We start from the raw sequence: 109,101 nt of genomic DNA on the forward strand, positions 1-109,101 counted from the left end.
CCGGAAGTTTGTTTTACATGATAAAGCCCTTCCTTCATGTCAATATCCAATCGTTGGAGTGCCTGACTCATAATAGTCATGTCTTTTTCCGACATTTTGGACAACTCAAAAGTTCCCAAATCAAGGTATTCGGAATAATCTTTCCCAAATAATTCCCCTTTTTCACATCCCCAAAACCCAATCAGGCTGAAGAAAAACAACATAATAAGGGATGTTGTAAATAAGTTCGATTTTCTAACTGATTTCATTTTTTTTTATATTTTTATTGATTGATAATTTCCTGAACATTTATTCGTGCTTAAAACGTTCGTCATACCAGATATGTTTGCCCATCAACCGGATATACTCGTCTTGCTTCTTCTTTCCTTCTTCCGTAAAGAAAAACTTGACATCCATCGTTGCACGATCCCTTTTATAAGTAAACATACCCGAACAATACGGATATTTTCCCTTCCGCATCTTTTCCAGTGATTCGTCAAAGAAATAAACGGAATCGGCGTGAGGTAAATCATAGAGATAAACGGAATCGGCATTAAACATATCGCGTGCGTGCTTACCCGCTATAATCGTCACGTAGTCATCGAAATTAATCCGGGTCGTGTCATCATTAAACGGATAAAAAAATCCGAGATATAATCCCAAAGCCCCTCGTAATTCTCCTGTGATCTGACTGCGAGGAAATGTGCTGTTATTTCCTATCTTAGGTTCGGAAGTAGTCGTATCTCTGTTCCCTGCCCGCTCCATCAAAACACATATTTTAGTTCTTTCGATATCCTCCTTAGAGGAATACATCGGACGTGCTGAATACATTATTATACAGTCTTCCTCCGGAGACATAAACATCGGGCCATAAATATTACCAGCAGCACAATATTTCTTAATTTTTTTCGCTGTCCACATCACATAATACTGATTAAGATCAGTAAAACCATCCGGAGCTTTGACCTCAATACCGAACCTTGTCTTCAAAAATTCGGTATAAGCTGAGATATCTCTCTCATACCAATCGTTCTCTTGGGCAGAGAGGTTTATGGAGAGACAAAAAAGTGCAAAAAATATCATCTTCATGTAATTATTCATGGCTTTACATAATTTATTATGGGTAATATATTGAAGATATACTATCGGCTTTAATAGGGTATATATAGTCTCCATTTTGAGAATCTTTATACAATATGTAACCACTGTTTGAATCATAATGCCATCCGTTGACCGCATGTCCGGTACTGTCGGATGTATGAAACCATATCAATGTATTATTCACAGGTCTTCCCGGTATCGGAGAATCATATCGCCTTGCATTCGGATAAAAATGCGATATTACGGAATCCATCGCATACGCCGGCACTCCATTTGCTCCGTAAATACTGTCTATATATGCTCTTGCTCTCCCAAAAGAGACTCCACCCATTCCGGCAAGCGCATACGCCACACAGTAGGTGGAATCCTGTGGTTCCCCATCTCCTTCCATAAAACCGTATTTTAATCTCACGATAGAAGTATCTACAGATTTGGGCTTGAGGATTGTATTCGTATGCTCAAAACCTGCCACCAAATAATTAAACAATTCTTCCGAAATGTTGACTTCTGCTCCGGAAGTTTGTTTTACATGATAAAGCCCTTCCTTCATGTCAATATCCAATCGTTGGAGTGCCTGACTCATAATAGTCATGTCTTTTTCCGACATTTTGGACAACTCAAAAGTTCCCAAATCAAGGTGTTCGGAATAATCTTTCCCAAACAATTCTCCTTTTTCACATCCCCAAAACCCAATCAGGCTGAAGAAAAACAACATAATAAGGGATGTTGTAAATAAGTTCGATTTTCTAACTGATTTCATTTGTTTTTATATTTTTATTGATTGATAATTTCCTGAACATTTATTTGTGCTTAAAACGTTCGTCATACCAGATATGTTTGCTCATCAACCGGATATACTCGTCTTGCTTCTTCTTTCCTTCTTCCGTATAAAAAAACTTGACATTCATCGTTGCCCGATTTCTCTTATAGATAAACATGCCTGAACAATACGGATATTTTCCCTTCCGCATCTTTTCCAGTGATTCGTCAAAGAAATAAACGGAATCGGCGTGAGGTAGATCATAGAGATAAACGGAATCGGCATTAAACATATCGCGCGCGTGCTTACCCGCTATAATCGTCACGTAGTCATCGAAATTAATTCTGACTGCATCCTTATTTAACAGATTAAAAGGACTATTAAATAAGCCAAGCGAAGTTCTAATTTCATTTAAAATCTGACTACGAGGATAAAAAGGAAGTTTCATTCGTTTTATATTATCCTTGGATTCTACTGAAAAATATGATAATAGAGCAGGATATGCTATTATACATTCTTTACCCGTTGAAAGAAAAATAGGGCCATACATGCTTCCGGTATGTTTTGACGGCTCATTTCGGACTTTCCACATTACATAATATTGGTTCAAATCTTCAAATGCTTTAGGAATCGTACAGATTATTCCAAATTTTTCCGTAAAATAACCTTGATAGGCAGAAAAGTTCTTTTCATATACAAGGTTTTCCTGAGAGAACAGATTTGAAGAAACAACAATGATTAATATAAAAACATACAGCCTCATACAATATATAACTAAAATTAAGGGTAATATGATTTTATCAAACTATCACGATGGATTACTCCATCATTTCCTGTCTGATTATCCTTATAATATATATATCCAGTATTATTATCATGCCAATATCCATTAACTGCATGACCTGTACTATCCGAGGTTTGAAAATAAATAAAAGCATTATTCATGTATCCACCATTAAGAGTGTTTTTCGCATTCGGATAAAAATGGCGAACAACGGAATCAATCGCATACGCCGGCACTCCGTTCGATCCGTAAAGACTGTCTATATATGCTCTTGCTCTCCCAAAAGAGACTCCACCCATTCCGGCAAGCGCATACGCCACACAATAGGTGGAATCCTGTGGTTCCCCATCTCCTTCCATAAAACCGTATTTTAATCTCACGATAGAAGTATCTACAGATTTGGGCTTGAAGATTGTATTCGTATGCTCAAAACTTGCCACCAAATAATTAAACAATTCTTCCGAAATGTTGACTTCTGCTCCGGAAATTTGTTTTACATGATAAAGCCCTTCCTTCATGTCAATATCCAATCGTTGGAGTGCCTGACTCATAATATTCATGTCTTTTTCCGACATTTTGGACAACTCAAAAGTCCCCAAATCAAGGTATTCGGAATAATCTTTCCCAAACAATTCTCCTTTTTCACATCCTCAAAACCCAATCAGGCCGAAGAAAAACAACATAATAAGGGATGTTGTAAATAAGTTCGATTTTCTAACGGATTTCATTTGTTCTTATATTTTTATGGATTGGTAATTTCCACAAAGTTATATGATTTTTTATAATCCAAATGCACTTCCTCTTTTTTTGAGAATATTCGATTGTTTTGGATGCTTTGGGGCGAAGATTGGTAAAATGAATTATTGAACATTTATTCTTGCTTAAAACGTTCGTCATACCAGATATGTTTGCCCATCAACCGGATATACTCGTTTTGCTTCTTCTTTCCTTCTTCCGTAAAGAAAAACTTGACATCCATCGTTGCACGATCCCTTTTATAAATAAACATACCCGAACAATACGGATATTTTCCCTTCCGCATCTTTTCCAATGACTCATCAAAGAAATAAACGGAATCGGCGTGAGGTAGATCATAGAGATAAACGGAATCGGCATTAAACATATCGCGTGCACGCTTGCCCGAAATGATCGTCACGTAGTCATCGAAATTAATCCGGGTCGTGTCATCATTCCGACTGACAGGACTTATAAACAATCCCAAGGCATTTCGCAGTTCTGCCGTAATTTGAGCACGAGGATACATGCTGTTATTATCTTCGAACTTAGGCTCGGAAGTAGTCGTATCTCTGTTCCCTACCCGCTCCATCAAAAAACATATTTTAGCTCTTTCGATATCTTCTTTAGTGAAATACATTGGGTGTGCCGAATACGTTATTATACAGTCTTCCTCAGGAGACATAAACATCGGACCATAGATACTGCCGGTTCCTCCTGAACGATGAAAACGAGCCGCCCATAAAACATAATACTGATTAAGATCCGTAAAACCATCCGGAGCTTTGACCTCGATACCGAACCCTGTCTTCAAAAATTCGGTATAAGCCGAGAGATTTCTCTCATACCAATCGTTCTCTTGGGCAGAGAGGTTTATGGAGAGACAAAAAAGTGCAAAAAATATCATCTTCATGTAATTATTCATGGCTTTATATATATTATGGGTAATATATTGAAGATACTCTCTTTACCTCAATAAAATTTATATCATTATTATTCTGCTTATCTATTCTATATAAAAGAGATAATTACCACTTGGGTCGAAACGCCATCCATTAACCGCATGTCCGGTACTGTCGGAGGTATGGAACCATATCAATGTATTATTCACAGGTCTTCCCGGTATAGGAGAGTCATATCGCCTTGCGTTCGGATAAAAATGCGATATTACGGAATCCATCGCATACGCCGGCACTCCGTTCGATCCATAAAGGCTGTCTATATATGCTCTTGCTCTCCCAAAAGAGACTCCACCCATTCCGGCCAATGCATGAGCCACACAATAGGTGGAATCCTGTGGTTCCCCATCTCCTTCCATAAAACCGTATTTTAATCTCACGATAGAAGTATCTACAGATTTGGGCTTGAAGATTGTATTCGTATGCTCAAAACCTGCCACCAAATAATTAAACAATTCTTCCGAAATATTAACTTCTGCTCCGGAAGTTTGTTTTACATGATAAAGCCCTTCCTTCATGTCAATATCCAATCGTTGGAGTGCCTGACTCATAATATTCATGTCTTTTTCCGACATTTTGGACAACTCAAAAGTTCCCAAATCAAGGTGTTCGGAATAATCTTTCCCAAACAATTCTCCTTTTTCACATCCCCAAAACCCAATCAGGCCGAAGAAAAACAACATAATAAGGGATGTTGTAAATAAGTTCGATTTTCTAACGGATTTCATTTGTTCTTATATTTTTATGGATTGGTAATTTCCACAAAGTTATATGATTTTTTATAATCCAAATGCACTTCCTCTTTTTTTGAGAATATTCGATTGTTTTGGATGCTTTGGCAAAGATTGCTAAAAACGGGTTACTTATTTCCGGTCTTTCGCGACGAAAGAGGTATACAGTTGAATCAGCGCGGCAATCAAAAGGCAAGGCACCCACTCCATACGCTGTTTGAACATAAACACCGACGCGACGATCATCGCGATTCCGGCAAACATATTCAGCCGGTGCAACCGTCGCAGGCGAAAATCCGTTTCGTTCCGTGGCGCGGTCAGGTAACTGACCGTTACGCCGGCCGCTCCCACCGCGAAGAGCCAGGGGGCATACTTCCATTGGGTGATATACAGCAACGCCCCGACGAGCACGAGCGCCCCCGAAAGCATATAAATCCATGTGCGTATGCGTAATTCCATCAGTCCCGGATAATAAAAATATCTTCGTTTTTCCGTTTCATGTAAAACTCTTCGCGGGCATATTGTTCCAATCTCTCCTTGCTCGTATGAAGATCTTCGAGCTTCCGGCGATTCGTCTCGATTTCTTTCCGGTAATGCTTAATCTCACGTTCAAGGCTGCGGATTTTATCGTCATACGTATAGCGTACGTAAAGGTTGCTGTCGCCCACCACAAACGTAATGATCATGAATACGGCGATCACGACCACGTAGAGATTCAACTTGGAGAGATATTTCGTATAGAAATTTTCTTTTTCGGACATATCTGTTGAGAAGTTTGTGCAAAAGTATGAAAAATATTCCATACCTTTGCAAGAAAACAAACCGGATTTCACGGCAGATACAAAACACCGTCCGGGGGTGTGCATACATACTCGCCCCATCGCTGTCCGGCAACACAAGAAAATGGAAAATTATATCGTTTCAGCCAGAAAATACCGTCCGTCGACGTTCAACAGCGTGGTCGGGCAAAAATCTCTGACCACTACGCTGCGGAACGCTATCCTGAGCAATAAGTTGGCACATGCTTACCTGTTCTGCGGCCCTCGCGGGGTGGGAAAGACATCGTGCGCGCGTATCTTTGCCAAGACAATCAACTGCATGAATCTGACGTCCGCGGGCGAGGCATGCAATGCGTGCGAGTCGTGCCGGTCGTTTAACGAGCAACGGTCGTTGAATATCCATGAGCTGGACGCGGCATCGAACAATTCAGTCGATGACATTCGCTCGCTGATCGAGCAGGTACGTATCCCGCCGCAAGTGGGGAAATACAAGGTCTATATCATCGACGAAGTACACATGCTCAGTCAGGCCGCTTTCAACGCTTTTCTCAAAACACTCGAAGAGCCGCCTCATTATGCGATCTTTATTCTGGCTACGACGGAGAAGCATAAAATTCTGCCGACCATTCTGTCACGCTGTCAGGTATACGATTTCTCACGCATCTCGGTCGTCGACGCCGTAGAACATCTGCAATATGTAGCCGGCGAGGAAGGGGTGAAGGCCGAACCCGAAGCGCTGAACGTCATCGCACAAAAAGCCGACGGGGGGATGCGCGACGCTTTGTCTATCTTCGATCAGGTAGTCAGCTACACGGGCGGAAACGTTACCTACAAGGCCGTGATCGAAAACCTCAATGTGCTGGACTACGAATATTATTTCCGCATTACGGACACTGTTCTGGAAGGAGACATACGGACAAGCCTGCTCATCCTGAACGAGATTATAGAGAAAGGGTTCGACGGACAGCATATCATCACGGGGCTGGCCTCGCACTTCCGCGATCTGTTGGTCTGCAAAGATGAAAGCACGATCGTGCTTTTTGAAATCGGCGCATCGATCCGCGACCGATACCGCGAAACAGCCCGGCAGTGTCCCGACTGGCTGCTGTATCAGGCTATTGAGTTGGCCAATGAATGCGATCTGCATTATCGCGAGAGCCGGAACAAGCGACTCTTGCTCGAGCTGACGTTCGTTCAGCTGTGTCAACTCCAGGAAGCCGGCCCTGCTACGATCGCCGAGGCTAAAAAAAAAAGCGACTGAGGCTGCGACTGCTTCGGGCGGTTGAAGGTTTGCCCGCATCCGATACGCATCGTAGCGCAAGCCCCTCCATACCGCCTGCCACACAGACGCCGACGCTCGCCGCAACGAGTACGCCAAGCGCAACCCAAACGCCGCGGAAACCGATTAACCGACGTCCCACGAACACGTCTCTGACCGGTCTTTTGGAAACCGCCCAAAAAACACAGGTTACGTATCATACCGAAGAGGCTTTGCAAGAAACGAATCCGTTCACCGAAGAGGAGCTGATTGGCTGCTGGAATGCGTTTGCCGCAACGATAGAGAAGAAAGTACATCTGAAAAATACGATGATCAACTGTCAGCCCGTACTGAAAGAGGAGTTTCTGTTCGAGGTCGTCGTACACAACCCCGGACAGCAGGAAGAGCTGCTCAATCATAATGCCTCTATCCTGCAAGCACTCCGCACGCAGTTGAAGAACGGAAAGATTCAATTAAAGATACGCATCGACGAAGCGAACGAAAAGAGGCTGGCCTATACGTCGGCAGAAAAGTTCGAGCTGCTGAACGAAATCAATCCGCTGCTGTCGAAGTTAAAAGACGAATTTAATTTGATGTTTGACTGACGGCGTTCCACTCTCTTCCGTTTCCGGAACGCTTGCCTGTTTCGGAAACACGCTTACCCGAAGAGCGGATGTTTCACTTTCTCGCACAACAAAGCGAGGTCGAGCACCTGCGTGATGTCGTCGACATAATGAAAGGTCAGCCCCTCCAAATACATCGCATTGATTTCTTCCACATCTTTCCGGTTCTCGGCACAAAGGATGATCTCCTTGATGCCGGCACGCTTGGCCGCGAGGATTTTCTCCTTGATGCCGCCCACGGGAAGCACCTTGCCACGCAGCGTGATCTCGCCCGTCATGGCCAGATTACGTTTCACCTTTCGTTGCGTAAAGATGGAGACAAGCGATGTCACCATCGTAATGCCGGCGCTCGGGCCGTCTTTAGGGATGGCTCCTTCAGGCACATGGATATGCACATTCCAGTTTTCAAACAGCTCTTCGTCAATGCCAAACTGTCCGGCATGCGAATGCGCATATTCGAGCGCAAGCATGGCAGACTCCTTCATCACATCGCCCAGATTGCCCGTGATGGTCAGCTTCGACCCTTTGCCGCGACTCAGGCTCGACTCTACAAAAAGAATCTCTCCGCCCACAGCCGTCCACGCCAGCCCCGTCACCACACCGGCGTACTCGTTGCCCTGATACTTGTCGCGCGTATATTCCACGGCGCCGAGATATTCTTTGAGGTCTTCCGCCTTGATCATCGGACGTACTTCTTCGTCCGAAGCGATTTTGCGTGCGATGCGTCGCATGATCTTGGCGATTTTCTTCTCCAGCTCACGCACGCCGCTCTCGCGCGTGTACGACTCGATCACCGCCCGCACGGCATGACGGTGAAATTTGACGGTATGCTTAGGAATCCCGTGCAGCTCCATCTGTTTCGGAATCAGATGACGCACGGCAATCTCGATCTTTTCTTCCAGAATATATCCGCTCACCTCGATCAGTTCCATCCGGTCGAGCAGCGGCTGTGAAATCGTATTCAGATTATTGGCCGTTGCAACGAACAGAACCTTACTCAGGTCGTAATCGATATCGAGATAATTGTCGTGGAACGTCGTGTTCTGCTCCGGGTCTAACACTTCGAGCAGCGCCGAAGCAGGATCGCCTTTGAAGTCGTTACCGACCTTATCGATCTCGTCGAGCACAAACACCGGATTCGATGTCCCTGCCTTTTGCAGATTCTGAATGATCCGCCCCACCATCGCGCCGATATAGGTACGGCGATGTCCGCGAATTTCGGCTTCATCGTGCAGGCCGCCTAACGAAATGCGGACATATTTCCGCCCCAGCGCTTCGGCCACCGATTTACCGAGCGACGTTTTACCGACTCCCGGAGGCCCGTAGAGACACAGAATGGGCGAACGCAAATCTTTCTTAAGCTTCAGCACGGCCAGATGCTCGATAATACGCTCCTTGACTTTCTCCATGCCGTAATGGTCTCGGTCTAAGACCCGCTGTGCATGCGACAGGTTGAAATTATCCTTGCTGTATTCCCCCCACGGCAGACTGATGATGGTCTGCACATATTGCGACTGTATCGAATAATCGGGCGATTGCGGATGAACACGTTCGAGCTTGGCGACTTCTTTCTCGAAGATCTCGCCGACTTCCTTCGGCCATTTTTTGCTCTTCGCCTTCTCGCGCAGCTCCTTGATCTCGATGTCGTTCATATTTCCACCCAACTCTTCCTGAATGGCTTTGATCTGCTGTTGAAGGAAATATTCTTTTTGCTGTTTGTTGATGTCTTCGTGAGTCTTCATCTGAATCGATGCTTTCAGTTCGATCAATTGATACTCACGGTTGAGAATAAACAGCAGTCGATATGCACGGTCTTTCAGGTCGTTGATGGCCAAAAGTTCCTGTTTTTCGGGCGAATGCGAAAGGATATTGCAGCATGCAAAACTGATCAGATACATTGCATTCTGATTGTTGCGGATGGAGTAGATCAGGTCGCGGGGAGGCTCACCGGATGCTGTCAGCATCTTTACCGTAAGGTCCTTGATGGTTGAGATAAGCGCCTCAAACTCGCGATCGCTCTTTTTCGGATGTGTATCTTCCAACAGAGAGATGCGCCCGGTCAGATAAGGCTCCGTTTCCGTCAGTTCATGCAACTGAAAACGTTTGCGGCCTTGCAGAATAGCCGTTGTCGAACCGTCCGGCATTTCCAGTACCCGCAGTATTTCAGCCACGACACCGATCGTATACAAGTCATCGAACCCCGGATCTTCGACCTCCGTCTCCTTTTGACACAGCACCCCGATCATCATCTTTTTATGCGAGGCTTCCCGAATCAGGCGCATGGACTTGGCCCGCCCGACGATGACAGGCATGGCCACGCCCGGAAACAGCACCATGTTCCGCAACGAGAGAATCGGCAAACTTTCACCGACTTTATCGATCCCTTCGGAAAAATCTTCATCCTTATCGCATTCCATCAGGATGGGCATCACGATTCCCACCGAATCGTCTATCTCGCTGAAAGCTTCCCGCAAATACAATGTCTCTTTATTCTTCTTATTCATTCCGGCTGCAATTAAATCGTGCAAAGGTACGATATTTATGGAAAATACGGAAAACCCCGAGCGGACACATTGAATAACTTCCTTAAAGACATAAGATATATTGCTCGCTCAATGTGTACGTGTCCGGACACAAAAAAAGGGGATGCCACTGAAAGACATCCCCCCTTTTCTCATCTTCGATTGATTACCGATCCGGCTTTATTTGCTGATTCCTACCCTGTTCAGGATAAAGGCAAATTCGAAAGCCGTATCTTTGATGCCGTCGTAACGACCGGTGGCGCCTCCATGTCCCGAATCCATGTTCATGTGCAAAATCAGGATGTTATCGTCCGTCTTCATCGAACGAAGTTTAGCTACATACTTCGCCGGCTCGTGGAACAGCACCTGTGAGTCGTTGATTCCTCCCGTCACAAGCATATTGGGATAATTCTGCGCCTTGATATTGTCGTAAGGCGAATAAGAAAGCATATACCGGTAATACTCTTCCTCGTTCGGATTCCCCCACTCTTCGTACTCGCCCGTAGTGAGCGGCAACGATTCGTCGAGCATCGTATTGATCACATCGACGAACGGTACTTGCGCCACAACCGTCCGATACAAGTCGGGACGCATATTCGCAACGGCTCCCATCAGCAGTCCTCCGGCACTTCCGCCCATAATCGCCAACTTATCGGGTGAAGTATACTTTTCGTTAATCAGCATTTCGCTGCACGCAATGAAATCGGTAAACGTATTTTTCTTTTTCAGCAGCTTGCCGTCTTCGTACCACTGTTCGCCCAGATCGCTTCCGCCACGTATCTGCGCGATACCGAACACAAAGCCCCGGTCGATCAGACTGTAATAGCTTGTACTGAAATACACGTCGGAACTGCTCCCATAACTGCCATACGAATAAAGCAAAGCGGGATTCGATCCGTCTTTCTTCAATCCTTTCTTATAAACGATGGCCATCGGCACTTTTACGCCGTCGGGCGCCGTAGCCCAGAGACGCTCTACCGTATAATCGTCGGGGTTGAAGCCGGAAGGGATCTCCTGCTCTTTGAGTTTAGCCGTCTCGCCGTTTGTAATCGTATATTCATATAATGTAGTCGGACGGTTGAGCGAAGTGTACGTATAACGAATCGTCGTGGCATCGTATTCGGGATTTCCGCCCAGCCATGCCGAATAGACCGGTTCGGGGAAAGCGATCGTTTTCGTTTCGCCGCCGTCGATCGGCTTGATATGAATTTCAGCCAATCCGTTCTTGCGCAACTCCAGCGCCACGTAGTCTTTCAGAATATCAATGTCTTCAATACGCACATCCTTATCGTGCGGTACGAACACCTTCCACTTCGTACGGTCTTCGTAGCCCGTGAGCGGCACTTCGTAAATCATACCGTTCAGATTTTCTTTATCCTTGTAACGTACAAAGAACTTGTCTTTGTGCGGATACACACTGTATTCCACATCCTGCACCCGAGGCATGAATATTTTAAACGCATCGGTCGGATGATCGGCCGAGACATAGCGCGTTTCGGAGGTCGTCGAACTTCCGGACAAAATAAAAATCTGCTCTCTCGTCTTACTACCCGAAACGTATGTTCTGAAACGTGCGTCCGTTTCTTCATAAATCAACTCGCCTTCGGAAGCGTCGAGCATCCGACGATAGATTTTCGACGAGCGTAATGTTTTATCAATCAAACTGTAGAATAACGTTTTATTATCGTTTGCCCACGCCATCGAAGCTGCTCCGGTGACTTCGAAACCGACCGTCTCGCCCGAAGCGAGGTCTTTGATCTTCATGGTAAATTCGGCATACGAACCGGTTTCGTTATAGAGATACGCGGCCTTGCTGTTATCCGGGCTGACGGAGTAACCGCTGAAGATAAAAGCCGGTTTGCCTTCCGCCATCTTGTTGATGTCGAAGATAATTTCTTCCGGTGCATCCATGGAGCCTTTCCGCCGACAATGCGTACGGTATTGCTTGCCTTTTTCGGTACGACTGTAGTAGTAATAACCGTTTTTGAATGACGGGTAACTCTCGTCGTCTTCCTTCATCCTGCCGAGAATCTCGTCGTAAATGGTCTGCTGGAGGCCTTTCGTCGATGCCATCACCGTATCGGTGTACGCATTTTCGGCGTTCAGATAGTCTATCACCTTAGGATTATTTTTGTCTTTCAACCAAAAATAATCGTCAATACGCTGTTGCCCGAAATTCGTAAACGTATCAGGCATCACTTCCGCAACAGGAGGTGCGGGAAAATCAGATTGTTTCAAAATCTCAACTCCTTCTTTTTTCACATGGTTACACGATGTAATAACTAATAACAAGGTTACGGCAAGCAACCATTGATAATTCCATTTTCTTTTCATATATATCGCAGAATTTGAATAATTCATGAGCCCAAACACTTTTCCCGGACCACACGAAGGTTATACATTGTTCTTGGGGGTTCTTTTCCGCCACTTTCTGAGTTTTACGACAAGCACCCATATAACGATGATGAACAAGAGTATCGCCCAAAGATTCACCACGACGAGAATGAGCCGCGACAAGTAATTCCATCCGTTTCGGAAAGCCTCTTTCAATTCATACCCGAATCCGGTAGCTATAACGGATGACATCTCATAAAACTCGACAGTAAGGGTACTGAACGTCACCTCATTGGTCAAATAACGTAAACGTCCTTCGGCCGATTCGATGTCGGCTCTTAAAACACCGATCTGTTCTTCGATCTTCAAAATTTCGTCGATCGTATGGGCGCGCTTGAGCAGCTCCTGATAACGGTTTTCGAGTTCTTTCTTGGTCTTGATACGAGTATCCAGATCGATATATTCCTGCGTGACATCGAGCACTTCGATATGTTTGTCTTCGATCTTGTCCGTATTCAACGAAATCCGGTCAAGCAACGCATCAAATTGGCTTGCAGGAACACGAATCGTAACGGTATGGATGATCCGATTGCCGTATTGATTCAGATTATCGCTCGATATGTATCCTTTCGTTTCAACCACCGCCTGCTGAATCGCTGCGTGAGTTTTCTTCGCATCCGATGTTTCGAAACGAATGGCTCCCCTTTTCGTCAGCTTCCTTTCGTACGAAGCAGAAGCTGTAAGGTCTGTCGTCTCATCCGCGGTAGACGTGGAGACACTTTTAGCCGTCACCTCTTCGGAAACAACGTCTCTCCCGTACGCTTCCGCATCTCCTCGCGACTGACCGCAAGCAGACCAGAGGACTCCTCCCAACAGCGCAAAAAATATATAGATATTGGTTCTCATATTTCTTCGTTATGGAATGATTTTTCTTTTTCTTCACTCGATCTATTTTGCCTTCAAATGCTTATCGAACCATTGGAAGAATTCACGCTGCCAGACGATTCCGTTCTGCGGACTGAGCACCCAGTGATTTTCGGTCGGGAAGATAAGCAAACGGCTCTCGATCCCAAGCATCTGGGCGGTATTGAACGCCGCCATTCCTTGCGAATAAGGCACGCGAAAGTCACGTTCGCCGTGAACTACCATGATCGGAGTGTCCCAATTCTTCACAAGGAGATGAGGCGAATGAGCGAATGAGTTCTGTGCCACTTTATTTTCCTTATCCCAAGGTGCACCTCCCTGCTCCCATTCTTCAAAAAACATCTCTTCTGTCGTCGAATACATAAACTCCATGTTAAAGATTCCGCAATGTGCCAAAAACGCTTTGAAGCGTCCTTTATGCGTTCCGGCCAGATGGAAGACGGAATACCCTCCGTAGCTTGCTCCCATCGCACCGATATGTTCGGCATCGGCCCACGGCTCTTTGCCGATTGCATCGATGGCAGTAAGCAAATCCCGCTCGTCCTGCTGACCGTGATTCTTTGAAATGGCATCGCACCATTCCTGTCCCGAACCGGATGTTCCACGCCGTGCGGGCACGACTACAACGTAGCCCTGCGACGCCATAAGCATATAATTCCAGCGATAACTGAACGACGGACCGAGTACGCCCTGAGGCCCTCCCGTGCACATGAGCAGCAACGGGTATTTCTTCGACGCATCGAACTTGGGAGGATAGACCACCCATGTGACCATTTCCTTATTGTCGGTCGTGGTGATAAAACGTTTCTCGAATGTCGGGAGGTTCAGCTTATCCATCAGCTCCTTGTTCACGAACGATATTTCTTCGGCCTTGCCATCGACAGGATCGACGCGGAATATTTCAGCCGGATTGACATGCGTCGTACGTGTTACGATCAATTTGTCGCCGGCAAGCTGTACATGCTGATAGTCTTGATCGCCCTCGGTAAGCTGCCTGAACGTTCCGCTTGCGACGTCAAATGCGAACAACTGATGAGCCTCTTTGATAGGAGCTGTCAGATAAATCGTTTTACCGTCGGCCGTCCATTGCAGTGACGAAGGGCTTGCATCGAGCGCTTCGGAAACATCTCTCATCTCACCCGTCGGCCAGTCCATCAGCATCATACGCTCCTTATCGGCCTCGAAGACTCCGCGACGCATGCTCGACCAGAGTAATTGCTTGCCGTCGGGCGAGAATTGCGGATTCTTGTCGTAGCCCGGCATGTCGGGAGTAAGAAGTCGCGTCTTTTTATCGGCCAACGTGTACGCATACAGATTGGAATTTGTCTGGAAAGCGTATTCTTTGCCGGTCAGTTTTTTGCAGGTATAAACAATAGTCGTTCCATCAGGGCTCCATGCGATCTCTTCCGTACCTCCGAAAGGCCGGGTCGGAGCATGATACGGCTCGCCGGGCATAATATCTTCCACCGCTTTCACTTTGCCGCTCACAAGGTCTCCCACGTAGATATGATTGTAATTGCCGTCTTTCCAGCTGTCCCAGTGACGATACATCAGATCGTCGTAGACGTAGGCATTGGCTTTGTCGAGATCGCCGTAAAGTTCGGCACCCGTACATTTTTCGATCTTGGTAGAAATAACAAACAGCACCTTATCTTCGGCCGGAGCATAGAGAAACCCGTCGATCGACTGCTCGATATCGGATACTTGTGTCTCGGCTCCATTCTCGGGATCGATGTTCCAGAGTTTACCATCGCGCAAGAAAGCGATCGCTTTGCCCGAAGGAAGCCATGCCAGCGCACCTTCGCGAGCGGCTGTCCGTGTAAGCTGTTTCTTGTTTGCTCCGTCGGCATCCATCACATACACCTCCGAATTGCTTTTGTTCTCGGGGATACTGTAATACGTAACGGTATAAGCCACACGTTTGCCGTCGGGCGAAACGCACATGTTTCCTACCCGTCCGAATGCCCACAATACTTCGGGAGACATTTGTCCGTTCTCAATCTTCACATCAGGCTGTCCGATAACCGATGTACCGGAAGCCTGTTCCTGCTTCTGTTCTACGCTGCTGCATGCCATCATTGCTGCCATGGTGCACACTGTTGCTATTTTTTTCATTGGTATAACGTTTATTTACGACCGTAAAAGTACGAAAGGATTTGGGAAAAACAAAACGAGTCTTTACTTTTGCTTTTCGTAACACGAAGATATCAATAAGATAATGTATATAAAAACAAGATTTTTCTCTTTACATGCGCTCTTCGCAGTCATGACACGCAGGCAACCGTCTGCCCAATAACGATACGAGATGGCTGATAATTATCTGGAAAAACAGTTCGCCGCATACGAGGCGCGGAAAGCCGCCCTGAAAAAAGGGCATAAACGTACGGGGACTGCCGCGAAGCCGGCAACGAATACCCTGCCGACTCGACATAAAATTATTCTGGCATCGGCTTCACCGCGACGACGGGAGCTGCTGAAAGGACTGAACCTCAATTTTGAGGTGCGCCTGATACCCGATATCAACGAGTCTCATCCCGCCGGTCTCGCGCCGGAAGAAATCCCCTGCTTCATCGCTCGCGAGAAAGCGAAAGCCTACCTCCCGGACATGAAACCCGATGAGTTGATCATTACCGCCGATACCATCGTCATCCTCGACGGAGATATCCTTGAAAAGCCGAAAGACCGGGATGATGCGATACGGATGCTGCACCGGCTGTCGGGGCGGAAGCACAAGGTCGTGACGGCTGTCGTGCTGACTTCGCGCGAGAGACAAAACGAGTTCTCCGTGACATCGGTCGTCGATTTCGCCGAGTTGTCCGATCAGGAAATTACGTTTTATGTCGATACGTACAAACCTTTCGATAAGGCCGGCGCGTACGGTATTCAGGAATGGATCGGCTACATCGGTGTGCGCGGCATCGAAGGATCGTTCTACAACGTGATGGGCCTGCCGGTACAACGGCTCTATCAGGAGCTCGGAACGATGGGAGAGCTACTGTAAGTACCACCGATACATCCGTTCCACGCCTTCGTCTATCTCGACCCGATGATGCCACCCAAGAGCGTGCAGCTTCGAGACATCGGTCAGTTTACGCATCGTTCCGTCAGGCTTTGAAGGGTCGAAGGCAAGTGTTCCGTGATAACCGGCGGTACGGGCTACGAGTTGTGCCAATTCGCGGATGGCAATCTCCTTTCCCGTGCCGATGTTGATATGACAGTTTCGGACTTCGTTCGCCTCATCCCTCAGATCATCGAAGTCGACATGCTCCATGATATAGACGCAGGCATCGGCCATCTCCTCGCTCCAAAGGAATTCGCGCAAAGGACGTCCCGTCCCCCAGAGCGTTACCCCCGACGGAGTGATACCGTATCTCGCCAGCAGGTCGAGGATGTCCTTGTCGCTTCCCGTGCCGTCTTCTCCTTCGACGGGACGCTTGGCCAGATCGGCACGCACCGCATCCATACTTCTCTCCTCCAAACATTTTGCAAGATGGATTTTGCGCACCATCGCCGGTAGTACATGACTGCGTTCGAGATCGAAGTTATCGTTAGGGCCGTACAGGTTCGTCGGCATCACGGCTATATAGTTCGTGCCATATTGCAGATTGAAACTCTCGCACATCTTCAGACCGGCTATTTTGGCTATCGCATACGGTTCGTTCGTGTATTCGAGCGGGGCGGTCAGAAGCGCCTGCTCTTTCATGGGTTGCGATACGTCACGCGGATAGATACATGTACTTCCGAGAAACAGCAATTTCTCCACGCCGTGCCGATAACTCTCACCGATGACATGCTGCTGAATGCCCAAATTACGGTAAATAAAGTCGGCACGGTACCGGTTATTTGCCACAATCCCGCCGACATAAGCGGCTGCGAGAAAAACATATTCGGGACGTTCGTCGTCGAAAAAACGACGCACGGCGGTGCTATCAAGCAGATCGAGTTCATCGTGCGTACGTCCGATCAAGTGGGTATACCCCTTCTGTTGCAGGTTGCTCCAAATGGCCGACCCCACCAGTCCACGATGCCCTGCTACGTATATTTTGGATGATTGGTTCATGAGTAGCGTTCAGTTTTCAGTATTGCTGACGGCTGATGGCTGACTACTGACCACTAATTGCTTCCCCACAACCCTCAGATCATGTTCCACCATAATTTTCACTAAACGCTCGAACGATGTTTTGTTCGGGTTCCAGCCCAGCAACGTTTTTGCTTTCGTCGGATCGCCGAGCAACTGCTCCACTTCGGCCGGACGAAAGTACTTCGGGTCGACTTCGACGAGTACACGTCCCGTCTTCCCGTCGATTCCTTTTTCTCCTATGCCCTCGCCTTCCCAGCGCAATCCGATCCCGGCTTCTTTAAAAGCCAGCGTACAGAACTCCCGCACGGTATGCATTTGCCCGGTAGCAATCACAAAATCTTCGGGCTGATCATGTTGAAGCATCATCCACATACACTCCACATAATCCTTGGCATATCCCCAATCGCGACGCGCATCGAGATTTCCCATATAAAGCTTATCCTGAAGTCCGTGTACGATACGTGCCGCTGCGAGGGTGATCTTGCGCGTGACAAACGTCTCTCCACGCCGTTCACTCTCATGGTTAAACAAAATACCGTTTACGGCAAACATACCATAGCTTTCGCGGTAATTCTTCGTAATCCAGAAGCCGTACTGCTTGGCCACCCCGTAAGGTGAACGCGGATAGAAAGGAGTTGTCTCCTTCTGTGGTACTTCCTGCACGAGTCCGAACAATTCGGACGTCGAAGCCTGATAGATGCGTGTCTTTTGCTCCATCCCGAGGATACGCACGGCTTCCAGCAGGCGAAGTGTTCCGAGAGCATCCGCTTCGGCCGTATATTCCGGCACATCGAAGCTCACTTTCACGTGGCTTTGTGCCGCAAGATTATATATTTCGTCCGGCTGTGTCTGCTGGATGATCCGCACGAGCGAACTGCTGTCGGTCATATCGCCGTAATGCAGGTTTATCAGACGCTGCTGCTTCATGTCACGTACCCATTCATCGAGGTACAAATGCTCGATCCGTCCCGTATTGAAAGATGAGGAACGGCGAAGAATGCCATGTACTTCGTAGTCTTTTTCGACTAGAAATTCCGCCAGGAACGAACCGTCCTGCCCCGTGATACCTGTAATCAATGCTGTCTTTTTCATCGAACCGAATTAAATGATTATGAAAACAAAAGTACTCAAAATATTTCGTCTTCCAAGCAGACAGCGGAAAATCACAGGAGAAGCCCGTCTTTTCTTACAGCATGTATCTTTGCAACAGTGCAAATAAAGAGCATTCGTCGAGTTTCAAAAAACAGTTTCCGATACGGTTCATATTCTTTCCGTTATCCTCCGAATGATTTTCCGGTATTTTTTCTTATCTTTGCGGCGCTTTTTTAAAGGCCTGTCGTCGTGTGATGGGAAATTAGGAAGCAGAAACTAATTTTGAGTAACACAATTTTTAGAAAAATGAAAACATTTGAATTGAAAGGAACGCCGCGGGAGAACCTCGGCAAGAAAATGTCGAAAAACCTGCGCAAACAAGGCATGATCCCGGCCGTTTTATATGGTCAGGAACCTGTTACATTGCCCTATACGGGAAAAATGAATGCAGGAGAGAAGCTGGTAGAAATCGGAGACGGTAAAGGAATCATTGTCACGGATTTTTCCGTATCGTTCGATGGAGTGCGCAAACTGATCTATACACCGGAAATCCATCTGGTTTCGATCGAGATGGGAGACGGAAGAAAAGTGAATGCTATTTTGAAAGAGATTCAATTTCATGCCGTTTCGGATGCGATATTGCATTTGGATTTTCAGGAAGTATTTGCCGACAAACCGATCGAGATGCACGTTCCGGTAGAATTGATCGGTCACGCTGTCGGTGTGAAGGCCGGTGGTAAGTTGACGCAGGCCATGCGTAAGCTGAAAGTGAAAGGGCTGGCAGAACAGATCCCGGAGAAGTTGACGGTCAATGTCGATCATCTGGAGCTGGGCAAAACCATCAAGGTCGGCGAATTGCAGTTTGATCATGTGGAATTGATCAGTCCGAAGAATGCAGTCGTATGCGCGGTGAAGATGACACGTGCCGCACAGAGCGCTGCCGGAGCGGCAGCCGCTGCAGCCGAAAAATAAGGAAAGTTGTTGCTTTTATAAACAAAGAGGGAGGAGATGTTTTTCGAGAGAGACATACTCCTCTTTTTTAATGATTCTTTTTCGAGTGATGAAACATTTGATTGTCGGATTAGGAAATATAGGCGAAGAATATTGGGGTACGCGCCATAATATCGGTTTCCGTGTAGTTAACGCATTGACCGAAGCGGCCGGCGCGCACTTCACGGAAGAGCGTTACGGAGCCGTGGCGCGTTTTCGTGTGAAAAATGCCGAGCTGGTAGTCTTGAAGCCGAATACATTTATGAATCTGAGCGGCCATGCCGTGCGTTACTGGCTGCAAAAAGAATCCGTGCCCATCTCGCAACTGCTTGTGGTGGTAGACGATCTGTCGCTTCCGTTCGGCACTTTGCGACTGAAACCGAAAGGAAGTGATGCCGGACACAACGGATTGCGGAATATCAAGGAATTGCTCGGCACGGAAGCGTATGCCCGCCTGCGTTTCGGGATCGGGAACGATTTTCCGCGCGGACGACAGGTCGATTACGTCCTGAGCCCGTTCACCGACGAAGAACTTGACAAAATGCCGGACTGCGTAAAACTGGCTGCCGAGATGATACGCAGCTTCTGCCTTGCCGGAGCAGATATAACCATGAATCAGTTCAATCGCCGATGAATATGGATGAAGTCAGAATCGATAAGTGGATGTGGGCTACACGTATTTTCAAAACACGCACCATCGCGGCCGACGCCTGCAAAAAGAATCGCATCGCCATGGGAGGAGTGAACGTGAAGCCGTCGCGAATGATCAAGGTCGGCGATATCATCGAAGTGCGTAAGCCTCCGGTCACGTTCTCGTTCAAGGTACTTCGTCTGGCAGAAAGCCGCATGGGTGCCAAATTAGTCCCTGAACATCTCGAAAATATCACCCCTCCCGAAGAGTACGAGAAACTCGAACTAAACCGGATATCCGGCTTTGTAGACAGGGCCAAAGGATTGGGACGCCCCACAAAAAAAGAACGCCGCGAGCTGGAACAATTTACCAGCCTCGATATAACCGACGGCTTCTTCCGGAACGACGAGGAGCTATAAACCACATCCCCTCCCCCATGCTAAAGTAGTCGTTAAACAGTTAGGGTCGTTAATGATCCCGTATCTTCGTGCTTTTTTAGCGCAAGATACACGCAAATATTACCGCAAGACACAATATATCAGAACGAGAAGCGCATGGCGATGCGAATCCCGTGCTTCTGAATATCGGGATGGTCAAGGTAGCTCAGTCGACGGTAGTAATTGATTTGCAGGACGCGCAGAATATTTTCTACTCCGACGCTGAACTCCAGATACGGCTTGTTGCCGAACGCCTGCGAGCCTTCGGGGAAGACGAACAGCCCGTATCGTTTGTCCGGATTATTTCTATCGCTCAGGCTGCCCCAGACACCGCTGATGGAAGCCACCTCGCGCAGTTGCAAGAGGTTGATAAGCGGGATGCGGTTCAGAATCCATCCTTTCAGATGATAAGAAGCCTCGAACGAGACGTACTGATCGGCCAGAAACTCCATGGGATTCATCAGATGAAAAGCTTCGGGCTGAATGGTGATGGCCTGGTTCGTATTCGGCATGATAAGCAGTGGGAACGGTACTTCGTCCCATACTTTTCCGCCTTTCAGGTTGGCATCGATATGTCCGAACGATGACAGCCAGATGCGTTTGCTCACGCTTGCCTCCGTCCGATTATAGCGGTATTCTCCTCCGAGCAAGCCATTGAACCCGATTTGGTGCGAGAGCTTGAAGACCGGGGCGTCTTTCGAGAGATTTAATGCCGAGCTTTTTCCTAAACGACTGTTGTATGCCCGCTCGCCCGGAGCGAAGCGCAACTGAGCGCCCCATTCTACGGTGGTGATGTCTTTCAGACGAAGGTAGATATCGTCATCTTTATGAAGAATATACCGCAGCGATCCTGTCGCTTCGTTATTCTGGTGCTGCATCCATGTTCTGATGCTCAATCCGTTGAGCCATTCTTTTTCGTATTGCAGACGCGTTTTGCGCAGGTAGTTCATGTGATGGTTCGATTTACCAACCTTCCATGCTACGAAGACATTATCCTTACTCGTGAAGAGAAAATCCTGCCCCGGTGTGTACAAATCGTATTCGTGCAGGAAGGACAAGTTGTTGATGGGCGATTCTTTCTCGTGATATTCTTTTTCGTTGAAGCTGTACGTCACTTGTCCGCTGTATTTCCATTTGCGGTCGTTCATACCATAGGCCGCGTATCCTCCGAAGAAGAGATGCGGATGAAGGTTAGCTGTCGTCATCGCTCCGGCACGAATGCGGAAGCCCTCAACCACGTTCGAGCTGAACGTCGTATTCATCGGGCCGAAATCGAGCTTATTCTTCGTATGTTCGTTGTTGATCGGGATATATCCTGAGATCAGAATTTCGACCGTTTTAAGAAAAACGTTGAATACGGGCACTGCTCTTAATTGATCGAGCAGATGCTCGATGGCGTTCTCTTTCTCTTTCAGCGGGACGTGCCGGTTATTCACCCAGAACGAGTCGGGGCGTGCCAGATGTCTGGCTAACGGTGTATGTACTTTTCCCAGCAGGCCGAAGATCGAATCTCCGTTCAAAACGGGCGAATGGTAATCGGAATAGCTGCGAAGCTGATGCGCGTAAATCTGTTGTCCGCCATCGATAAAATAGAAAACCACATACGTATTATCTTTATCCAGCTCCCACAGCCCGTCTTCGCGCCGCTTAAATTCCTGATCGATACGCAAGTCTTTCACATAATTCAAGTTGATATGACGAGGCACGTTCAAACGTACTTTCTTGACGGCATATGTACCGTCGAGCGTAATGTAAAGCCGTCCCGTAAACCCGTAGCTCTGCGGATTAACCGGTACAAAAGCCAGATCGACGCAAGGTTCGCCCCTCACATCGACCGTGTCCATGATGTAGTATTGGTAGTAGGCATTGGCCAGCACAGATGAGAGCGGACTGACAAAGCGGTTGAGGAGGAACGGAATATTGTTGTCGAAGACATCGATGCCTTTGAGGATTTCTTCAAGATTGGCCGAAATCGTACCGTATTCGTCAAGCGTCTGGTCTACGCCTTGCTGGCGTTGCGCCTTGACGATGATTTTTTCCGTCTTCGGATTTTTCCGGTAATACATGTCGGATATCTTTTCGCGCAGTGAGAGCGTCAGAATGGGTTTGCCGTCAATCTCGGACGAGTCGAGGTAGTTTTTGAGGAACTTAAACTTCTTCATCAGTTTGTTCTTCTCGAAATCCGCATCGAACTTGTCTAACGACAAGGTCATCTTCTCATAACATTCCGTCTGATATTCGTCCAATTGCGTAATGCGATTACTGTCTTTACGCGCAACCACCTTTTTCATCAACTCGACGGCGGGGTTATTCTTCCGGCTGTATTTCTCGCGCTTAGGCTTGACGACGATTTCGGAAATCTGAATCGTCGAGGGGGCGAGCAGCACTTCGACTCCCTCGTTTTTCTGTCCGGCTTTCAGTCGAAGGACTTTCGTCGTGTAGCCGACGTATGAGATGGTCAGGGTGGTCAGTCCCTGATTATTTTGCAGGTTAAAGTTTCCGTCGAGATCGCTGATGCCTCCGATCGAAGAGCCTTCGAAAAGCATCGAGACGTAAGGCAATGTTTCACCCGTAATCGAGTCGCGTACAACCCCTGATACAGAGGTGATCTGCTGGGCTTTCATCCCATTAATCCCAACTCCTGAGAAGGTGAATACAAGGAAAAATATGTATCGTATCGTTTTCTTTATCATTATTATCTATAATCCGTTTATTTGTTGGATTTTGAGGCACAAAGGTAGATAATTTTCCCGGATATTGTTTTTTTTATGTGTAAAATTTGCATGATTATACCTTAATTATATTTACTTTCGCATATGGTTCAAACGGAAATAAAGCATTACTGGACATTGTTCAGTTCGTTTTTTAAGATCGGGACGTTCACGATTGGCGGAGGGTATGTGATGATTCCACTGATTGAAAAAGAGGTGGTCGAGCGCCGTCGGTGGATCGGGCGGGAGGAGTTCACCGAGATGCTGACCTTAGCGCAGTCATCGCCCGGACCTGTTTCCATCAACGCAGCTGTTTTTGTGGGGTACAAGACGAAAGGCTACGGCGGACTGATTGCGACGGTTTTGGGAACGGCTATCCCTTCGTTCATTGCGATCTTACTGATCGCTTTCTTTTTTGCCGACATCCGTACCCATCCCGTTGTTGAACGTATCTTCTGCGGAATCCGTCCGGCAGTCGTCGCTTTGATTGTTGTTCCGGTGGTGAATATGCTTAAGAAAAGCGGATTCAAGTGGGGGATTGTCATGCTGGCGCTACTCTCGGCCGTTGCCGTCTGGGGATTCTCCGTTTCACCCGTATGGATCATGGCTGTTTCGGGAATCATTGGGGTGGTTTATCATACATTCATCGCTCAATCATGATTGATCTTTATTGGGAATTATTTTTCACGTTTTTTAAAATCGGGCTGTTCGGCTTCGGTGGAGGGTATGCGATGTTGTCCATGGTACAATATGAAGTGGTGGAGGCACACGGATGGCTCACGATGGGTGAATTTACCGATATCGTTGCCATCTCGCAAATGACGCCCGGCCCGATTATCGTCAACAGCGCCACATACATCGGCTATACGGCGACGGGAGGCAGTATTGTCGGCTCACTGACCGCTACGTGTGCCGTATGTTTGCCGGCTATTTTGATCATGGTGCTTATCTGCCGCTTCTTTATGATGTTCAAAAACAATCCCTATGTAAACAGAGCATTGCTGTGGATGAAACCGGCAGCCATCGGGCTGATTGCCGCAGCGGCACTGATGATGATGAACGAACATAACTTCGTAGACTATCGCAGTGTGCTGATTGCACTTGGCGCATTTGTACTTGCCTATTTCTTCAAAATAGGCATCATCCGGCTGATTATAATAGCGGGACTGACAGGTTATCTTGTGTTTTAACAAATTTATCGTATCTTTGACGCTCTAAAAAAAGAATATACGATGCTTACGAAAATGCTGGATGAAGCTCAAGTACAGCGCTTCCAAAATTATATTGACAGAGCGGAACGGTTTGTGTTGATGGCTCATGTTTCGCCCGACGGCGATGCCATCGGTGCGTCGCTGGGGATGTACCATTTCCTGACGGAGATCGGGAAAGAGCAAGTCGACGTGATTGTACCGAACGAATTTCCCGCCTTTCTCAAGTGGATGCCGGGCACGAAAGATATTCTTGTCTACGAACGTTATCCGGAGTATGCCCAACAATTGATCAGCGAGGCGGACGTCTTGTTCAATATGGATTACAACGAGCCGAAACGCGCCGGCAAGCTGGCGCCTTTCATCGAAGCGGCCGAAGGGCGTAAAGTAATGATCGACCATCATCCGAATCCGGGCGATTTTTGCCGTCTGGTGATTTCGTATCCGATCATGTCATCGACAAGCGAGCTTGTGTTTCGTCTGCTCTGCGCCATCAAGTCGTACGACGACATCAATAAGGAAGCAGCCGAATGCCTTTACACGGGCATGATGACCGATACGGGAGCTTTTACGTACAATTCGAATCGGGCAGATATCTATACGGTGGTCGGCGAACTGATCAAAAAGGGGATTGACAAGGACAAAATCTACCGCAAGGTGTATCAGGTCTATTCCGAATCGCGTATGCGTCTGATGGGGTATACGATGAACGAGAAGATGAAAGTCTATCCGGAGTTGAGAACAGCGCTGATTACTTTGTCGTTGGAAGAATTGAACCGCTACTCGTACGTCACGGGTGATACGGAAGGCTTCGTGAATATGCCGTTGAGTATCGACGGAATCGATTTCTCGGTGTTTATCCGCGAAAGCAGTGACCAGATCAAAATCTCATTACGTTCCGTCGGAGAGTTTCCGTGTAATCATTTTGCCGCAAACTATTTCGGTGGCGGCGGTCATAAAAACGCTTCGGGGGGCGAATATTACGGCACGCTCGAAGAGGCTGTCCGGACGTTCGAACGCGGATTGGCGGAGTTGAATCCGACGGTCTTTGCCAAGAGCCCCCGATGACGGATCAATAAAAACGGAACGTCACTTTGTCGTAATAAAGCGGATTGCCTCTGTTCAACTGATCCTCGCTTCCCACATCGAACGGTACGATCATTCTCACGGTCGAACGATCGCCGACATATTTCAACGCCGTTTCGAGGCCTGTACTAAAAAAGTAATAGTAGGCATCTCTTGCTTTGCTGTGTTGATGCTGAACCATGTCGGCCCGTCCGTACGTAAACTCGAACGGTTCCCATCTGTTGGCAAAAAATTCGAAACGTGTCGTGTCCTGTTTGAAGAAATTCCGTCCGCTGAATCGCATGAGTACTTCAGTTTTCCGAAATTGCGCGCGATGGCCGTTGCCCGAATCGACAACGTGGATATATACGCCTTCGTCAGTGAGATAAAACTGTTTCTCGCCAAATACACCGTTGGCAGGGTATTTGTGCAGCACTTCAATCCCTTGACTGCTGATAAACTGATCGATTGCCTTTTTCTGTTCTTTCTTCATCTTCGGATATGAGATTCTGTCTTTGTCGCACGACGAAAGACAAATCGACATCCCAAGAAGCATTGCTATAAAAATCTTCGTTTTCATCTTTTTTTTCTGAATCGGACGCAAATGTAGGGAATATCCTGTAGTTTTCGTTTGAATATTCATATTTTAACGTGTATCTTACCGAAGAAGAGGAGAGGGCATGTCATTGTTTGTTTACCCATTCGTATACGGGGTCTATTTCTCTTTTCAAGCTTGTTCAGGTAGTCGGCCAGTATTTCGATGTAGGAGGTGCCTTGTTGCGAGTCTCCGCCACCGTTCATTCTCAGGTCGAAGATGAGTTTGCAAACCGGGTTCTCGGCTAAGGTACGGAGCGTTTTCGTTTCGAATGCTTTGAACGACGGCATGGCTTCAGCCTTCTGTTGATTACCGCGCTCGGCTTCGAGTTCCTTGCTCCAGCATCTGTTGTATAAAATGTGATAAATACCGGCGTCAAAGATTTGTTGTGGTTCCCAACTTTTTTATACAATTGCCGTAAAATTCGGGAATTTTATGTAAGTTTGTCACATTATGGAATTAACAATTGGGATAATTAATAATGATAGAGCTATGAAAAATGACATTCACATTGGAGATCAAATAAGAAAGAAAATTTCCGAACAGGGCCTCACCATTACGGAATTTGCCAAACGCATAAACCGTTCACGAGAAGCAGTTCGTGGAATTCTTCAAAAAAAAAGCATTAATACTGAATTGCTAAGCACGATTTCAGTAGCGTCTGCCCTTTTTGCCTTGATCGCAGCCTGCACAAACGCTCCCGAAAGATCGCGATACAGTGAAGAGCAAATCAATTCATTGGCTCTTGATAGTACCATTGTACTAACCCCCGACAATCGATCCGTAGAAATTGTAGATGCAAATTCGTTCCTGAAACCGCAGGAATTCAACCTGGAAGAATTGATCAAAGAGATCAAGGTGGTTCCCTTGGAAACGACCGATGAAAGTCTGTTGGATGCCATATATAAAATCATCGTTACCGACTCCAATATCTACATTCACGACAGACTTAAAGGGGGAGGAGTCGCCATTTTTGATCAGAATGGTAGGTTTATAAAAAGATTGAGCCACGGACAAGGGCCCGGAGAGATTTATCGATTGTATGATGTGTCCTACGATTCCGAAAAAAGAGAGCTGGTGCTATATCAGCATCCATTTCTACTTTTTTATACCTCGAATGGTAAGTTCATCGAACAGAAAAGACTGCCTTTCGGATTCTATAATTTTCATGTTATCCCCGACGGGTACATTTTTAAAACGCTTGATAAACAAGGAAATGGGCATTTAGGAAAATTTAAAGACCATACATTATTTGTAACGGACAAGAACTTTAAACTAAAGTCAGTAGCATTACCTTTTTACTTTAACAATATTAACTACGGAGGATATAACTATTTATATCATAACTATACCTTTAACATAACACAAAGATTTGTAGATACGATCTATCAATATACAAGTACGACCAATCAACTTGACTCAAAATTTGTTTTGGATTTTGAAAAGAAAAGACTTCCTGACAAGTTCTTAGAAGGTTCCATGCCGGAATTTCGCGATGCAATTAAAAACAACAACTATTACTATTTTTTAGGAGAGTATTTGGAAACGGAACACCAAGATGCTTTTTTCTTAATGAATGATTACATTGGATTTAACACGATAATATACAGGGATAAAAAATCGAAACGGCTGATAGGGGGCACTCATGCCATTTATGACAGTCAGAAACAGATACCCTCTATAGGATTTCCTATTTCATCCTTTAGAAATTATTTTATTTCTCTTCATTACCCTTCATCTTCAGATTCTTTGTTATTTAACAGCATGTTTCTATCCGAAAAGGATAAAAAAATTATAGCGAACATGAAAGAAGATGACAACCCTCTGTTGATCTTTTTTGAGTTAAAGGATTTTTAATAAGCTTTACTATGACCAAACGACTGCTTTTTTTGTCCTTCCTGTTGTTATTGACGAGTGTTTTTGTTTATATGCATTTATCTCAAAAAAAAGCAACAAACTCTCACAACACTTTTTCCGATTCAGAAAAAGAGGAGGCGGATTTTTATCGAACGAATTACTATGTAAATTTAAATAATAACGGAATGGAATTGAACGATATTATGCTTAAAGATTCTTTAGGCATAATATCCCCCCTCAAAAACCTATTGGAGAAAGAAAAAAAACAGATTTTAGTTTGCAGGTTTTCCCAATTTCATTGCGAGAGTTGTGTGAATTTTTCAATACAAATGCTTCTCCATTCATCTTTTATAGAAAAAGAGAACTTGCTATTTTTAGGCTCTTACGAGAATAATCGAATATTTAATCGAGAAAAAAATTATACGGCATAGATACGTTTAAAACTTATAATGCCCTAAGTTTAAATATCCCATTGGAAGAATTGGGATTTCCATATTTCTTTGTATTAAATGAAAATCTGACCATATCCCATATTGTCATTCCGGATAAAAACACCCCCGCATTGACACAAAAATATCTTGAAATCATCAATGAACGTTACTTTGAAAAGGCAACAAATAAGTAAACAGATATTCACCCTTAGCTTTTTTACAAAAAACTCAAAGACCATTCTTTTTTCTTTGATTAGTGTTTTGTATGTTGTTGCCGTTTTTAACAGCAACGGATTTCACCATCCCGATGAACATTTTCAACTCATTGAGTTTGCCGGAATAAGAGCCGGCTGGAATTCTGTACGCGATTTAGCATGGGAATACGACTATCAGATTCGTCCGACTTTACAGCCATATATTGCTTTGATTATAGTTAAAACATTCAGTCTTTTTAATATGGATGATCCATATTTTCTTGCCTCGGTTTTAAGGGCGTTAACAGCTATATTCTCTATTTTTGCAATATCTCTTTTCATACGTTCTTATAAAGCTACCATAAAAAATGAATTCTATTTAGCTTTTATTCTATTGTCCTTTTTACTGTGGTTTCTTCCTTCTATCAATGTTCGTTTTTCCTCTGAAACTTGGGCCGGATTATGCCTATTATCATCGTTAGGTTTAGTTGAACAAGATAAATCATCAAAGAGTTATTTTTTTCTCATCGGTTTAGTATTAGGTTTAAGTTTTGAATTCCGTTTTCAAATGGGGCTATGTATTGCGAGTATCCTACTATGGTTATTGATAATAAAAAAAATAAACCTGTTGAAGTGGTTTATTATTATAAGTGGATTATCGTTTGTAATCGCTTTGTGCACGGTTTTGGATTCTTTTTATTATCAGACAGTTGTATTTACTCCATACAACTACCTAAAAGTAAATATCATTGATAAAGTTTCAAGTTTATACGGGACTGAGCCTTGGTATTACTATTTAAAAATAATGTTTGAGGCTCCTTCTCTAATTATAGGGTTTATGATTGTTTTCTCAATAGTTTATCTATTAATCACAGACTATAAAAATATAATTCTTTGGTGTATCTTTCCCTTTTTGGTTGTTCATTCTATTATTCCACACAAAGAACTTCGTTTTCTATTCCCTCTTGTTAACTTTATTCCAATTTTACTAATTTGGACTTACGAACGCGTTTCCAAATATAGAAAGATAAAAAATCACTTTGTTTTAAATATGCTGATTATAACGGCAATAATCATAAACATTGGAGGATTGTTCATCATTTTCAAACCTGCCGGAAATGGCAGCGTGAATTTAGCTTACTATATTCATAAAAATTATTCAAAAAAATAAACCTATTGAAGTTTATAGCACATATGTAGGGCCTTATTCCGTAGGAAGTTCGAAAGGATTAATTGCCAAATTTTATACGAATAATGAGATCGATTTACATTTTATCGACTCTCATTTTATACATAATATTCCTACGAACAAACTGATCGTTATACCCAAAGGCTTTCATAAAGAAAACAGACTTCTTGAAAAAAACGGATATAAAATCCATAAAGAAAGCATCCCCAATTGGATGAGTTTTTTAAATAAATTATATCGTATATACAATGAAAATCATGTTCTTCTATTATATACGCAAGAATCTGTTGAGAACATCTAATAATACAAAAACATTTAAATGAAACAGAGAAAGGGAATCTTTTTTTTATTACTGATTGTTTCATCTATTTTTATTCGGATTTTTATTGGTGAACCTACAAAAGTATCAAGTTCAAGCATGGAACCAACTATTAAATCAGGAGATTGGTTATGGATAAGCAAAGTGGATTACGGAGCCATTCTACCCAGACGCTGGGCAGATATTCCGATCTTAAATATTGTCACTTGGATACCTGATTTTCGCACAAAAGACATAAGAACGGATTGGGGATACTGTCGGATGAGAGGCTTTAACAAGCCTGACATAGGAGATATCGTTGTTTTTAATAGTCCGGAAAATATCGATGTCTTACTGGTAAAACGCATTTCACAGATTCAGCATGCCAATTCATTGATCCATCTTGATTCTACAAACTACAATAATTACAACGATATAATAAATCAGGAGACTGAAGCCAAAATAAAAAATGGCGTTATCTACATCAATGATACCATATGCACTTATTATAAATTGAGAAATAATTATTATTATCTTTTAGGAGATAACTCTTCTATATCTAGAGATAGTCGTTTTTTTGGTTATGTCAGCGAAAAAAATCTGGTAGGAAATGTAAATAGGCTTATTTTTTCTATCAATAAAACCCAAATTAATCTTTTAAAAAGAGTTAAGTGAAACAAATAACATTTTGCAGCAATAACCACGTCATTTTTTACTGTTGAACAGCTGTACCTAAAAAGTTTTGTTTTTGCTATCGACTTGCCTTATCTTTGTCGTCACAAACAATATGGGATGAAGGATTTTTTTCGTGTACTCAAGCGATTCGTACCGCCGTATAAGCGATATATGGGACTTAACATCGTGTTTAACGTACTTTCGGCTATTCTGAATGTTTTTTCGTTCGCATTGATTATCCCGATTCTGAAAATCCTCTTTAAGATGGACGACCGCGTCTATTCGTTCATGGAGTGGACTTTCCGTCCTTCGTCGTGGGAATCGTGGAAAACATTACCCGAAGCGGCGCAAAATAACTTTTACTGGTATGTCAACCGACTGATCGAGGTATATGGTAGTTCGTCCGCACTCATCATGCTGGGGGTCGCGCTGATCGTAATGACCTTATTCAAGGTATTGGCCATGTACATGGCCTTTTACACCATGATCCCCATTCGTACAGGCGTGGTGCGCGATGTACGAAATCAGATCAATAAGAAAATTACGGAGCTACCGCTCGGCTTCTTCTCGGAAGAACGTAAGGGTGATATCATCGCACGTGTATCGGGCGATGTGAACGAAATTGAGACTTCGATCATGAGCTCGCTCGATATGCTGTTCAAGAACCCGATCCTGATTCTGATCTATCTCTCGGCCATGCTGATCATCAGCTGGCAGCTCACGGCATTTGTCTTTATCCTGCTGCCTGTTGCAGGCTACGTGATGGGACAGGTCGGGAAAAAGCTGAAAAAAAAATCGTTGCTCGGTCAGTCGCAGTGGGGCGCGTTGATGAGTCAGATCGAGGAAACGCTCAGCGGATTACGTATCATCAAGGCGTTCAATGCGGAGAAAAAGATACAGCGACGCTTCGAAACACAAAACGAAACCTATCGCCGCACGACGAACCGGATCTATCGCCGTCAGCAACTGGCACATCCGATGAGCGAGTTCCTCGGCACAACCACGATTGTCGTGATTCTCTGGTACGGAGGCACCCTGATTCTCGGCAACAACAGCCCGATCGATGCACCTACCTTTATTTATTATTTGGTGATTTTTTACAGCATCATCAATCCTGCCAAAGACTTGAGCAAATCGGTTTATGCCATACAGAAAGGGCTTGCCTCGGTAGAGCGTGTGGATAAAATACTGAAAGCGGAATCGAATATCGTCTCGCCGGCCGTAACGAAACCGGTCACCCTCAACGATGCCATTGAATATCGTGATGTATGGTTTCGTTACCAGCACGACTGGGTATTGAAAGGGATCGATCTGCGGATCGAAAAAGGCAAAACGATCGCCCTCGTGGGACAGTCGGGCTCGGGCAAAAGCACGCTCGTCGACTTGCTGCCCCGCTTCTACGACGTCGATCAAGGAGCTATTACCATCGACGGAACGGATATTCGCGAGGCCTCACTCGTCGACCTGCGCGGATTGATGGGCAATGTAAATCAGGAGGCGATTCTGTTCAATGACAGTTTCTTCAACAACATCGCCTTCGGGGTGGAATCGGCCACCCGCGCAGAAGTAGAAGAAGCGGCACGGATCGCGAACGCACATGACTTTATCATGGCTTCGGAAGAAGGGTACGAGACGAACATCGGCGACCGTGGCGGAAAACTTTCTGGCGGACAACGGCAGCGTATCAGCATCGCACGTGCGATTCTGAAAAACCCGCCAGTGCTGATCCTCGACGAAGCGACCTCGGCGCTCGACACCGAGTCGGAAAGGCTCGTGCAGGAAGCGCTCGAAAACCTGATGCGTAACCGTACAACAATCGTAATCGCGCATCGCCTGTCGACCATCCGTAAGGCCGATGAGATTTGCGTGATGCACGAAGGCGAGATCGTCGAACGCGGGCGGCATGACGAACTGATCACCATGAATGGCTATTACAAAAGGCTTTGCGATATGCAAAAATTTTGAACTAAAGAAGCCATCCGGAAGCCGTTCCTTTTCGGGACATGAAAACAATATAAACCATTTAATAAAGATAACATGAAAATAGTAAAACTCTTATTCGTTGGTGTCATTCTCATGGCTTGCGACCGCTTACCGGATATCCGTTCAAATGCGCGCATGGCTTATCATTTCGATGAACCGGCCATTCTTTGGGAAGAATCTTTTCCGCTCGGCAACGGCCGTATCGGACTTATGCCCGACGGAGGAATTGAAAAAGAAAATATCGTCTTGAACGAAATCTCGATGTGGTCCGGCAGTAAACAGCAGACCGACAACCCCGCAGCGCAGAAGTCGCTGGGTCGAATCCGCGAGCTGCTCTTTGCCGGACGTAATGATGAAGCGCAGGAGCTCATGTACGACACCTTTGTCTGCTACGGCGATGGCAGCGGACGGGGAAGTGGCGCGAATAAGCCCTACGGTAGCTATCAGTTGCTGGGCAATCTGATACTGGACTTCACATACGATGCCGCAGACGATGCACAAGTTTCCGACTACCGGCGTGAGTTAGACTTGGAGCAGGCACTGACGACGCTGTCGTTCCGTAAAGGGAAAACGGAATACTCGCGCGAAGTGTTCACCTCGTTCGCAGACGATGTGGCCGTTATCCGCCTGAAAGTAAACAACGGGCGCAAGCTGCAATGCCAAATCGGGATGAACCGACCGGAGCGCTATGCCGTGAGAGCCGAGAACAGCGAGCTTGAAATGCGCGGAAGGCTCTACGAAGGAGACGCGTATAAGACGAAGGAACAGCTCGAACGAGAAGAAGCCATGCGAAACCGCACAAACAACTCGGACAGCATCCCTGCGGCAGAACAGAAGACGATGCCGGGAGCCGAAGACGGTCAGGGCGTCCGTTACGCTTCACGCGTACAGGTGGTGCTTCCCAACGGGGGTGAAGTGAAAGCCTTCAACGATACGACGCTCATTGTTGAAGAGGCTTCCGAGATCATCCTGTTGGTAGGAATGGCCACCGACTATTTCGGTAAAGCGGTCGATGCACAGATCGATTCGTTGCTCACGGCTGCCGCAAGCAAAAGTTATGAAACGCTGAAAGAAGAACATATCCGAGCCTATCAGGAGCTTTATCATCGGGTAGCCGTCCATTTCGGACGGAACGCGCAAAAAGAAGCCTTGCCGATGAATAAACGTCTCGAAGCATTTCAGAACGACAAGAACGACCCCTCATTGCTGGCTTTGTATTATCAGTTCGGCCGCTATCTGCTGATCTCGTCGACACGTCCCGGACTGTTGCCGCCCAACCTCCAAGGGCTTTGGTGCAATACGATTCATACCCCGTGGAACGGAGACTATCATCTCAACATCAACCTGCAGATGAATCTTTGGCCGGCTGAAACAGGAAATCTGTCGGAGCTTCATCTGCCGTTGATCGAATGGACGAAGCAGCAGGTCGAGAGCGGACGACAGACGGCAAAAGCTTTTTATAACGCTCGCGGATGGGTGACGCATATCTTAGGGAACGTATGGGAATTTACGGCGCCGGGCGAACATCCTTCGTGGGGTGCGACAAATACTTCGGCGGCGTGGCTTTGCGAGCATCTGTACACGCACTATCTGTTTACACTCGACACGGCTTATCTGCGAGACGTATACCCTGTGATGCGTGAATCGGCTCTTTTCTTCGTCGATATGCTCGTCGAAGACCCCCGCAGTCACTATCTGGTAACAGCCCCGACTACCTCGCCCGAAAATGCCTACGTGATGCCTAACGGAAAAAAGGTGAGTGTCTGTGCCGGTTCGACGATGGACAATCAGATACTCCGCGAGTTATTCTCCAACACCATTCAAGCTGCCCGACTGCTGAAAACGGACGAAGAGCTTGTGCAAACGCTGGCCGATTACCAAGCACGTTTGATGCCTACGACGATCGGCCCCGACGGACGTATCATGGAATGGTTGGAGCCTTATGAGGAAGCAGAACCGCATCATCGCCACGTCTCCCACCTGTACGGCTTGTATCCGGCCAATGAAATTTCGCCGGAACGGACTCCCGACCTGGCCGCTGCCGCACGCAAAACACTCGAAGCGCGCGGGGATGAAAGTACCGGCTGGTCGATGGGCTGGAAAGTGAACTTCTGGGCGCGTCTGCACGATGGAGAGCATGCTTACAAGCTGTTGGCCGACCTGCTCAGACCCTCCCTCCGCAAAGACATGGACATGAAGCACGGGGGAGGCACATATCCCAACCTGTTTTGTGCGCATCCGCCGTTCCAAATCGACGGAAACTTCGGAGGATGTGCCGGGATTGCCGAGATGCTGGTACAGAGCCATAACGGATACATCGAATTTCTGCCGGCACTTCCTACGGCATGGAAGAACGGTGAGTTCAAAGGTTTATGTGTGCAGGGAGCAGGCGAAGTACATGCTCAATGGAGCGACGGCGAGTTGCTTCATGCCGGACTGAAAGTAAAAAAAGGCGGGACTTTCCGCATCAAGATACCTGGAAGCATGCCTGTTCTGGAAGTTCAGCTGAATGGAAAGGCTGTCTCATGTCCGATTGTCGATGGAATGATTGTCATGGATTTACATGCAGCCGATGAACTCGCAGTAAACATGAGAAAAGACAGCTAAAAAGATTCAGAAAGGAATGTTTTATGTTCATTTTATCCGTTAACAGATAAACGCCTTTGTTTTACTTTGTATCTTTGTACCCCAAAATTGAAGGAAATGAAACAGTTTATTTTTTTATGGATGGCGGTTATCCTGCCTTTTTGTGCTATGGCACAGGAAGTGCTGACACTGGATCAGTGCCGTCAGTTGGCGATTGCGAACAACAAAGAGCTGAAAGTAGCCGGTAAACTGGTAGACAAAGCAAAGGAAGAACGTCATGCGGCACGCACGAAATATTTTCCGCAAGTTTCGGCCGTGGGAACGTATATACGAAACAGCAAAGATATTGAGCTTGTCGACTATAGTAAATTTTCTTCCTTGTCGTCCATTACAGCCCCCATGCTTCAAAAATTTCCGGAACTGGGACTTATCCTCCCGCAGGTCATGGAAAAGATGAAGGATGCGACCCATCTCGATATTCGCAATGTCTGGATAGGAGATGTATCTTTGGTGCAGCCGGTTTTTATGGGTGGAAAAATTGTGTCCTACAATCAGATCACGACTTATGCCCGTGAGCTGGCCGAGTCGATGCACGACACGAAGTTGCAGGATGTGATCTACCGAACCGATGAAACATACTGGCAGGTGATCTCATTGGTCAACAAAAAGAAACTGGCCGACGCGTATGTCGACCTGCTTCGGAAGATGGATAACGATATCACCGCGATGATTCAAGAAGGTGTGGCCACGAAAGCAGACGGTTTAACGGTGAAGGTGAAGCTGAATGAAGCGGAGATGGCACAAAACAAAGTCGATAACGGCTTGGCGCTGTCGCGTATGCTGCTGGCTCAAATCTGTGGGCTGGAGATGGGAAGCCCGATAGCTCTGGCCGATGAAGAGATTGATTATCTCACAGTGCAGCCGGTATCTTCGCAAGCTCATACAGAAGAAGCCTTCAGTAATCGTCCCGAACTGAAAAGCCTCGAGCTTGCCACAAAAATTTATCGTAAGAAGGAACAGATCGCATTGGCCGAGATGTTACCGAGCGTCGCGCTGACAGCCAACTACCTGATCACAAATCCAAACTCGCACAACGGCTTTAAGAATGAGTTTTCCGGCATGTACAATGTCGGCGTGATGGTGAAAGTTCCTTTGTCCGGTTGGTGGGAAGGAACGTACAGGCGTAATTCGGCCAAGGCTGAAACGGTGATCAAGAAGCTGGAGCTCGAAGACGCGCGTGAGAAAATCGAGTTGCAGGTAAATCAATCGGTATATAAAGTCAACGAGGCAGGAAAACAGTTGACCGCTTCGATGAAAAATATGGAGAAAGCGGAAGAGAATCTTCGCTATGCCAATTTAGGCTTTGAGGAAGGCGTGATCCCGGCGCTGAACCTGATGGAAGCACAGACGGCCTGGGTCTCGGCGCGTTCGCAGCTGATCGATGCGCAGATTGAGGTCAAGCTGACGGAAGTTTATCTGCGTAAAGCCTTAGGAAAGCTGACGAAATAATCGGAAATTTGAGTTATAACGAACATTTATACATTCTATAATTTATACACGATGAGTGAGAAAAAATATTCGATCAACAACATGCTATTGGCCTTTATTGCCGTACTGATAGTCATAGGCTTAGTTGCATTAGCCGGTTTTTTCCTGTTGTCGCCTCCCGACGAGATCATTATGGGTCAGGCCGAAGCAACTCAGGTACGTATTTCGGGTAAAGTACCCGGACGCATCGAATCATATCGCTTTGGCGAGGGAGACAAGGTGCGTGCAGGCGACACACTGGTATTCCTCGACACCCCTGAGATTATGGCCAAGCTGCAACAGGCCGAGGCTGTCCGTCAGGCTGCTGAAGCACAGAATACCAAAGCAATGACCGGCGCCCGTTCACAAGAAGTTACCGGTGCTTACGAGTTGTGGCAAAAGGCGAAAGCAGGGCTCGATATTGCCCGGAAATCGTACGATCGCATACAGCATCTCTACGAGCAGGGCGTAATGTCTGCTCAAAAACGCGATGAGGTAGAAGCCAATTATCATGCGATGGTTGCCACCGAAAAGGCGGCTCGTTCACAGTATGAGATGGCGAAAGAAGGAGCGCGCCGTGAAGACAAGATGGCTGCCTCGGCACTCGTCCGACAAGCGAAGGGTGCGGTGGCCGAGGTGCAATCCTACATCGGCGAACGGGCTTTGGTTTCACCTATCGACGGGGAGATTGTAGAACGCTTTCCCGAGGTGGGAGAGTTAGTGGGAACAGGCGCCCCGATCATGAACATTGCCGACCTGAACGACTTGTGGATCACGTTCAGCGTACGGGAAGATTTATTGAGTGATATCAAGATCGGAAAAGAGGTCAAAGGCTTTATTCCTGCCCTCCATAATCAGGAAGTGACGATGAAGGTCTATTTCATGAAAGCCATGGGCACGTATGCCGCATGGAAGGCCACAAAAGCAACCGGCCAGTTCGATGCAAAAACGTTTGAAGTACGTGCACGCCCCATCGAAAAAATAGCTGATCTGCGTCCCGGAATGTCTGTTATCATCAAGCGTTAAGGGGAGAGAGCTATGACCATCCGGGAAGGCATACAAAGTTTGAAGCAGATATCCGTACGGGAAATCCGCAGGCTCTGTTTGAACCCGTTGTATTTCTTTTGTATGATTGTCGCGCCAATTGGCAGTCTGTTCTTTCTCATGACATTGATGCAAGACGGACTACCGACGAATCTTCCGGTAGCAGTCGTCGACTTGGACAACACCCCCACATCGCGCCAACTCATTCGCCAGTTGGATGCTTTCGAGCAGACTTCGGTAGCGATGCAGTGCGCTTCGTTCGAAGAGGCGCGCAGGGAGATGCAGAAAGGAAATATTTACGGAATCTATCATATCCCGAGAGGTTTTCAGCGTGAAGCCTCATCAGGCAAACGACCGAAACTGTCGTTTTATACGAACGGATCGTTTCTGGTCGCAGGATCGTTGATGTTCCGGGATATGAAAACGACATCGGTATTGGCCGGTGGAGCCGTTGGCCTTCGGATCGGAGAAGCCAAAGGATATACGACAGCCCAGATCATAGCGCAAATACAGCCGATAGTCATCGATACGCACGCAATCGGCAATCCCTGGCTCAATTATTCGATCTACCTGAACAATGCGATTATGCCCGGACTATTACAGCTGCTGATATTTATCGTAACGGTTTTCTCGATCGGGACGGAGATCAAAGAAAGGACATCGCGCGATTGGCTGAATATGGGGCATGGCTCCATTACCGTGAGTGTGATCGGAAAGTTATTGCCTCACAACGTAATCTTTACGGCTATCGGGTGGTTGATCTGCGCGATTCTTTACGGATATAACGCCTTTCCGCTTCATTCGGGTTGGATACCGATGCTCGTTGCCATATTTCTGTTAGTAGTCGCCTCACAGGCGCTCGGGGTTTTTATGATCAGCGTACTGCCTACGGTGCGGTTGGGGCTTAGTTTAGCCTCTCTTTTCGGTATGTTAGGCTTTTCGATCTGCGGACTCTCCTACCCCGTATCGGCGATGTATCCCGAATTTCATGCCGTATCATACCTCTATCCGCTACGGCATTACCTGCTGATTTATATCGATCAAGCACTCAACGGACGTGAATTGGTATACACATGGGGAGAATATGTATGGCTTGCCGGCTTCCTCCTGCTGCCTATCATCATGCGCAGATATCTGAAGAATGCGATGCTCTATTTTCATTACATTCCGTAAAAATAACGAACGATGAAAAGAGAAAAAAAATTATCCGGCATCATCGCCGAAGGCATCCGGGACTTGTTTTATATCTGGAGAGAAGAATTGAAAGCAATCTTCAAAGATAGCGGCGTAATGATTTTTTTCTTCTTGGTTCCATTAGCCTATCCGCTGATTTATTCGCTGATCTATCATCCTGAAACGGTACATGATGTCAAGGTCGTTGTAGTCGACCGGAGCCAATCGTTTTACAGTCGTGAGTTTGTACGCCGTGTAGATGCTACTCCGGATGTACAGATCGTTCGCTCGTGTACCTCAATGGACGAGGCACAGACCATGCTGAATAAAAAAGAAGCGTACGGCATCCTGTTGTTTCCGCCCGAGTTCAGTAAGAACCTGCATTCGGGACAACAAGCGACCGTTTCCCTCTATTGCGATATGAGTCTGTTGCTTTATTACAAGGCGATGCTGCTTTCCGCGACAGAGGTATCGCTCGAAATGGGGGGTGAGATACATGCGCAGAACCGGCCGCAATCGACCGAACAACTCAAGAAAATCGAGATTGAACCTATACCCTACGAATCGACGACGTTATTTAATCCGTCGAACGGTTTTGCGAGCTTTCTTCTGCCGGCGGTACTGATCCTGATTATCCAGCAGACGCTTGTGTTGGGCATCGGTATGTTGGGAGGCACGGCGCGTGAACGTAACAAGTTTCACCATCTCGTACCGATCGACCGGCGTTTTAAGGGAACCCTGCGCGTGGTACTGGGTAAATCACTCGCTTACGTCGTAATCTACATTCCGGTATGTATCTGGACACTGATCGTGGTACCCAAGTTCTTTTCGTTTCCAAGTGTCGGGTATCCATGGGACATCCTGCTGTTTTTATTACCCTACCTTTTCGCGTGCATCTTGATGTCCATTACGATCTCAGGCTTTATGCGCACCCGCGAGTCGCCAATGATGATATTCGTCTTTATGTCCGTGATTCTGCTCTTTATCTCAGGCATCTCGTGGCCGACAGAGGCATTCCCCATCTATTGGAAAGCACTCGGTAATATGTTTCCTTCAACACCGGCCATACGTGGTTTCGTTCTGATTAAGAGCTGTGGCGCCTCATTGCACGACGTGGCGCACGAATACCGGATACTCTGGATACATACCGGCATATATTTCATCACGGCGGCGCTTGTCTATCGTCGTCAGATTATCCGTGTTCGCCGAAAAATGCTCCGGCAATATAAAGAAGCCAAACTCCGGAGGGGATAGAATGAAACCGAACAAATGCAAAGCATGGATACGGGCGGCACGACCGCAAACGCTGGCGGCATCGGTCAGCCCGGTATTGGTGGCCTGTGCATTGGCCTACAGAAACAATGTCTTTCAGTGGATGCCCGCAGTACTGTGCATGGCCGTTGCCGTGCTGGCACAAATAGCAGCCAACTTCTTCAACGATTATTTCGACTTTAAAAAAGGAGCCGATACCGAAGAACGTCTGGGACAGCAGCGGGCAGTCGCTTCGGGATGGATTACTCCCAAAACGATGCTGACCGGAGCTTTCGTCACATTATCCGCCGCCTCTCTTTGCGGCTTTGCTTTGCTAATCTACAGCGACTGGTGGCTGATTTTTGTCGGACTCGCTATTGCCCTCTGTGTGCCGGCTTATACGGCCGGACCTTATCCGCTGGCTTATCACGGGCTGGGCGATCTGGCCGTGCTGTTGTTCTACGGTGTTATTCCCGTATGTTTTACTTATTACATACAGGCACAAGAGTTTGCATGGACAGCCGGCTGGCTTTCAGTGGCCATGGGACTGCTTTCCGTAAATATCCTGCTGGTAAATAATGTGCGCGACAGAGAGCAAGACGCGCAGGCCGGTAAACGCACGACAGTCGTCATGTTCGGACGACGTTTCGGAACCACACTTTATCTGATCAACACGCTGCTGGCCGTGGCTTGTTCCTGGCCGGTCTATCTTTATCGTAGCCGGAACATCTGGTTCCTGTTTATTTTCTTCCTGATGATCGCATGGCTTGCGTGGCAGGAGCTGTCCCGTCAGCATGGCACCGCCCTCAACCGTACACTGGCCATAACAGCCCGCAACGTCCTGCTCTATGCCTTTCTGTTGATCTATGTATTGGTCTTCTAAGATTGCGACGTTTCCCACATACATCATCACGACGCTTGCACCTTAATCTTCGTATGCAAAAATTCTTTTTTCTAAAATATTCTTTGTAAAAACCGCCCAATAAATAAAAAAAATGTAATTTTGTGGGAAATCAGTTAGTTTCGGCTGTACGGGCTTTTATCGCTTTTGCGTCATTAAAACAACCATCGGCCGGCTAACCGAAATGTTTTATAACTAAACAAACAACAATACGATGACAAATACATTTATATACCGTTCACAATGCCCCATTCCAATCGGGCAATATTCTTTATAACTACAGTTACTTATGAACAGAAAAAGATTTTTTATTGGCTTCCTGTGCTTTTTGTGTGCAGGAATGGTTACTGCCCAGACGCTTGTGCAGATCAGGGGCAGTGTAGTAGATGAAACGGGCGAGCCGGTGATCGGGGCCAACATTCTGGTGAAAGGTACGACACAGGGCACGACGAGCGACGTCGACGGGCAATTCTCGCTGTCGGTCGATCGCGTACCGGTCACATTGCAAATCTCGTACATCGGTTATGCACGCCAAGAGGTAGAGGCCGTGTCGGGAAAAACGGTCAAAGTACAGATGACGCCGGACACGCAGATGATGGAAGAAGTGGTAGTCACCGGCTACGGTACGTTTAAAAAGTCGGCTTACGCCGGATCGGCCTCGAACGTAAAAGGCGAGAAGATGAAAGACATCCCTGCCGTGACGTTTAAAGACCTTTTGCAGGGAAACGCCTCCGGAGTGCAGTTCTCCTCGTCGTCCGGACAGCCGGGCGCCTCGTCGTCGCTGAGAATCCGCGGCATGGGATCGTTCAATGCAAGCAATGCCCCGCTTTATGTGATCGACGGCGTACCGATGCGCGCCGGAACCGTTAACTCGATCAACTCGAAGGCAGGCCTCGACATCATGTCGACCCTCAACAGCTCCGACATCGAAAGCATTACCATCATCAAGGATGCCGCCGCCGCATCGCTCTACGGCTCACGCGCAGCCAACGGTGTGGTGCTCATCACCACCAAACGCGGCAAGGCCGGCAAACCCTCCGTCCAGTTCAAAGCCGACTGGGGCGAGTCTGACTTTGCCATGGAATACCGGCCGATTATGGGCGGAGAAGAACGGCGTCAATATATCTATGACGGACTGAAGGCCGGCCAGATCAAAAAAGGAAAAAGCGAAGAGCAGGCTCAGGCTTATGCCGACAAGCGGATCGACGATCTTGCCCCCGTGCCGTGGTGCGGCTATGTAGACTGGGACGATGTGCTGCTTCAAAAAGGCAGCCACCGGTCGTATGAAACATCGATTACCGGAGGCACGGAGCGGTTTAGCTATTACTCCTCTCTGGCCTATCTGAAGCAAGACGGCCTCTCCCGGAGGTCAGGGCTGGAACGCATCAGCGGACGTCTGAATGTCGACTACCGCGCCACCGACAGGCTGAAAATCGGCGCAAACATTTTATTTGCAACCGTGAACCAGAAAGTGTATTCCGAAGGCACGTCCTACTCCTCTCCTTTTTATACTTCGCGCAATGCCGTCGTTCCCTCCGACCCGGTCTACAACGAAGACAATACGTGGAACCGCGAACTGATCCGCGTCGGCGACCGTAACCCGGCACTGGTGGCTGCTTACGACTTCCAGCGCGAATACGTAACCCGCGCTTTCAATACCCTTTACGGAGAATACGAGTTTATCAAAGACCTGAAATTCAAATCGACCTTCAGCTACGACTACGTAAATACGAAAGGACGCGAATGGTACGACCCGCGCACCTCGAACGGCGACGATAAAAACGGAGGCATGATAAAGAAATTCTACGAATACAAAAAAATGGTATGGGCCAATCAGCTGAGCTATAAAACAACACTGGCCGAAAACCACCATGCCGATGTGCTGGCAGGATATGAAATCGACGACCAGTACCGCGACTTTCTCTCGGGCTACGCCACCAACTTCGCCACGCCGGAAAAGAACGAGATCAGCAATGGAATGAAAACCGAATCGGTCAGCGGAAACGATATCCGCACCCGGATGGTTTCCTACATCTCGCGCCTGAACTACGACTACCGTAACAAATACTATCTGGGCGGCAGCTTCCGTACCGACGGCAGTTCGCGCTTCCACCGGAGCAATCGATGGGGCAGCTTCTGGTCGGTATCGGCCGCATGGCGCGCCATCGAAGAAGATTTTATGTCGCCTGCCACCAACTGGCTGACCGATCTGAAAGTCCGCGCCTCCTACGGAGTGAACGGTACGCTTCCCTCCAGTTACTTCGGGTACATGGGGCTGAGCAGCCTCACCAACGGCTACCTCGAACAGCCCGGCATCATCCGCTCACAAATGATGAACAACGACTTGCAGTGGGAAACAAACTATAACCTCAATCTGGGTTTAGACTTCGCCCTGTGGAACCGGATCAACGTAACCCTCGAATATTATACCCGCATCACCCGCAACCTGCTCATGGATCGCCCGATCTCCATGACCAACGGCTTCGACAGCTACCTGATGAATATCGGCGAGGTGAAGAACCAGGGGATCGAACTCGATATCAGTTCAACAAATGTGAAAACAAAAAACTTCTCATGGAACACAACCTTCAACATCTCGCATAACCGGAACGAAATCGTGAAATTAGACGGCTTGCAGACGGAGATCATCAGCGGCAACCAGATCCGCAAGGTCGGGAAACCCTACCGCACATTCTACCTGATCGAATTTGCAGGGGTAAACCCCGAAACCGGCGCTCCGCAGTTCTATACGAACGAGACGGACAAAGACGGCAATTTACGGAAAGATATCACCGAATCGGCCGGGCAGGCACGCGCCACCGTACTGGACAAGCATGCCGAACCCGATATAATCGGAGGACTGTCCAATATGCTTCGATACAAATGGTTCGACCTGAACTTCATGTTCTCCTACCAGTTCGGAGGCTACTCGTACGACACGTGGGCGCAGAAAACCGAACACGGAGGCAATGATATGAAAGCCAACATCCCAACATACTATCGCAACAGCTGGAAACGCCCCGGCGACGTTACGGATTACGAACTGTTCTACGAAAATCCTGCCGTGGCCATGAATAAAATCTCAACAACACGCAGGCTGCACAGCACCGATTTCGTCCGCCTCAAGACACTGACCTTCGGTGTCACCGTTCCAAAAGCATGGACAAAGAAGCTAAAAATGGACAACCTGCGCTTCTATGCCTCGGCCAATAACCTCTGGACATGGGCCGCCTATGATTATTACGATCCGGAAGCCGTCAGCGGAGGAACTGCAATCTGGGGTACCCCTCCGTTACGAACAGTCACATGCGGATTCAATATGTATTTCTAACTTGATAAAAATTCAACATCATGAAACAATTACGATTTTTATGGATTATCTCCGTTATATTTGCTGCAACCTCGTGCGGTAACAACTGGTTAGACCTCGAATCTTCCATCTCCATCGATACCGAAACCAGCATCCGGTCGCTCAAAGACATCGAATTTACCCTGAACGGCATCTACAGTACCATGCAAAACTCCGATGCCTATTCGGGACGGCTCGTCTACTATGGCGATGCAACGGGCGACGACATGCAGGCCGTCAGCTCAACCAAACGCGTAGCCAACTACTACCGCTTTAACTTTACGAAAGACAATGGCCCCTCCAGCCATTGGGCGTATCTCTATTTCATCATTCAGAACTGCAATCTGATCCTGCACAACATCGACAAAATACCCGTCGGTGAAAAAGAGAAAGGGCATGCTGCCGACCTGAAAGGGCAAACACTGGCCATACGGGGCATGGCATTGTTCGATCTGACGCGTATCTTCGGCTATCCGTATGCAAAAGACAACGGCAGATCGTTGGGGGTAGCGATCGTAGAGACCCTCCCGGACATCCACAGCAAACCCGCACGCAATACCGTAGCCGAGTGCTACGCCAAAGTCATCGACGACCTGACGGCATCAGTCGGCCTGCTGGGCGGCAAGTTTAACAAGGGCAAGTTCAACAAATGGGCAGCCATGACCCTCCTCAGCCGCGTCTACCTCTACAAGGGCGAAAACGCTCCGGCACTGAAAACAGCCCGCGAAGCCATCGCCGGTGCGGAAAAGAACGGATATGCCTTGTGGACAAACGAAGCGTACCCGACAGCATGGAGCAACGATGCCTCGGCCGCCAGCCCGGGCGAAGTACTGTTTGAAATCGTCAACCTGACTACCGACACGCCCGGCAAGGAAAGCATGGGCTATCTTAGCTCGAAAGACGGCTACGACGACATTTGCATCACCTGCTCGTTCTATCGCCTGCTCAAGGAAGACCCCAAAGACGTGCGTCTGAAACTGCTGAGCTTCGACAAAAAGTACTATGCCTACGTAAACAAGTATCAGCCGCAGCAGAACGAAGCGATTCAAGATGCCAATATTCCGCTCATCCGCCTCTCCGAAGCATACCTCAATGCAGCCGAAGCGGCAGTTAAAACGGGCGACAATGAAACGGCCGTGAAGTATCTCGACCCGATCGTCAAACGTGCCAATCCGGCCAACACGGTCGAAGGGAAAAGTCTGACCGTTGAAGACGTCCTGAACGAACGCCGCAAAGAACTGGTCGGTGAAGGACATCGCATGTACGACGTGATTCGTAACGGAATGAAGGTAAAACGCAAGGATGTAGAGGAGCGTAACCTGAGCAAAACCAAACACGATACGCCTTACATGGAGTATGACTGGAATTTTTACATGATCGTACTCCCCATCCCCAAGAAAGAGATGGATACGAATCCGAATATGGTGCAGAATCCGGGATACGGGGGTAACTAATGTTCCTCGACCTCCTCTCTCTCGATAGAGAACGGAATGTTATCTCAGCCTTTGTTGCAATCCGTTTGCCTCGTTTCTTATCGGTAAGATTCCGGCCTTTGTGCCGGGATTGATAAGAAACGAGGCAATAAGTTTAGGGCTGTTCACTCTTTCACCTTCAGTCGGAGAATCGTTACCGAGTTGGGGGGAAATCCGTAGCGTATCGGGCGTTGCATCGGAAAGCGTATCGCCTGTCGCACAGGCTTTACCGAATCGGGATGTTTGAAGGTATTACGGCTTTCGGGACGCGCCGAGAGCTGGAGCAGTTCGGCCTCATCTTCTACTTTCCGGCCTTTCACGTCCAACGAGGTCCATTCTTCATGCATTGTCGTATTGACGACTTTCAAAATGATCGTCTTTGTATCCGGATCGTATGTAGCCACCGAAAGCAGCGAAGAGATAAACGGCAGTGTCGCTTCGGGCAGTTCAACCCGGTCAATCCGGCAGCGGATCGTCTCGTCCCGGCATTCGATCTGTACCGTGCTCCACGCATCTTTCGAGAGCGACAAGGGAACGACTTTGGTGAGTGGTTGCCGCAACGTCCCGGCACAACGATACAGCAGAGCGGCCGTATCGGTCAACACGAGCGAGACGGCACTGCGTCGCTCGTCGTTCAAGCCGTTGTCGCGCACTTGCAATCGCATGGTTGCTCCCCTCTTTAGCGGACGGACACGGACTGAGAGTGTGTAATTGCAAATCATTGAGTCGCCCAATTGCATATATTTCACACCGCCCGGCGGCTCCTCTTTTTCCGGGATGATCGACTGTACCGCTCCATCCAACGCAATTTCGCCGGCTTCAAACTCATCGCCCGAAAACGCAATGGATGCCCGACCGCAAGTTACCAACGGTTTGTGATAGGTGTTCACCTCCGTCACCAGCAACTCTTTCCCCCGGTGACCGGCAAACATTTTCAAAACATGGTATGAAGGCGTTTTAACCACACGCGACGCATCGAAGAGGATGGCCGGCGTACCGTTCAGAGGGAAGCCCGTATGTCCCAGCAACGGCGAATAGGAGACACCGCAGATATGCGCCGGACTGTGTTCGACCCCGACGAGAAAAGCCGCTTCCCCCACCGCAGCACGCATCGTACCGCCCTCGTCTCCCCAAGCCGCACCGAAAGCCCCTACAAACAGTTCGGCTTTACGCAAACTTCTGATCTTTGTCTCGAAGCAGGCGCTGCCGGCCATCAGTTGATCGGCATCCATCAGGTAACGCGTATGAATCCGGTCTGCATGAAGATTCTGAACCGCCGCCGAGTCACTTGCCATGACTGCGACCTGCGGAAACGTATCCCTGAGAGCCCGCCTCAGGAAAAGATAGCGACGGGCATATTCTTCACCGTAATTCGCATCGCCGAAAGCCACATCCGACAATCCGAACGGTGCGGTATGCCCGTGTGTGGCACGCCGGCCTCCGCTCTGCGGATCCGTCGCCGGCCCGTTCGCATATGCCACCGCACCTGCGGCCCGGAGTGCCAACAACCCCATATTCCTCATATCTTCATAACGGGAACGGAAACGCTGATTCAGCACGCCGGCATTCATCACGTATATGGGACGAGCGTTCAGGTCTTCGCACAGTTGAAGGTATTCATAAAAACCGACACCGTTCGTCGTACCGTAGCCCCAAATGCTCCAGAGCGGCTTACGCGACTCGATCGCCCCGACAGTCCCTTCCCAATCGGGAACCATAACAGACGTATAACTCTCGACAAAAGCTCCGCCCGGGAACCGGACAAACGCCGGCGAAAGCCCCGCCACCGCCTCCATCAGATCGGCGCGCAAACCGTTCGAACGCCCTTTCCACGTCTTTTTAGGAAACAATGAAACGACATCAAGGTAAAACGATGCACCGCTGTCGGCTTCAAATACCAGCGTTGCGTTACGAGCGCTGTCCGTCGCCGTAAAGGTATGACGAAAGCATGTCCACACATCCGGCATGTACACGACATGAGGTTTGCTCAGCAGCCGGCCGGCCAACGTGTCGCGCAGAGCAACCGAGATGCTCCGCCCATGCCTGCCGCGCAAGTAGAACGACAAATCGTACTGCTCGCCCCGAACAAGCGCAATACCGCGAAATCCCTCCGCTACCGCCCCTCCGTATCCTCCCGAAGAGGCGACTTGCACAAACAGCGAACGACGGTTATCTTCGTTCAAAGGATCATGCGTATCGATCGTCAGCAAAGTATTTGATGAAAGCGGCCGCCAACCCGGAACGGTGTAAGGTGAAACGAAAGGTATTTCCCAACCGGCTGGCGTGACGAGGACATTCCGCGCCGCATCGTACAAACATCCGTAAGGTACAGCCCCATCCTCCAAACTGCGGTTACGGATCATCTCCGCATAAATTCCACCCTCTACAGCATGGTTCATCTCCTCTAACGTCACACCATACAGCGCTTCCTGCACGGGTTGCGTAGGTTTTTCCAGATCGATGATGATCGATGAAGTCACCGGCCGTTCCGGCCGGCAAGCCGTCAACAACCATACTCCTATCATCGCTATATCTCTCCATCTCATATCATTATCCCTTTCAAAATAAAATCCTCAGACGCAGCCTGTCTTCGCACAAACAAATTATGCCACACACACACCTCTGCATAAGTTGCGCAAAACTACACAAAAAGTTTGTGATTTTGATGTCACCCTGTTACCAACCGACTCTCATTTGTTCAAGCGAACGACATTATCCTCCCACTGAAAAAGCGGCAAGATTAAGATATCTGCATTCGGGCTCTCATCATCTTCTACCGAATAATCATCTTTTTTCAACCGCTGATGCAGCGTTTTTGTTCTTTTATACGTCAAGGTATAAAGAGCGTTTTAAATTTAAACATGTTTTACTAAAGAGTTGGATTCAAATGAAAACACAATGGATGTGTATCGGAATCATGGCTTTGATGGGCGCCTGCACTTCCGATCAGGAAACACCCAAGCCTCTGACTGAGGCTCATCCCATCATCTTGAAAAAGGCGGAAAAGATAGAAAAAGACAATGCCTTTGCCTTCGATCTGCTGCAAACGACACGCAAACACGTGACGGAAGCGAATGTCTTTATCTCGCCGTTGAGCGTAAGCATGGCGCTGAACATGACCCTGAACGGAGCGGCCGGCGTCACGGCCGATGAGATGAAAACCGCATTGCGTGAGACCGGTTATACGATGGAAGATATCAACGAATACAGCCATTCACTACGGGAAGCGCTCCTCAAAGTAGACCCTTCCACCACAATCGGAATGGCCAATTCGATCTGGTACAAACAAGGAGAATTGGTCAAGGAACCGTTTATTCTGGCCAATCGCACGCACTACGATGCGGAAGTAAAAGCCGTTGATTTTTCATCGCCCGCCACCCTCCCGGCCATTAACGGCTGGTGCGCCCAAAAAACGAACGACAAAATCACCAAGATATTGGACTATATTCCGGGAAATGCTTTTATGTATCTGATTAATGCCGTTTATTTCAAAGGCATCTGGGTGACTCAGTTCAAAAAGAGCGATACGAAACGGGCGCCTTTCCGCAAAGCGGACGGTACTACACAGGAAGTCAACATGATGGCGCAGAAAAGCACCTTCGGCTATACGACCGACGAGTGCTGTCAATACCTTGAGATGGACTACGGCAACAAAGCATTCAGCATGATCGTGATGCTGCCGAACGAAGGTCAGACAACGCGCGACGTGATCGAACAACTCGACAACAAGCATTGGAGCATGATTATAAAAGGCATTCGCCCAACACAAGTATCGCTGCGCATGCCGCGCTTCAAGACAGAGTGTAAATACGGGCTCGAGAAAAAGATACTGCCGGAGATGGGAATGAACGTGCCGTTTACGGAGACGGCTGATTTTCCCGGCATCACCGACGCTGCGATATTTATTTCACGTGTGATCCATAAGACGTTTGTGCAGGTCGATGAAGAAGGTACGGAAGCTGCTGCCGTAACAGCCGTAGAAATGGTAAAAACGTCATCCCCCTCTACCACTCCTATCAACTTCCACATAAACAAGCCGTTTGTTTTTGCCATACGCGAAAAGAGCACCGGCGTCATTCTGTTTATCGGAGAGATCGGGGAAGTGAAAGAATAGTACTTTCACCTGTCATACATAAAAAAGCCGCGTAGAGCGGCTTTTTTATTTCAATAATAAATCTTTGGCGACTTGTTCCGCCGACTCGAGCCCTTCGAGATGCTCCAGTATAGCCAACCCGAAATCGAAAACCAGTCCCGGTCCCCGACCGGTAATGATAGAACCATCGGTAACCGTCGGTACATTAACAACAGTTGCACCTTTGAGGTACTCTTCAAATCCCGGATAACATGTCGCGCGCTTGCCTTCAAGCAGTCCCAATCCGCCGAAAACGAGCGGCGCAGCGCAAATAGCTGCCAGCGGCTTGCCGGCATCGTGATGGCGCACGATTTCCTTCTTCAATGCCTCGTAATCGTTAAGCATTGGACCTCCTCCGGGCAGTACGAGCACATCGGCATCGGCATAGCTGAGGTCTTCAAATAGCGCATCGGCAACAACAGAGATATCATGCCCTCCCTTAACGGTTGCGGCACCGGTCATTGAAACCGTTACAACGTGCATTCCTCCACGGCGTAGTACATCGATTGTACCGATCGCTTCGACTTCTTCAAAGCCGGTTGCTAAAAATACATAAGCCTTTTTCATCGTTTATAAGTTTTTTGAATGGTTATTACATGCGTTTTATCTTAATGAGTAGCGATACGTGATCGTTCCGCTCTGATTATTCGTGCCCTGAATACTGTTAAACTTCGCTTTCCGAGCAGCTTCGAGCGCACTTTTTCGCATCGTGGCATGGTCGATGTTCGTTCCTTTACCGATCTCGGCCATGATGACGTTGCCTCGCGGGTCGACGGTGATATTGATCACGATCCGCCCCTCTTCCTGAATGGTGTAAGCCGGTTTGGGCAAGCCTCCCGCACCGATCGAACGACCGTTCAAGTTGAATGAACCGATACCGCCCACTCCTTCGTTTGCTCCGCTGTCGGAGTTGCCGAACGGGCTACCCTGATTGCCGCTGCCACTGGCCGCATCCCCCTGATTATTGTTCTCGCTACCTCCGGTTGAACCGAAAGCACCGGCTACGCGGTCACGGATAGCCTGCTCCTTACGCCGCTGCTCATCCGTCTGTTTCTTACGCTCCGCTTCCACCTTACGCTGCTCTGTTTCCTTTCTACGAGCCTCTTCCTGTTCTTTCTTCTCCTTCTTTTTCCGTTCCTCTTCGTTCTTCTTATTTGTGAGTGAAACAGATTCTTCCAGGTCCTGTGTGATCATTTCTTCGCGTGGAGTGGGATGGGCAGGCTGTGGCGGAGGAGCAGCCGTCATATCGGATGAAGCCGGCTCACCACGCGGCTCAAACTGTCCGGCTGCAAGATTGACATTGCCGAAATTCACCATGATACCGCTGTCTTCCTCCGGAACGATTGTTTTAAGTACCGTAAAATAGAGGACGAGTAAAATCGACAGATGAAAAATAATCGAGCCGATCAGCGCTATGATATCATTCTTTTCAAACTTCATGGCTTGTGAGACGGTGGACGAGTAGCCAATACCACCTTGAATTTATTTTCGTTTGCGATATTCAATACTTTCACGATTTCTTTATATGGCACGGTTTCATCGGCATATAATGCAACGAACATCTCCGGCTCCTGAACGTACTGCTCCTGAAGGAAAGGAGTAATCTCGTCGAATGTCACCATCCGTTCGCGTTGCTTCCCGGCCGCAACATAATAATTTCCGGCCGCATCGATCGTAACTCGTGTAAGCGGTTTCGCTGCCGTTTGCTTCTGAGCTTGAGGCAAGGTCAGTTTGATCGCATTCGGCACGACCACGGTCGACGTGACCATAAAAAAGATCAGCAAGAGAAAGATGACGTCTGTCATCGAAGCCATGCTGAATGCTGCATTGATTTTGGTTCTTCGTTTCAACGCCATGATGTTCAGTTAGCCGGTTCGTTCAGTATGTCCATAAATTCCATCGTATTGGCCTCTAATCGATTGACAACATTGTCGACACGCGCGACCAAGTAATTGTACGCGAAAAGAGCAATGATGCCTACTACCAGACCGCCGACGGTTGTCACCAAAGCTTCGTAGATACCTCCCGACAGTAAGGATACATCCACATTCGTTCCGGCATTAGCCATATCGTAAAAAGCACGTACCATTCCGGTCACCGTGCCCAGAAAGCCGATCATCGGAGCGCCGGCTGCTGTAGTGGCAAGTACCGGAAAGCCTTTCTCCAGTTTTGCAATTTCAATATTGCCCGCATTCTCGATTGCCGCCAACACATCGTTCGTGGGACGTCCCAAACGGATAATTCCCTTTTCAATCATGCGGGCTGCCGGTGTTTTCGTCGTACGACAGAGATTAAGAGCAGAATCGACTTTCCCTTCATACACATAATCCCGGATTCGGTTCATAAACGTTTCGTCGCTCTTGGCGGCCTGACGAATCACCAAAATCCGTTGAATAAAAAAGTAAATAGCGACTAAAGAAAGGATGAGGAGAACCCCCATCACCCATCCGCCTTTCAGTGCCAGGTCGATAATGTTCAGTTGCGCCTCCGTCGGGACGGTTTCCGGAGTCAGGTTCATCGGAGTTGCATTGGCCGGATTCGGCGTCACTTGTGCTAATGCTGCTAAAATGTTCATACGTTTTTCTGTTTTATATTTTTTTGTTCTTGTTTTTTTCTATCTCTGTATCAAGCAGTTTTTATAGAGCCTGATTGTTTCTTTCAAGCCGTAATAAAGAGCATCGCAGATCAGAGCGTGACCGATCGACACTTCTTCGAGCCATGGAACACGCGAGGCGAAGAAGGAAAGATTTTGCAGATTCAGATCATGACCGGCATTGATGCCGAGACCAAGTTCATGCGCACACGTAGCGGCTTCGACAAATGGGGCTACGGCAGTGTCTCTATCTATGGCATATTGCTGTGCATACGGTTCGGTATACAGTTCGATACGGTCGGTACCTGTCCGGGCAGCCCATTCCAAATTAGTCAAATCCGTTTCGACAAAAATAGACATACGGATCTGATGGCGCTTAAACAAATCTGCCAATCCGCTCAACAACTCGAAATGCTCCTGCACCTTCCATCCCGCGTTCGACGTGAGCACATCGGGGGCATCAGGAACTAATGTAACTTGTGTCGGCTTCACATCTAATACCAGATCGATAAATGATTGACTCGGATAGCCTTCGATATTCAACTCGGTACGAATATTCGGCTTGATGGCATAGACGTCGCTGTAACGGATGTGCCTTCTGTCAGGACGGGGATGCACGGTGATACCCTGTGCTCCGAACGATTCACAATCTTTGGCAATCTGTTCTATGTCAGGAGTATTCCCGCCTCGTGCATTACGGAGGGTAGCCGCCTTATTGATGTTCACACTTAATTTTACCATGCAAGATCAGTCTTATTCCGTTCATATATTCTATATTTGTCGAGAAATATACATGCAAATGTAGGATGAATTGAGAAATTATTAAAGAAATTCGGTGCAAAAGATTTATAAAATGAAAGTTGGATTATTCGGCAGTGGGTATCACACGGATAAATTACCGTTGATTCGCAGATTGTTCAAAAAATTAGCCGCATTGAAGGCGGAAGTCTATGTGTCGCACAATTTCTATACCTTTCTGGCCGAGTTTCCGGAAGTATGCCCGATGATTGACGGCATACTTCAAGTGCCTCCGTTCGATCTGGATATCGCATTAAGTGTCGGAGGAGACGGGACATTTCTCCGCACGGCAGAACAGATCAACAGACAGAACATTCCGATTTTAGGGATCAATACGGGACGATTGGGATTCCTGGCCGATATCGGAGCAGAGCAGATTGAAGAAACACTTGACGAACTTTATCATAAACATTATCATATAGAAGAGCGAATGTTGCTCCGGCTGGATATGGACAAACATTCGTTTGAAGGGTATAACTGTGCCTTGAACGAGGTCGCGATCCTCAAGCGTGAGACATCGTCCATGATCACGATTCATACAAGTTTGAACGATGAATACCTGACATCGTACCAGGCCGACGGGTTAGTCATTGCCACCCCCACCGGCTCTACGGCTTATTCGATGAGTGTCAACGGGCCCATCATTTTGCCACAAAGCGATAACATTGTATTAAGTCCGGTGGCGCCGCACAGCTTGAATGTACGCCCTCTCGTGGTGCCCGGATCGTATAAAATTTCGTTAAATATCGAAAGTCGTACCCACTCCTTTCTAATCTCCCTGGACGGACGTTCGCAAAGCTGCCCGACAGATGTAAGACTTTCCGTTTCTAAAGCGGATTTTTCAACACTTATTATCAATCGGTATAACCAGACTTTCTATCAAACTTTACGTGATAAATTGATGTGGGGAGCTGACAAAAGAGTTAAATAAACATAACGCAGTGCATTTTTCTGCCGAAGAATTATGTTGGATAGCATAAAACGCCTTATCTTTGCATCGTGTTTTTCATGGTATTAGATTTAAGGTTAACAATGAAGATTGTGGTTGTCGTGAGACAACCATTTCTTTTTTATAGAAGTTCCTAAATTTCACCTCCCTTTTCCCTCTATCTAACTAAAACAAGAATTAATTCCGTTTTTGTCATTAACTAATGAAAAAACGCTATATTTGCACCCTAAAAAAAAGAGGAATAAGAACAAATAACATATAAATCAAGAAATTCAAATGCAAAACAAAGGATTTGTGAGAGTTTTTGCGATATTGCTTACTCTGGTTTGCCTCTATTATCTTTCTTTCTCGTTTGTGACGAGAAAATATTATAAAGAGGCGGCAGAGTATGCAAACGGAAGCTCGTCGAAGGAGAGTTTTTATTTAGACTCGTTAGCCAACAAAAAAGTGTGGTTTGGCGCTTATACGTTGAAGCAGTGCCGGGAAATGGAAGTGACCTTAGGGCTTGACCTGAAAGGGGGAATGAACGTTGTATTGGAGCTCAACGTGCCGGATGTAATCCGTTCGTTAGCCAACAACAGTCAGGATGTCAACTTCAACAAGGCATTGGAATCGGCTTATGCCCGTCAGGCAACCAGCCAGAGAAACTTTGTTGATCTGTTCGCCGAAGAGTATAAGAAGCTGGACCCGGGTGCACATCTGTCAGCCCTTTTCAGCACGTTTGAACTGAAAGAAAAAATTAATCCGCAAAGCTCTGATGATCAAGTTGTTTCCGTACTCAAAGAAGAGCTGCAAAGCGCCATCGACAACTCCTTTAATGTATTACGTACGCGTATAGACCGCTTTGGAGTTGTTTCGCCCAATATCCAGCGTCTGGAAACTGCCGGACGTATCTTGGTCGAATTGCCGGGTGTGAAAGAGCCTGCACGTGTGCGTAAACTCTTGCAGGGAAGTGCCAATCTCGAGTTTTGGGAAACGTATAACCTGACCGAGATCAACCAGCAGCTGATGGCAGCCGATCAAGTGTTGGCACGTGTCCTGACGCCCGTATCGGCTGAGGCTGATACGACAGCAGCTTCCGTGCCGACTTCCGAATCGGCGGTACAAACCGACACGATGGCCTCACAAGCCACCGACTCGCTGATCGCACAGTTGGGAGGTGAGGAGCAACAAACTCCCGAAGCCAACATGTCGTTGGAAGAATACGCCAAACAACACCCGTTGTTTGCTTTGTTGCAACTGAACGTAGACCCAACCGGACGTTACCTGATTCCGGGACCGGTGGCAGGCTATGCGAGAAAAACAGATATGGAAAAGATTTCCGAATATCTGAATATGCCGCAAGTGAAAGCCGTGCTCCCGAATAACATTATCTTCCGTTGGGGTGTAAAAGCAATGGATGAGAACGATCAGTTTTATCAGTTGTATGCACTGAAAGTGACGAACCGCGACGGCACACCGGCCATGAGTGGCGATGTCGTGACGAATGCGGTGGCCGACTTTGCACAGCAGCAGATCGGACGTTCGCAGTATCAGGTGAGCATGACGATGAATGCCGAAGGAGCACGTGAATGGGCACGTCTGACGAAAGAAAACATCAAGCGAAGCATCGCAATCGTGCTGGACGGCATGGTTTATTCGGCTCCGACCGTTCAGACAGAAATTACCGGCGGACAGTCGCAGATTACGGGAGACTTTACGCAGGATGAAGGAAAAGACTTGGCCAACGTATTGAAATCCGGAAAGATGGCCGCTTCGGTAAATATCGTACAGGAAGATATCGTAGGACCGTCACTCGGTCATGAAGCGATTCAGGCGGGAGTTATCTCATTCGTTCTGGCTCTGATCATTTTGATGATCTACATGTGTGCCATCTACGGCCTTGTACCGGGTATGATCGCCAACGGCGCATTGGTGCTGAATATTTTCTTTACCATGGGTATTCTCGCATCGTTCCAAGCCGTACTGACGCTGCCGGGTATTGCCGGTATGGTGCTCACGTTGGGTATGGCCGTCGATGCAAACGTATTGATCTATGAACGTACAAAAGAAGAACTGCGTAACGGTAAACAATTGGCCAAGGCGATTGCCGACGGTTACTCGAACGCTTTCTCGGCAATTTTCGACGCTAACCTGACAACGGTCATCACAGGCATCGTATTATTCGTCTTCGGAACAGGTCCCATCCGCGGATTTGCCACGACCTTGATTATCGGCTTGATCGCTTCGTTCTTAACGGCCGTCTTCCTGACACGTCTCGTATACGAAGCATTACTGGCAAAAGACAAGATCAAGCATCTGACATTCACAACTCCGGTATCGAAAAATATTCTGACTGACCCGAAAGTAAACTTCCTCGGCAAACGGAAAATCGGATATCTGATCCCGCTAATTATCATTGTTCTCGGTACGGTATCGATGTTTACCGTAGGGTTGAATAACGGCATCGACTTTACAGGAGGACGGAATTATGTGATCCGTTTCGATAAGGACGTACGCACGGACGAAATCCGTTCAGCACTGGAGCCGCAGTTGCAGGGTGGATCGGTAGGGGTAATTACAATCGGCTCCCAGAATCAGGTACGCGTATCTACGAACTATCGTATTGCAGACAATGCGCAGGATGTAGACGATGATATTACCGGAAAGCTGTATGCCGGTCTCCAATCCTTCTTGCCGGAGGGTACCACATTCGAACAGTTTACCTCCGACCATATTCAAAGTTCGCAAAAGGTAGGACCAAGTATGGCCGATGACATCAAAAACAGCGCATTCATGGCTGTGATTTTCGCCATGTTCTGTATGGCTTTGTATATCCTCGTTCGTTTCCGCGACGTCGCTTTCTCGATCGGCGTATTCGTGTCTGTTGCAGTAACGACTTTGTGCATCATCGCATTCTATACGCTGCTATGGAAGATTATGCCGTTTTCCATGGAGGTCGATCAGACATTTATTGCCGCTATCCTGACGGTAATCGGCTACTCGATCAACGATACCGTGGTTGTCTTCGACCGTATCCGCGAGACGATTCAGAACTATCCGAAACGGGATCGCTATCAGGTAATCAACGACTCCTTGAACTCTACGCTTGCACGTACCTTCAGTACGTCAATCTCCACGTTTATCGTTGTATTTATTATTTTCCTGTTGGGAGGGTCTACGATTCAAAGCTTTACGTTCGCGATCCTGTTAGGCGTGATCGTCGGCACGTATTCCACGCTGTTTGTGGCAACCCCGATTGCTTACGAAATTCAGAAACGTAAATTCAAAACGGCAGAGCATGCTTCGGCAGTAGCTGCTACGGCGTAATTTCGTATTACATAAATTGAAAAGAGGCAGTTTTTCATCAACGCGATGAAGCTGCCTTTTCTTTTGTATCCCCCGATTATTCTCCCTTGTGAATTCATTTCAATGTTATTGGGTGGATGGGAACCCTAATTTTATCGCCACTCTTATTGCCATTCAAAAAGGGGCTTGGAAACAAAAATGGACTATTCAGAAAGCGCATATACTGACCTCGAAGATGGCTTTTCAGGCTTTCCAATCATTTATCGTATACTAATAATTAAATACAATGCGTACCCTCGTCCCTTCATTTTAAATAATACCCCCTATTTTTAGGGATCGACCGAGAAAAAATTCCTTTTATATTCACCAAAAATATAAAAATTCCTCACATAAAAAAAAGAATTAAACTAAAAATCTCAACCCTACATAAGAAAAACAAGAAATTCACAAACCTCGAAAAAGAATAAATACCTATTTTTAGGGATTAACAGAGACAAAAATACTTTCTACCTTTGTGGCCGTTATTATAATATCAAAATTAAAAAAAAACATTTCTAATGAAAAGAACATTTCTTTATGTCGGATGTATTGCAGGAGCTGTCTTGCTTCTACTGGGTTCCTGTTCCGACAACATGTTCGAAGATGTCAATACGTCTCCGAAAGGAAAAGCGGAAGCTATAAAGTTGAGAAGTATGGCCAATGAAGACGAGAAAGAAAAATATCTCATTCAATTTGCTGAAGTATTGTCAAAAGCTACCTATGCAAGGAAAGATGTCCGTGAGTTCCAGTAGCAGTCGTTCATACATATAACACAGGATATGTTAAATTTGCTTTGGCAGTAGAATAATAGAAAAATGAAGACCAAAAGCCTTTTTATCTTATTAGCCGTTATTGTGAGTGGATTGTTTTTCTCATGCTCCAAAAAAGAGAAGGATTACAAGGTAACCATTAAAGTATTCAGTGATAACCCTTGTGTCCCGGTCAGATTAGAGGGTTACGAGACTCACTATTCGACCATCATGAGGTTCAGATGGGATAAAGAATTTATTGTACCCCCTGAAAGCTATCTCGAGATGAAAGCTGAATGTGTAGAGGACAAAGACAAGAACGACACATTGCTGAGAATCGAATTCTGGGTAGATGGAGAATTACGCAAACAAAAAGAATGGCACGGCTATGTTCATTTAAAAATGAAATTATAAGCGTCAAAAACACCGCTGTCCATCCTTTCTATGAGGAGGATGGCGGTGTGTTTTGATGATAATATACGCATAATGCTTAAACAAGCATACGGAACACGATACCCATGGATTAATTGTCAGAAAGATATGTGGGAAACCGAGTATACGGTAAAACATCCAAAAAGGTTTGGTTAAGTGCTCGTTGTGATAAAAATAAGATTGTATTGCCGTATGTTGAGATTTGGATAAACAAGAAAATACGCGACAAAACCGAAAGGTACGGCTTTGCAACCGTAGAAGTAGAATTAAGCCGGATATAAAAAAAACAAGAAGGATGTGCCCGAACGTTTTCGTTTTACGGACACATCCTCTTTTTCTATCGTTCAGTACCGAATCCCTTACTTGCTCCAGTCATCGGCAGCCATACGTTGATAGCTGCGATAACGCCATTTGGCATTTTCCTCGGCTGCGGCAAACAACTCGGCTGCTTCTTTCGGATACTGTTTAGCTACGGACGAGAAACGCACCTCCCCTTTCAGGAAGTCCTGGAAATCTTCCCATTTCGGCTCTTTACTGTCGAACTGGAACGGATTCTTACCTTCTTCCTCCAGTTGCGGGTTGTAGCGCCACAAGTGCCAGTAACCGCAAGCAACGGCTCTTTCTTCTTCTTTCTGGCTCTTTCCCATCCCTGCACGAAGGCCGTGGCTGATACACGGAGCATAGGCAATGATCAAGGACGGACCGGGATAAGCCTCAGCTTCACGAATCGCCTTCAGGGTCTGTGCCTGATCGGCACCCATGGCAATCTGAGCCACATAAACAAAACCGTATGTCGTAGCCATCAGACCGAGGTCTTTCTTGCGCACACGTTTTCCGGAGGCGGCAAATTTGGCAATGGCCCCTACCGGCGTAGCTTTCGAGGACTGACCGCCTGTGTTGGAATATACTTCCGTATCGAGCACGAGGATATTCACATCCTTTCCCGAAGCGATCACGTGGTCGAGACCGCCGTAACCGATGTCGTACGAGGCACCATCGCCGCCGATAATCCACTGGCTGCGTTTGATCAGGTAATTGGACAATCCCTGCAGTTCCTTGCATATGGGACAGCCGGCTTCAGCTCCTCCGTTGATCACAGCTTCTAACTGCGGAGCTAATTCCTTTGTCTTGTCGGCATCGTGCATGCAATCGATCCATTCCTGCATCAGCACCTTGGCATCGACAGGCGTATGATCGCCTGCTATCGCCTGAGTGAATAGGCGAACAATACGTGCACGCATCTTCTCGTTAGCCAGTTCCATGCCCAAGCCAAACTCGCAGAAGTCCTCAAACAATGAGTTAGCCCATGCAGGACCATGCCCCTGTTCGTTCTTCGTATAAGGAGTAGAAGGCACTGAGCCGGAATAGATGGAAGAACATCCCGTGGCATTGGCCACCATCTCACGATCCCCGAAGAGTTGCGTGATCAGCTTCACATACGGTGTCTCACCGCAGCCGGAGCAAGCGCCGGAGAACTCGAACAACGGAGTAGCGAACTGCGAGTTCTTTACATTCGCCTTAATATCCACCAAATGTTGTTTGCTTTTTACGTTATCCGCACAATACCTCCAATTATCGGCCTGAGGTAACTGACTTTCGAGCGGTTGCATAGTCAATGCCTTTTCCCCTTTCTTACCCGGACATACATCGGCACAGTTTCCGCAACCCAGACAGTCGAGCACATCGACTTGTATACGAAATGTCATTCCATCGAACATTTTACCGACAGCCTTCAACTGTTCGAATTTGGCTTCTTTCCGCTCCTGTTCATCAAGCACGAACGGGCGTATCGAGGCATGCGGACAAACATACGCACACTTATTACACTGGATACAGTTCTCCGCATTCCATTCGGGCACGAAAGCGGCCACACCGCGCTTTTCATAATACGCCGTACCTTGATCCCACGTTCCGTCCTCCCGTCCTTTGAAGACCGATACGGGCAGTAAATCACCATCCTGCGCATTGATGGGGCGAACCACTTCGTTGATAAATGCCGGGTCGTTGTTTCCCATTTTTTCATCATCAGGAAGATTAGCCCACGCCGGGTCGACGGTCAGCTGCTTGTATTCGCCACCACGATCGACAGCTGCATAATTCTTGTTCACCACGTCTTCGCCCTTCTTGCCGTAAGACTTCACGATGAACTTCTTCATTTGCTCTACAGCCAACTCTACCGGAATGACACTCGTGATGCGGAAGAAAGCTGACTGAAGGATGGTATTGGTGCGGTTGCCCAACCCGATTTCCTGTGCAATCTGTGTAGCATTGATGTAGTAAACGGTGATATTGTTTTGGGCGAAATACTTCTTCACCTTATTGGAAAGGTTCTTTGCCAGCTCCTCGCCTTCCCAAATAGTGTTCAGCAGGAACGAGCCGTTCTTGCGCAAACCGCGTGTCACATCGTACATGTGCAGGTAGGCCTGAACGTGGCAAGCCACGAAGTTGGGGGTATTCACCAGATATGTCGAACGAATGGGATGATCGCCAAAACGCAAGTGCGAGCAGGTAAATCCTCCCGATTTTTTCGAGTCGTACGAGAAATATGCCTGACAATATTTACCGGTATTATCACCGATAATTTTGATCGAGTTTTTGTTGGCGCCAACCGTTCCGTCGGCTCCCAACCCGTAAAATTTAGCTTCGAACATTCCGTCTCCACCCAACGCTATCTCCTCTTTCTGAGGAAGCGATGTAAACGTCACATCATCTACGATACCGATGGTGAAGCGATTCTTCGGCATCGGTAATGCCAGATTTTCGTATACGGCCAGAATCTGTGCTGGAGTCGTATCTTTCGAACTTAATCCGTAACGTCCTCCCACAATCACCGGAGCATCTTCCTGCCCGTAGAAACAATCCTTCACATCGAGATACAAAGGTTCACCATTCGCTCCCGGCTCTTTCGTACGGTCGAGCACAGCAATGCGCTTGGCCGTCTTAGGCATGGCAGCCAGAAAATGCCTGGCCGAGAACGGACGATACAAATGTACGGATACCAGACCTACTTTTTCACCGTTAGCCATCAGATAGTCGATCGCTTCGCGTGCAGCTTCTGTCACCGATCCCATAGCGATGATGACGCGGTCGGCGTCTTCAGCGCCATAATAATTGAACAATCCATAATGACGTCCGGTAATCTTATTGATCTCGTTCATGTATTCCTCGACAATCGCCGGCACAGCATCATAAAACGCATTAGACGACTCACGATGTTGGAAGAAATGGTCGGGGTTTTCGGCCATACCGCGTGCCACCGGTTTCATCGGGTTCAATGCACGGGCGCGGAAATTGGCCAGCGCCTGTCGATCGATCAGCGGAGCCAGATCTTGCCCTTCAAGCATTTCGATCTTCTGAATTTCGTGCGACGTACGGAAACCGTCGAAGAAGTTGACGAAAGGAACACGCGACTTAATCGCCGCAAGATGGGCTACACCGGCCAAGTCCATCACTTCCTGTACGGAACCCTCGGCCAGCATGGCAAACCCCGTCTGACGGGCAGCCATCACGTCCTGATGGTCTCCGAAAATAGAAAGTGCATGAGAAGCGATGGTACGCGCCGATACATGAAATACGCAAGGCAATAATTCACCCGCAATCTTATACATATTCGGTATCATCAACAACAGACCTTGCGAAGCCGTATAAGTGGTTGTCAAGGCGCCGGCCTGTAACGAACCGTGCACCGCACCGGCAGCACCGCCTTCCGATTGCATCTCCTGCACCAGGACCGGTTCGCCGAAAATATTCTTTCGTCCCGAGGCCGCCCACTCGTCTACGTATTCTGCCATCGTCGAAGAAGGAGTGATCGGATAAATGGCCGCTACTTCCGAAAACATATAGGAAATATGCGCCGCAGCCTGATTTCCGTCACATGTCAAAAATTTCTTTTCTCTTGTCATAAATTTCTTAAATTAATATACATCTACATTCTATTTCTCTTAATATAAAAATCCGAACAGCCATAAAGGAATCAAGTTCTCTCCTCCTATTTCCATTTTATCCACTGCATAGTACATACCCGGATTAAATTTTCCTCTCGTATCGGGAACAATCTGAAAATGATATTTCCCATTCACTAAAAAACGAGCATTTTGATTGCTCTCATTCATGTTGTTATCTTTAATCAGTTGATTACAAAAGAATGTTTCGTTTACGGCCGGTCCATCGGGTATCTGCTGATTCATCACGTACATCAGATTGGGATTATACATATATGCCCGCACAGGTTTCTTGGGATATTCCTCACCTGGTGCATAAAGCAGATTAATCATCCGCGCATCTTGCAGATATTTAATATAGTTCATCACCGTTGCCCGTGATGTCTCGATCAACTTACTCAACTGGCTTATGTTCGGTGTACAAGGCATATGAAGCGAAAGTAAGTAGAGCAATTTACGTAACTTCGTCAAGTAACGCTGCTCAACCTGTTTAATGTATAAAACGTCGACTTCAAGCGTCATATTCATCGTTTTGAGCAAGTTTTCCGAATAGTTTCGCTTTTCGAGAAAGAACGGATAGAAACCGTGATGCAGATAATCGCGAAAATAAGCACGAGGTTTTATCAATGCACATACCTCACGGGCGATAGCCATGTGATTTTTCATCACCTCGTCGAACGAATAGGCTGGGAAGTCGGTGCCGGCCATCAGATTCAGATATTCGCGAAACGAGAAGCCTCTCAGATAGTATGACGAGACTTTTCCGGCCAAATCGGGATTCTCGTCTTTGAGACGCATGACGGACGAACCGGTAAACACGATCCGCAAATCGGTGAAATGATCGTAACAATATCTCAACTCACGAGACCATTCGGGATATTTGAATACCTGATCGATAAGCAGTACTTTACCACCCTGTGCACGAAACTCGCCGGCAAAGTCAATCAATGTCCGCTCCGTAAAAAAGAAATGATTCAAATTGATATACAGACATTCTTTATTGTCAGAACCAAAAAACTCACGGGCATACAGCAACAGAAACGTTGTTTTCCCGACTCCGCGCGAGCCTTTGATGCCAATTAACCGTTGGTTCCAATCAATTTCATCCATCAGCCCACGCCGAACGGTCGAGCCAAGATGTGCCAACAGATATTGATGTGTTCGGTAAAAAGCCTCCATGCCTTGTTAAAAATCGAAGGCAAAGATACGAAGATATTTGAAATTGCAATGTCGAGTTGGCAAAAAACTGCAAAAACTGCTATTTGTTTCCGGAAGCTCTCACAAAAAAGGTCAGAGATCACATCGCATGATCAAGAGAAGAACTGCCTCCTTTACAATTATATATCAAAAAGATAAGTCATTCTTCATGGAAAGACCAAGAAAAATGACCGTATCGGTAGCCGCATGATGAGTAAACGTATAGGCCGCTCCGTCATTGATTCGTATCGTATATGTTCCGTGTCTCAACGGTATTTCATATTTCAAGTTATACGGGCATAGGCATCGCACACTGTTTTTCGAAACATCTTCTTCCTTCACCCAAAGCTGATCTCCCTTTTGACTGACACGAATCTCCATCTTTGCCGCACAATTATAAACTGCGCTATCGTGAGCGATCTGCAGCCTACCGTCTTCAACGGCTTTCAGGCGAAGCGTTTCATGCAGGCTGGAAGAAGCGTTACCCGCTTCTTCCGATCTGGTATTCGATAAACAACCCGAATTGTATATATTATAGACTTTCAGAGAAGCACCGGCAGCCGTACTTTGCATGTCTTCTTCATTACACCCCCATGCCCAAACCATGGTTGCCAATACTGCTATATACAGAAACATTCTTTTCAATTTCATTGTACTCCGTTTTTTTATTCATTCTATATAATGACGCAAAACAGAGGCCAAATGTTGCATGTTTCTGTTATTTTTAAACTTTTTTATTCAATCACCTTCACCCAGCCGTAATCGTCCGGTTCGTCGCCGTACTGAATAGCACGCAACTTGTGATACAAACGGGTACAAACAGGTCCTACTTTTCCGTCTTTGGCAATGACGTATTGCTTGTCCTCATCCAGGTCATCGATCTGAGAAATCGGAGCGATAACGGCTGCCGTTCCACATTCGGCCGCCTCGTCGAATGTCGCGATTTCTTCAAAAGGTACCGGACGACGTTCTACCGTCATGCCCATTTGCTCGGCAAGCTGCATCAGACTCTTGTTTGTGATTGACGGGAGAATAGATTCGGACGCCGGCGTGATGTATGTATTGCCACGTATGCCGAAGAAGTTGGCCGGGCCGCATTCGTCAATATACTTTTTCTCTTTCGGATCAAGGTAAAGTACGGCCGCATAGCCGCCTTGCCGTGCCTTTTCGCCGGCGCGAAGGCTGGCTGCATAATTTCCGCCGACCTTCACCATTCCCGTACCATGAGGCGCTGCACGGTCGTATCCGCGCATGACACATACCTTCGACGGTTGAAATCCATTCTTAAAGTAAGGACCTACGGGAGTGACAAAGATAAGGAACAAATATTCGACAGCCGGTTTAACACCAACCTGCGCACCGGTTCCGATCAGCAGCGGACGAAGATAGAGTGACGAACCGCTTTCGTGGGGCGGTATAAAACGTTCATTCAGCAATACGACCTTACGGACAGCCTCTTCAAATTTCTCGACAGGCAATTCCGGCATCAGGATGGCTCGGCTCGACGATTGCAGTCGCTTGGCGTTTTCATCCATCCGAAACACACGAATTTTACCGTCTTTGCCACGAAAAGCTTTCAGCCCTTCGAATGCTTCCTGACCATAGTGCAGACACGTAGCTGCCATGTGGATATTAATCATTTCGGACGAAGAAATTTCAATCTCGCCCCATTTGCCATCGCGATAGCAGCATCTTACGTTATAATCCGTCTTCATGTATCCGAACGGAATTTCCGACCAATTGATATTTTCCATTTTGTTAGAGTTTAAAATTTACATAAAAATCAAAATGCAAATGTACATGATAATTTCTCAATTTCCACGCACGATCCACAAAAGTTTTACCATAAACCTGCGTTTCACCGCCCTCTTCCTCGATCGTTTCCTCTCATAAATATAGAAAAAGGCGGTGTGTCATAACGGGCGAACTGCTTCGTTGCTTACGGAATGCGTGCTCGGTTACATACCTTAGTATACTCCCTCGCTCTCATCCTTAATTCCTTGCATTTCACCCATGCATTGCGTTTTGACACACCCTCGCAAAAGATTTTTTCTTCTCACACTTTACCCTTTCGCGGGCGGTTCTTTTCTTTCGGGTACAGGCACGGATTCTGCAGGCTTCAACGGAATCGTCGTCTTATCATCCTGTCCTTTGAGGTAGGACGGAAGGTTCATTCCGGCCATATTAAACAGATCGTTCAACGGGGGAATAGACTTCATCAACCCGGAAATAAAGTTGGCGGTTGAGGTCATCCCTTTTCCGTCAGCATGGTTGCCATCCCATACGGTGATCTTGTCGATCTTGATATTTTTGACAGCTTCCACCTGCGTTTTGACAAGCTCCGGCAATTTGTCGGTGATCAGCATGAGCACCGCCTTATCGGGATCGCTTCCGGCAGCGCGAACAAGACGGTCGTATCCTTCGGCCTGCTTCGTGAGCACTTCGTAGATACCGCGTGCTTCGGCATCCATCTTCGCAAAGATAGCATCGGCCTCACCTCGTGCTTTGCGACGCAGCTTCTCGGCTTCAGCTTCGGCATCGATAATCGCTTTCTCCTTTTCGATCTCGGCGGGCACGACCACGTTGGCCGTCTGCGTCGCCTTCTCGCGCTCGGCACGTGTCATTTCCGCCTCGCGCTCCGACTGATAAGCCTCTTGCAGCGCCTTGGCCGTCTGCACCTTCTCGGCGGCCACGGCCCGACGGGCGGCCTCGGCCTCCTTCTCGCGACGGGTAGCATCGGAGTTGGCGATGGCAATCTTCGCATTGTTCTCCCCCTCCACGGCCAGCGCATTGGCTTCGGACGTACGGATACGCGTGTCGCGGAGGGTTTCTGCAATCCGGATGTCTTTGTCACGATCGGCTTCGGCCTTACCGATTTCACCGAAACGGTTCTGCTCGGCCACGCTCTTCTTGGCTTCGTTGATAGCCTTTGCGGCAGCTTCTTTTCCAAGCGCTTCGATATAGCCCGATTCATCGCGAATATCGGTCACGTTGACGTTGATGAGCTTCAGACCGATCTTCCGCAGTTCGGCCTCGACGTTGGCGCTGACATTGGCTAAGAACTTATCACGGTCGGCATTGATTTCCTCAATATCCATCGTGGCGATGACAAGGCGCAACTGACCGAAAAGAATATCGGTGGCTATATTCTGGATGTTGTGCGTATTTTGCCCTAACAGACGTTCGGCCGCATTGGTCATGCTCTCCGGTTCGGTCGAAATGCCGACCGTAAAACGGCAAGGCACGTCTACACGGATGTTTTGTTTACTCAGCGCATTCGTCAGGTTACACTCGATGGAGATGGGCGTAAGGTCGAGGAAAGCATAATTTTGGAACACGGGCCAGATGAACGCCGCCCCACCGTGGATGCAGCGTGCCGAGCTGACGCCACCCTCTTTGTTGCGACCTGTTTTCCCGTAAACGACTAAGATTTTGTCCGAGGGACAGCGTTTATAACGCGAAAGAATCGAAGCGAACGTCACGAACAGGACGGCTACGATCACTACAATTAAATATAAACTTGGCATAAGCTATTAAATTGAGATTATTGAAATTATTACTGATAACGAAACTGTTTGTCACGTTTTATAATCTGTTATTCCTAACCGGTTACCCGATGGATCCTCAAACTCGACGGCCCAACCTGTTTGGATATGGAAAGGCTCGGAAAGGAATCGGACGCCTCTTTCTTTCATCTTGGCATACTCAACCGCCACATCTTCTACCTCTATCCACAAAGCAGGTTGGGCATCCGGGAATCGTGTGGTATCCCTTAGGATAAGTGCCGGTTCGTCGTCTCCTATACGATAGGCGATCATGCCCATAGAGGAGAAATCAAACTTCACGGCTAAACCCAATACATCGTCATAGAAGTGTTTTGTCGCTTCAAAATCCTTTGCAGGGAAAAAATAATTATCTGTCTTCATAAGGATATAATAAGATGGCGTAAACTCGTAAACTATATTTTCTCTACGAGTACCGTGTGCCCGTTCAGGACGGCGGTCACGCGGATGGGAGCTTCGTTAGGCAGGCGCTCGCCGTCGGTCATGGCGTCATATTCGCGGATGGCACCGCGGACGCTGACTTGCACTTTACCTTCGCCCGTGCGTGCGGCCGGGATGGTCAGGTAGACCGCCCCTTTGCAGCCGACAAGGGCTTCCGGCTCAATGGTGCCCGACTGCTGCATGCCGCTCATCCATTTAAACAGGTACATCACGGCGGCTACGAGCAGCACACCCACCACCACGCCGCCGACGAGTATCAGCGAAGTGTTTTCGGTGGACGCGCGCAGGGCGATGGCCGTCCAGCTGAACCCCAGCAGGAAATTGATCAGATTACGAAACGTGAAAAGTTGGAAGGGGGTCGCCTCACCCGTGCCGTCGGCAGACATATCGCCGTCGAAGTCGCCGTCAAAATTCGTTTCGGAGTCCATCCCCACAAAGGTCATGACACTTTGAATAATAAAGACCACTGAGGCAAAAATAGCGATGCCCCAAAGAGTTTGCATAAATGGATCGAGTGATCCCCACCATGTTTCCATAATCTATTGTGTTCTTTAGGTTGTTTGTACTTTTTTTCCTGACAAATGTAAATACAAATTCTAAAACCGCCAAAAAATTTGAGAAAAACATTCAGAATGAAAATTGCATTTTCATTCTAAGTCCACGGTCAGGCGTATGAGGATGGTTACGATAAGAGAGTCGCCAGACATAATCAAGCCGGACGAGCTTAAAGATATTATCAAGTCCGCAACTGATTTCCATGTAAGGACGATCTTCCATCAGATAACTGTTTTCAGGGAAAACATAAAGTCCTTCATTACCCGGTTTCCACGGATTATTCTTGTCGCTCAGATCACCATACCATCCGCGAAAAGCAAAAACCTCGCGCAGTTGCAGGCGTTTGATGAGCGGAAGACGGTTCAGCAAAGCTCCATTCATAAAATACGTGACTTCCCACGACACAAAGCGATCATTGATAAACTCCATCGGGTCCATCAGGGCATATGTTTCCGGTTCGATGCTGTACGATAAGTTCGCATTCGGGATGATAAGCAACGGATAAGGTACCTTATCCCATACTTTACCGGCCTGCCCGTAAAGGTCGACATACCCGAAAGGCGACATCCAGAAGCGTTTACGGATGCCAATCTCGGTGCGGTTATAATGATGGTCGGAGCCCAAGACGCCTTTTCGGGCAAAGGTATGACTGAGCGTGATGATCGGTGCATCAAGCGTAATGGGATAACGATAGTTGCGCGACTGATAGAACTTCTCGTTCTGCGCCCAGCGCAGCACCACCTCAAGCTGTGCCGAGCGGTAATGATCGAGTGGAAGAGCCGTCACCCCGTCGGGTTGAATTTGCGCGAACGGCACATAACGTGACGCCCATTCCGTCAAGTGACGAGCCGTAATGCCATAGCCTAACCCGTTGTAATGCTCATGATAATAACCGAGTTCGGCCTTCTGCATGTAGGTAATCAGGTTGTTTTTGCGCCGCTTAAGCATCATAAACACATTATCTGCATTCGTATAAAGGTAATGCTGCCCGATCTGATTGATGTCATAGCGATATTCGGCACGCACATAATGGAACGGATACTCTTTACGAAAACTTCGTTTATCGTTGAACGAATATTCAACCAGCAAATCCCCTTTGAATTTTTCGTCGCCCGCGCCGTAAGCCAGATAACCATCCACAAAGAAACGTCGGCTAAGATTCGTCGTAGTCGTTCCGCCGAAGCGATATCGTGCCCCTTCGAGCGCATTACCGCTGATAAAGGTGTTCACCGGCCCAAATTCGACCGGGCTGTTCGTTTCCCGGGGCTGCACATACCCGTTGATCAAAGCGCCCACGATCTTTTCCGTCCAGAAAAAAGCAGGCACGGCGCGCAGTTGTGCCATCATCTTCTCGACCGAGGTCTGGGTAATCTCTTTCTCGTTCTCCCGATGTCCCTGCCAATATTCGTCCGAACGTTTGCGGGCATCTTCCGTTTCCATCACGGGATTATTCTCTCGAAAGACCGTGATATCTTCGGGAGGATCGAACGAATGATCGCGATAAAGACAAATGCGGCGGGCATACGTTCCTTTACTTTTAGCGTTCAGCTTAAATTCGACGGTAATATCATTTTTCGTCATCAGCCGCGTGCCATCATCTGCACGTATAAAATCCTGTTCGATCCGCATAAAATCTACAAAATTGAGGTTAATGTGCCGCGGCACATTCAGCTTCACCCGTTTGACAAAGAAAGTCGAGTCGAGGGGGATATAAAGATGTCCGGTAAAACCGAACGACTCGGAGTTAAACGGCACGAACACCAGATCGACACACGGTTCACCCTCTACCGTTACGGTGTCCGACAAGTAATACTTATAGTAGAGCGGACCAAATGAAGCGAGCGGACTGATAAAGCGATTCAAAAACAACGGGATATTGTCTTGAAAAAGGTCTATCTCCCTGAACACTTCCTCGATAAACTGTTTGACCCCGTCTTCCGAAAAGATTTCGATCAGTCCGGCACGTTTCACCCCCTGTACGACTTTACGTTCCGCAGTCGGCGATTTTCGATAATACGTCTTCTCGATCCGTTCTTCGTTGTAAAGCGGCAAAATCGGTTTGCCCGATACCCGAGACGTATCGATGTAATTGAAAATAAAATCGATCTGTTTGTAACGTTTTTTCTTACGTGCCTCTTCCTCGTTAAAGTCATTTTTGGCCAAAATCTTCTGGTCGTACGTGCTATAGTGATAATAATCATGTTGGCGAGGATCATTGACTGTACGCCGACTTATCACCTTTTCAACAAATGTCACCGCCGGGTTCTTTTTTCTGGAATATTTTTCTTTTTCAGGCTTGACAACAATATCGGACAACGCATAAGATATTGGTTTCATCCGGACTGTTACATTGTTTATTCCATTTCTTTTCAACGGAAGTTCAACCTCTTCATACCCCAGAAATGAAACATGTAATACGTTTTCGGAAGAAGTGACTTGTAAGGAGAAATGGCCTCTGTTGTCCGTCACCGTGCCGATCGTCGTTCCTTTCAACATGACCGATACAGCAGGCATAGCTTCACGGGTTAATGAATCTTTGACAAATCCTTCTACACGGATCGTATATTGTGCAACCCCCTTTCCCGCCCCAAACAAGAAACATAACAAAAGGAGACATAGCATGCTTTTCAGTTTCATCTTAATGTTCTAATGACATGATTCGTGCAAAAGTCGTTTTTTTCTCCGAAAAACAAAAATCTATTTCACCTATATTCTGTTCATTCTATCTTTTTGTATCGCAGACAGCGCTTTCTTGTGATAACTGTTTTATCTTTGCGCCTCATTTTAACAGGTGAAGATGGATTGGTTGAACGGTTTATTTGTAGAACACTCCCCCATGCAGGCAGTGGTTGTGCTTTCACTCATCGTTGCGGTAGGATTGGCATTGGGTAAAATACATATCGGTGGAATATCCTTGGGAGTTACTTTCGTCTTTTTTACAGGTATTTTAGCCGGGCATTTCGGGCTTTCCATAGATGATAAAATGCTGGCTTATGCTGAAAGCTTCGGATTAGTCATTTTTATCTACTCTCTCGGGTTACAGGTCGGTCCGGGTTTCTTTAATTCGTTTCGTAAAGAAGGGATCATGCTCAATATGCTATCGATGGCGCTTATCTTAATCGGAAGCGGGTTGACCGTTCTGCTATCGCATCTGACAGAGGTATCGTTACCGGATATGGTTGGTATTTTTTGCGGAGCCACGACCAACACACCGGCCTTGGGAGCGGCACAGCAGACCTTAAAACAGATCGGACTGGACAGCAACATCCCTGCTTTAGGCTGCGCCGTGGCTTATCCTTTAGGGGTGGTCGGGGTGATTTTTGCAATCTTACTCATCCGGAAAACACTCGTTCGTGAGGAGCTACTGAACAACGTTGAAAAGGATGATTTAAAAAAAGTATATGTAGCCGCTTTTCAAGTGCATAATCCGGCGGTCTTTGAAAAAAGTGTCAAGGAAATTGTTCGGATGAGTGATCTGAAATTTATCATCTCACGTTTATGGAGAGACGGGCATGTAAGCATTCCAACGTCGGAAAAAATCTTGAAAGAGAATGACAGATTATTGGTTATCACATCGGAAAAAGATGTGCAAGCCTTAACGTTCCTGTTCGGTCAGCAGGAAAAGACGGACTGGAACAAGGAGGATATCGACTGGAATGCTATTGATACGGAGTTAGTTTCAAAACGTATTGTGGTGACTCGTGCAGCGTTGAACGGCAAAAAATTAGGTTCTCTCCGTTTACGCAATCATTATGGAATCAATATCAGTCGTGTTTTTCGCTCAGGGGTGGAGTTGCTTGCCACTCCCGAATTGGTGCTCCAGTTAGGAGACCGGTTGACGGTAGTGGGCGAGGCTGCAGCGATCCGAAACGTAGAGCAGGTATTGGGGAATGCCGTCAAAGATCTGGAAGAGCCCAACCTCGTCGTGATTTTTATCGGTCTCGTTTTGGGGCTGGCTTTAGGATCTGTGCCGTTTTCATTTCCGGGCATCGCTACACCGGTGAAATTGGGTTTAGCGGCAGGTCCTATTATCGTCGGCATTTTACTGGGCACATTCGGTCCCCGCATACACATGATTACTTACACAACTCGCAGTGCCCATCTGATGCTTCGTGCGATCGGTCTTTCCATGTACCTGGCATGTCTAGGGTTGGACGCGGGCACACACTTCTTCGAAACGGTGTTTCGCCCCGAAGGGCTTTTGTGGATTGTGATCGGCGCAGGGTTAACCCTTATACCTACCATTATCGTAGGAGTCGTTGCTTTAAAAGTCATGAAGATCGACTTTGGGACGGTTTCGGGCATGTTGTGCGGAAGTATGGCTAATCCGATGGCATTAAGCTACGTCAATGAAACGATATCCGGAGACAATCCTTCGATTGCTTATGCCACGGTTTATCCGTTAGGCATGTTTGCACGAGTCATCCTTGTGCAGATACTGTTGATGTGCTTATTGGGATAATGATGATTTCGTTATTTGCAGGAAAAGCGGTATCTTTGCCGACCCAAAATAAACATACTATGGATTATGCAATTATCGCTGCCGGTGAGGGTTCACGCCTCGTTCAGGAAGGGATGAAGACTCCCAAACCCTTGCTCCGCTTACACGGAGTCCCCTTGATCGACCGGCTGATTCATCTTTTTTTGAGGCATCACGCCACGTCGATCAGTATCATCGTGAATGAAGAGATGACGGAAGTGCAGGCGCACCTGAAAGCTCTTTCGCTGCCGGTACCGTTTCATTTATTGGTACAATCCACCCCCAGCTCGATGCATAGTTTTCATGCATTAAGCCGCTTCCTGACCGGCAATCGGTTTTGTCTGACCACGGTCGATACGATTTTTCAGGAAGATGAATTTACACAATATATCCGTACATTCGAGCAGACATCGACTTTGGATGGCTTGATGGCCGTTACAAGTTTCGTAGACGATGAGAAGCCGCTCTACGTAAAGACAGACGATGATTACATGATCCAAGCTTTCCTCGATGCGACAGACGAACCCTGCCGTTATGTGTCCGGAGGAATTTACTGCCTGAGAAATACTGTGTTACCGGCGTTGGATCAGGCAATGGAACAAGGAATCTCACGGATGCGCAACTATCAGCGCCTGTTGGTGAGCGAAGGTTTGCATTTGAAGGCCTATCCGTTTCATAAAATTATTGATATCGATCATATCAGTGATCTGGCTAAGGCAGAAACATTTCTGGCATGATACGTACTTCTTCGGATAGGGTTTTAATAATCAATCAACATGAATACGCATAAGGTAGCCGGTATTCGCAGGGAAAACCGTTTTTCACCGAATCATGTAGGAAACGATGCCGCCATTTTTTCATTGACGGCAGAGCATCTGCACCGTATGGGATGCACGGTGAACGAATACATCGAATCGGACCTGTTAGTTCGGGACATCGATGCCAATATCGTTTTTAACATGGCACGTGAACGACAGATGGTACGTAAATTGCAACGTATGGAAGACGAAGGATGCAAGGTCATCAATTCGGGCTACGGTATCGAGAATTGCACCCGTGAGAAGATGACGCGTCTTTTGCTATCTGCCGGAATAGCCCATCCGAAGAGCCTGATACTTAAAACGGACGACGATCCGACGGAGGCGCTCGAGGAGGCCGGCCTGCATCATTGCTGGATCAAACGCGGAGATTTCCATGCCATCCATCGTGAAGACGTGACCTATGTTCGTCATCGCGAAGAGGCCAAAGGTATTTTTCATGAGTTTGCCGTGCGAGGAATTGAAACCGCAGTGATAAATGAACATCTGGTCGGCGATCTGGTCAAATTTTACGGGGTGTACGGAACGGACTTCTTCTATTGGTTTTATCCGTTCGAGATGCATCACGGAAAGTTCGGGCTTGAACAAATCAACGGTGCAGCCAAGGGATTTTCATTCGATCTGAATTATTTACGAAAAATGTGCGATCAGGCAGCCCAGGTGTTGAACGTCCATATTTATGGTGGCGACTGCATTGTATCGGAAGACGGCACGGTACGACTGATCGACTTCAACGACTGGCCGAGTTTTGCACCTTGTCGTGATGAAGCGGCACCCCATATTGCCGAATGTATTTACCGTTTCATGAAACAATGATGACACGCAACTCACAGACAAAGGATTTGGAGTCCACACTCAAATCGTTGGATACGGAAGAGTTTATTGATATACATTTTTATCGTCCGCTGGGCTATCGATGGGCCTTACTGTTCGAGCGGATGGGTATATCGCCGAATGCCGTTACCGTAGCGGGAATCTTTATCGGGATTGCCGCCGGTATTTGTTTTTACTACCCTTCGCCGACAATCAATGTGATCGGGATGTTACTCCTTGTCTGGGCCAATATGTACGACAGCGCCGACGGTCAGCTGGCGCGTATGACCGGGCAGAAATCACCGTTGGGAAGGATCCTCGACGGCTTCTGCGGCGATGTATGGTTCTTTGCCATCTATGTCGCCATCTGTTTGCGACTCATGCCGGTTTGGGGCGGATGGATCTGGCTAATGGCTATCGTTACGGGAGTCTTCCACGGCAAACAAGCCGCCATGGCCGATTACTACCGGAACATCCATCTCCTTTTTCTGAAAGGAAAAGCCGGCAGCGAGTTGTCACACTCACCGGCCGTAAAGGCGAATTTCGAGAAGATGACATGGAGACATGATTTTATCTATAAACTCTTTGAGATGTTTTACCTGCGTTACACACGCGGACAGGAACGATGGACGCCGCGCTTTCAGGAGATGATGGACATCGTCCGGAACGATTATCACGGAGAAGCGCCGGAATGGTTTCGCAAAGCTTTCCGCACGAAAAGTCTGCCGTTGATGAAATATACGAATATGCTTTCGTTCAATACACGTGTTATTGCGTTATTCGTAAGCCTTTTGATCGATCAGCCGTGGCTTTATTTCGTTTTCGAACTGACGGTGCTCAATGTCATGCTCGTTTACATGGTGACGAAGCATGAACGTATTTGCACCGACTTTACCCCCTCATTAAAGAACCAACAGCAATGATCAACATAAAAACTATTCAAGGGATCGTGTTCGACTACGGCGGTACGATCGACAGTAACGGATTGCATTGGGCGGAAGTGATCTGGCAGGCTTATCAGGCGGAGGCTGTTCCCGTCACGAAAGACGTTTTCCGGCAGGCTTACGTGTATGCCGAGCGGACGATGGGGCAACTTCCTTTGGTAAAACCGGAGCATACGTTTGCCGATATGATGCGTATTAAGACCGATTTGCAAATCGAGTGGCTTCGTGAGAATCGGTATTTGTCGGACATGGAAGCCTCACGCGAATTGAAACGAAGCCTGGCCGGGCGATGCTATACATTCGCTGCGCGGTCGACCGCTGCGGCGCGCCCTGTTATCGAGGTGCTGGCCGACAGTTATCCGCTGGTCATGGTTTCCAATTTTTACGGAAACCTTCGGACGGTATTGAAAGATTTCCGTCTCGATGCGTATTTCCCGCTCCTTATCGAGTCAGCGACGGTGGGCGTCCGCAAACCCGATCCTCAAATCTTCCGGTTGGGAATCAGCGCCCTGAACATACCGGCTGCTCATATCGCTGTGATCGGAGACTCGTACGATAAGGATATCGTTCCTGCCGCCGCTGTGGGTTGCCGTACGGTCTGGCTCAAAAACATCGGTTGGAAAGAATATGCCGGTAACGAGACGGCTGACGCTGTAATTTCGGACTTTTCGGAGCTGAAAACGGTTTTTAATTTGTCATCATCTTAAAAAACATATACCTTTGTCCACCGGATGAAAAGTCCTCGGATGAAGCATAAACGACATATCATGCAATGGGTCGTATGGATAAGCAGTGTATTCTTCCTGTTTTCGGCGACGGCACCACATCATCATCACGATGGTGGGAAAGTTTGTTTTATGTCTTTTTGGGGAGACGGAGCAAAACATGCCTGCTGTCATACGTGCGGCGAAACCTCTCCGAACAGCCATCTTCATCACCATCCTTTACAGACATGCGATGATTGTGGGGCGACCGTGTCCGTCACCCTGACACAGGATCATGATAGCCATGCGGCTGTGACGCCTGTTCTCATTCCTTTCTTCGTATTACTGAATTATCTCTATCCGGCCGAATTGGAACAAGCCGGTCTGTGTTTCTCCCGAAAACATCTCTCCTTTTATATCGAAGCGCTTCGCGACACGTGGATTACACGTGCTTCGGGACTGCGCGCCCCGCCTCTTTTTTAATGAACCGAAAATCATTTCAGGCTGATTGCAGACGTACTATATTCAGCGATTGTTCATTCATTAAAAAAGTCAATTATGAAACATCGATCATTTATTTTATTGTGGGCAGTTTGCGCCTGCATACTTGCCGGGTGTGGCGGCTCATCCACACAAAAAGACGAACATCAACACGCTCATGATGAACATTCACATCATGATCATAAACATGAGCATGACCATAAACACGACCATGACCATGAAGGGGAGGAGCATGATCACGACTATAAAGAAGACACCCATGAAGCCATAGATAACGAGATTATTTTTACAGCCGAACAGGCCAAGGCCGTAGGTCTGGAAGTCAGCACCGCAGAGCCCGGTCTGTTTTGTCAGGTAATCAAAGCCGGCGGACAAATCCTGTCGGCACAAGGTGACGAGGTGACGATAGCCGCGACATCGAACGGTATCCTTTCTTTTTCCGGTTCTGCAGTCGAGGGAGTGGCGGTACGTGCCGGCGAAGCGATCGCATCGATCTCGGCCAAAGATATTGCCAATGGTGATCCGGTGGCGCAGGCCCGGATTACGTATGAAACCGCCGAGAAAGAATTCCGACGCGCCGAAGAGTTAGTGAAGGATCAAATCATCTCGACCCAGGAATTCGAGCAGGTTCGCCTCCGTTACGAAACGGCGAAGACCGCCTATCGGGCGTTTGCCGGCAAAGCGGGAGTGCACGGCGTAAGGCTTACGACACCCATCGCAGGATACCTCAAAAACCGGTTTGTCAATCAGGGAGAGTTTGTGGCAGTCGGCCAGCCTGTCGCCACCGTTTCACAGAACCGGCGGTTACAATTGCGTGCCGAGGTTCCTGAAAAATATTTCAGAGACTTACAGCACATCGGGAGTGCGAATTTCAAGGTATCCTACAGCGACCGGATATACAAACTGAGCGAACTGAAAGGGCGGTTGCTGTCGTTCGGGAAGTCGGCAGGACAAGCCTCGTTCTATATTCCCGTCACTTTCGAGTTCGACAATATCGGCGATATCATGCCCGGCGCTTACGCCGAAGTGTATCTGCTTTCCACTCCGCGTCCCGATGTGATAACCTTGCCGATAAAGGCTGTAACGGAGGAGCAAGGGGTTCATTTTGTGTATGTTCAACTCGACGAAGAAGGTTACGTAAAAAGAGAAGTTACCTTAGGAGCTGACGACGGTGAGCGCGTGCAGATTCTTTCCGGGATACATGTGGGAGATCGCGTCGTGACGCAGGGTGTTTACCAGCTGAAGCTGGCGGCCAATGCAAGCGTGATTCCGGAAGGTCACAGTCACAGTCATTAAAAACCGGACGGATATGCTGAATAATATTATACGATTTTCATTGAATAATCGGCTGATCGTGCTTGCCGCAGCTGTATTATTGCTCTTTGCCGGTACGTATACGGCCATGAACATGGACGTGGATGTCTTCCCCGACCTGAATGCTCCGACCGTAGTCGTGATGACCGAGGCAAAAGGGATGGCTCCCGAGGAAGTAGAGCGGTTGGTCACTTTTCCGGTAGAGACGGCCGTCAACGGAGCGACGGATGTGCGTCGCGTACGTTCATCGTCGACAACCGGCTTCTCGGTCGTATGGGTCGAGTTTAACTGGGGGACGGATATTTACCGTGCGCGCCAGATCGTATCGGAAAAGCTGGCTATGATCGGCGAATCTTTACCGCCGAACGCAGGAAGACCGACGCTGGGGCCGCAATCGTCTATTCTCGGCGAGATGATGATTATCGGCCTGACGGCCGATACGACCTCGATGGAGGAACTGCGAACGATCGCCGACTGGACCATTCGTCCGCGTCTGTTGTCTACGGGCGGAGTAGCGCAAGTAGCCGTATTGGGAGGCGATATCAGGGAATATCAGGTGTTGCTGAATCCTGAAAAGATGAAGCATTACGGGATCGGTCTGGACGAGGTGATGAAAGTAGTTCGCGACATGAATCAAAACGCGTCGGGCGGGGTATTATACGAATACGGAAACGAGTACATCATCCATGGCGTGATCTCCACCAACGACGTCGATGCCCTTTCGAAAGCCGTATTGAAACGCGTGGGCGAGGTACCGCTCTTGCTGGGCGATGTGGCCGATGTACGTATCGGCGCGAAGATGCCGAAACTCGGCGTAGCATCGCACCGCGCCAAGCCGGCCGTATTGCTGACGGTCACGAAACAGCCGCATACGAGCACGCTCGATCTGACGCGGAAGCTCGACGCTTCCATCGCCGAATTGCAAAAAACGATGCCCCGTGATGTGCAGGTGGCAACCGATATCTTCCGACAGTCACGATTTATCGAAAGTTCGATCGGCAACATTCGGCGATCGCTGATCGAAGGGGCTGTTTTCGTCGTGATCATCCTGTTTATCTTCCTGATGAATGCACGAACCACCCTGATCTCGCTCGTCACCATTCCTTTGTCGATCCTCGTTGCCATCGTCGTGTTACGATTGATGGGGCTGACGATTAACACGATGAGTATCGGAGGGATGGCCATTGCGATCGGCTCACTCGTTGACGATGCGATCGTCGACGTCGAAAACGTCTACAAACGTCTGCGTGAGAACCGGCAGAAGCCCGAGGCCGAGCGGCGCGGAGTGATTGCCGTCGTGTTCGATGCCTCGCAGGAGGTGCGGATGCCAATCCTGAACTCAACCTTTATTATCGTCGTCAGCTTCGTGCCGTTGTTCTTCCTTTCGGGTATGGAGGGACGGATGCTGGCGCCGTTGGGCGTGGCTTTTATTGTGGCGCTGTTTGCCTCTACTCTCGTAGCGTTGACGCTGACCCCCGTGTTATGCAGTTTTCTGCTCACGGCAGACCGCCAGACAAAGAAAAACAAAGAGCCGTTCGTGGTGCGTCATCTCAAGGCGGCTTACGAACGCGCTTTAGACCGGACGCTGACCCATCGGAAGGCTTCGCTCGGCATTACGGGTGGGATCGCACTCGTGGCGCTCGTCGCCTTTTTCATGTTGGGAAACAGTTTTCTGCCGTCGTTCAACGAAGGTTCGTTTACGATCAACGTAAGTACACTGCCGGGCATCTCGCTCGAAGAGTCGGACAAGGTTGGTCGCCGGGCGGAAGAGTTACTGCTTTCGATTCCGGAGATACGGACGGTGGCACGTAAGACCGGACGCGCCGAGTTAGACGAGCATGCGTTGGGGGTCAATGTCTCTGAAATCGAAGCGCCGTTCGAGCTTTCCGGACGGTCGAAAGAAGAGGTCGTCGAGGAAGTGCGGGAGAAGCTGAAAACGCTTTCGGGAGTAAATATTGAGATCGGACAACCCATCTCGCACCGTATCGACGCGATGTTATCAGGCACACGAGCCAATATTGCCATCAAGCTGTTCGGTACGGACCTGAACCGTATGTTCGCGCTCGGCAACCGGATTAAGACGAGTATCGCCGATATCGAGGGGATTGCCGACCTGAACGTAGAGCAGCAGATCGAACGTCCTCAGATCAAAATCGAGCCGAAACGCGAGATGCTCGCCAAATACGGCATCCCCCCTTCCGAGTTCGGAGAGTATGTATCGGTTATGCTCGGTGGCGAGGTCGTTTCGCAGGTGTATGAAGGCAATCGCTCCTTCGATCTGACCGTAAGGGTCAATGACGAGAGCCGGAGCGGCATCGACCGGATCGGTGATCTGATCATCGATGCCGACGGGCGGAAAATACCGCTGAGCTACGTGGCCGACATTGTTTCGTCCGGCGGGCCGAATACGATCAGCCGCGAGAACGTCAGTCGCAAGATCGTCGTTTCGGCCAATGTGTCGGGCGGGGACCTGCGGGGTATCGTCCACCGGATACGCGAACGGATCGATGAGCAGATCGTGCTTCCCGAAGGGTATCACATCGAATACGGCGGACAGTTCGAGAGCGAGCAGGCTGCATCGCGCACGCTGCTCGTCGCCTCTATCCTGTCTATTTTCGTTATCTTCCTGCTGCTTTACAACCAGTTTAGGAGCATGAAGCAGTCGGCCGTCGTACTGTTGAATCTTCCGTTGGCACTCATCGGCGGCATCTTTGCCATCTTCTTTGCCGACCGAATCATCAGCATCCCCGCCATCATCGGATTCATTTCGCTGTTCGGCATTGCCACACGCAACGGCATGCTTCTGATCGATCGATACAACGATCTGAAACGCAGTGGGCTGTCATTGATTGAGTGTGTAAGGCAAGGTTCATCAGACCGGCTTAACCCCATTCTGATGACGGCGCTTACCTCGGCGCTGGCGCTCGTTCCGCTGGCCTTGGGAGGCGATCTGCCGGGTAACGAAATTCAGAGCCCGATGGCTGTCGTGATTCTGGGCGGATTGTTGACCTCTACGCTGTTAAACGGCTTTATCATCCCGATTATGTATCTTTTAATCCATAAAAAGCAAGACGTATGAAAAAATATATGATAGCAGGACTTGCCGTGCTGCTGACCATCGTGGCGCAAGCGCAGACGACGATGGACGAGGTATTGCGTCAAGTGGAAACGAATAACCGCGAGTTGCAGGCCGCCCGCCAGTATTACGAGTTGCAGTTGCTCGAATCGAAAAGTGAGAATAACCTGCCCGATCCATCGGTGAGTTATTCGCATCAATACGGCAATCGTGCGGAGATGGGCGTACAGGGTGAGCTGGTCGCGTCGCAGTCGTTCGAGTTCCCCACGGTTTACGGGCAACGCAGCAAACTGACGACCGTTCGCCAACAACTCTTCGCCTCGCAATACACCGGTGAGCGTCGTCAGGTATTGCTCAATGCCCAAGAGGTCTGCCTCGATTTAGTGTGGCTTAACCGGCGTCGACAGCTCCTTCGCGAACGGCGACGCGACGCCGAGCGGCTGGCGGAGCTGTATGACGAGCGTTTGAAGAAAGGCAATGCCAATATACTGGAGACGAATAAAATCAAGCTCGAGCTCTTAAACGTAAAGACGGAAGAACGGCTGAACGAGACGGAACGCGAAGGCAAGTTGCGCGAATTGGCCACGTTGAACGGCGGACACCCCGTCGCATTCACCGATACGGTTTACCCCTCGCCTGCCGAACCGTCCTCGTGGGACGCGTTACGTGACGAGGCGCTGGCCGCCGACGCCACATTACAGACGTTGCAATACCGGCAGGCCGAAGCGCAGCGGCAGATCGGCGTAAGCCGCGCTCAGGGGCTGCCCGGACTGGAGCTGGGCTATCGGCTGAACACGGCCACCGGTGGAGATCGATACAACGGCTTCGTCGTGGGAATGAGCATCCCGCTCTTTTCAAACCGCCATCAGGTGAAGAAGGCGCACCGTCAAAGTCATTATGTAGAGTTGCAACGTGAGAGCGCTGCGGTACAGGCCAAGAACCGCCTGATGCAGCTCTATCACCGGTTGCAGGTACTCCGCGCTTCGATGGACGAATTTGATACCGTACTCAAAAATCAGGACAACCTGAACCTGCTGAATAAAGCGTTGCAAGCCGGACAAATCTCCATGATCGAGTATTTCGTCAGCATCGGCACGCTATATCAGAGCACCGACTATCATCTGCAACTGCAAAGCGAATACCACAAAGTGCTGGCCGCGATTTACAGCTACAAACTTTGATAACGGTAAAGTAGAGCGCAACAGTCGGAAAAAGGAGATGAAGTGTCATTCATATCGAACGGATCGATAAACACGTATCGAACGGGCGCATAAGAAGAGAGGGTGTGCCGGAGCGAAAAGCTCCGGCACACCCTCTTTCTATTTGTGAATCCGAAGGAAGAAGTTTAGGGAAACAGTTCTTCGACCGTCTGATGGAAATATTCGATACATTTCCGGATATCCGGTACCGAGTTCTCCCAGTTGGCTTCGTACTCAATCGAGAAAACGCCTTCAAACCGCTGACGTTTCAACTCTTCGAGCATGCCTTTCATATCCAGACTGCCGGTGCCCCAGATCACATCATCCTGCCAGGCCACACCTTCCTTTTTCGGTGCGACATCTTTGAAATGAAGCGACCGTACACGTCCCTGCAACATTTTCAAACACTCCACCGGATCAAGCCCTTCGCGACGCCAATGACCGACATCGGCACAGGAACCGATGCGTGCATCACGCGTCGAGATCTGTTTCAACACGTTTTCGGGTGTCCAATAGTCCGACGGCTGCGGATGATTATGGACGGACACTTTCAGATCGTACTGTTTGGCCAGACGTTCTATCAGATCCCAGTCTTTCGTGGCCGGCTCGCACGAGATAAATTCCATCTCCATATCCTTGGCCAGTCGAAACATCTTTTCCCATGTCGAGGCATCGTTGGTCATGTACACGCCGGTACCCGCGAAACGGATCTGCTTTGAGGCGGCAAGCGCTTTCAGCTCTTCGCGCGTTTGCGCGTCGAGATCGTAGCCAAACACCCGATCGCCCCATTGTCCGCCCAGTTTATGGCCGGGATAGACCTCGATGTTGTGAACCCCCAGCTCCGCTACTTTGTCGAGCGTTTCTACGAGCGTGAACTTATGGAACGAATACGATTGCACGGACAACCGCCAACCGTTTTTCTCAGCCTTGTCCCGTGCCGGACAAACGGTCGGTAATAGGCTGCATATAAGTGTAACGACCGCTCCCAGCCATATCGTTCTTTTCATCTTCCGGATCGTTATTGGTGAGGGAATGATTACAATGTTTTCACCCGGATGTTACGCCAAAGCACCTTAATACCTCCTCCGTCATGTATTTGCAGAGCGATACGGCCTTGACCGGCACCGATCTTCTCGTCCTGAATATCGACCATCTGTTCGCCGTTCAACCAAGTCGTTACCTGATTGCCGACCACCCGGATACGCATCGTGTTCCACTCTCTTTCTTTGAGGAAGTTTTCGCGATCGTCCGGAATCTGGATCAGCCATCCGCGGCCATACGACTCGTAGATACCGCCCGTATCGAATCCTTTTGGAGCCACCTCCACCTGCCAGCCGTTCACTTTCGCTCCTTCTTCTACGAACGAACGGATGAAGATACCCGAGTTGCCATCGGCTTCCTGCTTGAAGTCGGCCGTCAACTCAAAATCGTTATAATATTTGCATGTGGCCAGATAACCGTACTGCTTGTCGGGACCGCTCTCGCAAACGAGCAGGCTGTCCTGTACATACCATTGCTCCGTTCCGTACACATCCCAGCCCGTCAGGTCTTTGCCGTTAAACAATTCTTCTTCCTCCGTCTTGCGTGGTAATTCACGGATTTTAATGTTGCGGAACCATGCCGGATAACCGTGATCCTGCAAGCATATCAGCCCTTTGCGCGCCAGACCGTATTCGGGAGCATTCTCCCACTTACCGCTGTTCTTACGTTGAAACCAATCGTCCGACCATGCTTCGAATTCGATCGTTTTCTGTCCGTTCATGTAGTACTCTACATGTCCGTTGTCGAAGACGATTTTCGAGGTATTCCATTCGCCGGCGGGACGTACATTCATCGTCGCGAAATCGGGCAGATACATCGCATAATCCACGCCGCAACGCTGCCAGTCTTCCAACGGTTCGGCAAACCCTTTGTCGTCGATCAACTGGTATTCGGGACCGGTCACGTATGGCACCTTGTACTGCGGACGCTCCACAACGTGATAAAGCAATCCGCTGTTACCGCCCTTCGAGATTTTCCAATCCCATTGCAGCTCGAAATTCTCATAGATACGATCATACACGATGTATCCGTTCTCATCGCTGCCTTCGCCATCGGCCTGAATAGCACCGTCGACCACTTCCCACGGACCGGTCAGGGCCTGACCGTTGTAATCACGCCAGCCTTCGAGCGTCTGACCGTCGAACAGCAATTGCCATCCCGCTGCCTTTTCCTCTTCGGTCAACACATTTTGCGGTTTCTCGGAACATGCCGTTAAGGCTCCGAATAAAACCATCACACATAAACAATTCATGCACTTCATCATAAAAACAATTTTAAAATTTTCAAAAAACTCCACAAAGATAGTCATTCTTTGTAAAATGATTATCTTTGTCCGGTGAAAACAAAAAGAATGAAAAGTAAACGGATTATACTGGGCGTTGTCTTGTTCTTCTCCGCTTTGTGCGGAATGAAAGCCGAACATCAGACCTCTGTCCCTCCGGTAAAAGCGGGCAATTTCACCTATACATTGGGTTCAGGGCAAAAGGATTCGCTTTACGCGCTTACATCGGAATGGATACTGCTCTATTTTTACGAACCGACGTGCGAAGACTGCCGCCTACTTACCGAACAAATAGCCGGATCGGAAATCCTGAATCGTCTCTTTGCCGAGAAAAAGTTGCAGGTACTGGCCATCTATCCGGACAATGACCGGGAGCTTTGGAAAAACCATGCTTCCCACCTGCCGGAGCAGTGGATCAACGGGTATGACGAACATTTGTCGATCATCCCCGGAAGCAACTATCTGTTCCGTTCATTACCGGCACTTTATCTGCTGGATAAAGAGAAGTACATCCGTTTGCGGGAAACAACACTCGAAGCCATTGAAAATGCAATGCGAAGAATAAAATGAAGGAGGAATCAAACAATGGATAAGAAGATCAGATTAATCGTGCAGGGATTGACGAACAGTCAGGTCCAGTCGGGGGCTTATGCGTTGATTTTGTCGGAGAACGGGCCGCGCCGCCTGCCCGTCATCGTCGGTGTTTCGGAGGCGCAATCGATCGCGATTGCGTTGGAAGAGCTAACTCCTCCCCGTCCTTTGACACACGATTTGTTCGTCGGGGTGATACAGTCGTTTAAACTCTTTCTTTCGGAAGTATTCATCTATCGATTCGAGGAAGGAGTATTCTATTCGGAGCTTATCTTCTCGGACGGAACGAACGAAGTGCGTATCGACTCGCGCACGTCGGACGCCGTAGCGATCGCCTTGCGGGTAAACTGCCCGATATACACGCTCGAATCGATCATGCAGCAATGCGGGGTGGTGATTGATGAAGGAACGATCGAAAACGAAGCGCCGGTATTATCGAAAGACCTGAATCCCGAAGAGATTCACGACCCGGAGAAACTGCGCGAATGGCTCAATATGCTGCAACGCGGTGAGCTTGAAGAGCGGATGCAGAAAGCCATCGGCGAAGAGAAATACGAGTCGGCCAAGATTTACCGGGACGAACTGAACCGCCGTGATCATTTCGGCGATATACAATAAACGATACACCTTATATAGACAGTTCACGCATGCAGCTTTTCTACGCTCCCGACATTGCGACGAATCCGCTCTTACCCGAAGAGGAATCGAGGCATTGCACGAAAGTACTGCGTCTGACAGTGGATGACACGTTGATGCTGACCGACGGCAAAGGGTCGTTTTACCGGGCTGTGATTGCCGAACCCCATCCGAAATATTGCCGGGTAACGGTTGTAGAACACCTGCCGCAGGCGCCGTTATGGCCGTTCCGGATACATCTGGCCGTAGCGCCGACGAAGAATATCGACCGTATGGAATGGTTTCTCGAAAAAGCGACCGAAGTAGGGATCGATACCGTGACATGCCTCAACTGCCGCTTCTCGGAACGTCGGGAGGTAAAGACCGAGCGGTTAGAGAAAATCCTTGTTTCGGCCATGAAGCAATCGCAGAAAGCACGCCTGCCTCAGCTTATCGGAATGAGCGACTTTAGCGATTTCGTTGCTCGTCCGTTTGAAGGACGGAAAATGATTGCGCATTGCCACACTCCGGAGGATTTGCCTTTGATTCGTTCCGTCTACCGTCCGGGCGAAGATGCGCTGATACTGATCGGCCCCGAAGGAGATTTCAGCAAGGAAGAAGTGGAGCTGGCCGAAGCGCATGGCTTCACAGGTGTTTCATTGGGAAAAAGCCGCCTGCGCACCGAGACAGCCGCCTTCACCGCCTGCCATACCCTCCATGTCCTAAATCAGTAAGAGGCAATCTTCCGCACGAACAAACACGCTTATGGTGCACGTTTTTTAGCGCCCCCAAATGCGTTGAATCGATTATTTCCACTATCTTTGTCTCTTGGCAGCAGACCGGTCTGTCGCTTATTCTTTTGGGGATGAGAGGAAAGTCCGGGCAACACAGGGCGCCATCCTTCCTAACGGGAAGCTGTCTGCGAGGGCAGAGTAACGTAGCAGAAAAGAACCGCCGCGCTGTAAGGCGAGGTAAGGGTGAAAAGGTGAGGTAAGAGCTTACCGCTCCCGTCGGAATACGGGAGGTCCGTACGTCTGATGGGTTGTAAGGTCATGTATACCGACGATAGAGGGCGGCTCGTCCGATGTCGGGGGGTAGACCGCAAAGAGTTTGCCGGCGACGGTAATCCAAGATAAATGACAGACGCTTCGTCTTTCTTTTCGGGGTGACGGAGTACAGAACCCGGCTTACAGGTCGGCTGCCTTTTTTTACGATAAACAACACATAAGCATAACGATGCCGGATAATAAGACGACTAAAAAATCGCTCATCACGCGAATTAGCGAGGGAATTTCATCATTGATTCGCTTCGTCACCTACGATATTTGGAGGGTAGCTGACAACGAAATGAGCGGGTTACGCCGATCCTATATTTACGTGGCCAAGACCGTGATTCTGGCCGTGCGCGGCTTCAGAAGCGAGAATTTGCAGACACGCGCCTCAGCACTGACATACAGCACGCTATTGGCCCTTGTTCCGTTATTGGCCGTCATTGTCGGCATAGCAAGCGGATTCGGCTTTCGCGACACCGTGCGAAAAGGGCTGTACGACTTCTTCCCCAGCCAATCGTTTCAAATCGATAAGGCACTCAATTTTGCCGAAAATTACCTCTCCATGGCCAAAGGAGGCTTGTTTATCGGAGTAGGACTTGTTCTCCTCTTTTACACCGTCATCAGTCTGATTTCGACGATCGAACGTACCTTTAACAACATCTGGCAGATACAAAAAGACCGCCCGTGGCATCGCAAGGTAAGCGACTATATGGCGATGTTTGTCATCCTACCCGTACTGATGACCTGCTCAAGCGGACTCTCGATCTTCATTTCAACGATCCGAAACTCTTACCTTAACGAATTTATTTTCCTGACCCCGATTGCCGACCTGACGCTCAGCCTGTTGCCTTACGTAATCATCAGTCTGTTCTTCACGCTGCTCTATATCTTCGTTCCCAATACGAAGGTACGCTTTCTCAATGCGTTGGTGGCCGGGACCATCATTGGATGTGTCTTTCAGATTTTCCAGAATTTCTACATCAGCGGACAGATCTGGGTAAGCAAATATAACGCTATCTACGGAAGCTTTGCCGCCCTTCCTTTACTCATGCTATGGCTGCAAGTGTCGTGGTTGATCTGCCTGTTCGGCGCCGAGATCGTTTATGCCTCACAGAACGTGAAAAAATTCAGCTTCGAACGCGACAGCAAAAATATCAGTCGACGGTATCACGACTTTTTGGCTATCCTTATCGCTACGCTAATCGTAAAACGCTTCGAACAAGGAGAAAAGCCCTACACGGCCGACGAGCTTTCGGAGTCATACCGCATACCTATCCGCCTCACTACAAGAATCCTTTGTTTACTTACCGAGTTAGGCATTCTGATTGAAGTCAATTACGAAGACGACGAGCGTATTGTTCATTATCAACCGGCTTTCGACATTCATCAGATTAGCGTAGGACTCTTGCTGCGAAAAATCGATGAGCACGGATCGGAAAACTTCAAGATTGATACGAACGAAACGTTCGGAAAAGAATGGCATACCTTTCTCGATAAACGACAAGAACTTTACCTGCCCAACAAGGACATTCTGCTGAAAGATTTATAACCATCGTTATCTTTAGCCGTATGAACGATTCTATCTGTCGGAGTAAAAACATACCGATCCTGAAAAATCCATGTCTTACATTAGAGAAACGACACCATCCTCCAAAGGATAAGTTTATTCATCAAACAGAGATTGATTTGCTTGCTCCGTATTTTTAAAATCTGGTGTCTCTTTTCAGCTAAAAAACCTCTATCTTTGCGGTCTGATTCAGGTTTAGCAAACAGATTACATACATCAATGAAAGTATTGAAATTCGGTGGCACATCGGTCGGTTCGACGGAAAGTATCCGCAGTGTCAAAAAGATTGTCGAAGCCATTGAAGAGCCGGTTATTGTTGTCGTTTCCGCATTGGGCGGGATCACCGACAAACTCCTGAAAACCTCTGAGCTCGCGTCGAAAGGGGATCCGGCCTATCAGCAGGAATTAGCCGAAATCGTTGCACGTCATCGCAACATCATCGAAAGCGTTGTGCCGAAAGCTGCACAGGAAAAGGTAGAGAATCTGGTAATGGAGACGCTCGACGAGCTGGAGAATATTTTCCGAGGCGTCTTTCTAATCAAAGATTTATCTCCTAAAACGTCGGACACGATCGTTAGCTACGGCGAACGGCTTTCGTCGTTGATCATCGCTCATATCATCAAGGACGCCAAGCTATATGACTCGCGTCAATTTATCAAGACCGTCAAGCAATTCAACAAGCATATCGTCGATTTCGAACAGACAAACCAACGGGTCAACGAAACGTTTCAATCGCTTCCGCAGGTGGCACTTGTACCCGGATTTATTTCATCGAGCTGCGAAAACGACGAAGTGACAAACCTCGGCCGTGGCGGATCCGATTATACGGCTGCCATTCTGGCTGCGGCGCTGAATGCATCGATCCTGGAGATCTGGACAGACGTCGACGGATTCATGACTGCCGACCCACGCGTCATCGACTCCGCATACGTCATCGACCGTCTCTCATTCACCGAAGCGATGGAACTTTGCCACTTCGGTGCCAAAGTTATTTATCCGCCAACGATTTATCCCGTACTCCGCAAAAATATTCCGATCCGTATACGCAACACCTTCAACCCTGAAGCTCCGGGTACGTATATCTCGAAAGAGTCGCACGCCGACAAGCAGAAGAGCATGATCAAAGGCATCTCGTCGATCAACGACACCTGCCTGATCACCGTACAGGGACTGGGTATGGTCGGAGTCATCGGAGTTAACCGACGTATTTTCAAGGCGCTGGCACAAAACGGAATCAGCGTGTTCATGGTCTCGCAAGCCAGTTCGGAAAACAACACGACATTTGCCGTGAAAAATGAGGATGCCGAGTTGGCTGTACGTGTACTCGACGATGAGTTCGCACTGGAACGCTCACAGGGCGAAATGAATCCGACGATTGCTCAGAAAGGACTGGCGACCGTGGCCATTGTAGGTGAAAACATGAGGCATACCCCCGGAGTGGCCGGCAAACTGTTCGGTACGCTCGGAAGTGCGGGTATCAGTGTCATAGCCTGTGCGCAGGGAGCTTCCGAAACAAACATCTCGTTCGTCATCAAACTTGAGTCGTTACGTAAGGCGTTAAACTCCATCCATGATTCATTCTTCCTTTCGGAATACAAGGTACTTAACCTCTTCCTCGTCGGTATCGGAACGGTAGGTAGTCACCTGTTGGAACAGATTCAACGGCAGCAACCCGAGCTGATGAAACAAAACAGACTAAAAATCAATGTGGTCGGCATCTCCAATTCCAAACGCATGTTGCTGAATCGCGAAGGGTTGGATTTGACAATGTGCATTAAAGAGCTAAAGACAGAGGGTACCCCCTCCTCGCCCGAAGCATTGTACGATGAGATTATCCGGATGAATATTTTCAACTCCGTCTTTGTCGATTGCACCTCGAGCGAGAAAATCACAGCGCTTTACGAAAAGCTGCTGGACAATAACATCTCCGTCGTGGCAGCCAACAAGCTCGCGGCCTCCTCGCAACAGAAAATTTACCAGCTGCTGAAAGATACCGCTCGCAAACGCAATGTAAAATACCTTTTCGAAACGAACGTGGGTGCGGGCCTGCCCATCATCAACACGATGAACAATTTGATCAACAGCGGCGACCACATCCTACGGTTAGAAGCTGTCGTTTCAGGTACCCTGAACTTCATCTTCAACACGGTCAGCGAAGACATATCGCTGAGCCAGGCGATCCGTATGGCCGTAGACGCCGGGTATGCCGAACCCGATCCGCGCACCGACCTGAGCGGCAAGGACGTGATCCGTAAATTAGTGATTCTCGCACGCGAAGCCGGCTACAAGATCGAACAGAAGGAAGTAAAAATAACCTCCTTCATTCCCGAAGCATATTTCAACGATACAGTAGAGTACTTCTGGGAACATATTCCGGAACTGGATGCCGCCTTCGAAGAAAAACGCAAGAAAATCGCTGCTGAGAACAAACGGATGCGCTTCGTTGCCAGTATGAAAGAAGGGGCTTGCGAAGTCGGACTGAAGGAGGTAGACAGTCACCATCCGTTTTACGAACTCGAAGGCAGCAACAACATCATCATGATCTCGACCGAACGCTATCATGATTATCCGATGATCATCAAAGGATACGGAGCCGGAGCGGCCGTAACGGCTGCCGGCGTGTTTGCCGACATCATCTCCATCGCGAACATCCGCTGAGGCAAAATGAAGTATCTCGTTGTCCTCGCAGACGGTATGGCAGATGAGCCGATAGCCGAATTGGGACATCGCACGCCGTTGCAATATGCTCGAACGCCTTATATGGACCGGCTTGCAGCATCGGGAGTGACCGGAAGCCTGCGTACAGTTCCCGATGGCTTTGCGCCGGGCAGTGAGGTAGCCAATCTGTCCGTATTAGGCTACAGCCTCCCGGCTGTCTACGAAGGACGCGGCGCGCTCGAAGCGGCCGGTATGGGAATACGATTGCGACCGGACGAACTGGCCATGCGGTGTAACCTGCTCTGCGTGGAGGGAGAACGGCTGAAAAGTTATTCGGCAGGAGACCTCGCCGACGAAGAAGCCGAACAGCTCATCACCTTTCTTAACAACGAGCTGGGCGATGAAAACATCCGGTTTTGTCGCGGCCTGTCATACCGGCATCTGCTGGTCATCAAAAAGGGCGACAAACGGATCGACTGTACACCTCCCCATAACATCCTCTCGCTTCCGTTTCGCCCGGCTTTGGTCAGGGCTCAAACACCCGAAGCCGGCCCAACAGCCGTCCTTCTCAACGAACTGATTCGGAAATCGCAAGATATACTGCCGGATCATCCGGTCAACCGCCGACGGATCAACGAAGAGAAAGAGCCGGCCAACAGCATCTGGCCATGGTCACCGGGATATCGCCCGGTCATGCAGACATTCAAACAGCTGTATGGCATCGGAAAAAGCGCCGTCATCTCGGCCGTCGATGTGATTCGCGGTATCGGAGCTTATGCCGGCATGGACGTGATAAGCGTCGAAGGAGCTACCGGCAAACATGACACGAACTACGAAGGCAAAGCACAAGCAGCTATCCGAGCCTTGCAAACGCACGACTTCGTATATCTGCATATCGAAGCGAGCGATGAGGCCGGACACGCAGGTGATGCAGCACTGAAAGTCCGTACCATCGAAGACTTGGATTCCCGGATTATCAAGCCTTTATTCGAAGCGCTGAGTCAATGGGATGTTCCCGTCACGGTCGCGGTACTGCCTGACCACCCTACCCCATGCGCTCTGCGTACACACACCGACACGCCCGTTCCTTTTCTGATCTACCGTCCCGGAATAACACTCGACAGGGTAACCCGCTACGATGAATTTTCCGTGCAGCATGGAAAATACCCGTTGCTCAATGGCAACGAGTTTATGAAAGAAGTATTGAAGTAAAAAATGCCTCGGTTCGTTTATTTGTCTTTCTTTCCTTTTTTCCACAACTGCCAGCTATTGATCATATTTTGCCACAGGATATACCCCGAAGGTGCGATCGCCGTCAGCGGATGCAGATACGTCTGTGCCATCCAGACAGCAAGGATCGTATTCTTCTGTCCGAGCCCCTGCCCCGACGACACCGGATCGCCATAATAACGGCCGATACGACGACCGAGTATAAATTGCAACACACATAAAACGAGCGACACACCCAGCAAACCGTATTCCGTTTGATAGTCGACATTATCCTGATTCAGCATAAACTGAACGGTGATACCCGTCACTACAGTCAGGGCAACAGCCCAGAGATAGAAGGTCATACGCGGCATACTCAGCAAAAGACGGTGTACCCGAGGCGTCCATTTCCGAACGGCCAACGCCACAAACAGGGGGAGAATAAGCAGCGGGAGGACTTTCCGGCAGATAAACCATACCGACTGCATAAACGTCATCTCATCGCCATGTACGCCGGTCAAGGTGAAATAGACGGGGGCAGCGACGGCCACAGCCATGTTGCAGAACAGCAGATAAGCCGTCAGGAAGCCGACATTGCCGCCGAGCATACCTGTAATCACGGCCGCCGCTGTCGCCGTAGGTACCAGCATGCAGAGCATCGCTCCCTGCGCCACGACAGCGTCGAACGGACGCAGTATCCAGTAAACGGCCGCACTCCCGACCAACTGAATCATCAGCAGCCAGAGGTGTGCCGGATGGAAGCGAATATCCTTCAGCGAGATTTTACAGAACGTGAGCAGCAGCATCGTAAAAATCAGGTAAGGAGTCAAAAAAGAAAGGCGGCTGACCCATTGATGAGCCAGCGCGCCTGTAATCATTGCGATCGGAAGCATCCAATCTTTTACGAATTTCAACACTTCGGTTATCGTTTATGGTTCGTTTCCGATTCGGGAACTTACGTTACCGGATGGGAATATACTGCACGAACGCCTCGATAGCCTCATACGAAGCCAGACCAAGTTGTTTGTACAGCTCGGCTGTCGCACGGTTACGGTCTTCGGCGCGTTGCCAGAAGAGACGTTCGTCGTCGCCAAGGAACGGTGCGCTTTCAGCCTGCGACTGATGCTTGAGAATCGCGTTCCGTTTGTAACGCAACTCTTCCGGACTGATCGGCACGGCCATCTCGATATGGTCCATCTCCCATTCCGCCCATGCCCCGCGATACATCCATATACGGCAATCCTTCATCCACTTCTGATCTTTCACCTCATCGATCGCGGCCAACGCAGCGTCGAGACACACCTTATGCGTTCCGTGCGGGTCGGCCAGGTCGCCGGCGACAAAAATCTGATTCGGCTTCACTTCGAGCAAGAGTTTCTTAATGATCTCCACATCTTTCTCGCTGATGGGGTTCTTCTTCACCAGACCCGTTTCGTAGAAGGGCAGATCGAGGAAATGTACATGCTCGTCCTTGACTCCCGAATAACGACATCCGTGACGCGCTTCTTCACGACGGATCGTCCCCTTCATAAACAGCACATCGGGACTTTCGGGCTTACCGTCTTCTTTCTTGTCGTAACGCAGATACTGTATGATCTCTTCCGCTTTTTTCCGGATCGTCTTATCTTTCGGCGAATATTTATCACATACATCGCACAGATATTCGCAATACCGGATCACTTCCTCATCGCCTACGGCAATGTTGCCCGATGTCTGATAAGCCACATGCACGTCATGATGCTGGTCGCACAGACGACGCAACGTTCCACCCATCGAGATCACATCGTCATCGGGATGCGGGCTGAAGAGGATCACTCGCTTGGGATACGGCTCGGCACGTTCGGGACGGTTCGAATCGTCGGCATTCGGCTTTCCGCCCGGCCATCCGGTGATGGTATGCTGAATATCGTTGAATATTTTGATGTTCACATTGTAGGCCGACCCGTAGAGCGCCAGCAGCTCGCCAAGCCCGTGTTCACTGTAATCCTTGTTGGTAAGTTTGAGAATCGGTTTATTCGTCAACTGACAGAGCCAAACGATGGCGCGACGAATCAGTTTGTTGTCCCATTCGCAGGTCGTCACGAGCCACGGATGACTGATACGTGTCAAGTCACAAGCCGACGAGAGATCGATGACCGCTTTGGCATTCGCATGATGCTGGAGGCAGGTAGCGGGCAAAGCATCCGTGACCGGATTTTCGATCGTTTTGCGGATAATATTGGCTTTATTTTCGCCCCACGAGATCAGCACGACCTTTTTCGCATCCATAATCGTACCGAGTCCCATCGTAATCACGCCCGCGGGCACGTTTTCGATAGAGCTGAACAACTGTGCCGATTCCTTGCGCGACGTGTCGTCCATCAGCACCAAATGCGTGCGTGAGGCAACCGACGTACCGGCACTGTTTAGACCGATCGTGCCTCCCTGTCCGATACCGAGCAGCATATAATCAATGCCTCCGCATTCGTTGATCTTCTGCTCATAGCTCTGACAGAACTCATAGATATCGTTTTTGTTCATAAAGCCATCCGGGCTGTAGATGTTCTTTTTCGGAATATCCACATGATTCAGGAACACTTCCTGCAACTGATGCAAGTTGCTGTTCGCCGCATTCGTCAGCGGATAAAATTCGTAAAGCAAAAAAACGATCACATTCTTAAAGCTCAGCTGTTCCTCTTTATGCATCTGAATGAGGTGTTGAAAAAGCGTGTGCGGCGAACGTCCGCCCGGTATAGCCATAACGAACTTCTTCTTAGCCTTTTGCTTTTCTCTGATCTCGTCGGCGATTTCTTTAGCCAGCACTGCCGAACCTTCATCCATCGTCGCGTAGATATGGGTCCGTATCTTCTCGAAACGTGTCAGCAAACTGTACTCGTAAGCATTTTCCGGATGGTAGTATCTTTCCGGTATACGCGTCAACGTAATTTGTGAACTTAAATTATTTCTCATTATAATTATTATATTTGATTTTTTTCCGCACAAAGGTACGAAAAATATCGTCTCATGCGCCCTTCAAAAACAATTTGCAGCGAACAATGTGTTTTAGCATCATGTACACGATAAAAATGCACAAGAAATTCCGTATCGAGGACGACTAACGCTGTTCCGCTCCTACTGCGGATCAACATCGGCATGCAGAATAACCTGACGGAACGACGGTGTCTGCTGCATCGCCGCATGAGCGGCTTCGAGCGTGTGACGCACGTCTTTCACGGCAACCGAAAGCGGTATCTTCAACATAATCCGGCGCACAAACAACGTCTGAACACGACCTATCGGCGGTACGAAGGGGCCGACAACGTTCGTCCCCAAATCGCTCCGTAACTGCTCGCCGTACATGGCCGCGAACCGGTCCAGTGTCGATTCGTTCTTCGCCCGCATGATGACCGTGATCAGGCGGCAATAAGGCGGATAGCAGTATTGCTTACGCTCGGTCAGTTGTGAGAGTGCCATCCCGTCGTAGTCGAAGGTCTGTACCATGCGCAGTAGCGGATGTTGAGGTTGTGACGTCTGAATGATAACCGTTCCCTGTCCGGTACGCCGCCCTGCGCGTCCGCTCACCTGCATCATCAGCTGAAAAGCCCGCTCATGAGCGCGGAAATCCGGAAAGTTCATCAGGCTGTCGGCGTTCAGCACCCCAACCACGCTGACGTTCCCGAAGTCCAATCCTTTCGAGAGCATCTGCGTTCCGATCAGAATCTGTGTCTTCCCCTCTTCAAAATCGGTCAGGATACGCTCGTAGGCACGACGAGTACGGGCATTGTCGAGGTCGAGACGCGCTGTGGCGGCGTCAGGGAATAAGGTGGCGATCTCCTCTTCGATCTTCTCCGTGCCGAAGCCTACCATCTTGACCTCGGCGCTCGCACACGAGGGACAACGCGACGTCACAGGTTGCGAATAACCGCAATAATGGCAAACTTGCCGATGACGGCTGCGATGATACGTGAGCGTCACGTCGCAGTTCACGCAGTGCGGCACATAACCGCACGCCTTGCATTCCAGTATCGGAGCGAAACCGCGCCGGTTCTGAAACAAAATCACCTGCCGTCCGTGCGTCAGCGCCTCGTCGATTTTTTCGCGCAGCAACGGAGAGAACAGCGTCTCCTTCATGATTTTTTTGCGTCGCAATGTTTTCACGTCGACGATATGAATTTGCGGGATTAACGTTGGGCCATAACGTTCACGCAGCGTGACCAGCCCGTATTTTCCCGTCTTCGCATTATAAAACGAATCGAGCGAAGGCGTAGCCGAGCCGAGCAGTGTGCGGGCGTCGTGCATCGAGGCCAGCATAATGGCCGCATTGCGTGCATGATAGCGAGGCGCCGGGTCCTGCTGCTTATACGACGGCTCCTGCTCCTCGTCCACAATGACCAGCCCCAGAGCGGAAAACGGCAGAAACAGCGACGAACGTACTCCCACTACCGCCAACGGCTCGTCGGCCTCAAGCAGCTTATTCCACACCTCCACCCGTTCCGCGTCAGAGAGCCCGGAATGATACACCAGCAGACGTTGGCCTAACACCCGCGCCAACCGTTCGGTGATCTGTGTCGTAACGGCAATCTCCGGCAACAGATACAAGACCTGCCGCCCCTCCCACAACGTCGCAAGGATCAGATGCAGATAGATTTCCGTTTTTCCGCACGACGGCGCTCCGTGCAACAGGCAAACGGCTTTCGTCGCGAACGTCTCGTTGATCGAGGTAAATGCCGCTTGCTGTGCCGCGCTCAGCGGACAGGGCGGATGCAGAGCCAACGTAAGATGTAACCGGCTGATCTCTTTCCGATACGCCTCGATCACCCCACGCCGCAACAGCCCGTTCAGCGCCGACGGATCGGCACCGGCTGTTTTCAGCAACGCTTTTCGGGAGATTTCGGGTGTGCCTTCTCCCCGAAAAGGTTTCGTTTCGTCGAGGAAAGAGAGTAACAGCTTTTCCTGTTTCGGTGCTCGCCTCAACGATTCAAACACTGAGACGAGATCCGCTTCTTTCTCATACAGGGAAGACAGACGCAGGTAGATTTCCGTCTTGGGCACGAAGCCGCGTTTAAGCTCTTCGCGAACGGTTACGGCTCCCTGCTTCACAAGTTGCGTCAACGCGGGAATCAGGTTGTGCAGGCCGGTTTTCTTCTCAATCTCTGCCACTGTTTGCGGCTTTCCCTCTCCCGCCAACGCATCGAGTAGCGTTTGCAACTTGGGCGACAGGGGACGGGAAGCCTCAAAATCGTCACAAAGCGAAACGACGGTCTCGCTTCCGAGTTTCAGGCCGGAAGGAACAGCCGCTTTATACACATCGCCCAACGTACAAAGGTAATACGAGGCCATCCATTCCCAGAAATGCAATTGACACTCGTGAAGGACAGGCGCTTCATCGAGCACGGTAAAAACGGATTTGACCGCATACAAATCGTCGGGAGGACGCTCGTGCACCTCCCTTACGATAGCCGTATAGTAGCGTTTAGCCCCGAACGGAACAATCACCCTGCCGTTGGGCAACACCTGCGATGCCATACCTTCGGGGATCGCATACGTGTATGTCTGTGCCAAAGGCAAGGGCAAGATAACCTCCACATATTTCATACGTTCTCCGGGAGAGTAATCTTCCTTTAGAAGAATACGGCAGCCGAGATCATCCACGTGTGCGGCTTACCGATATAAGAGATGATATCGTTATCGACCTTGTATGTCTTATAATTGTCGGTCAACCCGAGACTGTACGTCAGTCCCACCTGTACGATATCGAACACCTCGGCACCAGCCGTAAAGTTCAACCCTGCGGCAAAACTCTGGGCCTTCAATTGATCCGTCACTCTTCCGGGGATGTTTCTGAGCTTGTCGCCCGACACGCGGAACGAAGCATACGGACCGGCTGCTATGTAAGGTTTGACAAGCGGTAACATAATCTTGTACTTCAGATTGACGGGCACATCGATATAATCGTTCCGGTATCCTTTATCATTCAATCCGAATCCTTTCTGACTGTACACCACCGCGGCATCGACCCCCAGGCCGGCTACGGGAATCATCAACTCGATCATCGGGCCGATATGAAATCCGGTGATATTCTCCGAATCGATCACATCCCGATTAAACTTCACCGAGGCAATATTTACTCCGCCCTTCACGCCGAAACGCAACTGTGCCTGCATAGCCGGTGCTGCCAATAATACAGCAACGAATAAAAACCATTTCAATTTTTTCATCATCATAATCTCCTATCATTAATATTTATACTCGATGGCAAAGGTATTACAATCCATTCAATAAACAAACCCAATGCTTCATCTCCCCTTTTTCCCCCTTCAAAGGGGGGAATGCAAGGCTGATTGCTGAGAACTGAATGCTGTAAAAGCCCTGAAAGGGCGTAATAATTCAGCCCAATGCGAAGCGTTGGGGAAAAAGCAATATCCCCGTTGGGAGGGCTGAAAGCCTGACGTAATTCAATTGTTAATTGTCAGTTGTTAATTGTTATGCGTGGTACACGCGGTATCCGAACGCAGAGGAACATCCCCCCAGCAGCCCCCCTTCAAAGGGGGAATGCGGAAGCGCAGCGTTGGGGGAACAGGCGAACGCCTTTGGCGTTCGTCCATGGGCCTCGGGTGGTGAGCCGACGGAGCAGCGAGCAGGGCGATAGAAAATCAGGCTGTCCGAGCCAAGCGAGTTACCTGATTTTCCGACCTGAAAGTGTCGCGAAGGCGTGCGAAGCGCACGAAGCCTTGACTTTTTGGTTACTTTTGGGTCAAGCCAAAAGTGACAGAAAAGAGATTCATCGCTTCGCTCTGAATGACAAATGACCGACCGCAGATGAACATCCCCCCAGCCCCCCCTTCAAAGGGGGGGGGAAGAGCGGAGCGAAGGGGGGATGTAATCCTTTCAAAGAGGGAATTTGCAGAGCTGAATGCTGATAACTGACAGCCCTCAACAACTAAACATCTAAACCAATCAACATGTAAACAGAAAGATGATTTTATTCCCGCTTCAATCTTAGCGTTGCAAAGGGATTTTTTGTATGATAACAGGTATGCAACCATTCCAATAGCTCGGCAATCCGTGTGGGCACTTCTAACAAATAATCACTACCTTTATCTTTTATCTTTGTCTTTGAAAAACGGATAACTCATTTTACAATGCAACGGTACATTTTCAGGCCCCCCCCCCTTTTTGAGTTCGAACTCAAAGACCTCGCCGAGATAACGCACAAGAAATTGCAACTTTCGGGTGTACCTCATCGCATCGATTTTTATCAGATTTTCCGTTTCGAGGACGGCAAAATCGTAGAGCATTGGGACAACCTCCAAGAGACCCCCAAACAGTCCAACCCAAGCGGTCGCACGATGACCGACGGAACTACTGAAATCAAAGACCTCGACAAGACCGAACAAAATAAGGTTTTAGTGCGTAATTTCGTGGAAGATATTTTGGTAAACGGTCGAATGGAGAAACTCGCAGGTTACTTCGACGGCGACAACTACATTCAGCACAACCCGCAGATACCCGACCAACTTTCTGGATTGGGAGCTACTTTGGAAGCTTTGGCAAAATAGGGTATCTTTATGAAATACGATACTATCCAAAAAGTATTGGGCGAAGGTAACTTTGTGCTGACCCTCAGCGAAGGGCATTTCGGTAATGCTCATAATACTTTCTACGACCTTTTCAGGGTCAAAAACGGAAAAATTGCAGAACACTGGGACGTAATAGAACCTACTTTGGTTAAACATTATGATTTACGAAATGAGCAACAATAATTTGTCCTTTATTCTTAAAACGCTTCTTGATGAACGTGCGGACTACGCCGATATAGCAATTCCTGATTTACAGAACGAGCAACGATAATTGATGCGTTCTCTACTGAACGTGCGACCTCCTTTGCCCGTGAGTGATGCGTTTTGTACCGCACAGGATGCCGAGTTGTTGGTACAACGAGCCGAAAAGGGTATTGTGCATCGCAACGAAACGCAGATTTCGGATATCGACAAGCGTTTGCGGCTTTGGCAGGGCGACATTACACGACTTGAAGTTGATGCTATCGTAAATGCTGCCAACAGCAGTCTGTTGGGGTGTTTTATTCCGCACCACTAATGTATCGACAACGCCATTCACTCGGCAGCCGGCGTACAACTTCGCTTGGAGTGCCACCGTCTGATGCAGGAGCAAGGTAGCGAAGAGCTAACAAACAGTGCCAAAATGACGAAGGGGTACAACCTGCCTGCACGGTACGTGATACACACCGTGGGACCGATTATTCAAGCACCACGCCCCCCCCCCCTGTGCAGGAACAGGAGCTGGCAAACTGCTATCGCTCTTGTTTGAAGATTGCCCCGTATGTGGTGGCAGTATGGCGATAAACGTTCGCAAAGATGCGTTTTTCGTGCAGGATGAGCAATGGAATATGCAGGCAGAATATTACGAATCGTTTGTAAACCAAGCTATTCGTTGTAAATTACTACTGCTTGAGTTTGGTGTGGGCTACAATACCCCAACCATTATTCGCCTACCTTTTGAGCAAATTGCACAGGCAAATCCCGCCTCGTTGCTGGTTCGCTTCAACCGCGACAACCCCGAAACCTACGTACTGAAATCACATATTCCTATTACAGAGAATATTGCAAAGGTCGTTGGCGATTTGCTCGCTTACAGAGAAACCACAACGAGTATTTGAAATTACTGTCCGATAAAATGTGTACCTTAAGAAATCCAGCGTCAATTGGGACATAATCGTTATCATCCTATTTGGCATATGGTTCACAAACTTCGCGAGGCCATGGGTAAAAGAGATGATGAATATGTCCTTGCAGGTTGTATAGAGTTGGATGAGGGTTATTTTTCCACAGAGATGAGTCAAGAGGAAAAAGATAAACCCTTGAAGCGTGGACGTGGCAGTCAAAAGAAAAGCAAAGTTTTAGTAATGGCAGAAAGTGAAATGGTTGAATTTCCGAAAACCGGTCAAAAACCACGAAGAGTCGGCTATTTGAAAATGAAAGTAATCGATGACTTGAAAAAAGAGACCATTAATGCAGCGGTTCAGCAGTTAGCTTCCGGAGCTAATCAAATCGACACGGATCATTCTACCTCTTATGTAGAATTGAAAGATTTTGTACCTAGAGACACCACTCTCAGGTTATCCCCAAAGAGAAAGTGGGCGAGGTCTTACCCTGGGTTCATATCGCCATCAGCAATGCCAAGAGACAGTTGATAAATACGTTCCATGACATCAAACCCGAATTCTTACAAAATTACTTAGATGAATTCTGTTACAAGTTTAATCGCCGATATTTGGGAGAAGCTCTCTTTGGAAGATTGCTGGTTGCTTGTGTAAGCTATAGAAATGAGTTTAGGTATAAGTACAGATAATCATATTAAGGATAATCAAAAATTTTTATCGGACAACTATAAAAAAAGCATTATCTTTGCGATGCTGTCAAAGTCGGCAAGCATGCAAGTAATGAGAATTTTCTGGGTCGTATTAGGTAGTGTCAGTCTGGCATTGGGGGTTATCGGGATATTTGTTCCGTTGTTACCGACTACGCCTTTTCTCTTACTTTCGGCGGCGACCTATTTCAGAGGGTCCCCCCGCCTTTACCATTGGTTGCTTCATCATAAATATTTCGGAAGTTATATCCGTAACCTTCGCGAAGAGCGTGCCATTCCGCTACGCGCAAAGATTCTCTCCATTACGGTGATGTGGCTTACGATCGGCCACTGTGTTCTGCTGATGGGTATTCCCGTTTGGTTGCGGATTGTCCTGACAGCCATCGCTGTCGGCGTTACCATTCATATTCTTTCGTATAAAACACTAAAACATTAATTTTTTATGACACCGTTTCTGAAATTCATCATCACAGGAAGCGCTTTATGTCTTTGCCACATCACCCGCGCACAAGACACACCTCAACAAAAAGGTTTACAGACTATCAACCGCGCAACTGCCGAGGCACATATTGGTTTTCTGGCAGATGATGCGCTACGCGGGCGCGAAGCCGGAAGTCAGGAAGGCCGTGTAGCCGGCGTGTATCTGGCCTCTTATCTTCAAACATTGGGACTAAAACCTCTGTTCGACTCATATTACCAGCCCTTCGAGGTTTATCGCGCCGAACGTCAACAGAAAAAACCTTTTCAGGTGCATCCCGACTCCGTCGCGATGCTTCGCAAAGGGGTACATCAGAAACTTGCCATGCGCAATGTGCTTGCCCGGATTGAAGGTAAGCGTCGCGACGAAATCGTAATCATCGGCGCACATTACGATCATCTGGGTTACGATCCCCATTTGGACGGCGATCAGATTTATAACGGTGCAGACGATAACGCGTCGGGCGTTGCCGCGCTTTTACAGATAGCGCGCGCTTTTTTAGCTACCGGTGTGCAACCGGAACGAACCGTCATTTTCGCGCTATGGGACGGCGAGGAAAAAGGATTGCTCGGCTCAGCCTATTTTACGCAGACCTTTACCGATCTGGGCAAGGTGAAAGGTTATTTGAATTTCGACATGATCGGGCGCAACACGAACGAAGCTGAGCCGGAACATGTCGTATATTTCTATACCGCCGCCCATCCCGTTTTTGGCGACTGGCTGAAAAACGATCTTATAACCTACGGATTGAAGCTCAAACCCGACTATCGCGCATGGGATAAACCTGTAGGAGGCAGCGATAATTCATCCTTTGCCAAACACGATATTCCTGTGATTTGGTACCATACCGACGGACATCCTGATTATCATCAGCCGTCTGACCATACGGAAAAAATCAATTGGGAAAAGACCGTCGAGATTACGAAAGCGGCTTTTCTCAATCTCTGGAACCTGGCCAACGAACGGATTTTTTAACACATCGCCCTTACAATCAAATCATTTCGTCTATTTTCTATACGTTACGTATCTAACTGACTTTTTTATTGTATTTTTGCACAATAAGAACAAAATAATGTAATCGTCATGAAATCATTTATTACACTCCATCCAACGAATCTGAATAAGATAGCGCAGGGCACTCAACAGGCTAAAACCGTCCTCGCAAGACTGGCAAACCCGATATTTCGGAATATACGTTTTACCTTGTCTGCTCTGGTTCTTTTTTTCATGCCCTTTTCTTCTCGGTTGATCGCTCAAACACCTGCCGAGTCGGATATGACATTTCTGACCGAAGGACATGGAAAGGCTTTTTATCTTCATGTAGATGCAGCACCTGACGACGAAAATGAAATCGGCCAACATAGTTTATATATGAAAGATTTGGCTAACGGATCTTTTACACGGCTGTTTCAAACATCGCCCTACGGAAAAGAAGGATCCAAGCTAAAGATAAAAAAGGAAGGCATATATACGGATGGAGGGATTGAAATCATAGATGAAATTGTTCTCTTATCCGAATCGAAAATCTTAATTAGTGGATGCCCCGATGCTCGAAATATTTATTCGTATATATACGATTTGACAACAGGAAAAGCCGTTTTTCTTGACGTTTACAGCGGATATGTCGACACCGTCGAAGAAGATGGACGTCCCTTAATTAAGATGTCCACATACGCCTATCGCCCGAATGGCGGCGGACGCTATGGAATCTATGTTTATTTCGATATGGAAGGGAACAAAATCCGTAAAGAGGATGCACCTGAAGACGAAGACTATTAATCTATTATCACCATTAATACCTATAGACATGAAAACTTTCAAACATTACGCAAGCTGCCTTTTCGCAGCAGCATTCCTGATTACGGGATGCCAAAACAGCAACAGCACAAGTGCAACGGCCGAAACGACGACTGAAGCAGACTCTCTCGCGATCGGTAAGGATACAGGCAATCCGGTGATCCGCACCATTATGGAGCGTCGCAGCATCCGCAAGTATAAGCCGGAGTCTGTACCACGTGAAATGATGGACATCATCCTGCGCTGTGGCATCAATGCTCCCAGTGCCATGAACGGACAGCCGTGGGAAGTACGTGTTGTTGACAACCCTGAATTTATTGATGGCGTTACAAAGCTCTTCGTCGAATCTGCCAAGGATGACGAACGCATGTTGAAAATGGTGCAGGATCCTGGGTTTAAAAACATGTTCCGCAATGCTCCCGCCGTTATTTTTATCGCCGGAAAAGATGGCGAAGGAAAATTTGACTGCGGTTTGCTAAGCGAAAATATCATGTTGGCGGCTCATGCCATGGGTTTAGGCACCTGTTGTCTCGGTAGTCCGATAGGTTTTATGAAAAGCGATCTTGCCACCGACTACAGGAAACGTCTCGACTTTTCTGAGGGCTACGAGCTTTATTACGCTATTGCGATCGGCTATCCCGACGAATCCCCCGAAGCCAAACCGCGCGATGCTTCCAAAGTCCGCTATGTAGAATAAAGACTTGCACCATGCAATGAACGGCCCCTCCGACCCTTCAATGAATCAGGTTGGGCCGTTTTTTTCGATGACATAAGACTATGCCTTCTCCTGATAAAGGTAACGCTTGATGCTCTGCTTGGGCGTCTTCTCAAAAACTTCGTTTCGCAATTCCAATTCTTCCACCTTACTGTATTTCGGAATACGCTCATTGAGTACTGTCAGATTTTCTTTCATCAAGACATTAAGCTCTCCTTCCGTCAGCCCGTTTTTCGCCATCAATTCACGGTCGGGGTAGATCAGAGCAACTAACTTATCGCCACGATGCACAATAAGAGACTCACCCACATAGGGCAGATTATTTAAAATATTTTCAATCTCTTCGGGATAAATATTCTGTCCGTTCGAACTGAGAATCATCGTCTTGCTTCGTCCTCTGAGAAAGAGAAATCCGTCTTTGTCTATCGTACCGAGGTCGCCCGTAAGCATCCATCCGTCGGCAGCCATTACTTCGGATGTGGCAGCCGGGTTTTTATAGTAACCCAGCATGACGTTCGTGCCGCGCACCATGATCTCGCCCGCTACCCGTTCAGGATCGGGCGAATCGATCTTCACTTCCATTCGGTCAACAATCTGCCCGACGGAACCTTCCTTATACGTATCCCATTGCTCGTACGAAATCAGCGGGCCGCACTCTGTCATACCGTATCCGACCGTGTACCGGAACCCGATGAGGCGAAGAAACGCTTCTACCTCCTTATTGATCGCCGCCCCTCCAATCACTACTTCAGTAAATTCGCTTCCGAAAGCGGCGTTCAGTTGAGCAAGAATTTTCCGATGGATCATCTGTTTCACAATCGGCAACTTACATAGAAATTTCATCTTAGGATGCTCAAGCATCGGAAAGATTTTATTCCGTACAATCTTTTCGATAATCAGTGGCACGGCGATAATCAATCGCGGCTTAACCGCCGCGAAACTGTCGATAATAATCTTCGGGCTCGGTACGCGTGGCAGGAAATGGATATGGCAGCCTTTATTGATGCCGTTCAGGATTTCAAAAGCCAAACCGTACATGTGCGCCATAGGAAGCATACATACGAAATGATCGCCCGAATACACAAAAGGCAGATGGTCTGCCGCATATTTCGTGTTGCTCCATAAACTGCGGTAAGGCAACATGACCCCCTTGGAAAATCCGGTTGTACCCGACGTATAATTAAGCACCGCCAATTCTTCCGGCTTTTCCATATAGAAGCGTATTTCTTCGAGTGAAAATGCGGGATGCTGTCTGTGGAAAATGTCCTTAACCTGTTCACGCACCTTCACCAGTTCCGGTCGTTTGCTGCGAATCACCGACCAGTCCTCAAGTGACAAAATCAACTCGACCTCTGCGATGGCCTGTTCGTTAAGTACTTCCCAATTTTGTTTGGCGGCGAGCAAAACCTTGGACTCCGAATGATTGACGATATGATGGACGTTTTCAGGCTTGAAATCATGCAAGATAGGAGTAGCGACCGCACCGTACGAAAGGATGCCGAAAAAACTGATCACCCACCGCGATGAGTTACGTCCAAGGAGGGCCACTCTGTCGCCCTTACGAATGCCGGCTTGTTCCAACAAGATATGCAGCTGATAAATCTCGGCGGCAATGTCTTTGTAGTAAAATGTTTCACCTTGGTAATCGGTCAATGCGGGTAATTCCCAATGTGCCTTGAGGCTGTCTTCGATAAGTCCTAAAAAACGATTCTCCATGTCTGTGTTTTTAAATTTATTCTATTTTATTTAGCTATACAAACTTACATAAAAAAAAACGAGTTTTTTTATACGCCTTCGGATAAAAATCAAGCCGCCAACTGTTCTATAGATAATTAAGGTGCTCAAAGGCACGATTGTTTCACTTTTAAAAATTATCATTATGAGAACAGTCAGCGGTCTCGATGTCCACAAAGATAGCATCTTTATGTGCATTTTGGACGAACAAGGCAAAAAAAGAGAAGAAAAATTTGGTGTGACAACCCGTGAAATAAAGCGGCTGTCATCTGTAATGCACACTCATTACGTGAGAGAGGTATGTATGGAAAGTACCGGGATTTATTGGATACCGATTTGGCGATTGCTTGAAAACGACTTCGCTCTTCTTTTGGTAAACCCTCAGTTCCTTAAACAACTACCCGGACGTAAGAGCGATGTGTCCTGAGAAAAGTTGACAGTTGTTTTGTTCTTATCGTTTCTTTTTTCTTTCATGATTTACGCCACTTTTGATGCATGTACTTGTTCTGGGGTAAGCAAATTCAAAGCCCAATGCGGACGTTTGTTGTTATAAATTTCCACCGAAGAACGGACGGCTTTGAGTGTCTGAAGATAATCATTAAAGGTATTGTCCAGATAAAACTCATCCTTTAAGATGCCGTTCACACGCTCGGCCGTACTGTTCTCGTAACAGTGGTTCTCCTGCGTCATACTGATCTGCACGTTAGCCTTTTGAAGCATACGCACATAATCCGTACTGCAATACTGAATGCCCCGGTCGGAATGATGCGTCAACGGCAGGGCTTTGTCTTTCCTGCTTCGCAGAGCCATTCGCAAGGCTTCCATCGCTCCTTCGATGGCAAGGCTGCGGCTCAACGACCAGCCCACAATCTTACGCGAATACAGGTCTGTTATCAAAAACAGATAAACAAAGCCGTTCAATGTACGAAGATAGGTAATGTCGCTCACCCACACCTGATTCGGACGGGTTACCTGCATGTCTCGTACCAGATTCGTCCATTTGTAAAATCGATGGTAAGACTGCGTAGTGCGCGTGTAGCTGCGCTTAGGAACCACCAGCAGATCGTTATCCCGCAGGATGTCAAAGAACTTGTCTCGTCCGATAGAGCCCACCTGACGTAAGTCGCCCCCCAGAAGATGATACAACTTCTTGCCTCCCAAACGCGGCATCTGACGACGAACTTTTTGAACCATATCCACTACGATGCCTGTTTTCAATACACTCTTAACCATCTGACTATTGCTCTTGTAATAGGCTTGACGGCTGATGCCGAAGTAAAGACAAAGACGGCTCACGGCTTCTTCCTCCTGAAGTAGACTGATAACTCGTGTTCGTACTTTTTTTTAAGTCCAGGTTGAACATCTCGTCGGCTACCTCAATGACTTTCTCCGAACATTTGTGATTCAGCACAAGCTCGGCGTAAGCCTCTTTCAAGGCTTTATTCTCTGACCGAAGACGCTTTAATTCATCTAATTCATCTCTTGTTTCCACTCGTACTACTTTGTTTAATAAATATGAATGTCCATATATATGCCTAAAATTAATTATATATTACTGATATACAGAAATTTATTTCTTTCTCCGATCCATACATACAAATTATTGTTATTAAATCGTTTAATGGAGCTTTTAGGTACAAACACGGATATTCATTTTAATAAATGATGTTTACCCAATTTCTTAAGCCATGCCTAGATGGTTTGACCTCCGCCGATACCATATTTATGACGGCAATCCTCGATGCTTAAGCCATTTTTCTCGATCTCTTCTACTACTTGTAATTTAAAACAAGTACTGTACCGAATTACTTTTTTCCTCTTTTTGTCATTTTGTCCTAATTTTTTCTGTCAACCTTTTCTCAGGACAGGACATGCCGACACCGGTTGAACGAGAAGGTCTGAGCCGTTACAACGGTTTCGGCGGCCTCGCGTGCATTCTCAAGCCGGTCGATACGCTTGCCGACCGTACCCGTTGGGTCAAATCCGAACTGGAACTCTTCCCGATAGTGGCTAATCTCAAAAATATTATCCACCAAAACACGAACAGAGAGCAAGGATTTAAACCTTTTATGGAATAGAATTATATTAAGTTTATTATAATTTTTTTTCCCGTTGTTTTATTCTCTAATAAATAAAACTGTTTAAGATTTACAGCTATCATTTTAAAATGACCTAATTTATTCGAATAAAAACTCCCTTGATAACCAAATAGTCCCCCGCTGGCAAATCCACTTTTTAGCG

At 48.1% G+C, this 109,101-nt stretch carries 91 protein-coding genes, 1 other RNA gene and 3 pseudogenes; 53 read left to right on the plus strand and 42 right to left on the minus strand.

All coding sequences use genetic code 11. The features are described 5' to 3' along the window. The 9 genes and pseudogenes from Tanf_RS07430 to Tanf_RS07470 form a co-directional block, all read right to left on the minus strand. Positions 1 to 248: pseudogene (locus Tanf_RS07430) on the minus strand (hypothetical protein); the annotation flags it as partial. Between the two features lie 40 nt (positions 249 to 288). Then, complete coding sequence (locus tag Tanf_RS07435; protein ID WP_236684403.1) at positions 289 to 1,068, minus strand: hypothetical protein; 780 nt, start codon at positions 1,066 to 1,068, stop codon at positions 289 to 291. A gap of 28 nt (positions 1,069 to 1,096) precedes the next feature. Further along, entirely contained in the window at positions 1,097 to 1,840 is a 744-nt protein-coding gene (locus Tanf_RS07440; protein ID WP_231964473.1) for a hypothetical protein, read from the minus strand. 40 nt (positions 1,841 to 1,880) lie between these two features. Beyond that, positions 1,881 to 2,603 (minus strand): hypothetical protein, encoded by a 723-nt coding sequence (locus Tanf_RS07445; protein ID WP_014226175.1) that lies wholly within the window; start codon positions 2,601 to 2,603, stop codon positions 1,881 to 1,883. A 17-nt stretch (positions 2,604 to 2,620) separates the two neighbouring features. Continuing rightward, complete coding sequence (locus Tanf_RS07450) at positions 2,621 to 3,184, minus strand: hypothetical protein (protein WP_236684404.1); 564 nt, start codon at positions 3,182 to 3,184, stop codon at positions 2,621 to 2,623. A gap of 311 nt (positions 3,185 to 3,495) precedes the next feature. Beyond that, the gene (locus tag Tanf_RS07455; RefSeq protein WP_236684405.1) at positions 3,496 to 4,272 is read right to left on the minus strand and encodes a hypothetical protein; all 777 of its coding nucleotides are present in this window, start codon (positions 4,270 to 4,272) and stop codon (positions 3,496 to 3,498) included. Positions 4,273 to 4,365: 93 nt separating this feature from the next. Continuing rightward, positions 4,366 to 4,878, minus strand: coding sequence for a hypothetical protein (locus tag Tanf_RS07460; protein WP_236684406.1), 513 nt, complete (start codon positions 4,876 to 4,878; stop codon positions 4,366 to 4,368). A gap of 303 nt (positions 4,879 to 5,181) precedes the next feature. Beyond that, positions 5,182 to 5,508 carry a hypothetical protein gene (locus Tanf_RS07465; RefSeq protein ID WP_046825434.1) on the minus strand — a complete coding sequence of 109 codons (327 nt, stop codon included), beginning with the start codon at positions 5,506 to 5,508 and terminating at the stop codon, positions 5,182 to 5,184. After that, entirely contained in the window at positions 5,508 to 5,810 is a 303-nt protein-coding gene (locus Tanf_RS07470) for an FtsB family cell division protein (protein ID WP_046825435.1), read from the minus strand. The genes Tanf_RS07465 and Tanf_RS07470 overlap by 1 nt, the downstream gene beginning before the upstream one ends. A 142-nt stretch (positions 5,811 to 5,952) precedes the next feature. Here Tanf_RS07470 and Tanf_RS15910 point away from each other — a divergent pair. After that, a pseudogene (locus tag Tanf_RS15910) lies at positions 5,953 to 7,691 on the plus strand (DNA polymerase III subunit gamma/tau). Between the two features lie 53 nt (positions 7,692 to 7,744). On the opposite strand, the gene lon reads toward Tanf_RS15910, so the two are convergent. The 4 genes from lon to dpp5 all read right to left on the minus strand — a co-directional run bounded on the left by lon (position 7,745) and on the right by dpp5 (position 15,604). Then, positions 7,745 to 10,213 carry an endopeptidase La gene (gene lon, locus Tanf_RS07480; protein WP_041590941.1) on the minus strand — a complete coding sequence of 823 codons (2,469 nt, stop codon included), beginning with the start codon at positions 10,211 to 10,213 and terminating at the stop codon, positions 7,745 to 7,747. A 198-nt stretch (positions 10,214 to 10,411) separates the two neighbouring features. Continuing rightward, positions 10,412 to 12,565: a S9 family peptidase gene (locus Tanf_RS07485; protein ID WP_201774585.1), complete on the minus strand. Its 2,154-nt coding sequence runs from the start codon at positions 12,563 to 12,565 to the stop codon at positions 10,412 to 10,414. A 60-nt stretch (positions 12,566 to 12,625) separates the two neighbouring features. Beyond that, positions 12,626 to 13,471: a DUF4349 domain-containing protein gene (locus Tanf_RS07490; protein WP_046825436.1), complete on the minus strand. Its 846-nt coding sequence runs from the start codon at positions 13,469 to 13,471 to the stop codon at positions 12,626 to 12,628. A 42-nt stretch (positions 13,472 to 13,513) separates the two neighbouring features. After that, complete coding sequence (gene dpp5 / locus Tanf_RS07495; protein WP_046825437.1) at positions 13,514 to 15,604, minus strand: dipeptidyl-peptidase Dpp5; 2,091 nt, start codon at positions 15,602 to 15,604, stop codon at positions 13,514 to 13,516. 190 nt (positions 15,605 to 15,794) lie between these two features. Here dpp5 and Tanf_RS07500 point away from each other — a divergent pair, with 190 nt between their 5' ends. Next, positions 15,795 to 16,490 carry a Maf-like protein gene (locus Tanf_RS07500; protein ID WP_236684408.1) on the plus strand — a complete coding sequence of 232 codons (696 nt, stop codon included), beginning with the start codon at positions 15,795 to 15,797 and terminating at the stop codon, positions 16,488 to 16,490. Here Tanf_RS07500 and Tanf_RS07505 read toward each other — a convergent pair. Further along, on the minus strand, positions 16,482 to 17,549 hold the full coding sequence (locus Tanf_RS07505; protein ID WP_046825438.1) for a GDP-L-fucose synthase family protein: 1,068 nt from the start codon (positions 17,547 to 17,549) through the stop codon (positions 16,482 to 16,484). The two genes, Tanf_RS07500 and Tanf_RS07505, sit on opposite strands and share 9 nt — an antisense overlap. 9 nt (positions 17,550 to 17,558) lie before the next feature. Next, on the minus strand, positions 17,559 to 18,662 hold the full coding sequence (gene gmd / locus Tanf_RS07510; RefSeq protein ID WP_046825439.1) for a GDP-mannose 4,6-dehydratase: 1,104 nt from the start codon (positions 18,660 to 18,662) through the stop codon (positions 17,559 to 17,561). A gap of 306 nt (positions 18,663 to 18,968) precedes the next feature. Here gmd and Tanf_RS07515 point away from each other — a divergent pair, with 306 nt between their 5' ends. The 3 genes from Tanf_RS07515 to Tanf_RS07525 all read left to right on the plus strand — a co-directional run bounded on the left by Tanf_RS07515 (position 18,969) and on the right by Tanf_RS07525 (position 20,702). Next, a complete protein-coding gene (locus Tanf_RS07515) occupies positions 18,969 to 19,634 on the plus strand; it encodes a 50S ribosomal protein L25/general stress protein Ctc (protein WP_046825440.1) in 666 nt (221 codons plus the stop codon). A gap of 88 nt (positions 19,635 to 19,722) precedes the next feature. Then, positions 19,723 to 20,286 carry an aminoacyl-tRNA hydrolase gene (gene pth / locus Tanf_RS07520; RefSeq protein ID WP_046825484.1) on the plus strand — a complete coding sequence of 188 codons (564 nt, stop codon included), beginning with the start codon at positions 19,723 to 19,725 and terminating at the stop codon, positions 20,284 to 20,286. A 2-nt stretch (positions 20,287 to 20,288) separates the two neighbouring features. After that, positions 20,289 to 20,702, plus strand: a complete 414-nt coding sequence (locus tag Tanf_RS07525; RefSeq protein WP_046825485.1) for an RNA-binding S4 domain-containing protein — start codon at positions 20,289 to 20,291, stop codon at positions 20,700 to 20,702. A gap of 119 nt (positions 20,703 to 20,821) precedes the next feature. On the opposite strand, the gene Tanf_RS07530 is transcribed toward Tanf_RS07525, so the two are convergent. Further along, on the minus strand, positions 20,822 to 23,410 hold the full coding sequence (locus Tanf_RS07530) for a DUF5686 and carboxypeptidase-like regulatory domain-containing protein (protein ID WP_172793900.1): 2,589 nt from the start codon (positions 23,408 to 23,410) through the stop codon (positions 20,822 to 20,824). Positions 23,411 to 23,536: 126 nt separating this feature from the next. Here Tanf_RS07530 and Tanf_RS07535 point away from each other — a divergent pair, with 126 nt between their 5' ends. From Tanf_RS07535 to Tanf_RS07545, 3 genes are read left to right on the plus strand one after another with little or no spacing between them, the layout of a single operon-like run. Beyond that, positions 23,537 to 24,091 (plus strand): chromate transporter, encoded by a 555-nt coding sequence (locus Tanf_RS07535; RefSeq protein ID WP_014226197.1) that lies wholly within the window; start codon positions 23,537 to 23,539, stop codon positions 24,089 to 24,091. Continuing rightward, positions 24,088 to 24,621: a chromate transporter gene (locus tag Tanf_RS07540; RefSeq protein ID WP_014226198.1), complete on the plus strand. Its 534-nt coding sequence runs from the start codon at positions 24,088 to 24,090 to the stop codon at positions 24,619 to 24,621. The genes Tanf_RS07535 and Tanf_RS07540 overlap by 4 nt, the downstream gene beginning before the upstream one ends. A 42-nt stretch (positions 24,622 to 24,663) precedes the next feature. Beyond that, complete coding sequence (locus Tanf_RS07545; RefSeq protein ID WP_046825441.1) at positions 24,664 to 25,707, plus strand: DHH family phosphoesterase; 1,044 nt, start codon at positions 24,664 to 24,666, stop codon at positions 25,705 to 25,707. Between the two features lie 4 nt (positions 25,708 to 25,711). Here the strand turns inward: Tanf_RS07545 and bamK are convergent, their stop codons facing one another. Both bamK and Tanf_RS14795 read right to left on the minus strand, forming a co-directional pair. Further along, a complete protein-coding gene (bamK, locus tag Tanf_RS07550) occupies positions 25,712 to 26,284 on the minus strand; it encodes a BamK family beta-barrel-assembly machinery protein (RefSeq protein ID WP_157755325.1) in 573 nt (190 codons plus the stop codon). 59 nt (positions 26,285 to 26,343) lie between these two features. Further along, positions 26,344 to 26,589 (minus strand): S41 family peptidase, encoded by a 246-nt coding sequence (locus Tanf_RS14795; RefSeq protein ID WP_014226201.1) that lies wholly within the window; start codon positions 26,587 to 26,589, stop codon positions 26,344 to 26,346. A 163-nt stretch (positions 26,590 to 26,752) separates the two neighbouring features. Here Tanf_RS14795 and Tanf_RS07555 point away from each other — a divergent pair, with 163 nt between their 5' ends. From Tanf_RS07555 to Tanf_RS07615, 12 genes are all read left to right on the plus strand, one after another. After that, complete coding sequence (locus Tanf_RS07555) at positions 26,753 to 28,156, plus strand: DUF4934 domain-containing protein (RefSeq protein ID WP_046825442.1); 1,404 nt, start codon at positions 26,753 to 26,755, stop codon at positions 28,154 to 28,156. A 578-nt stretch (positions 28,157 to 28,734) separates the two neighbouring features. After that, positions 28,735 to 29,952, plus strand: a complete 1,218-nt coding sequence (locus Tanf_RS07565; RefSeq protein ID WP_236684409.1) for a glycosyltransferase family protein — start codon at positions 28,735 to 28,737, stop codon at positions 29,950 to 29,952. Between the two features lie 337 nt (positions 29,953 to 30,289). Further along, positions 30,290 to 30,943, plus strand: coding sequence for a signal peptidase I (gene lepB / locus Tanf_RS07570; protein ID WP_046825445.1), 654 nt, complete (start codon positions 30,290 to 30,292; stop codon positions 30,941 to 30,943). 117 nt (positions 30,944 to 31,060) lie between these two features. After that, the gene (locus tag Tanf_RS07575) at positions 31,061 to 32,908 is read left to right on the plus strand and encodes an ABC transporter ATP-binding protein (RefSeq protein ID WP_046825446.1); all 1,848 of its coding nucleotides are present in this window, start codon (positions 31,061 to 31,063) and stop codon (positions 32,906 to 32,908) included. Between the two features lie 72 nt (positions 32,909 to 32,980). After that, positions 32,981 to 35,533 (plus strand): glycoside hydrolase family 95 protein, encoded by a 2,553-nt coding sequence (locus Tanf_RS07580; RefSeq protein ID WP_046825447.1) that lies wholly within the window; start codon positions 32,981 to 32,983, stop codon positions 35,531 to 35,533. Positions 35,534 to 35,629: 96 nt separating this feature from the next. Next, positions 35,630 to 37,021 (plus strand): TolC family protein, encoded by a 1,392-nt coding sequence (locus Tanf_RS07585; protein WP_046825448.1) that lies wholly within the window; start codon positions 35,630 to 35,632, stop codon positions 37,019 to 37,021. Between the two features lie 51 nt (positions 37,022 to 37,072). Next, positions 37,073 to 38,065, plus strand: a complete 993-nt coding sequence (locus tag Tanf_RS07590) for an HlyD family secretion protein (protein WP_046825449.1) — start codon at positions 37,073 to 37,075, stop codon at positions 38,063 to 38,065. 12 nt (positions 38,066 to 38,077) lie between these two features. After that, a complete protein-coding gene (locus tag Tanf_RS07595; RefSeq protein WP_046825450.1) occupies positions 38,078 to 39,256 on the plus strand; it encodes an ABC transporter permease in 1,179 nt (392 codons plus the stop codon). 12 nt (positions 39,257 to 39,268) lie between these two features. Further along, a complete protein-coding gene (locus Tanf_RS07600) occupies positions 39,269 to 40,510 on the plus strand; it encodes an ABC transporter permease (RefSeq protein ID WP_046825451.1) in 1,242 nt (413 codons plus the stop codon). Position 40,511: 1 nt separating this feature from the next. After that, a complete protein-coding gene (locus tag Tanf_RS07605; protein WP_046825452.1) occupies positions 40,512 to 41,390 on the plus strand; it encodes a 1,4-dihydroxy-2-naphthoate polyprenyltransferase in 879 nt (292 codons plus the stop codon). Positions 41,391 to 41,748: 358 nt separating this feature from the next. Next, complete coding sequence (locus tag Tanf_RS07610) at positions 41,749 to 44,739, plus strand: SusC/RagA family TonB-linked outer membrane protein (RefSeq protein ID WP_046825453.1); 2,991 nt, start codon at positions 41,749 to 41,751, stop codon at positions 44,737 to 44,739. Positions 44,740 to 44,759: 20 nt separating this feature from the next. Next, positions 44,760 to 46,211 (plus strand): RagB/SusD family nutrient uptake outer membrane protein, encoded by a 1,452-nt coding sequence (locus tag Tanf_RS07615; RefSeq protein ID WP_046825454.1) that lies wholly within the window; start codon positions 44,760 to 44,762, stop codon positions 46,209 to 46,211. A 143-nt stretch (positions 46,212 to 46,354) separates the two neighbouring features. Here Tanf_RS07615 and Tanf_RS07620 read toward each other — a convergent pair whose 3' ends face one another. After that, positions 46,355 to 48,775 carry an alpha-L-arabinofuranosidase family protein gene (locus Tanf_RS07620; RefSeq protein WP_046825455.1) on the minus strand — a complete coding sequence of 807 codons (2,421 nt, stop codon included), beginning with the start codon at positions 48,773 to 48,775 and terminating at the stop codon, positions 46,355 to 46,357. Between the two features lie 341 nt (positions 48,776 to 49,116). On the opposite strand from Tanf_RS07620, the gene Tanf_RS07625 reads away from it, so the two are divergent. Then, entirely contained in the window at positions 49,117 to 50,343 is a 1,227-nt protein-coding gene (locus Tanf_RS07625; protein ID WP_046825456.1) for a serpin family protein, read from the plus strand. A gap of 45 nt (positions 50,344 to 50,388) precedes the next feature. Here Tanf_RS07625 and Tanf_RS07630 read toward each other — a convergent pair whose 3' ends face one another. Genes Tanf_RS07630 through Tanf_RS07650 form a run of 5 tightly spaced genes read right to left on the minus strand, consistent with a single transcriptional unit; the run spans position 50,389 to position 53,695 of the window. Further along, entirely contained in the window at positions 50,389 to 50,928 is a 540-nt protein-coding gene (locus tag Tanf_RS07630; RefSeq protein ID WP_014226218.1) for a DJ-1 family glyoxalase III, read from the minus strand. A 36-nt stretch (positions 50,929 to 50,964) separates the two neighbouring features. Beyond that, positions 50,965 to 51,801, minus strand: a complete 837-nt coding sequence (locus Tanf_RS07635) for an energy transducer TonB family protein (protein ID WP_014226219.1) — start codon at positions 51,799 to 51,801, stop codon at positions 50,965 to 50,967. After that, positions 51,798 to 52,217: an ExbD/TolR family protein gene (locus Tanf_RS07640; RefSeq protein ID WP_014226220.1), complete on the minus strand. Its 420-nt coding sequence runs from the start codon at positions 52,215 to 52,217 to the stop codon at positions 51,798 to 51,800. The genes Tanf_RS07635 and Tanf_RS07640 overlap by 4 nt, the downstream gene beginning before the upstream one ends. Before the next feature lie 5 nt (positions 52,218 to 52,222). Further along, entirely contained in the window at positions 52,223 to 52,936 is a 714-nt protein-coding gene (locus tag Tanf_RS07645; protein ID WP_014226221.1) for a MotA/TolQ/ExbB proton channel family protein, read from the minus strand. Positions 52,937 to 52,975: 39 nt separating this feature from the next. Beyond that, complete coding sequence (locus Tanf_RS07650; RefSeq protein WP_046825457.1) at positions 52,976 to 53,695, minus strand: pyridoxine 5'-phosphate synthase; 720 nt, start codon at positions 53,693 to 53,695, stop codon at positions 52,976 to 52,978. 112 nt (positions 53,696 to 53,807) lie between these two features. Between Tanf_RS07650 and Tanf_RS07655 the strand changes: the two genes are divergently transcribed. From Tanf_RS07655 to Tanf_RS07670, 4 genes are all read left to right on the plus strand, one after another. After that, the gene (locus tag Tanf_RS07655) at positions 53,808 to 54,683 is read left to right on the plus strand and encodes an NAD kinase (protein ID WP_046825458.1); all 876 of its coding nucleotides are present in this window, start codon (positions 53,808 to 53,810) and stop codon (positions 54,681 to 54,683) included. Positions 54,684 to 54,977: 294 nt separating this feature from the next. After that, on the plus strand, positions 54,978 to 58,010 hold the full coding sequence (secDF, locus tag Tanf_RS07660; protein ID WP_046825459.1) for a protein translocase subunit SecDF: 3,033 nt from the start codon (positions 54,978 to 54,980) through the stop codon (positions 58,008 to 58,010). 536 nt (positions 58,011 to 58,546) lie between these two features. Then, complete coding sequence (locus Tanf_RS07665) at positions 58,547 to 58,780, plus strand: hypothetical protein (RefSeq protein ID WP_046825460.1); 234 nt, start codon at positions 58,547 to 58,549, stop codon at positions 58,778 to 58,780. A 63-nt stretch (positions 58,781 to 58,843) separates the two neighbouring features. Continuing rightward, positions 58,844 to 59,191 (plus strand): hypothetical protein, encoded by a 348-nt coding sequence (locus tag Tanf_RS07670; RefSeq protein WP_046825461.1) that lies wholly within the window; start codon positions 58,844 to 58,846, stop codon positions 59,189 to 59,191. Between the two features lie 377 nt (positions 59,192 to 59,568). Here the strand turns inward: Tanf_RS07670 and nifJ are convergent, their stop codons facing one another. The 8 genes from nifJ to Tanf_RS07710 all read right to left on the minus strand — a co-directional run bounded on the left by nifJ (position 59,569) and on the right by Tanf_RS07710 (position 71,543). Beyond that, positions 59,569 to 63,111 (minus strand): pyruvate:ferredoxin (flavodoxin) oxidoreductase, encoded by a 3,543-nt coding sequence (gene nifJ / locus Tanf_RS07675; RefSeq protein ID WP_046825462.1) that lies wholly within the window; start codon positions 63,109 to 63,111, stop codon positions 59,569 to 59,571. Positions 63,112 to 63,150: 39 nt separating this feature from the next. Beyond that, on the minus strand, positions 63,151 to 64,329 hold the full coding sequence (locus tag Tanf_RS07680; RefSeq protein WP_046825463.1) for an ATP-binding protein: 1,179 nt from the start codon (positions 64,327 to 64,329) through the stop codon (positions 63,151 to 63,153). Between the two features lie 165 nt (positions 64,330 to 64,494). Continuing rightward, complete coding sequence (locus tag Tanf_RS13835; protein ID WP_052449048.1) at positions 64,495 to 64,998, minus strand: hypothetical protein; 504 nt, start codon at positions 64,996 to 64,998, stop codon at positions 64,495 to 64,497. Positions 64,999 to 65,081: 83 nt separating this feature from the next. Continuing rightward, a complete protein-coding gene (locus Tanf_RS07690; protein ID WP_014226231.1) occupies positions 65,082 to 66,101 on the minus strand; it encodes a branched-chain amino acid aminotransferase in 1,020 nt (339 codons plus the stop codon). Positions 66,102 to 66,410: 309 nt separating this feature from the next. Next, positions 66,411 to 67,874: a flotillin family protein gene (locus Tanf_RS07695; protein ID WP_046825464.1), complete on the minus strand. Its 1,464-nt coding sequence runs from the start codon at positions 67,872 to 67,874 to the stop codon at positions 66,411 to 66,413. Positions 67,875 to 67,925: 51 nt separating this feature from the next. Then, a complete protein-coding gene (locus tag Tanf_RS07700; protein WP_046825465.1) occupies positions 67,926 to 68,273 on the minus strand; it encodes a VOC family protein in 348 nt (115 codons plus the stop codon). Between the two features lie 32 nt (positions 68,274 to 68,305). Beyond that, positions 68,306 to 68,887, minus strand: coding sequence for a hypothetical protein (locus Tanf_RS07705; protein ID WP_014226234.1), 582 nt, complete (start codon positions 68,885 to 68,887; stop codon positions 68,306 to 68,308). A 91-nt stretch (positions 68,888 to 68,978) separates the two neighbouring features. Continuing rightward, positions 68,979 to 71,543 (minus strand): DUF5686 and carboxypeptidase-like regulatory domain-containing protein, encoded by a 2,565-nt coding sequence (locus Tanf_RS07710; protein WP_231964118.1) that lies wholly within the window; start codon positions 71,541 to 71,543, stop codon positions 68,979 to 68,981. A 160-nt stretch (positions 71,544 to 71,703) separates the two neighbouring features. Here Tanf_RS07710 and Tanf_RS07715 point away from each other — a divergent pair, with 160 nt between their 5' ends. From Tanf_RS07715 to Tanf_RS07755, 9 genes are all read left to right on the plus strand, one after another. Then, entirely contained in the window at positions 71,704 to 73,368 is a 1,665-nt protein-coding gene (locus Tanf_RS07715; protein ID WP_046825466.1) for a putative transporter, read from the plus strand. 59 nt (positions 73,369 to 73,427) lie between these two features. Then, complete coding sequence (locus Tanf_RS07720) at positions 73,428 to 74,123, plus strand: sugar phosphate nucleotidyltransferase (protein ID WP_046825487.1); 696 nt, start codon at positions 73,428 to 73,430, stop codon at positions 74,121 to 74,123. A 39-nt stretch (positions 74,124 to 74,162) separates the two neighbouring features. Next, positions 74,163 to 75,020, plus strand: a complete 858-nt coding sequence (locus Tanf_RS07725; RefSeq protein ID WP_014226239.1) for an ATP-grasp domain-containing protein — start codon at positions 74,163 to 74,165, stop codon at positions 75,018 to 75,020. Next, positions 75,020 to 75,940 (plus strand): CDP-alcohol phosphatidyltransferase family protein, encoded by a 921-nt coding sequence (locus Tanf_RS07730; RefSeq protein WP_046825488.1) that lies wholly within the window; start codon positions 75,020 to 75,022, stop codon positions 75,938 to 75,940. Before Tanf_RS07725 ends, Tanf_RS07730 begins: the two co-directional genes overlap by 1 nt. Beyond that, positions 75,937 to 76,668 (plus strand): HAD family hydrolase, encoded by a 732-nt coding sequence (locus tag Tanf_RS07735; RefSeq protein WP_014226241.1) that lies wholly within the window; start codon positions 75,937 to 75,939, stop codon positions 76,666 to 76,668. The genes Tanf_RS07730 and Tanf_RS07735 overlap by 4 nt, the downstream gene beginning before the upstream one ends. Positions 76,669 to 76,707: 39 nt before the next feature. Further along, a complete protein-coding gene (locus tag Tanf_RS07740) occupies positions 76,708 to 77,148 on the plus strand; it encodes a DUF6769 family protein (RefSeq protein WP_046825467.1) in 441 nt (146 codons plus the stop codon). A 75-nt stretch (positions 77,149 to 77,223) separates the two neighbouring features. Beyond that, complete coding sequence (locus tag Tanf_RS07745) at positions 77,224 to 78,462, plus strand: efflux RND transporter periplasmic adaptor subunit (RefSeq protein WP_046825468.1); 1,239 nt, start codon at positions 77,224 to 77,226, stop codon at positions 78,460 to 78,462. A 13-nt stretch (positions 78,463 to 78,475) separates the two neighbouring features. Continuing rightward, complete coding sequence (locus Tanf_RS07750; protein WP_046825469.1) at positions 78,476 to 81,559, plus strand: efflux RND transporter permease subunit; 3,084 nt, start codon at positions 78,476 to 78,478, stop codon at positions 81,557 to 81,559. Continuing rightward, on the plus strand, positions 81,556 to 82,737 hold the full coding sequence (locus Tanf_RS07755; RefSeq protein WP_046825470.1) for a TolC family protein: 1,182 nt from the start codon (positions 81,556 to 81,558) through the stop codon (positions 82,735 to 82,737). The genes Tanf_RS07750 and Tanf_RS07755 overlap by 4 nt, the downstream gene beginning before the upstream one ends. A 164-nt stretch (positions 82,738 to 82,901) precedes the next feature. Here the strand turns inward: Tanf_RS07755 and Tanf_RS07760 are convergent, their stop codons facing one another. Then, the gene (locus Tanf_RS07760) at positions 82,902 to 83,762 is read right to left on the minus strand and encodes a sugar phosphate isomerase/epimerase family protein (RefSeq protein WP_046825471.1); all 861 of its coding nucleotides are present in this window, start codon (positions 83,760 to 83,762) and stop codon (positions 82,902 to 82,904) included. 29 nt (positions 83,763 to 83,791) lie between these two features. Beyond that, entirely contained in the window at positions 83,792 to 85,030 is a 1,239-nt protein-coding gene (locus Tanf_RS07765; protein WP_046472706.1) for a 3-keto-disaccharide hydrolase, read from the minus strand. A 117-nt stretch (positions 85,031 to 85,147) separates the two neighbouring features. On the opposite strand from Tanf_RS07765, the gene Tanf_RS07770 reads away from it, so the two are divergent. The 7 genes from Tanf_RS07770 to Tanf_RS07795 all read left to right on the plus strand — a co-directional run bounded on the left by Tanf_RS07770 (position 85,148) and on the right by Tanf_RS07795 (position 92,773). Next, positions 85,148 to 85,648, plus strand: a complete 501-nt coding sequence (locus Tanf_RS07770) for a thioredoxin family protein (RefSeq protein WP_052449049.1) — start codon at positions 85,148 to 85,150, stop codon at positions 85,646 to 85,648. Positions 85,649 to 85,663: 15 nt separating this feature from the next. Next, positions 85,664 to 86,287, plus strand: a complete 624-nt coding sequence (locus tag Tanf_RS07775; RefSeq protein ID WP_014226249.1) for a bifunctional nuclease family protein — start codon at positions 85,664 to 85,666, stop codon at positions 86,285 to 86,287. Positions 86,288 to 86,316: 29 nt separating this feature from the next. Continuing rightward, positions 86,317 to 87,018 carry a 16S rRNA (uracil(1498)-N(3))-methyltransferase gene (locus Tanf_RS07780; RefSeq protein WP_046825472.1) on the plus strand — a complete coding sequence of 234 codons (702 nt, stop codon included), beginning with the start codon at positions 86,317 to 86,319 and terminating at the stop codon, positions 87,016 to 87,018. Positions 87,019 to 87,115: 97 nt separating this feature from the next. Further along, positions 87,116 to 87,490, plus strand: an RNA gene (gene rnpB, locus Tanf_RS13850) — RNase P RNA component class A. Positions 87,491 to 87,520: 30 nt separating this feature from the next. Beyond that, positions 87,521 to 88,885, plus strand: a complete 1,365-nt coding sequence (locus Tanf_RS07785; protein WP_046825473.1) for a YihY/virulence factor BrkB family protein — start codon at positions 87,521 to 87,523, stop codon at positions 88,883 to 88,885. Between the two features lie 237 nt (positions 88,886 to 89,122). Then, on the plus strand, positions 89,123 to 91,561 hold the full coding sequence (thrA, locus tag Tanf_RS07790) for a bifunctional aspartate kinase/homoserine dehydrogenase I (RefSeq protein WP_046825474.1): 2,439 nt from the start codon (positions 89,123 to 89,125) through the stop codon (positions 91,559 to 91,561). Between the two features lie 6 nt (positions 91,562 to 91,567). Further along, positions 91,568 to 92,773: a cofactor-independent phosphoglycerate mutase gene (locus tag Tanf_RS07795; RefSeq protein WP_046825475.1), complete on the plus strand. Its 1,206-nt coding sequence runs from the start codon at positions 91,568 to 91,570 to the stop codon at positions 92,771 to 92,773. 17 nt (positions 92,774 to 92,790) lie between these two features. Here the strand turns inward: Tanf_RS07795 and Tanf_RS07800 are convergent, their stop codons facing one another. The 4 genes from Tanf_RS07800 to Tanf_RS07815 all read right to left on the minus strand — a co-directional run bounded on the left by Tanf_RS07800 (position 92,791) and on the right by Tanf_RS07815 (position 98,973). Next, complete coding sequence (locus tag Tanf_RS07800) at positions 92,791 to 93,687, minus strand: bile acid:sodium symporter family protein (RefSeq protein ID WP_046825476.1); 897 nt, start codon at positions 93,685 to 93,687, stop codon at positions 92,791 to 92,793. Between the two features lie 43 nt (positions 93,688 to 93,730). Continuing rightward, on the minus strand, positions 93,731 to 95,719 hold the full coding sequence (locus tag Tanf_RS07805; RefSeq protein WP_046825477.1) for a glucosamine-6-phosphate deaminase: 1,989 nt from the start codon (positions 95,717 to 95,719) through the stop codon (positions 93,731 to 93,733). Between the two features lie 162 nt (positions 95,720 to 95,881). Beyond that, positions 95,882 to 98,344 carry a replication restart helicase PriA gene (gene priA / locus Tanf_RS07810; protein WP_014226258.1) on the minus strand — a complete coding sequence of 821 codons (2,463 nt, stop codon included), beginning with the start codon at positions 98,342 to 98,344 and terminating at the stop codon, positions 95,882 to 95,884. Between the two features lie 26 nt (positions 98,345 to 98,370). Then, on the minus strand, positions 98,371 to 98,973 hold the full coding sequence (locus Tanf_RS07815; protein WP_087879716.1) for a porin family protein: 603 nt from the start codon (positions 98,971 to 98,973) through the stop codon (positions 98,371 to 98,373). Between the two features lie 366 nt (positions 98,974 to 99,339). On the opposite strand from Tanf_RS07815, the gene Tanf_RS15545 reads away from it, so the two are divergent. The 11 genes and pseudogenes from Tanf_RS15545 to Tanf_RS07860 all read left to right on the plus strand — a co-directional run bounded on the left by Tanf_RS15545 (position 99,340) and on the right by Tanf_RS07860 (position 105,108). Next, a complete protein-coding gene (locus Tanf_RS15545; RefSeq protein ID WP_236684410.1) occupies positions 99,340 to 99,558 on the plus strand; it encodes a hypothetical protein in 219 nt (72 codons plus the stop codon). Between the two features lie 333 nt (positions 99,559 to 99,891). Then, positions 99,892 to 100,308 carry a hypothetical protein gene (locus tag Tanf_RS14280; RefSeq protein WP_074453625.1) on the plus strand — a complete coding sequence of 139 codons (417 nt, stop codon included), beginning with the start codon at positions 99,892 to 99,894 and terminating at the stop codon, positions 100,306 to 100,308. A gap of 9 nt (positions 100,309 to 100,317) precedes the next feature. Next, complete coding sequence (locus Tanf_RS14285; RefSeq protein WP_074452267.1) at positions 100,318 to 100,512, plus strand: nuclear transport factor 2 family protein; 195 nt, start codon at positions 100,318 to 100,320, stop codon at positions 100,510 to 100,512. Between the two features lie 88 nt (positions 100,513 to 100,600). Continuing rightward, positions 100,601 to 100,846 (plus strand): macro domain-containing protein, encoded by a 246-nt coding sequence (locus Tanf_RS15550; RefSeq protein WP_236684411.1) that lies wholly within the window; start codon positions 100,601 to 100,603, stop codon positions 100,844 to 100,846. 45 nt (positions 100,847 to 100,891) lie between these two features. Further along, positions 100,892 to 101,077, plus strand: a complete 186-nt coding sequence (locus tag Tanf_RS15555) for a macro domain-containing protein (protein ID WP_306766687.1) — start codon at positions 100,892 to 100,894, stop codon at positions 101,075 to 101,077. A gap of 25 nt (positions 101,078 to 101,102) precedes the next feature. Beyond that, on the plus strand, positions 101,103 to 101,426 hold the full coding sequence (locus Tanf_RS07835; RefSeq protein WP_052449051.1) for a hypothetical protein: 324 nt from the start codon (positions 101,103 to 101,105) through the stop codon (positions 101,424 to 101,426). Positions 101,427 to 101,456: 30 nt separating this feature from the next. Further along, a pseudogene (locus tag Tanf_RS07840) lies at positions 101,457 to 102,118 on the plus strand (IS1595 family transposase); the annotation flags it as partial. 91 nt (positions 102,119 to 102,209) lie between these two features. Next, on the plus strand, positions 102,210 to 102,572 hold the full coding sequence (locus Tanf_RS07845; protein ID WP_041591393.1) for a YbaN family protein: 363 nt from the start codon (positions 102,210 to 102,212) through the stop codon (positions 102,570 to 102,572). Between the two features lie 6 nt (positions 102,573 to 102,578). Beyond that, a complete protein-coding gene (locus Tanf_RS07850; protein ID WP_014226264.1) occupies positions 102,579 to 103,589 on the plus strand; it encodes a M28 family metallopeptidase in 1,011 nt (336 codons plus the stop codon). A gap of 108 nt (positions 103,590 to 103,697) precedes the next feature. Further along, a complete protein-coding gene (locus tag Tanf_RS07855) occupies positions 103,698 to 104,393 on the plus strand; it encodes a hypothetical protein (RefSeq protein WP_046825479.1) in 696 nt (231 codons plus the stop codon). A gap of 28 nt (positions 104,394 to 104,421) precedes the next feature. Continuing rightward, entirely contained in the window at positions 104,422 to 105,108 is a 687-nt protein-coding gene (locus tag Tanf_RS07860; protein ID WP_046825480.1) for a nitroreductase family protein, read from the plus strand. Positions 105,109 to 105,186: 78 nt separating this feature from the next. Here the strand turns inward: Tanf_RS07860 and Tanf_RS07865 are convergent, their stop codons facing one another. Continuing rightward, positions 105,187 to 106,842 carry an AMP-binding protein gene (locus Tanf_RS07865; RefSeq protein WP_014226268.1) on the minus strand — a complete coding sequence of 552 codons (1,656 nt, stop codon included), beginning with the start codon at positions 106,840 to 106,842 and terminating at the stop codon, positions 105,187 to 105,189. A 163-nt stretch (positions 106,843 to 107,005) separates the two neighbouring features. Between Tanf_RS07865 and Tanf_RS07870 the strand changes: the two genes are divergently transcribed. Continuing rightward, positions 107,006 to 107,287 (plus strand): IS110 family transposase, encoded by a 282-nt coding sequence (locus Tanf_RS07870; protein WP_041590951.1) that lies wholly within the window; start codon positions 107,006 to 107,008, stop codon positions 107,285 to 107,287. Between the two features lie 50 nt (positions 107,288 to 107,337). Here Tanf_RS07870 and Tanf_RS07875 read toward each other — a convergent pair whose 3' ends face one another. From Tanf_RS07875 to Tanf_RS15100, 3 genes are all read right to left on the minus strand, one after another. Then, entirely contained in the window at positions 107,338 to 108,156 is an 819-nt protein-coding gene (locus Tanf_RS07875) for an IS3 family transposase (protein WP_052449052.1), read from the minus strand. Continuing rightward, positions 108,098 to 108,352, minus strand: coding sequence for a hypothetical protein (locus Tanf_RS15275; RefSeq protein ID WP_014226270.1), 255 nt, complete (start codon positions 108,350 to 108,352; stop codon positions 108,098 to 108,100). The genes Tanf_RS07875 and Tanf_RS15275 overlap by 59 nt, the downstream gene beginning before the upstream one ends. A 367-nt stretch (positions 108,353 to 108,719) precedes the next feature. Continuing rightward, a complete protein-coding gene (locus Tanf_RS15100) occupies positions 108,720 to 108,893 on the minus strand; it encodes a hypothetical protein (RefSeq protein WP_161794950.1) in 174 nt (57 codons plus the stop codon). Positions 108,894 to 109,101 lie beyond the last annotated feature (208 nt).

It is taken from the genome of Tannerella forsythia, from assembly GCF_001006485.1.
In the GTDB taxonomy this organism is placed as follows: Bacteria; Bacteroidota; Bacteroidia; order Bacteroidales; family Tannerellaceae; genus Tannerella; species Tannerella forsythia.

Excerpts from the sequence above, each read along its gene's own strand:
- Tanf_RS07435 (WP_236684403.1), bottom strand. The coding sequence starts at position 1,068 with ATGAAGATGATATTTTTTGCACTTTTTTGTCTCTCCATAAACCTCTCT.
- Tanf_RS07440 (WP_231964473.1), bottom strand. The coding sequence starts at position 1,840 with ATGAAATCAGTTAGAAAATCGAACTTATTTACAACATCCCTTATTATG.
- Tanf_RS07445 (WP_014226175.1), bottom strand. The coding sequence starts at position 2,603 with ATGAGGCTGTATGTTTTTATATTAATCATTGTTGTTTCTTCAAATCTG.
- Tanf_RS07450 (WP_236684404.1), bottom strand. The coding sequence starts at position 3,184 with ATGAATATTATGAGTCAGGCACTCCAACGATTGGATATTGACATGAAG.
- Tanf_RS07455 (WP_236684405.1), bottom strand. The coding sequence starts at position 4,272 with ATGAAGATGATATTTTTTGCACTTTTTTGTCTCTCCATAAACCTCTCT.
- Tanf_RS07460 (WP_236684406.1), bottom strand. The coding sequence starts at position 4,878 with ATGAATATTATGAGTCAGGCACTCCAACGATTGGATATTGACATGAAG.
- Tanf_RS07465 (WP_046825434.1), bottom strand. The coding sequence starts at position 5,508 with ATGGAATTACGCATACGCACATGGATTTATATGCTTTCGGGGGCGCTC.
- Tanf_RS07470 (WP_046825435.1), bottom strand. The coding sequence starts at position 5,810 with ATGTCCGAAAAAGAAAATTTCTATACGAAATATCTCTCCAAGTTGAAT.
- lon (WP_041590941.1), bottom strand. The coding sequence starts at position 10,213 with ATGAATAAGAAGAATAAAGAGACATTGTATTTGCGGGAAGCTTTCAGC.
- Tanf_RS07485 (WP_201774585.1), bottom strand. The coding sequence starts at position 12,565 with ATGAAAAGAAAATGGAATTATCAATGGTTGCTTGCCGTAACCTTGTTA.
- Tanf_RS07490 (WP_046825436.1), bottom strand. The coding sequence starts at position 13,471 with ATGAGAACCAATATCTATATATTTTTTGCGCTGTTGGGAGGAGTCCTC.
- dpp5 (WP_046825437.1), bottom strand. The coding sequence starts at position 15,604 with ATGAAAAAAATAGCAACAGTGTGCACCATGGCAGCAATGATGGCATGC.
- Tanf_RS07500 (WP_236684408.1), top strand. The coding sequence starts at position 15,795 with ATGGCTGATAATTATCTGGAAAAACAGTTCGCCGCATACGAGGCGCGG.
- Tanf_RS07505 (WP_046825438.1), bottom strand. The coding sequence starts at position 17,549 with ATGAACCAATCATCCAAAATATACGTAGCAGGGCATCGTGGACTGGTG.
- gmd (WP_046825439.1), bottom strand. The coding sequence starts at position 18,662 with ATGAAAAAGACAGCATTGATTACAGGTATCACGGGGCAGGACGGTTCG.
- Tanf_RS07515 (WP_046825440.1), top strand. The coding sequence starts at position 18,969 with ATGAAAACATTTGAATTGAAAGGAACGCCGCGGGAGAACCTCGGCAAG.
- pth (WP_046825484.1), top strand. The coding sequence starts at position 19,723 with ATGAAACATTTGATTGTCGGATTAGGAAATATAGGCGAAGAATATTGG.
- Tanf_RS07525 (WP_046825485.1), top strand. The coding sequence starts at position 20,289 with ATGGATGAAGTCAGAATCGATAAGTGGATGTGGGCTACACGTATTTTC.
- Tanf_RS07535 (WP_014226197.1), top strand. The coding sequence starts at position 23,537 with ATGGTTCAAACGGAAATAAAGCATTACTGGACATTGTTCAGTTCGTTT.
- Tanf_RS07540 (WP_014226198.1), top strand. The coding sequence starts at position 24,088 with ATGATTGATCTTTATTGGGAATTATTTTTCACGTTTTTTAAAATCGGG.
- Tanf_RS07545 (WP_046825441.1), top strand. The coding sequence starts at position 24,664 with ATGCTTACGAAAATGCTGGATGAAGCTCAAGTACAGCGCTTCCAAAAT.
- bamK (WP_157755325.1), bottom strand. The coding sequence starts at position 26,284 with ATGAAAACGAAGATTTTTATAGCAATGCTTCTTGGGATGTCGATTTGT.
- Tanf_RS14795 (WP_014226201.1), bottom strand. The coding sequence starts at position 26,589 with ATGCCGTCGTTCAAAGCATTCGAAACGAAAACGCTCCGTACCTTAGCC.
- Tanf_RS07555 (WP_046825442.1), top strand. The coding sequence starts at position 26,753 with ATGGAATTAACAATTGGGATAATTAATAATGATAGAGCTATGAAAAAT.
- lepB (WP_046825445.1), top strand. The coding sequence starts at position 30,290 with ATGAAACAGAGAAAGGGAATCTTTTTTTTATTACTGATTGTTTCATCT.
- Tanf_RS07575 (WP_046825446.1), top strand. The coding sequence starts at position 31,061 with ATGAAGGATTTTTTTCGTGTACTCAAGCGATTCGTACCGCCGTATAAG.
- Tanf_RS07580 (WP_046825447.1), top strand. The coding sequence starts at position 32,981 with ATGAAAATAGTAAAACTCTTATTCGTTGGTGTCATTCTCATGGCTTGC.
- Tanf_RS07585 (WP_046825448.1), top strand. The coding sequence starts at position 35,630 with ATGAAACAGTTTATTTTTTTATGGATGGCGGTTATCCTGCCTTTTTGT.
- Tanf_RS07590 (WP_046825449.1), top strand. The coding sequence starts at position 37,073 with ATGAGTGAGAAAAAATATTCGATCAACAACATGCTATTGGCCTTTATT.
- Tanf_RS07595 (WP_046825450.1), top strand. The coding sequence starts at position 38,078 with ATGACCATCCGGGAAGGCATACAAAGTTTGAAGCAGATATCCGTACGG.
- Tanf_RS07600 (WP_046825451.1), top strand. The coding sequence starts at position 39,269 with ATGAAAAGAGAAAAAAAATTATCCGGCATCATCGCCGAAGGCATCCGG.
- Tanf_RS07605 (WP_046825452.1), top strand. The coding sequence starts at position 40,512 with ATGAAACCGAACAAATGCAAAGCATGGATACGGGCGGCACGACCGCAA.
- Tanf_RS07610 (WP_046825453.1), top strand. The coding sequence starts at position 41,749 with ATGGTTACTGCCCAGACGCTTGTGCAGATCAGGGGCAGTGTAGTAGAT.
- Tanf_RS07615 (WP_046825454.1), top strand. The coding sequence starts at position 44,760 with ATGAAACAATTACGATTTTTATGGATTATCTCCGTTATATTTGCTGCA.
- Tanf_RS07620 (WP_046825455.1), bottom strand. The coding sequence starts at position 48,775 with ATGAGATGGAGAGATATAGCGATGATAGGAGTATGGTTGTTGACGGCT.
- Tanf_RS07625 (WP_046825456.1), top strand. The coding sequence starts at position 49,117 with ATGAAAACACAATGGATGTGTATCGGAATCATGGCTTTGATGGGCGCC.
- Tanf_RS07630 (WP_014226218.1), bottom strand. The coding sequence starts at position 50,928 with ATGAAAAAGGCTTATGTATTTTTAGCAACCGGCTTTGAAGAAGTCGAA.
- Tanf_RS07635 (WP_014226219.1), bottom strand. The coding sequence starts at position 51,801 with ATGAAGTTTGAAAAGAATGATATCATAGCGCTGATCGGCTCGATTATT.
- Tanf_RS07640 (WP_014226220.1), bottom strand. The coding sequence starts at position 52,217 with ATGGCGTTGAAACGAAGAACCAAAATCAATGCAGCATTCAGCATGGCT.
- Tanf_RS07645 (WP_014226221.1), bottom strand. The coding sequence starts at position 52,936 with ATGAACATTTTAGCAGCATTAGCACAAGTGACGCCGAATCCGGCCAAT.
- Tanf_RS07650 (WP_046825457.1), bottom strand. The coding sequence starts at position 53,695 with ATGGTAAAATTAAGTGTGAACATCAATAAGGCGGCTACCCTCCGTAAT.
- Tanf_RS07655 (WP_046825458.1), top strand. The coding sequence starts at position 53,808 with ATGAAAGTTGGATTATTCGGCAGTGGGTATCACACGGATAAATTACCG.
- secDF (WP_046825459.1), top strand. The coding sequence starts at position 54,978 with ATGCAAAACAAAGGATTTGTGAGAGTTTTTGCGATATTGCTTACTCTG.
- Tanf_RS07665 (WP_046825460.1), top strand. The coding sequence starts at position 58,547 with ATGAAAAGAACATTTCTTTATGTCGGATGTATTGCAGGAGCTGTCTTG.
- Tanf_RS07670 (WP_046825461.1), top strand. The coding sequence starts at position 58,844 with ATGAAGACCAAAAGCCTTTTTATCTTATTAGCCGTTATTGTGAGTGGA.
- nifJ (WP_046825462.1), bottom strand. The coding sequence starts at position 63,111 with ATGACAAGAGAAAAGAAATTTTTGACATGTGACGGAAATCAGGCTGCG.
- Tanf_RS07680 (WP_046825463.1), bottom strand. The coding sequence starts at position 64,329 with ATGGAGGCTTTTTACCGAACACATCAATATCTGTTGGCACATCTTGGC.
- Tanf_RS13835 (WP_052449048.1), bottom strand. The coding sequence starts at position 64,998 with ATGAAATTGAAAAGAATGTTTCTGTATATAGCAGTATTGGCAACCATG.
- Tanf_RS07690 (WP_014226231.1), bottom strand. The coding sequence starts at position 66,101 with ATGGAAAATATCAATTGGTCGGAAATTCCGTTCGGATACATGAAGACG.
- Tanf_RS07695 (WP_046825464.1), bottom strand. The coding sequence starts at position 67,874 with ATGCCAAGTTTATATTTAATTGTAGTGATCGTAGCCGTCCTGTTCGTG.
- Tanf_RS07700 (WP_046825465.1), bottom strand. The coding sequence starts at position 68,273 with ATGAAGACAGATAATTATTTTTTCCCTGCAAAGGATTTTGAAGCGACA.
- Tanf_RS07705 (WP_014226234.1), bottom strand. The coding sequence starts at position 68,887 with ATGGAAACATGGTGGGGATCACTCGATCCATTTATGCAAACTCTTTGG.
- Tanf_RS07710 (WP_231964118.1), bottom strand. The coding sequence starts at position 71,543 with ATGAAACTGAAAAGCATGCTATGTCTCCTTTTGTTATGTTTCTTGTTT.
- Tanf_RS07715 (WP_046825466.1), top strand. The coding sequence starts at position 71,704 with ATGGATTGGTTGAACGGTTTATTTGTAGAACACTCCCCCATGCAGGCA.
- Tanf_RS07720 (WP_046825487.1), top strand. The coding sequence starts at position 73,428 with ATGGATTATGCAATTATCGCTGCCGGTGAGGGTTCACGCCTCGTTCAG.
- Tanf_RS07725 (WP_014226239.1), top strand. The coding sequence starts at position 74,163 with ATGAATACGCATAAGGTAGCCGGTATTCGCAGGGAAAACCGTTTTTCA.
- Tanf_RS07730 (WP_046825488.1), top strand. The coding sequence starts at position 75,020 with ATGACACGCAACTCACAGACAAAGGATTTGGAGTCCACACTCAAATCG.
- Tanf_RS07735 (WP_014226241.1), top strand. The coding sequence starts at position 75,937 with ATGATCAACATAAAAACTATTCAAGGGATCGTGTTCGACTACGGCGGT.
- Tanf_RS07740 (WP_046825467.1), top strand. The coding sequence starts at position 76,708 with ATGAAGCATAAACGACATATCATGCAATGGGTCGTATGGATAAGCAGT.
- Tanf_RS07745 (WP_046825468.1), top strand. The coding sequence starts at position 77,224 with ATGAAACATCGATCATTTATTTTATTGTGGGCAGTTTGCGCCTGCATA.
- Tanf_RS07750 (WP_046825469.1), top strand. The coding sequence starts at position 78,476 with ATGCTGAATAATATTATACGATTTTCATTGAATAATCGGCTGATCGTG.
- Tanf_RS07755 (WP_046825470.1), top strand. The coding sequence starts at position 81,556 with ATGAAAAAATATATGATAGCAGGACTTGCCGTGCTGCTGACCATCGTG.
- Tanf_RS07760 (WP_046825471.1), bottom strand. The coding sequence starts at position 83,762 with ATGAAAAGAACGATATGGCTGGGAGCGGTCGTTACACTTATATGCAGC.
- Tanf_RS07765 (WP_046472706.1), bottom strand. The coding sequence starts at position 85,030 with ATGGTTTTATTCGGAGCCTTAACGGCATGTTCCGAGAAACCGCAAAAT.
- Tanf_RS07770 (WP_052449049.1), top strand. The coding sequence starts at position 85,148 with ATGAAAAGTAAACGGATTATACTGGGCGTTGTCTTGTTCTTCTCCGCT.
- Tanf_RS07775 (WP_014226249.1), top strand. The coding sequence starts at position 85,664 with ATGGATAAGAAGATCAGATTAATCGTGCAGGGATTGACGAACAGTCAG.
- Tanf_RS07780 (WP_046825472.1), top strand. The coding sequence starts at position 86,317 with ATGCAGCTTTTCTACGCTCCCGACATTGCGACGAATCCGCTCTTACCC.
- Tanf_RS07785 (WP_046825473.1), top strand. The coding sequence starts at position 87,521 with ATGCCGGATAATAAGACGACTAAAAAATCGCTCATCACGCGAATTAGC.
- thrA (WP_046825474.1), top strand. The coding sequence starts at position 89,123 with ATGAAAGTATTGAAATTCGGTGGCACATCGGTCGGTTCGACGGAAAGT.
- Tanf_RS07795 (WP_046825475.1), top strand. The coding sequence starts at position 91,568 with ATGAAGTATCTCGTTGTCCTCGCAGACGGTATGGCAGATGAGCCGATA.
- Tanf_RS07805 (WP_046825477.1), bottom strand. The coding sequence starts at position 95,719 with ATGAGAAATAATTTAAGTTCACAAATTACGTTGACGCGTATACCGGAA.
- priA (WP_014226258.1), bottom strand. The coding sequence starts at position 98,344 with ATGAAATATGTGGAGGTTATCTTGCCCTTGCCTTTGGCACAGACATAC.
- Tanf_RS07815 (WP_087879716.1), bottom strand. The coding sequence starts at position 98,973 with ATGATGATGAAAAAATTGAAATGGTTTTTATTCGTTGCTGTATTATTG.
- Tanf_RS14280 (WP_074453625.1), top strand. The coding sequence starts at position 99,892 with ATGCAACGGTACATTTTCAGGCCCCCCCCCCTTTTTGAGTTCGAACTC.
- Tanf_RS14285 (WP_074452267.1), top strand. The coding sequence starts at position 100,318 with ATGAAATACGATACTATCCAAAAAGTATTGGGCGAAGGTAACTTTGTG.
- Tanf_RS07835 (WP_052449051.1), top strand. The coding sequence starts at position 101,103 with ATGGCGATAAACGTTCGCAAAGATGCGTTTTTCGTGCAGGATGAGCAA.
- Tanf_RS07845 (WP_041591393.1), top strand. The coding sequence starts at position 102,210 with ATGAGAATTTTCTGGGTCGTATTAGGTAGTGTCAGTCTGGCATTGGGG.
- Tanf_RS07850 (WP_014226264.1), top strand. The coding sequence starts at position 102,579 with ATGACACCGTTTCTGAAATTCATCATCACAGGAAGCGCTTTATGTCTT.
- Tanf_RS07855 (WP_046825479.1), top strand. The coding sequence starts at position 103,698 with ATGAAATCATTTATTACACTCCATCCAACGAATCTGAATAAGATAGCG.
- Tanf_RS07860 (WP_046825480.1), top strand. The coding sequence starts at position 104,422 with ATGAAAACTTTCAAACATTACGCAAGCTGCCTTTTCGCAGCAGCATTC.
- Tanf_RS07865 (WP_014226268.1), bottom strand. The coding sequence starts at position 106,842 with ATGGAGAATCGTTTTTTAGGACTTATCGAAGACAGCCTCAAGGCACAT.
- Tanf_RS07870 (WP_041590951.1), top strand. The coding sequence starts at position 107,006 with ATGAGAACAGTCAGCGGTCTCGATGTCCACAAAGATAGCATCTTTATG.